This is a genomic window from Actinokineospora iranica (assembly GCF_900101685.1).
In the GTDB taxonomy this organism is placed as follows: Bacteria; Actinomycetota; Actinomycetes; order Mycobacteriales; family Pseudonocardiaceae; genus Actinokineospora; species Actinokineospora iranica.
In genome coordinates this window covers 55855-168970 of the sequence record NZ_FMZZ01000011.1, presented here as the reverse complement: position 1 = coordinate 168970, position 113116 = coordinate 55855, and the positions used below count along the sequence as shown (strand labels likewise).

The following is a 113116-nucleotide window of genomic DNA, read 5'->3' as shown; positions in this document are numbered from 1 at the left end:
ATCTCGCCCTTGTAGATCCACACCTTGACGCCGATGCGGCCGAAGGTGGTGCGGGCCTCGAAGAAGCCGTAGTCGATGTCCGCGCGCAGCGTGTGCAGCGGGACGCGACCCTCGCGGTAGTGCTCCGAGCGGGACATCTCGGCGCCGCCGAGACGGCCGCCGCACTGCACCCGGATGCCCTTGACCTGCGGCGAGCGCATGGCCGACTGGATGGCCTTGCGCATCGCGCGCCGGAACGACACGCGGTTGGACAGCTGCTCGGCGGTCACCTGGGCGACCAGCTGGGCGTCGGCCTCGGGGTTCTTGACCTCGAGGATGTTCAGCTGGACCTGCTTCTTGGTGAGCTTCTCCAGCTCACCGCGGATGCGGTCCGCCTCGGCGCCGCGGCGGCCGATGACGATGCCCGGACGCGCGGTGTGGATGTCGACGCGCACCCGGTCACGGGTCCGCTCGATCTCCACGCGGGAGATACCGGCGCGCTCCATGCCCTTGGACAGGAGGCGGCGGATCTTCACGTCCTCCGCGACGTACTCCGCGTACTGCTTGTCGGCGTACCAACGGGACCGCCAGTCAGTGGTGATCCCGAGCCGGAAGCCGTGCGGGTTGATCTTCTGCCCCATTAGCGGGCACCACCCTTCTTGGCAGCCTTGGCTGCGGGCTTCGGCCGGGACTCGACCTCGACCGTGATGTGGCTCGTGCGCTTGCGGATCCGGTAGGCACGCCCCTGGGCGCGCGGCCGGAACCGCTTCAACGTCGGGCCCTCGTCCACGTACACCGTGGACACCCAGAGGGTGTCGGGGTCGAGGTTGAGGTTGTTCTCGGCGTTGGCAATGGCACTGGCGAGCACCTTCGCGACCGGCTCACTGGCAGCCTGCGGCGCGAACCTGAGCACGGCCAGGGCCTCGCTGGCGCTACGTCCCCTGATGAGCTCGACGACGCGGCGCACCTTCATGGGCGTGTCGCGAACGTAGCGAGCCCGAGCGACGGCGCGTGGAAGTTCCTCCTGCGCCGAGGCATCGTTACGGGCGTTCATCGCTGCTTCCCTTGCTCTCTCTACTAGTTCGTGCCACCGGCTAGCGGCGACGCGCCTTGCGGTCGTCCTTGATGTGACCCTTGAACGTGCGGGTCGGGGCGAACTCGCCCAGCTTGTGACCCACCATGGCCTCGGAGACGAACACCGGGACGTGCTTGCGGCCGTCGTGCACCGCGATGGTGTGGCCCAGCATGTCCGGGATGATCGTGGACCGACGGGACCAGGTCTTGATGACGGTCTTCTTGCCCGATTCGTTCAGCGCGTCCACCTTCTTGAGCAGGTGGTCGTCCACGAACGGGCCCTTCTTCAGGCTGCGTGGCATTGTCTTCTACCTCCCTGCTCAGCGCTTCTTGCCGGTGCGACGGCGACGGACGATCAGGCTGTCACTGGCCTTGCGGCGACGGGTGCGGCCCTCGGGCTTACCGGCCGGGTTCACCGGGTGGCGACCACCGGAGGTCTTGCCCTCACCACCACCGTGCGGGTGGTCGACCGGGTTCATCGCGACACCGCGGACGGTCGGGCGCTTGCCCTTCCAGCGCATCCGGCCCGCCTTGCCCCAGTTGATGTTGGAGTGCTCGGCGTTGCCGACCTCGCCGACGGTGGCGCGGCAGCGCACGTCCACGTTGCGGATCTCGCCCGAGGGCATCCGCAGCTGGGCGTACGGGCCGTCCTTCGCGACAAGCTGCACGCTCGCGCCTGCGGACCGCGCGATCTTGGCGCCGCCGCCGGGGCGAAGCTCGATCGCGTGGATCACGGTGCCGACCGGGATGTTGCGCAGCGGCAGGTTGTTGCCCGGCTTGATGTCGGCGCGGGGGCCGTTCTCAATCGGGTCGCCCTGGCGTAGCTTGTTCGGCGCGATGATGTAGCGCTTCTCGCCGTCGGCGTAGTGCAGCAGCGCGATGCGCGCCGTGCGGTTGGGGTCGTACTCGATGTGCGCGACCTTGGCGGGCACACCGTCCTTGTCGTTGCGCCGGAAGTCGATGAGACGGTAAGCGCGCTTGTGACCGCCACCCTTGTGCCGGGTGGTGATCTTGCCGTGCGCGTTGCGCCCGCCCTTGCCGTGCAGGGGGCGAATCAGCGACTTCTCCGGCGTCGACCGCGTGATCTCGGCGAAATCCGAGACACTGGCGCCACGACGACCCGGGGTCGTCGGCTTGTACTTGCGGATGCCCATGTTTGCTCAGTCCCTTACGCGGCCGGGCCGCCGAAGATCTCGATCGGCTTGCTCTCGGCGGACAGCGTCACGATTGCCCGCTTGGTGTCCTTGCGCTTGCCGTACCCGGTGCGGGTGCGCTTGCGCTTGCCGTTGCGGTTGAGCGTGTTCACGCTCACCACCTGCACGCCGAAGACCTTCTCGACCGCGATCTTGATCTGGGTCTTGTTGGCGTCCGGCGACACCAGGAACGTGTACTTGTTCTCCTCGAGCAGCCCGTAGGACTTCTCGGAGATCACCGGCGCGAGCAGGATGTCGCGGGGATCGGGGATCACTTGTCCTCCTCGGAGTTCGCCTCGGCGACCTCGGCCGACGACGCGCGCGCCTTGGCGGCCTTGACCGGGCGGCTCAGGAAGGCGTCCAGCGCCGCCTTGGTGAACACCACGTCGTCGTTGACGAGCACGTCGTAGGTGTTGAGCTGGTCGGGCGCGATGACGTGCACGTTCGTCAGGTTGCGCACCGACACCCAGGCGACGTCCTCGTCCCGGGTCAGCACGACCAGCAGGCGCTTGGCGTCGCTGATCGACTCCAGCAGCTGGCGGGCGGTCTTGGTCGAGGGCTTGTCGCCGTCCACCAGGCCGGTCACCACGTGGACCTGGCCTGCGCGGGCCCGGTCGGAGAGGGCGCCACGCAGGGCGGCGGCCTTCATCTTCTTCGGGGTCCGCTGCGCGTAGTCGCGCGGCTGGGGACCGTGCACGACGCCACCGCCGACGAACTGCGGCGCGCGGGTCGAGCCCTGGCGGGCGCGGCCGGTGCCCTTCTGGCGGTACGGCTTCTTGCCGCCACCGGCGACCTCGCCGCGGGTCTTGGTCGAGTGCGTGCCCTGGCGGGCCGCGGCCATCTGGGCCACGACGACCTGGTGCATCAGCGGCACGTTGGCTTGCACGTCGAAGATCTCGCCGGGCAGCTCGACGGTGCCGTCGGTCTTGCCCTCGGGGGTCTTGATCTCGACCGCCAGTGCGTTGGTCTCAGTCATCTCAGGCACCGCCCTTCGCAGCGGTCTTGAGGAACACCAGGCCGCCCTTGGGTCCGGGAACCGCGCCCTTGATCAGGATGAGGCCGGACTCGGCGTCGATCTGGTGCACCTTGAGGTTCTGGGTGGTCACCCGGACGTTGCCCATCCGACCGGCCATCCGCAGGCCCTTGAAGACCCGGCCCGGGGTGGCGCAGCCGCCGATGGAACCCGGCGAGCGGTGCTTGCGCTGGGTGCCGTGCGAGGCGCCGAGGCCCTTGAAGCCGTGGCGCTTCATGACACCCGCGGTGCCCTTGCCCTTGGTGGTGCCGGTCGCGTCGATGACCTGGCCAGCCTCGAACACCTCGACGGTGATCTCCTGGCCGACCTCGTAGCTCGCCGCGTCGCTGGTGCGCAGCTCCGCGAGCACGCGCCGGGGGGTGACGCCGGCCTTGGTGAAGTGCCCGGCCTCGGGCTTGTTCACCTTGCGCGGGTCGATCGCGCCGAACGCCAGCTGGACCGCGGTGTAGCCGTCGGTGTCCGCGTTGCGCACCTGCGTGACCACATTGGGCCCCGCCTTGACGACGGTCACCGGAACGATCCGGTTGTTCTCGTCGAAGACCTGGGTCATCCCGAGCTTGGTGCCCAGGATTCCCTTCATCTGCCTGTCAGACATGGCTCTATTTACTCTCCGCCGCTCTCCGCCGCACGCTTACTGGATGTTGACGTCGACACTCGCCGGGAGGTCGATGCGCATGAGCGCGTCGACCGTCTTCGGCGTCGGGTCGAGGATGTCGATCAGACGCTTGTGCGTACGCATCTCGAAGTGCTCGCGCGAGTCCTTGTACTTGTGCGGCGAGCGAATGACGCAGTAGACGTTCTTCTCCGTGGGCAGCGGCACTGGCCCGACGACCCGCGCGCCAGTGCGCGTCACGGTCTCCACGATCTTCCGCGCGGACGCGTCGATCGCCTCGTGGTCGTAAGCCTTGAGCCGGATGCGGATCTTTTGTCCCGCCATGATGGCTTGCCGTTCCTCTTCTCGTTGCGATCCTCGGCGGACCTCTTAGGCCGATGCCGCGCCGCGTCCCTGTTCAGAAGTCAATCCTTGTCGGAAAGCCCCGGCCCTTCCGGTCCACGCGGTCGGGCGTGTCGCGCCCGCTTCGCATACCGGTCCCTGGGAACTATCCGAGTCTTGAGGGGACTCAGGCGCCGCGAGGGACGAGCCGTGCGCTATCCGAAGGGCCGTAGGGGCCCCGGCACTCGTGCGGGGGCGGCCGGTGAAACCCAACCGGCCGCCCCGCGACGAGCAACCCATAAAGGATGCCACACCGGGGTGTGACCATCCAAATCGGGGTGGCCGAACGAGTTCGGCCACCCCGAAGAGGCACTACTTGATGATCTTGGTGACCTGACCCGCGCCGACGGTCCGGCCGCCCTCGCGGATCGCGAACCGCAGACCCTCGTCCATCGCGATGGGCTGGATCAGCTGCACGGTCATACCCGTGTTGTCGCCCGGCATGACCATCTCGGTGCCCTCGGGAAGGGTGACGACACCGGTGACGTCCGTGGTCCGGAAGTAGAACTGCGGGCGGTAGTTGTTGAAGAACGGGGTGTGCCGACCGCCCTCGTCCTTGCTCAGGATGACGGCCTGAGCCTCGAACTCGGTGTGCGGGGTGGTGGTGCCCGGCTTCACGATGACCTGGCCGCGCTCGATGTCCTCGCGCTTGATGCCGCGGAGCAGGAGGCCGACGTTGTCGCCAGCCTGGCCCTGGTCGAGCAGCTTGCGGAACATCTCGACACCGGTGACGGTGGTCTTCTGCGCCTTCTCGCGGATGCCGACGATCTCGACTTCCTCGTTCACGTTGACCACGCCACGCTCGATGCGGCCGGTCGCCACGGTGCCGCGGCCGGTGATCGTGAAGACGTCCTCGACGGGCATGAGGAACGGCTTCTCGGTCTCCCGCTCGGGCTCCGGGATGCTCTCGTCCACCGCGTCCATCAGCTCGATCAGGCGGGCGCCCCACTCGGCGTCGCCCTCAAGGGCCTTGAGCGCGGAGACCCGCACGACCGGCAGGTCGTCGCCGGGGAAGTCCTGAGCCGACAGCAGCTCGCGGACCTCCAGCTCGACCAGCTCGAGGATCTCCTCGTCGTCGACCATGTCGGACTTGTTCAGCGCCACCACGATGTAGGGCACGCCGACCTGGCGGGCCAGCAGCACGTGCTCACGAGTCTGCGGCATCGGACCGTCGGTAGCCGCGACCACGAGGATCGCGCCGTCCATCTGCGCCGCGCCCGTGATCATGTTCTTCACGTAGTCGGCGTGACCGGGGCAGTCGACGTGCGCGTAGTGGCGCTTCTCCGTCTGGTACTCGATGTGCGCGATGGAGATCGTGATACCGCGCTGCTTCTCCTCCGGCGCCTTGTCGATCTCGTCGAACGGCGTGAAGGGGTTCAGGTCGGGGTACTTGTCGTGCAGGACCTTCGAGATCGCCGCGGTCAGCGTGGTCTTTCCGTGGTCGATGTGACCGATGGTCCCGATGTTGACGTGCGGCTTGGTCCGCTCGAACTTCGCCTTCGCCACTTGATGTCCTCCTGGACTTGTACTTTCCGCCTGACCGAAGGGGTTTTCGGATGGCGGCTTCAGGGTCGAATGTGCGGACCCCGGGGAGTCCCCCGGAGAGCCCGCACTACTGTGCGGTGCTCCGGTTAGGGGTTACTCCCCCGTAGCCTTTGCGATGATCTCCTTCGCGACGCCCGCGGGGACCTCGGCGTAGGAGTCGAACACCATCGAGTAGTTGGCGCGGCCCTGGGTCTTCGACCGCAGGTCGCCCACATACCCGAACATCTCCGACAGCGGAACCAGCGCCTTGACGACGCGGGCGCCACTGCGCTCCTCCATGGCCTGGATCTGGCCGCGGCGGGAGTTCAGGTCACCGATGACCTCGCCCATGTAGTCCTCGGGCGTGGTCACCTCGACCGCCATCATCGGCTCCAGCAGCACGGGGCTCGCCTTGCGGGCGGCTTCCTTGAGCGCCATGGAGCCGGCGACCTTGAACGCCATCTCGGACGAGTCGACCTCGTGGTACGCGCCGTCCAACAGGGTCAGCTTCAGCCCGACAAGCGGGTAACCGGCCAGCACACCGTACTGCATGGCGTCCTGCGCGCCCGCGTCCACCGACGGGATGTACTCCCGGGGAACGCGGCCACCGGTGACCTTGTTGTCGAACTCGTAGAGCGCGCCGTCCGTGGTGGCCAGCGGCTCCAGCTTGATGATCACCTTCGCGAACTGGCCGGAGCCACCGGTCTGCTTCTTGTGGACGTAGTCGAGCTTGTCCACCGTCTTGCGGATCGTCTCGCGGTAGGCGACCTGGGGCTTGCCGATGTTCGCCTCGACCTTGAACTCGCGGCGCATCCGGTCGACCAGGATGTCCAGGTGCAACTCGCCCATGCCAGCGATGATCGTCTGGCCGGTCTCCTCGTCCTGGTTCACCTTGAAGGTCGGGTCCTCCTCGGCGAGCTTCTGGATCGCGGTGCCCAGCTTCTCCTGGTCGGCCTTGGTCTTCGGCTCGATCGCGACCTGGATGACCGGGTCGGGGAACGTCATCGACTCGAGGACGATCGGGTGGGCCGGGTCGCTCAGGGTCTCACCGGTGGTGGTGTCCTTGAGGCCGATGACCGCGTAGATGTGGCCCGCGATGGCCTCGTCGACCGGGTTCTCCTTGTTGGCGTGCATCTGGAAGAGCTTCCCGATGCGCTCCTTGCGGTCCTTGGTCGAGTTGATGACCTGGGACCCGGAGGCGACCCGGCCCGAGTACACCCGGACGTAGGTCAGCTTGCCGAAGAACGGGTGCACGGCGATCTTGAACGCCAGGCCGGAGAACGGCTCGTCGGTGTTCGGCGCGCGCTTGACGACGGTCTCGCCGTCCTGCAGCGTGCCCTCGACCGGCGGCACGTCCAGCGGCGACGGCAGGTAGTCGATCACGGCGTCGAGCATGGGCTGCACGCCCTTGTTCTTGAACGCCGAGCCGCACAGCACCGGGTACGCCGACCGGTTCGTCACGATCTTGCGGATGCCCGCCTTGATCTGCTCGACGGACAGCTCCTCGCCACCGAGGTAGAGCTCCATGAGCTCGTCGTCGGTCTCGGCGACGGCCTCGATCAGCGCCTCGCGGTACTCGGCTGCCTTGTCGGCGAGGTCGGCCGGGATCTCCTCGACCGCGTAGTCCTCACCCTTCTTGACCTCGCCGCGCCAGGTCAGCGCGCGCATCTCCACCAGGTCGACGACGCCGATGAAGTCGCCCTCGCTGCCGATCGGGAGCTGGATGGGCAGCGGCTTGGCGCCCAGGCGCTCGGAGATCGTGCGCACGGTGAAGTAGAAGTCCGCGCCCAGCTTGTCCATCTTGTTGACGAAGCAGATACGCGGGACGTCGTACTTGGTGGCCTGCCGCCACACCTGCTCGGACTGGGGCTCGACGCCCTCCTTGCCGTCGAAGACCGCGACGGCGCCGTCGAGCACCCGCAGCGACCGCTCCACCTCGACGGTGAAGTCGACGTGCCCGGGGGTGTCGATGATGTTGATCTGGTGGTTCTTCCAGAAGCAGGTCGTCGCGGCGGACGTGATCGTGATGCCGCGCTCCTGCTCCTGCTCCATCCAGTCCATGACCGCGGCGCCGTCGTGCACCTCGCCGATCTTGTAGCTGATCCCCGTGTAGAAGAGAATCCGCTCGGTCGTCGTGGTCTTGCCCGCGTCGATGTGGGCCATGATCCCGATGTTGCGGACCTTGGCCAGGTCGGTCAGCACGTCGAGTGCCACGGGTTCTTCCCCTGTCCTTGATGCAGCTACGGCGCCGCTGGAACCCCGACCGGGCGGCCGGAGCCGGTTGTCACCAGCGGTAGTGGGCGAAGGCCTTGTTGGACTCGGCCATCTTGTGGGTGTCCTCGCGGCGCTTGACGCTCGCGCCAAGGCCGTTGGACGCGTCGAGCAACTCGTTCATGAGGCGCTCGATCATGGTCTTCTCACGGCGCGCCTGGGAGAAGGAGACCAGCCAGCGCAGCGCCAGGGTGGTGGAGCGGCCCGGCTTGACCTCGATCGGCACCTGGTAGGTGGCGCCACCGACGCGGCGGCTCTTCACCTCGATGGTGGGCTTCACGTTGTCGAGCGCGCGCTTGAGCGTGACGACCGGGTCGGTGCCGGTCTTGTCGCGGGCGCCTTCGAGAGCGCCGTAGACGATCCGCTCGGCGACGGAGCGCTTGCCGTCCTTGAGCACCTTGTTGATCAGCTGGGTGACCAGCGGCGAGCTGTACACCGGGTCGGAGATCAGCGGCCGCTTCGGGGCCGGTCCCTTACGGGGCATGTCAGCTCTTCTCCTTCTTCGCGCCGTAGTGGCTGCGGGCCTGCTTGCGGTTCTTCACACCCTGGGTGTCCAGCGAGCCGCGGATGATCTTGTAACGAACACCCGGAAGGTCCTTAACGCGGCCACCGCGGACGAGCACCATGGAGTGCTCCTGCAGGTTGTGACCCTCGCCAGGGATGTACGCCGTGATCTCGATGCCGCTGGTCAGCTTCACGCGAGCGACCTTGCGCAGTGCGGAGTTCGGCTTCTTCGGGGTGGTGGTGTACACGCGGGTGCACACGCCACGCCGCTGCGGGCTCCCCTTGAGAGCCGCAGTCTTCTGCTTGGCGACCTTGTCCTGGCGGCCCTTGCGGACCAGCTGCTGGATCGTGGGCATAGACCGGCTTTCTCTGTTCACGCTCGACGACCACGCGGGCGCCGAAGGCACTGTGTACTTGCGGTTCCTGCTGCTCCACCCGCCCCCCGAGGTCGGGCGTGTCGCCCGGATCGGAGAAACCCGCGTGGGACTGAATCATCCCTGCGGGGTTCGGGAGGAACTCCGACGTGACTGGCAGGAGTCCGGTCACGGACGATCGGATGAACGACCATCAGCGCACGAACCGCGCGGCACAGGCACACGGACCGACCCGACATGGGTCGGGCACGAGTAGCAAAGATACCGTGACCCCGGGGGCGAGGTCAAAACGGGGTGCCCCGGAGCGCGCGAGTGGTGTTCCCACGACTTTCCTGGTCACTGCCGGTATCCGATCGATACCGTTTCGAGACTCCGGCGGCCCGCCGCCCGGCCCCAGCATAGGGCCCCGGTCGGGACGGGGCTGGCCGTGCGCCGCACACGGCCGACCAGAACCGGCCCGGCGGTGGTCGACGTGGGTGTTGGTCGACGTGGGTGTGGTCGACGTGGGGCGGTCGCTGGTGGCCCGGGTAGCCGGGGCCGAGGATGCCGGTGACGCCGTGGCGCGCGCCTGCCGCGCCGACCGGCACGGCGACTGCGGGCCGGAGCCGAGGACGACGGCGTCGCCGTGGAGGTGGCGGCCGCCGCCACCGCGCCCCCGGACCAGGTCGAGTCGCAGGTGTTCAGCTCGGCGTAGGAGAAGTTCACCGGGGTGCGGTCGTCGTCGCGCGGCGCGTAGATCCCGCTGAACGAAGACGGTGGCGGCCAAGAGCCTGCCCAGACGGGCCATGGCGCGCCTCCGGGGTCGCGGCGCCTGCCCGGCGTTCCGCGCCACCGGCCTGGGGATGAAGGCGCCCTCGGGGCGATAGGAGCTTGGCGAATCCGCCCCCGGGCCCCGAAACCGAGCCGATACCCTGCCGCCACCGGTTCCCGCTACGAAAGAGTGTCGATGAGCCACCCGCCGCACCAGGGACCACCGCACGGCCCGCCGCCCACCGCGGCCCCGGGTTACGGCCCGCAGCCCGGCTATCCCCCGGGGGCCATGCCGGGCCACCCGTACCCGGCGGGGCCTGCCTATGGGCCACCACACCCGCCGGGGTATCCCTCTGGGCCGCCGCGCCCGTCGCACACCGGGCTGTGGGTGGGCCTCGCGGTCGGTGTCGTCGCACTGCTCGGACTGGCGTTCACCGGATTCGTCGCGCCGGGTTTCTTCCTGAGCCCGCCCGCCCCGGCTTTCGATCTGGTCAAGGCGGAGCAGACGGCCGAACAATTCGGCGACGCCCTGGAACTTTCCGACGGCGGACAGCGGGCGATCGGTTTTCTCTGCGACCCCGCTGATTCAGCCACCACGGACCTCATCACCCAACTCAACGCCAGAAAACCACGCTACGTTTACATCATGACCCGAGTGTCCGACGCGACCACCGGCACTTACAACCTCGCAGGCGACCTGTCCAACCCGACCCAACCTTTTTACCCGGTCGCCGTCGTGGCGGTCGTCCAAGGCCGCTACTGCGTGCAGTCCTTCACCCGGCCACCCGCGTCCTGACCGGGAAGCGCCTCGATTCGATCCTGGAAATGGTCTAAGCCCCGGGAGCCGCCACCGGCAGGCCTGCCGCGGAAACCGCGGCCGCGAGCCGTTTGTCATAGGTCACGAACGCCGTGAGGGACTTGCCTGAGCCCACAAGATTCTCCGCCGTGGCCAGATGGATGGCGTCGAGTGTCCGCAGGTGCTTGTCGAGGTAAGCGGCAGCGGTCGCGCGGACTGGCCCATCGATCTCGAAACGCACAAATCCGGACAGGACGCTGGTGACGACGCCGAGCACGCCAGGGGCGGAACGCCGCAGCGCCCTGGGCACCTCGACTTCGGCCAGGGTCGACGTCACGATGGTTTCCCCCGGCCGGTCATTGAGCCAGTGCACGAAGGCGGCGGACTCCGGCTCAGGAGTGATCAGCTTGACGATCGCGCAACTGTCGAGATAGATCACCAACGCTCCTCGTCGCGCATGGCCAGCAGGGCCGCGCTTGCCGAGGCGCTCTGGTCGACCTCTCCCCGCGGGACCTGGAATGGACCGCGAACCGCGGCCGGGATGGCGCGACCCGCGGCGACGAGGTCATCGACGTCGCTGGTCCCGACGGGGACCAGGCGCGCGATCGGCTTTCCCCGGCTGGTGATCTCCAGGCTCTCGCCGTTGAGCACCCGTTCCAGTGCGCCCGCTGTGTCCTGGTTGAGGACGCGGACGGGGATCTGCTCCATGCCCGCTATTCTACTACATTTTGTCCTACATGCGCCCGGGAGCGGCCGCGAAGCGAAGCGCCCCCAGCCGCGGGGGCTGGGGGCGCTTCGGTGGAGCGATTTCGGGTCAGCGGTAGTCGCGGCCGAAGTCGTAGTCGTCCAGCGGGACCGCGGCGCCGGTGCCGGTGCCGAACACATCCGGGGTGTAGTAGCCGTCGTCGTAGGACGGGATCGCGTAGGCGGCGACCCGGGCCTCTTCGGTCGGCTGGACCTGGATGTTGCGGTACTTGTTGATGCCCGTGCCAGCCGGGATCAACTTACCGATGATGACGTTCTCCTTCAGGCCAACGAGCTTGTCGCTGCGGCCGTTGATCGCCGCGTCGGTGAGGACGCGGGTCGTCTCCTGGAAGGAGGCGGCCGACAGCCACGAGTCGGTGGCCAGCGACGCCTTGGTGATGCCCATCAGGACCGGACGGCCGGAGGCGGGCTCGCCGCCCGCCGCGACGACCCGGCGGTTTTCCGCCTCGAACTCGGCGCGCTCGATGAGAGCGCCGGGCAGGAACTCGGCGGCGCCGCTGTCGAGGATCGTGACCCGGCGCAGCATCTGCCGGACGATGACCTCGATGTGCTTGTCGTGGATGGACACACCCTGCGCCCGGTACACCTTCTGGACCTCGTCCACCAGGTGCAGCTGAGCCTCGCGCGGACCCATGACCCGCAGCACCTCGTGCGGGTCCCGGGTGCCTTCGAGCAACTGCTGGCCGACGTTCACGTGGTCGCCGTCGGCCAGCGGGCCGTCCGGGGTGACCGCGAGCCGCTGGCGCTTCGACAGCTTCTCGAAGATGATCTCCTCGCTGCCGTCGTCCGGCGTCAGGGTGATCTTCCAGAACCGGTCGCCGTCCTCGATGCGGACCCGGCCGTCGACGTCGGCGATGGGCGCCTTGCCCTTGGGGACACGGGCCTCGAACAGCTCCTGCACACGCGGAAGACCCGTGGTGATGTCGTCGTTGACCACGCCACCCTGCTGGAACGTGCGCATCGTGAGCTGGGTGCCCGGCTCACCGATGGACTGCGCGGCCACGATGCCCACGGCCTCGCCGATGTCGACCAGCTGGCCGGTCGCCATCGAGCGGCCGTAGCAGGTGGCGCAGACGCCGACCTGGGCCTCGCAGGTGAGCACGGAGCGCACCTTGACCTTCGACACGCCCGAGGACAGCAGCTTCTCGATCGCCGGGTCGCCGAGGTCGTCGGCCCGGTTCAGGATGACGTTGCCGTCGCCGTCCTTCACGTCGTCGGAGACGCAGCGCGCGTAGACGCTGGTCTCGACGTGCTGGTCGCGCAGGATCTTGCCGTCGGCCATCGGCTCGCCCAGCGTCATCACGATGCCGCGGGTGGTGCCGCAGTCGACCTCGCGGACGATGACGTCCTGCGAGACGTCCACCAGACGACGGGTCAGGTAACCCGAGTCGGCGGTGCGCAGCGCGGTGTCGGCCAGACCCTTGCGGGCGCCGTGCGTGGCGATGAAGTACTCCAGCACCGACAGGCCCTCGCGGAAATTGGACTTGATCGGGCGAGGGATGAACTCACCGCGCGGGTTGGTGACCAGGCCGTTCATGCCCGCGAGCTGACGGATCTGGGTCATGTTGCCCGCCGCGCCCGACTTCACGATCGTCGGGATCGGGTTGTCGTCGGGGAAGTTCTCCTCCATGGCGCGGGCGACGTCCTCGGTCGCGTTGCTCCACACCTTGACGAGCTCGTTGTTCCGCTCGGTCGAGGAGAGCTGGCCGCGCTGGTAGCGCTTCTCGACCGTGTCGGCCTTCTTCTCGTACTCGTCGAGGATGCCCTGCTTGGCGGGCGGCACGACGACGTCGGAGATCGCGATGGTGACACCCGAGCGGGTGGCCCAGTAGAAGCCCGCGTCCTTGAGCTTGTCCAGGGTCCGCGCCACGGTGACCATCGGGTACCGCTCGGCGAGGTCGTTCACGACCGCGGCCTGCCGCTTCTTGGGCATCGGCTCGTTCATGAACGGGTAGTCCGGCGGGAGCAGCTCGTTGAACAGCACCCGGCCCAGGGTGGTCTCGGCCAGCCACGGCTGGCCGGGGCTCCAGTCCTCCGGCTGCATCCCCGGACCCGGGTTGCGGTCGGCGATGCGGATCTTCACCAGCGACTGCAGGCCGATGACCTTGCGGTCGAAGGCCATGATCGCCTCGGCGGGCGATGAGAACGCCAGCCCGGCGCCCAGCCCGTCCTCCTTGAGGCGGGTCAGGTGGTAAATGCCGGTGACCATGTCCAACCGCGGCATCGCCAGCGGGCGGCCCGACGCCGGGGACAGGATGTTGTTCGAAGACAGCATCAGGATGCGGGCCTCGGCCTGCGCCTCGGCCGACAGCGGCAGGTGGACCGCCATCTGGTCGCCGTCGAAGTCGGCGTTGAACGCCTCGCAGACCAGCGGGTGCAGCTGGATGGCCTTGCCTTCCACCAGCTGCGGCTCGAAGGCCTGGATGCCGAGGCGGTGCAGCGTGGGCGCGCGGTTGAGCATCACCGGGTGCTCGGTGATGACCTCTTCGAGCACGTCCCACACGGCCGGGCGGGACCGCTCGACCATGCGCTTGGCTGACTTGATGTTCTGCGCGTGGTTGAGGTCGACCAGCCGCTTCATGACGAACGGCTTGAACAGCTCCAGCGCCATCGCCTTGGGCAGGCCGCACTGGTGCAGCTTGAGCTGCGGGCCGACCACGATGACCGAACGGCCCGAGTAGTCGACGCGCTTGCCCAGGAGGTTCTGGCGGAACCGGCCCTGCTTGCCCTTGAGCAGGTCGGACAGCGACTTGAGCGGCCGGTTGCCCGGGCCGGTCACCGGACGGCCGCGGCGGCCGTTGTCGAACAGCGCGTCGACGGCCTCCTGCAGCATCCGCTTCTCGTTGTTGACGATGATCTCGGGCGCGCCGAGGTCGATCAGCCGCTTGAGCCGGTTGTTGCGGTTGATCACGCGGCGGTAGAGGTCGTTCAGGTCGGACGTCGCGAAGCGGCCGCCGTCGAGCTGGACCATGGGGCGCAGGTCCGGCGGGATCACCGGCACGCAGTCGAGCACCATGCCCATGGGCGAGTTGCGGGTCGCCTGGAACGCGGCGACGACCTTGAGCCGCTTGAGGGCGCGGAGCTTCTTCTGCCCCTTGCCGTTGCGGATCGTGTCGCGCAGGCTGTCGGCCTCGGCGTCGATGTCGAAATCGCGGGCCAGGGTCTGGATCGCCTCGGCGCCCATCGACCCGGTGAAGTAGTCGCCGTAGCGGTCGATCAGCTCGCGGTAGAGCAGCTCGTCGGCGATGAGCTGCTTGATGTCGAGCTTGGTGAAGGTGGACCAGATCTCGTCCAGCCGGTCCAGCTCGCGCTGGGCGCGGTCGCGGAGCTGGCGCATCTCCCGCTCGCCGCCCTCCTTGACCTTGCGGCGCACGTCGCTCTTGGCGCCCTCGGCCTCAAGCTGCGCGAGGTCGGCTTCGAGCTTCTGCGCGCGGGCCTCGATGTCGGCGTCGCGCTTGTTCTCGACCTGCTTGCGCTCGACGCCCATCTCCGACTCCAGCGTCGGCAGGTCGTTGTGGCGCAGCTCGGTGTTCACCGTGGTGATGACGTACGCGGCGAAGTAGATGATCTTTTCCAGATCCTTCGGCGCGAGGTCGAGCAGGTAGCCCAGGCGGCTCGGGACGCCCTTGAAGTACCAGATGTGGGTGACCGGGGCGGCCAGCTCGATGTGCCCCATGCGTTCACGCCGCACCTTGGCGCGCGTCACCTCGACGCCACAGCGCTCACAGATGATGCCCTTGAAGCGGACGCGCTTGTACTTGCCGCAGTAGCACTCCCAGTCCCGGGTGGGACCGAAGATCTTCTCGCAGAAGAGCCCGTCCTTCTCCGGCTTGAGGGTGCGGTAGTTGATCGTCTCGGGCTTCTTGACCTCGCCAAAGGACCACTGACGGATGTCATCGGCGGTCGCAAGCCCGATCCGGAGCTCATCAAAGAAGTTAACGTCCAGCACGGAGGTTTCCTTCTCCCCTTCTTGGTTACAGCTTGAAATGGGGGATCAGGCCCCCGGCCCGCGCGCGGGCCGGGGGCGGCGAGGTCAGTTGACGATGTCGTCGACCGAGGCCGACTCATTGCGGGACAAGTTGATGCCCAGGTTGGCCGCGGCGCGCTCCAGGTCCTCGTCGTCGCCGTCGCGCATCTCGATGGCGGCGCCGTCGCTGGACAGCACCTCCACGTTCAGGCACAGCGACTGGAGCTCCTTGAGGAGCACCTTGAAGGACTCGGGGATGCCCGGCTCCGGGATGTTCTCGCCCTTGACGATCGCCTCGTAGACCTTGACGCGGCCGAGCACGTCGTCGGACTTGATCGTCAGCAGCTCCTGCAGCGTGTACGCCGCGCCGTAGGCCTGCATGGCCCAGCACTCCATCTCACCGAAGCGCTGGCCACCGAACTGCGCCTTACCGCCGAGCGGCTGCTGGGTGATCATCGAGTACGGGCCGGTGGACCGGGCGTGGATCTTGTCGTCGACCAGGTGCAGCAGCTTGAGGATGTACATGTACCCGACCGAGACCGGGTACGGGTACGGCTCGCCGCTGCGGCCGTCGAACAGGGTCGCCTTGCCGTTCTCCTTGACCATGCGCTCGCCGTCCCGGTTGGGCCGGGTCGAGGCGAGCAGGCCGGTCAGCTCGTTCTCGCGGACGCCGTCGAACACCGGGGTCGCGGTGTTCGTGTTCGGCTCGACGTCGTGGAGCTCCTCGGGGAGCATGTTCGCCCACTCCGGGTTGCCCTCGATCTTCCAGCCCTGTTTGGCGATCCACCCGAGGTGGGACTCCAGGATCTGGCCGATGTTCATACGACGGGGGACACCGTGGGTGTTGAGCACGACGTCGACGGGCGTCCCGTCCGCGAGGAACGGCATGTCCTCGACGGGCAGGATCTTGCCGATGACGCCCTTGTTGCCGTGGCGGCCCGCGAGCTTGTCACCGTCCTGGATCTTGCGCTTCTGCGCCACGTAGACCCGGACCAGCTCGTTGACGCCCGGGGGCAGCTCGTCCTCGTCCTCGCGGCTGAACACGCGGATGCCGATGACCTTGCCGGTCTCGCCGTGCGGGACCTTGAGCGAGGTGTCGCGGACCTCGCGCGCCTTCTCGCCGAAGATCGCGCGGAGCAGCCGCTCCTCCGGGGTCAGCTCGGTCTCGCCCTTGGGCGTGACCTTGCCGACCAGGATGTCGCCAGCGCCGACCTCGGCGCCGATCCGGATGATGCCGCGCTCGTCGAGGTCGGCCAGGACCTCTTCGGAGACGTTCGGGATGTCCCGGGTGATCTCCTCCGCGCCCAGCTTGGTGTCGCGCGCGTCGATCTCGTGCTCGTCGATGTGGATGGAGGTGAGCACGTCGTCCTGCACGAGGCGCTGCGAGACGATGATCGCGTCCTCGTAGTTGTGCCCCTCCCACGGCATGATCGCCACGAGCAGGTTCTTGCCCAGCGCCATCTCGCCGTTCTCGTTGCACGGGCCGTCGGCGATGACCTGGCCGGCCTCGACGCGGTCGCCCTCGGAGACGATCGGCTTCTGGTTGATGCAGGTGCCCTGGTTGGACCGGCGGAACTTGTACATCCCGTAGGTCTGGCGGGTGCCGTCGTCGGCCATCACCGTGATGAAGTCCGCGGACAGCTCCTCGATGACACCGCTCTTCGACGCCACCACGAGGTCGCCCGCGTCGACCGCGGCGCGCAACTCCATGCCGGTGCCGACCAGCGGGGCCTCGCTGCGCAGCAGCGGCACCGCCTGCCGCTGCATGTTGGCGCCCATGAGCGCGCGGTTCGCGGCGTCGTGCTCCAGGAAGGGGATCATCGCGGTCGCGACCGAGACCATCTGCCGCGGCGAGACGTCCATGTAGTCCACGTCGAACGGCTCGATCAGCTCGACCTCGCCGCCCTTCTTGCGGACCAGGACGCGCTCTTCTGCGAAGTGGTTCTGGTCGTCCAGCGGCGCGTTGGCCTGCGCGATGACGTGCCGGTCTTCCTCGTCCGCGGTCAGGTAGTCGATCTGGTCGGTGACCTGGCCCTCGACGACCTTGCGGTACGGGGTCTCGATGAACCCGAACGGGTTGACCCGCGCATACGACGACAGCGACCCGATCAGGCCGATGTTCGGGCCTTCCGGGGTCTCGATCGGGCACATGCGGCCGTAGTGGCTGTGGTGGACGTCGCGGACCTCCATGCCCGCGCGCTCACGGGACAGACCACCCGGGCCCAGCGCCGAGAGGCGGCGCTTGTGGGTCAGGCCGTCGACCGGGTTGGTCTGCTGCATGAACTGCGAGAGCTGCGATGTCCCGAAGAACTCCTTGATCGCCGCGACGACCGGGCGGATGTTGATCAGGGTCTGCGGCGTGATGGCCTCGACGTCCTGGGTGGTCATCCGCTCGCGGACGACGCGCTCCATGCGGGAGAGGCCGACCCGGATCTGGTTCTGGATCAGCTCGCCGACGGTGCGCAGGCGGCGGTTGCCGAAGTGGTCGATGTCGTCGACTTCGACCGGGATGGTGACCGCGTTCTCGCCGTCGCCGACCGTCATCTCGGTCTCACCGGCGTGCAGGCGGACCAGGTACTCGATCGTGGTGACGATGTCGTCCTCGGTCAGCACGCCGGTGTCCTTCGGGATGGACAGGCCGAGCTTCTTGTTGGCCTTGTACCGGCCGACCTTGGCCAGGTCGTAGCGCTTGTCCTTGAAGAACAGGTTCTCCAGCAGGGTCTGCGCGGACTCCTTGGTCGGCGGCTCGCCCGGGCGCAGCTTGCGGTAGATGTCGAGCAGCGCCTCGTCGGTGCCCGCGGTGTGGTCCTTCTCCAGGGTCGCCAGCAGCGTCTCGGAGAAGTGGAACCGCTCGCGGATCGCCTCGGTGGTCCAGCCCAGCGCCTTGAGCAGCACGGTGACCGGCTGGCGGCGCTTGCGGTCGATGCGCACGCCGACGGTGTCGCGCTTGTCGACGTCGAACTCCAGCCAGGCGCCGCGGCTCGGGATGACCCGGACGTTGAAGACGTCCTTGTCGGTCGTCTTGTCGATCGCGGTGTCGAAGTAGACGCCCGGCGAGCGCACCAGCTGCGACACCACGACGCGCTCGGTGCCGTTGATGATGAAGGTGCCCTTGTTGGTCATGACCGGGAAGTCGCCCATGAACACCGTCTGGCTCTTGATCTCGCCGGTGGTGTTGTTGGTGAACTCGGCCGTGACGAACAGCGGCGCCGCGTACGTCATGTCCTTGTCCTTGCACTCCTCGACGGAGGCCTTGACCTCGTCGAAGCGCGGGTCGGAGAAGGACAGGGACATGGAACCGGAGAAGTCCTCGATCGGGGAGATCTCGTTCAGGACTTCCTCGAGGCCACCGACGGGGCTCTCGTCACCGGCGTCGACGCGGCGCTGGAACCACGCCTCGTTGCCGGTGAACCACTCGAACGACTGAATCTGCAGATCCAGCAGATTGGGCGTGCCCAGAGGTTCACGGATCTTCGCGAACGAGACCCGTCGGGGAGCGCCCGGGATTCCAGAGTTCGAAGCAGTGGAGTTGGTCGCAGCAGTGGCCTTGGTCGCGCGGGAGACTGCCAAGATGCGTCCTTCCAGGACTATGAGCGGTTGACAGCCGCGCTAGCAAGAGTTAACGCGCCTGTCAAGGGTGCCGTGGTGCCCAACATCCTAGCTCTTGGCAAAGGGCGTGCGGGAAGTGGGCAGCGCAAAGGGGCAGTCTAGCCACTAAATGGGCGACTGTCGAGGCCCGCCGCTCAATCGGTCCTCCCGCTCAGTACGTGCTGGGTTACAGCGTGACCCCGCCCGGTCGCTGAGTCAAGATGCCACGCCAACCAGTCCACTTTTGCAGCAGTGTGCGCTCACTCACGAACCTACGCTTGACCTGGGGAAACACAACTGCTAGCCGACCGGGAGTCAGCATGTGGCCGGGTCGTTGCCCGCGGGCAGCGGCTGGTTGAGCATGTCGAACTCGGTGATCTTCCAGACACCGTCCTGGCGCTCCGCGCGGATGCCGAACTGGGCTCCGCTGGCCGAAGTCTGGTCCTGGTCGGTGCGCGTCGTCGTCTGGTCGACGAAGACCAACAGGTCGGCCTGGTCGCCCTCAAGCCGCTGCACGCCCATCTCGCGGACCTTGGTCGTCAGGACGAGCTTCTGCTGCGGGGCGAGATCCTTGAGCTGACCGAAGAGCTTGTCGTACTCGCAGACCGCCTTGCCCGCGAGGCTCTCCCGGACGGCCTTGGCGGTGGCTTCGAGGTCGGTGTGGTTGTAGGACAGCGCGCTCTCCACGGCCCCGCGCAGCTTGCCGGTGATCTCACTGGTGGCCGCCGGGTCGATGACGGCCCGGTTCCGCGCGTCCGCCCCCGCGGTGAGCGAGTCCGCCTCGCCCTTGAACCAGAACGCGGCTCCCGCCAGGACCAGCGCCAGCACGCCCAGGGCGATGGCCAGGTTGAACCCCCGGGACCGGGCCCGGGCGGCCGTCTCGGCCGCGGTCGGCTCCGCCTCCGCCGCGCGCCTGCGGCCGCCGGAGCCACGCTCGACGGTGCTCATGTACTCCGGCACGGCCGAGCCCTGGGCACGGCGCTTACCGGCGGGCCGTGAGCCCGCGCCGTCCTCCTGCTTACCCGCGTCCTGCTTTGCGCCGACTGCGGTGTCGGGAACGGTCGCGGTGGCGTCCGCGCCGAGAACGCCTGCCGTGGCGGCCTGCTTGGGCCGGGGCGACGGCCGCGGCGTCGGCCGGGGCGTCAGGCGCGGCGGCGCGGGGATCTCGGGGGCCGCAGCGGCGAGGCCGGGGCGGGGCGGGACCTTCGCGGGCTTCTCGGCGGTGTCGGCTTGCCCGGTCTTCGCGGTGCTGCCCGACCCGGTGGTCTTACCCGCACCGGACTTGCCCGCGGCGGTCTTGTCGACGCCTGCCTGGTCGGTGGGGTTGTCGTCAATGGTGGGCGCGGTCGGCTCGGGGGTGCCGGTGGGCTTGCGCAGGCCTGCCACCTTGGGGCGGCGGGTGGGCTGAACTGCCGGACGGCGGCGGGGCGGGGGCGTGGGCACTGCGGGGTCCTCTCGGCTATCCGGCGGGCGTGAAGGGCACATAACCGAGCCCGCTGAGCTTCCATCCGGTGTCCGTGCGGTCCAGGGAGCCCCGGATGCGCTGGAACTTCTGGTAGGCGGGCTTGCCCTCGGGGGCCACGTCGATCCGGATCGCGGCGATGACCTCGGCCTTGCCCTCGCTCTTTTCGAGGTTGATGACGGCGGTCTTGAGGACGGTGGCCGTGGTGACCGTCTTGGCCTGCTCGATGGTGGTCTTGGTGGCCGCGCGGCGGCTGTTCACCTCGTCCAGCAGGGGGCCGGTGGCGGTGGCGGCCCAGCGGTCGAAGTCCTCGTCGACCTTGTGGAAGTCGAGGCTGTTGAAGGTCACGATGCCCGCGCTGGCGACCCGGGCGACCTCGTCCCGCAGCCGGGCCAACTCCAAGTCCTCGTTCCCCGCCGCCCGCGCCCAGGCGACGCCGAACCACGCCGCGAGCCCCCCGGCGGCGACCGCCAGCACCAGCGCCGCCACCACGAACGGATTCGGCCCCGGGCGCTTGCCCGCGACACCACCGGCGTCGCCGCCATCGTCGCCGTTGCCCGCTTCAGCGCGCCCGGCCCCGTTCGCGCTGTCAGCGCTATCGCCGCCGCTGGTGTCGCCTGCGTCGCTGGCAGCGCTCTCGGCCCCGCCGGTCTCGTCGGCACGACCAGCGCTATCGGCACCGACATTGTCCTCGGCGCCATCCGCACCAACAGCACTCTCCGCGCCACCGGTCCCATCGACACCGCGAGTGCCTTCATCGGCGGCGCCCTTGGCGCCGTCGGTGGCGTCTGGGCTGTCGGCGGGGCCCGGCGGGGTCACCGAAGACTCCGGTGGCTCTTCAGTGTCCGTGGTGGTCATGGCGCTCCAGGGTAGACCGTGCGCAGTCAGGTGCGTGTTTGCCGGTCAGCGGGGTAAGCCGAGCAGGTCCGCGAGGCTGGCGCCACCGGTGACACCGGGGCCGCCGAGGGTGCCGGGCACGCCCGCGAGATCAGCCAGTTGCTCCTGGGGGCGGCTCTGGGCCGCGGCCAGGTCCTCGGGCGTCGGCTCGACCGGTCTGCCGCCGACCGGGGCGTTCTGGGAGCCGCGGACGTTGATCGGGCTGCCGACCGGCTCCGCGCAGTAGGCCTTCTCGTTCACCGGGGCCGGGTCGGTCTCGTCGCCGTCGCGGCGGGGTGTGCCCTCGTAGCCCTTGGTGCAGGCGGGCGGGTCGAACAGGTTCAGCGCGAGGCCCAGGTGCGCGGTGCCGTCGCCGGGGACGACGGTCTTCGGGCCGACGGCCAGGACCGGGTAGGCCACCAGCGCCATTTCGAGGCCGTCGGTGCGGGCCAGCAGGATGTTCGACGTGGTCAGCAGGTTCGCCAGCACCACGCCGAGGCCCTGGCCGGACTCGCGCAGCAGGCCGGTCACCGCGTCGGCCGCTCCGGGGGTGGCCGCGATGAGGGTCCGGATGTCCTGGTCCGAGCCGCGCAGCTGCTCGGCGAGCAGCCGGAGGTCGCCAGCGAACGAGGTGATGTTGCCCGCCTGGGCGGCCTGGGTGTCGAGCACCACGCCGCCGTCCTCGATCAGTCTGATGGTCTGCGGCAGGTTGTCGCGGGCGGCCTTGGTGAACTCGCCGGTGGTGTCGAGCAGGGCCTGGAGGTCCGGGCCGGTCCCGGAGAAGGCCTTGTCCAGCTCATCCACGACGGTGCGCAGGGATTCGGTCGGGACCGAGTTGGCGAGAGCGTCCAGATCGCGGATTACCGCGTCGGTGCTCACCGGGGTCTTAGTGCGGTCGGCGGGGATTACCGAGCCCTCGGTAAGGGTGGGGCCGCCGTCGGCACGGGGGCGCAGGTCCACGAACTGCTCGCCGACCGCGGACCGGTTGGCGACCACGGCGTCGAGGTCGGCGGGGATGGCGGGCGCGGCCGGGTCGATGTCGAGGTCGACGTCCATGCCCGCGCGGGTCAGCCGGATCTCGCCGACCCGGCCGACGTTCACGCCGCGGTAGGTGACCTCGGCGTTGGTGAAGATGCCGCCGGACTCGACCAGCCGCAGCGTCACCCGGTAGCCGTCCGCGCCGAACGCGCGGCCGAGGTCGGTGAACCGGACGGCCGCGTAGCCGACCGTGACGACGGCGATCACCAGGAACGCGATCAGCTGGCGGCGGACTCGCTGGGTGAGCATCAGGCGCCGCCTCCCAAGAGCACGTCGACGATGCCGTCCAAGCCCGACAGCGGACCAGCGGAACCTGTCCGCGGGGCGGCGGGCGGGTCGAGCGCGGGCAGCGGCAGCGGCGCGGTGCTCGGCGGCCCGTCCTGGCCGCCGGTGGCGTCGCCGATGATCGGGACGTCCTGGAGCGGGTTCTGCCTGCTGCGGGACAGATTGTCCACGACGGTTCGCAGGTTCAGGTCGAGCTTGGCGTAGATGTTGAAGTAGTCGCCCTTGGCGCCTTTTACCGCCTCGTCGGTGAACGGGAAGGTGACCAGCAGCTCCAGCGACTTGGGCAGGCTCTCCCCCGCCTCACCGAGCTTTCGCAGCATCGGGGCGAGCGCCTTGAGGTCTGCCACCAGGTCTTCCTGACTCCGGTTAACCGTGTCTACCGCGACGCCGGAAAGCGCGTCGAGGCTTTGCAGCATGGTCACCAACTGCCTGCGCTGGTCGGCGAGCACCTTGAGGCCGGGACCGATGCCGTCCACCACGCCCGCGATCTCGTCCCGCTGGTCGTTGAGGGTGCTGGCGAGCCGGTTGAGGCCGTCGAGGGCCCGGGTGATGTCGGCTTTGCCCTCGTCCAGGGTCGTGGCCATGGTGTTCACGTTGTCCAGCAGGGCCCGGATATCGGTCTCCCGGCCCTCGGTGGCCGCGGTCAGCTCGCGGGTGATGCTCCGCAGCTGCTCCACCCCGCCGCCGTTGAGCAGCAGGGACAGCGCGCCGAGGACTTCCTCGACCTCGGTGTTGCGGTTGGTGCGGTCGATCGGGATCAGCGCGCCGTCGGTGAGCCTGCCCTCGGCCTGACCGGCGGGCGGCGGGCTCAGCTCGACGTACTTCTCCCCCAGCAGGCTGGACTGCCGGACCTTGGCGAAAGCATTTGCGGGCAGCTCGACGCCCGCGTTGACCAGGACGGTCACCTCCGCGGTCCAGCCATCGGCGGCCAGCCCGATGGCGTCGACGCGGCCCACGGTGACCTCGTTGACCTTCACCCCGGACTGCGGCACGAGGTCGAGCACGTCGCGGAACTGGACCTTCACCGAGTACGGCCGGTCTCCGAGATCGGCCCCGCCGGGCAACGGCAGGTCGTAGATGCCGGTGAACCCGCAGCCGGACAGCGTAAGAGCGCTGGCGGCGATAAGACTGGCAGCGATAAGAGCGGCAAGCCGGGTGCGGGCCATCACCGGCCACCTCCCTGCGACGCGTAGACCTGACCGGCCAACGGCAGCGGCAGGCTCGGCAGCTTCCCGTTCCGCAGGCCGTCGATGACCTGCGCTGGCGACTCCAGCGGCACCAGGCCCCGCACGACCGGCGCGAGCCGGTCGCAGAGGTCGGCCAGCGTGGGCGGCAGCGGGGCGGTCGTGCCCTGCCGGACGAGCTTGCACACCGTCACGATCGGCGGCTGGGCCAGCTCGTTGAGGTTGGCCCGCGCGTCGAGCGTGCCGGAGGCGGCGTTGTAGCTGTTGACCACGTTGCTCAGCGCAAGCGGCGCGACGTCGAGCGTCTCGGCGAGCGCGGCGCGCTGCTCGACCAGCACCTGGGTCACCGCGGCCAGCTTGTCCATATTGGACTTGATCCGGCCCCGGTTGTCGTTGATGAATCCCTGGACCTGGCCCAGCGCCACGCTGAGCTGGTTGACCGTCGCGGAGAGGTTGCCGCGCTCGCCCGCGAGGAACTTCGCCGCCTCGGCCAGCTGCTCGTTGAACCGGCGCACCTGGTCGTCGCTCGCGGCGAGCGTGCTGGTGAACTCCTGCAGGTTCCGGACGGTGGCGAACAGGTCGTCGGAGTTGCCGGACAGGGTGCCGCTGAGCTTGCCGAGCTGGGTGACGGTGTCGTTGATGGCCTGGCCGTTGCCGTCCAGGTTCTTCGCGAGGGTGTCGAGCAGGTCCGACAGCGCCCCGTCCTGGTTCGCGCCGTTGGGGCCGAGATCGGTGCTGACCCGGTTCAGGCTCGCGTAGAGGTCGTCCACCTCCAGCGGGGTCGCGGTGCGCTCGCGCGGGATGACCGTGCCCGCCCGCATGACCTCGCCGCCGGTGTGGGCGGGTGCGAGCTGCACGTACCGGTCGGACACCAGCGACGGCGCGACGATCACCGCCTGCGCGTCGGCTGGCACCTCGACGGTCCGGTCGACCAGCAACTCGACCTCGACCACGTCCCCGCGCGGGGTGACGCGGTCGACCGCGCCGACCTTGACGCCGAGGACGCGCACGTCGTTGTCCGCGTAGAGGCCGACGACCCCGGTGAACACGGCGGTGTAGCGCTTGGCGTTGGGCTCGCGCAGCAGCCACCACAGGGCCGTGGCGAGCACCAGGCCGAGCACGCACACGATGGCGGCGGCCCGGGCCAGGTCCCGGCGCGGCTTGGTCGCGAAGGCACCACTCATGACGGGTCCCCCAAGCAGCCGGGCTGGTTGAGCGGGCCGAGGGCGGGCGGGAGCAGGCCGCAGACGTAGGCGTCGAACCAGCGGCCGGTGCCGAGCGCGTTGTTGAACTGCCGGGCGAACGGGGCGAACTTCCTGATGCCCTCCGCCAGCGAGTCCTGGTTGCGCTGGAGCATCGCGGTGAGCTGGTCGAGACTGGCCAGGACCGGTCCGAGCTGGGTGTTGTTGTCCGCGACGAGCCCCTGCAACTCCCTCGACAGGTCCCGCGTGCCGGTGAGCAGCGCGGAGATCGCCTGCTTGCGGTTGTTGAGCTCGGCCAGCAAGAGGTTGCCGTCGGAGAGCAGCCGGGCGACCTCGGCGTCGCGATCCGCGAGGGTCTTGCTGATCTGCTTGGTGTTGTCCAGCAGCGTGGCCAGTTCCTGGTCGCGCGAAGAGATCGTGCGCGAGAGCGACTGGAGGCCGTTGAGCGCGCCGCGCACCTCGTCGGGGGTGTCGGCGAAGGTCCGCGAGATGACCTTGAAGCTCTCGGCGAGCTGTGCGGTGTCGACCTCGTCCACCGTCTCGGCCAGGCCGCGGAAGGCCTCCAGCACGTCGTAGGGGGCCGCGGTGCGCTCGCGCGGGATGCGGACGGCCGGGTCGAGCACGGCGGAGCCGTCGGGCTCCAGCGCCAGGTACTTCTGCCCCAGCAGGGTCTTGATCTTGATCTCGGCCCGGGTCCGGTCGCCCACCCACGCGTCCTTGACCTTGAACCGGACCACCACCTTGTCCCGGTCCAGGTCTATATCCGACACCGCGCCGACCTTGATGCCCGCGATGCGGACCTCGTCGTCCGGCGCGATGCCCGCCGCCTCGCTGAACTCGGCGCTGTAGGTGGTGCCGCCGCCGATGATCGGCAGGTCGTCGGAGTTGACCGCGGCGACCAGCGCGAGGGCGATCGTCAGGACGGTGACGATCCCGATAGGGATCGGGTCGCGGGAGCTGAACGGCTTCATGCCCGGCACCTCTCCTGGCTCGCGGGCAGCAGCGGGATCTCGACCGGCGTGGTGATCAGCCCGGGGATGCCGACCTCGCCGGTCGCCTCGCACAGATAGAAGTTGAACCAGGAGCCGTAGCCGACCGTGCGGGTCAACGCGGTGGTCTTCTCGGGCAGGAACTGGATGAAGTGCTCCACCAGTTCCTCGTGGTCGTTGAGGGTGTCCGTCAGCCCGCCCAGCGCGGCGATGTCCTGCTTGAGCGGCTCGCGGGCCTCTTCGAGCAGGCCGGAGGTCGTCGTGGCCAGCCCGCCGAGCGCGTCGACGGCGTCCCCGATCGGCGCGCGGTCCTCGGCGAGGCCGCTGACGAGCCGCTGAAGCCGCACCACCAGCTGCGAGAGCTGCTCGCCGCGGGCGTTGACGGTGCTGAGCACGCCGTTGAGGTTGCCGATCACCTCGCCGATCACCGCGTCCTTGTCGGCGAGGGTGGTGGTCAGCGACGCGGTGTGCGCGAGCAGCGTCTCCACGGTGCCGCCCTCGCCCTGCAAGACCTGGATGATCTCGTAGGACAGCTTGTTCACGTCGTCGGGCGAGAGGGCTTGGAACAGCGGCTTGAACCCGTTGAACAGCTCGGTCAGGTCCAGCGCGGGCCGGGTGCGCTCCAGCGGGATCGTCCCGCCCGGCTCCAGCACGGCGTTCGGGTCGTAGCCCGCGCCCTGGCCGAGCGCGACGTACCGCTGGCCGACCAGGTTGCGGAACTTGATCTGCGCGGTCACCGACGCGGGCAGCGCGCGGTCCGCGGCGACGGAGAAGCGGACCTGCGCGTGCTTGCGGTCGGCGACCGAGACCTCCTCCACCTGCCCGACCCGCACCCCCGCGATCCGCACGTCGTCGCCGGGCAGCAGCAGCGTGGCGTCGGAGAACCGCGCGGTGTAGGTGTTCGTGGCGCTGAGGTCGACGTTGGCGACGCTGACGGCCAGCACCCCGGTCGCGGCGACCGTGAGCACCATGAACAGGCCCAGCTTGACCAGCGGCGCGGCGATTCCCCTCACTTGAAGCCCACCTCCGTCCCGCGCAACGCCGGGCCGAGCAGCAGCGTGCTCCACCCGGGCACCTGCTCCGGGGCCACACCCATGCCCGGGGCGAGCAGCTGGGACACGAACGCGGCCTCTTGCGGCGAGTTCGGCAGCCCCAACCCGTCACCGCCAGCCGAGGCGGGGCTGGTGGACGCGGGCGGCAAAACGCCGTCCTGGATCGGGCGGGCGGGCGGCGGGTTCGACGCGCCGTCGCCCAGCGGCCCATCCGGCGGGGACTGCGGGAACGGCGTGGGGAACTGGGTGAGGTCGTAGCAGCGCGGCCCGCGGTCCTCGTCGTACCGCGGCTCGTCCACCCCGGGCTTGTACGGGCCGCGGTTGGTGGTGACCTCCAGGGTGACGTGCAGCCCGGGCTGGTCGGTGCCCTTGCCGAACACCTGGTCCAGCGCGGGCACGTTCTCGGCCATCATCCGCAGCAGGCACGGGTACTCCGGGGAGTACCGGGCCAGGGTCTCCAGCGTCGGCCGCGACGAGTCCGCGAGCCGGATCAGGTTGTCCCGGTTGACCCGCAGGAACGACTCCAGGTCACGCGCGGCGGTGGTCGTCGTGGCGAACAAAACGTCGAGGTTGGCGCGCTGCTCGGCGACGGTCTTCGAGGTCACCGTGAGATCGGTAAGCGCCGCGATCAGGTCGGGCGCGGCCTCGCTGTAGACGTCGCTTACCGCTGCCAGCGAGCGCAGGTCTTCCCGCAGCTTCGGTAAGTGCGGATTCAGCTCGCCGACAAGCCTGCCTAGATCCGACAGCGTCTGGCCAAGAGCCTCACCACGGCCCTGCAAAGCGGTGGAGATGGCGGTAAGCGTGCTCGACAGCTTCTGCGGCTGCACCGCCTGCAACACCGGCAGCAGGCTCTCGAACGCCTGCTCCAGCTCGACGGCCCTGGTCGAGGTGTCCTGCCGGATGCGGTCGCCAGCGGACAGCGCGTCCGGCGCGGCGTCCGCCGGGATCACCAGCGCGACATAGCGCTCACCGAACAGGGTCTTGGGCAGGAACCGCGCGGCGACGTTGCTGGGGATGACGTCGATCTTCGCCGGGTCGATCGCCAGGTCGAGCTCAGCGCCGTCTGCGGTCGGGGTGATCCGGCGGACCTCGCCGACGATCAGGCCGCGCACCTTCACATCGGAGTGCACCGTGAGCTGGTTGCCCACCTTGTCGGTGGTCAGCGCGACCGACGCGACCGGGGTGAACGCCTTGTTGTACATCGCGATGCTCAACGCGACCAGGCCTGCGACAACGGCGAGGAACGTCAGGCCGTAGAGCCGCCGCTTGATCACCTTGCCCAAGCCCGTGCTCATCCCGCGATCCTCACCGTCGTCGTGGTGCCCCAGATGGCGAAGCCGATGAAGAAGTTGACGACCGCGACGGTGACGATCGTGGTGCGCACCGCCCGGCCCACGGCCACGCCGACGCCCGCGGGGCCGCCGGTGGCGGTGTACCCGTAGTAGCAGTGCGACAAGATGATGATCACCGCGAAGACCAGCACCTTGCCGAACGACCAGAACACGTCCTGCGGCGGCAGGAACAGGTCGAAGTAGTGGTCGTAGGTGCCCGCCGATTGGCCGTAGAAGTGCACGGTGATCGTCCGCGACGCCAGGTACGACGTCAGCAGGCCGATGATGTAGAGCGGGACGACCGCGATGAACCCGGCGACGATCCGGGTCGTCACCAGGAACGGCAGGCTCGGGACGGCCATGACCTCCAGCGCGTCGATCTCCTCGGAGATCCGCATCGCGCCAAGCTGCGCGGTGAAGCCCGCGCCGACCGTCGCCGACAGCGCCAGCCCGGCGACCAGCGGCGCGATCTCCCGGGTGTTGATGTAGGCCGAGGCGAACCCGGAGAACGCGGCCGTGCCGATCTGGTCGAGCGCCGCGTAGCCCTGCATCCCGACGACGACCCCGGTGAACACGGTCAGCCCGACCATCACCCCGACCGTGCCGCCGATGACCGCGAGCGCGCCGCTGCCGAAGCTGACCTCGGCGAGCAGCCGCATGGTCTCGCGCGTGTACCGGCGCAGCGCGCGCGGAATCCAGGCGATCGCGCGCACGTAGAACGACATCTGGTCGCCCAGGTCGTCCAGGGTCTCCAGCGGACGCCGAGCCGCGCGCCGAGCCGCCTTGCCGATCGAGGAGGCCATGCTCAGCTCCCCTTCGCCGGGACGGCCTGGAGGTAGACCGCGGTCAGCACGAAGTTCACGAAGAACAGCAGCAGGAACGTGATGACGACCGCCTGGTTAACCGCGTCGCCGACCCCCTTCGGGCCGCCCTTGGGGTGCAGCCCCCGGTAGGCGGCCACGACCCCGGCGATGAAGCCGAAGACGAGCGCCTTGAGCTCGCTGACCCACAGGTCCGGAAGCTGCGCCAGCGCGGAGAAGCTGGACAGGTACGCGCCGGGCGTGCCGCCCTGCAGGACCACGGTGAAGAAGTAGCCGCCCATCACCCCGACCACGCTGACCAGGCCGTTGAGCAGGACCGCGACCAGCATGGCGGCCAGCACCCTGGGCACGATGAGCCGCTGCACGGGCGAGACGCCCAGCACCGCCATCGCGTCGATCTCCTCGCGGATGGTGCGGGAGCCGATGTCCGCGCAGATCGCCGAGCCGCCCGCGCCCGCCACCAGCAGCGCGGTCACCAGCGGCGCCGCCTGCTGGATGATGGCGAGCACGCTGGCCGCGCCGGTGAACGACTGCGCGCCCAGCTGCACGATCAGGGTGCCCAGCTGCAAGGCGATGACCGCGCCGAACGGGATGGCGACCAGCGCGGTCGGCAGGATGGTGACGCTGGCGATGAACCAGCACTGCTGGATGAACTCCCGGGTCTGGAACGGCCGCCGGAAGATGCTCACCAGCACGTCGAGGCCCAGCGCGCACAGCCTGCCGGTTTCCCGCAGCGCACCCGCGCCGGGGAAATCGGCCTGCTTAGCCGCGCCGGGCGTCACCTCCCGCTTGCCCCCCGCCAGTCCTGCCGGGGCAGCCGCGCGATCTCCTGCGTCTCGTGCAGGCTGCCGCGGAAGCTCGCCGCCGGGGGCCGACGGTGGGAACGCACGTTGTAGCGGGCGCGTTCGGCGTCGGTGAGCGAGTCGATGATGCCTTCCCGCGCCGCCTCGGGCAGCGTGTGCAGGATCTGCATGACCCGGTCCTTGCGCCTGCGCGCGCCCTGGCGCTCGGGCAGGCCCGGGGTGGGCTCGATCTGCGGGACGACGCCACGCAGGTCCTCCGCGCCCGAGCCGTCGTGGTGCCCCGCGTCGACGTGCGCCTGCTCGGCGGCCATCTGCGCGGCGTCCTTCTCCTCGGACATGCCGATCGGGCCGATGCGGCGACCGTTGAGGAACTGCTCGACCACGGGCTCGTCGCTGGTCAGCAGCACCTCGCGGGGACCGAACATGACCAGTTCCTTGCGGAAGAGCATGCCCAGGTTGTCCGGCACGGTGCGGGCCAGGTTGATGTTGTGGGTGACGATCAGGATCGTCGCGTCGATCTGCGCGTTGAGGTCGATCAGCAACTGCGAGAGATACGCGGTGCGGACCGGGTCGAGACCGGAGTCCGGCTCGTCGCAGAGGATGATCTCGGGGTCGAGCACCAGCGCGCGGGCCAGCCCGGCGCGCTTGCGCATACCGCCGGAGATCTCGCCGGGCAGCTTGTGCTCCGCGCCCTGCAGGCCGGTCAGCTCCAGCTTCTCCAGCACGATCCGCTTGATCTCGGTCTCGGACTTCTTGGTGTGCTCCCGCAGCGGGAACGCCACGTTGTCGTAGAGGTCCATCGAGCCGAATAGCGCGCCGTCCTGGAACAGCACCCCGAACAGCTTGCGGGTCTCATACAGCTTGGCTTCGCTGCACGTCACGATGTCGACGCCGTTGACGACGCACGAGCCCCGGTCGGGCTTGAGCAGGCCGATCATCGACTTGAGGAACACCGACTTTCCGGTGCCGGACGGGCCAAGCATGACCGAGACCTCGCCCGGCGGGAGGGACAACGTGACGTCCCGCCAGATGGCCTGGTTACCGAAGGACTTCGTCAGGCCTTCGATGACCACCTCGGCGCCCATCGAACCTCCCGGTTGTGCTCGACCGCTACGCGGTGCCAATAGGGGCAACGACTGCGCTCCGCCCTGGTTACTGGCGAAGTTACCGTTGAGTTCGAAAAGTACTCGGAAGACTCCGCGCGTGACCAGTGGGGGTTGTGCCCGGGACACAAAAAGGCCCGGCGCACACGGCGCCGGGCCCCTTCGCGGGTGGTGCTGACTTACTTGACGGTGCTGACTTACTTGACGGTGCTGACTTACTTGACGGTGCTGACTTACTTGACGGTGCTGACTTACTTGACGGTGCTGACTTACTTGACCGCGATCTTCGCGCCAGCCGCCTCGAGCTTCTCCTTGGCGGCCTCGGCGGCCTCCTTGGTGACCTTCTCCAGGATCGCCTTCGGAGCGGCCTCGACCAGCTCCTTGGCCTCCTTCAGGCCCAGGCCGGAGACGACCTCGCGGACGACCTTGATGACCTGGATCTTCTTGTCGCCAGCGGCCTCGAGGACCACGTCGAACTCGTCCTGCTCCTCGGCGGCCTCGGCAGGCGCGGCGCCCGGGGCGGCGGCGGCGACGGCGACCGGCGCGGCGGCGGTGACGTCGAAGGTGGTCTCGAACTCCTTGAGGAAGGCCGAGAGCTCCAGGAGAGTCATCTCCTTGAAAGCGTCGAGCAGCTCGTCGGTGCTGAGCTTCGCCATGGTGGCGGTTCCTTTCACTAACACACCCGGTCAAACGGGCGCGGTGTACTTCCGGGTGGTTTGTTCAGCTCTCGGCGGCAGCGTCGTCTGCGGGAGCAGCGGGCGAGGTGGCCGCCTTCTTCTCCTGCAGAGCAGCGGCCAGGCGGGCAGCCCGCGTGGCGGGCGCGGCGAACAGCCCGGCCGCCTTGCTGAGGTTGCCCTTCATCGCGCCCGCCAGCTTGGCGAGCAGCACCTCACGGCTGTCGAGGTCGGCGATCTGCCCGACCTCTTCGACGGTGAGCGGGCGGCCGTCCATGTAGCCGCCCTTGATGACCAGACCCTTGTTGTCCTTCGCGAAGTCGCGGAGCGCCTTGGCGGCGTCCACCGGCTCACCCTCGACGAAGGCGATCGCGGTGGGTCCGACGAACAGGCTCTCCAGCCCGTCCAGACCCGCATTTTCCGCGGCCCGCTTGACCAGGGTGTTCTTCGCGACGCGATAGGTCGTGCCAGTGCCGAGAGCGCGACGCAGCGTGGTGAGCTGGGCCACCGTGAGGCCGGTGTACTCAGTGACGACAGCGGCCGAGCTGTTGCGGAACTTGTCCGCGATCTCGGCGACTGCACCCACCTTGTCAGGCTTCGCCATGGGTCGCCTCCTCTCGTGTGCATGGGATTCGCTGGCACACGCGGGGCCCGGAAACGACAAACGCCCCGGCACGGACGGCACGGGGCGACTCCACGAAGAGCGCACAACGGCACTCCCCGGATGTTTCCTCGTCCTCCCTGCGCGGGCCGCCCACGTGTGGGCCCTTCGCCTCCCGCCACCCGAGGGCGACGGAAGAAACCAGCGGTCTTCGGTAGAACCATCGGCAAGGGTACGCGCCGCTGGCCGCCCACTCCAAATCGGGTGCGGCATGATGGTCTCCGTGGCCGACAACGAGCACCCGGACCGCGACCAGCCGACCCCCGGGCCACCACCGGCCCTCCCACCGCCCGCCGGTCCACCCCCGTCCTGGCACCCCCCTGCCGGACCCCCGCCCGCGGCATGGCAACCCCAGTCCATCCCGCCCGTCGACGACGAGCAGTGGCGCCAGTTCCAGGAGTTCCAGCGCTTCCAAGAGTTCCAGCGCGCCCAGGGGGACATGCCGTCCGGCTCGCACCCGTCCGGCCAGAAGCGCAGGCCGGTGTGGCTGCGCGCCCTGCTGTCGAAGTGGCTCCGCCGGATCGTGTTCCTGCTCGTCCTGTTGCTGGCCGTGAACTGGGCGTACCAGCACTACTTCGGCAACCCGGACGAAGACCTCCCCGCCTCGCAGACCGGTGGCGGCAAGACCGAACGCACGCTGATCTTCGCCACGAATCCCCGGACCGCGGTGCGCATGGTCTACGACGACATCGCGCACACCGATCCCGTGGCCACCTGCAGGCGCTTCGAGACCCCCGAGGTGGAACAGCAGTTCGCCAACCACTTCAACGCTCCCGACTGCGCCACCGCGGTGCAGCGCCTGGGCGCCGAGGTCACGAGCCGCACCGACTACTCGAATCCGCGATTCCCGCCGAGTGTCGACCTCACGCCCGGCCCTGATGGTTCCGTCGTGGTCAGCTCCTGCGCGCTGGAAGTCCGCCAGGGCCCGCGGCTGGGCCAGTTCACCGTGCGGCCTATCCCGCAGTCGAAGGGCACCCAGTGGACGATCTCCCGGCACGAAGCCGAGCCGAACCCCTGCCGTTGATCATCCGCCGGGGCCGCGCGGTCCGACCCCGGTGGCACCACCCTGGTCAGCCTTCGGACTGATTCGGGCCCATCGGCCCGGCTCCTAGCCTTCCGATCATGGATGCGCGGGGGTATGCGGGACTGCAGACGGTGGTGTTCTTCGTGGGGCTCTACGAAGGGGTGGTCCCGTTCGTGGCGAAGGTTTTCGACTGGGAGCCGTTCTTGGCGTTTCCGTTGCGGTTGCCCAATCCTGCTTGGTGGATTGTGTCGGCGGCGGCGATCTTGGTCAGCATTGTGCTGCTTGACCTGTTGGAGCGGGGGAAGAAGCGGGTTTCCTGACCCTGTGACGCGTGAAGGCCACCTCCCGGGGGAGGTGGCCTTCACGGTGTGCTGGGTAGGTCAGGCGTTGGCTTCCTCTTCGAGGAGGTTGCGGAGCCTGGCCGGGTCGACCGGGATGCCGGGGCCCATGGTGGTGGAGAAGGTGACCTTCTTCAGGTAGCGGCCCTTCGCGGCCGAGGGCTTGGCCCGCATGATCTCGTCGAGGGCCGCGGCGTAGTTCTCCACGAGCTTGGCCTGGTCGAAGGAGACCTTGCCGATGACCAGGTGCAGGTTGGCCTGCTTGTCGACCCGGAAGTTGATCTTGCCGCCCTTGATCTCGTTGACGGCCTTGGTGACGTCCGGGGTGACGGTGCCGGTCTTCGGGTTCGGCATCAGGCCGCGCGGGCCGAGGATGCGGGCGATGCGGCCGACCTTGGCCATCTGGTCGGGGGTGGCGATCGCGGCGTCGAAGTCGAGCCAGCCGCCCTGGATGCGTTCGATCAGGTCTTCCGAGCCCACCGCGTCGGCGCCTGCGGCCTCGGCCTCGGCGGCCTTGTCGCCGGTGGCGAAGACGATGACGCGGGCGGTCTTGCCGGTGCCGTGCGGCAGGTTGACGGTGCCGCGGACCATCTGGTCGGCCTTGCGGGGGTCGACGCCGAGGCGGATCGCGACCTCGACGGTCGCGTCCAGCTTCACCTTGGAGGTCTCCTTGGCGAGCTGGGCGGCCTCGAGCGGCGTGTACAGCCGCTCGCGGTCGATCAGCTCGGCGGCCTGACGGTAGGCCTTGCTGCGCTTTGCCATTGCTGTTCCTATCTCATGTTCGCGCCCGGGTCAGGAAACGAAACCCGGCGCGGCGGATCAGTCGTGGTGCGAGCCAGCGCCTGGCCCTCCCACAGATGCTTGAAAGGTCGTGCTGGGTCGAACTACTCGACCGTGATGCCCATCGAGCGGGCGGTGCCCGCGATGATCTTGGCGGCCTGGTCGATGTCGATCGCGTTGAGGTCGGACTTCTTGGTCTCGGCGATCTCGCGCACCTGGTCCCAGGTCACCTTGGCGACCTTGGTCTTGTGCGGCTCCGCGCTGCCCTTGTCCACACCGGCTGCCTTGAGCAGCAGCTTCGCGGCGGGCGGGGTCTTGAGCTTGAAGTCGAACGAGCGGTCTTCGTACACGGAGATCTCGACCGGCACGACCGTGCCGCGCTGCGACTCGGTCGCGGCGTTGTAGGCCTTGCAGAACTCCATGATGTTGACGCCGTGCTGGCCCAGCGCGGGGCCGACCGGCGGGGCCGGGTTGGCCATGCCCGCCGTGATCTGCAGCTTGATGATCGCTGCGAGCTTCTTCTTCTTGGGTGGCATTTCCGTGCTTCCTGTTGCTCTCGGTGTTGCGTCACCGATGGCGACGCGATGTCCGCCGCGGGCGAATGGCTGCGCCCGCCGCGGCCGCCGGTCCGGCTGGCGGACCGGTCAGATCTTGGAGACCTGGGTGAACGACAGCTCGACCGGGGTCTCCCGGCCGAAGATCGACACCAGGACCTTCAGCTTCTGCCCGTCGGCGTTGACCTCGCTGATCGTGGCGGGCAGGGTCGCGAACGGGCCGTCCATGACGGTGACCGACTCGCCGACCTCGAAGTCCACCTCGACCGACGGGCCGCGGGTCGCCGAGGCAGCCGCGCCCTTGGACTTGTCCGGCTTGGCTTCCTCGACCTGCGGCAGGAGGAACTTGAGCACGTCGTCGATGGTCAACGGCGACGGCTTGGACGTCGCGCCGACGAAGCCGGTGACCCCGGGGGTGTTGCGGACCGCGGACCACGACGCGTCGTTGAGGTCCATCCGGACCAGGATGTAGCCGGGCAGCACTTTGCGCTGCACCTGCTTGCGCTGGCCGTTCTTGATCTCGGTGACCTCTTCGGTCGGCACCTCGACCTGGAAGATGAAGTCCTCCATGTCCAGGGTCTGGATGCGGGTCTCGAGGTTGGTCTTGACCTTGTTCTCGTAACCGGCGTAGGAGTGCACGACGTACCAGTCGCCGGGGGCGGAGCGCAGCGCGTCGCGCATCTCGGCGGCCGGGTCGGCGGGGGCCTCGTCGATGTGCGGGGCCGCGGCGGCCTCGCCTGCCGCGGGGTCTTCGGAGCCCTGGGCGACCTCGACGGTCTCGGTGCGCTCGCTGTCGCCGTCCGCGTCGGGGGTCGAGACCTCATCGACCTCGTCGTCGGTCAGGCTGGTCAGTTCGCTCCCGGCAGCGCCGTTTTCGGAGGTCACAGTTGGTCTCGCTTCCTTTCGTACATCACGTGTTCAGTCTCCTCGACCGGCGCGCCGCTGGCGCGGGCTCAGCCGAACAGCCAGAACACGCCCTTGCCGAGGGCAAGGTCCAGGCCCGCGACCAACGCCACCATGAAGGCCACGAACACCAGCACCACGGCGGTGTAGGTGATCATCTGCTTGCGGGTCGGCCAGATGACCTTGCGCAACTCGGCGACGACCTCGCGGAGGAACCGGACGATCCGGGCGAAGATCGAGCCCTTGTCGTCCTTGGCGCGGTCGCGGGCCGGAGTGGGGCGGCCCTTGCGGTCCGCTGCGGCGGACCCGGCCTTCGCCGCGGGAGTCTTGGCCGACTTGCCGTCGGCGTCCTTGCGTGCGGCCGGGCGCGCCGTGCCGCGGCGCTCACGCCGGGCAGCGGCGGTGACCGGACGAGAAGGGCGCTCTTGCCCCTCTTCCCGCTCCTTGTCCTCGGCCACGCCATTCCTCCACTCGGTGTGTTCCCACCCGCCCGGCGCGGCGCGAGCCGAACCGGACGTCAAACGCAGGGGCGACAGGAATCGAACCTGCAACCTGCGGTTTTGGAGACCGCTGCTCTGCCAATTGAGCTACACCCCTTCGCGACCCGTCGGCACCGCCTCCGGTCCGCGTCACGGACGCACCTGACCAACCCCACCTTAGCCGCTTTCCGGCTACCGCGAGGATGTCAAGGTCGTTCCAAGCACGAGAGCATACGGCACCGCGCGGACGCCCTCGAAATCGAGCCCCGCGCAGGCCGTGTGACCTGCGGATTCGCCGCGGACTCGGCACGGAAAGCCGCGGCGAACCAGCAGGGCAGGCTCCTGCTCAGGCGAGCGAGGCCAGCGCGTCCGCGAGCCGGGAAACGCCCTCTTCGATCTGGTCGGCGCGCACACCCGAGTACGCCAGGCGCATGGTCCGCTCCCCGCCGTCGAGCAGGAAGTCGGTGCCCTTGACGAAGGTGACGCCGCGCTCTTCGGCCGCGGGCAGCAGCTTGGCGACGTCGACGCCCTCGGGCAGCTCGACCCACATGAAGTAGCCGCCCTCCGGGGCGGTGAACTTCGCGTCCGGCAGGTGCTTGGACAGCGCGTCGCACAGCGTCTGGACCCGCTCGGCGAGCGCGGCGTTGACCGTGGCGATGGAGCGCTCCAGGCCGCCGTCGACGCAGAACCGGTGCACGACCGCCTGGGCGAACATGTTCGGCGAGATGTAGGTGTTGGTCGCGCGCACGCGCACCTTCGCCACGAGCTCGGCCGGGCCGACGATGTAGCCGACGCGCACGCCGGGGGCCACGGTCTTGGAGAACGAGCTCGCGTACACGACCCGGCCGCGGCCCTCGTCCAGCTCAAGCATGGTCGGCAGCGGCTCACCGGCGAAGCGGATCTGCACGTACGGGTCGTCCTCGAAGATGACGAAGTCGTACTGCTCGGCCAGCTCCAGCAGGCGGGTGCGCTTGGCCAGGCTCAGGGTGTACCCGGCCGGGTTCTGGAAGTTGGGGATGACGTGCGCGAACGTCGGGCGCAGGCCGCCTTCGAGCAGGCCTGCCAGCTCCTCGACGTCGATGCCGTCGACGGCCAGCGACACCGGCCGCACGTCGGCATCGCGCTGCCGCAGGCCCAGCAGGGTGCGGTCGTAGGTCGGCCGCTCCACGATCACCGGCTGGCCGGGCTTGACCAGCTCGTCGAACAGGAACGCGTCGGCCTGCATGGAGCCGTTGGTGACCAGCACCTGCTCCTCGGCCACGCCGTGCCGCTCGGCCAGGTACTTGCGCAGCGGGGGGTAGCCGATCGCGGTGCCGTAGCCGAGGGCGCCGCCGGGGTCGTTGGTCAGCGCGGCGTCCGCAGCGGCCTTGAGGCCGCTGACGTCGACGATGTCGAGGGACGGGGCGCCACGGGCGAAGGAGATCAGTTCTGATGCCGTCACAGGTGAAATCTAGAGCCCCCGCCCAGGTCCGGTGAGCCCGCCCCCGAACGATCTTGGCCGGGTCGGGCCTAGGGTCGCGGCCGCACCACCGCGACGGGCTTGCCCAGCACGGCCTTGCCGTCGAACTTCGCGGTGAGGTCGACCCGCACCGTGCCGTCCGCGCGGATCTCGCCGACCTTGCCGGTCAGTTCCAGCAGCGCGCCCTTGTCGTCGTTCGGCACGACTACCGGACGGGTGAACCGGGAGTAGTACTCAACCAACTCCCCCATGCCCCAGGCGGTGACGACCCTTCCGGCGAGCGCCATGGTGAGCATCCCGTGCGCGATGACGTCGGGCAGGCCGACCTCGTGGGCGAACGCCTCGTTCCAGTGGATGGGGTTGAAGTCGAGCGCGGCGCCCGCGTACCGGACCAGGTCCGCGCGGCTGATGCGCACCTCCAGCGGCGGCAGGACGTCGCCGACCGCGATCTCGGTCTTGGCTTCGGCGTTCTCGGTGCTCTCGGTCATGCGTCGGCCTCCTCGGCGTCGCGCACCACAAGCTGCGCCTTCGCGGTGACCCTCGGCTCGCCGGACTCGGTGCCGATCTCGGCGCGCAAGGTGATGAAGTCGTTCCCCACCCGCCGCATGATGCTCTCGACCGAGCTGGTCACCACCAAGCGGTCTCCCGCCACTACCGGCTGGTGGTAAGTGAAGGACTGGTCGCCGTGGACCATCCGGCTGTAGTCGAGCCCCAGCTCAGGGTCGCTGACGATGGTGTTGATCGCCGCCAGGTTGACGATCGTGGTGAAGGTGGGCGGCGCCACCACGTCCGGGTATCCGGCGGCCCGCGCGGCCTCGGGGTCCCGGTAGACCGGGTTCGGGTCTCCGATGGCCTCGGCGAACTCGAGAATCTTCGCCCGGCTCACCTCGTACACGGGAGAGGGCGGGTATGTGCGACCGACGAACGACTGATCCAACGCCACCCGAGAACCCTACCCAACCCGCCGACATCCGGATGTCACCAGCGCTGAAGCGCCGTCAGCAGGGCGGAATCCGGTCTTCCATCTCGGCGATGTCCTTGACCACGGCGCAGGCCGACTCGTCCTCGTGCTCCTGGCGGGTGGCCAGCTTGCGCAGCAGGTCGCGCAGGACCTCGCGCTCGGACTCGCCCAGCGGCGCGAGGACGTGGTCCTCGACCCGCCCCAGCGCCGCGGTGGCCTCGGCGAGCCGCGCGTTCCCGGCTTCGGTGATCACCAGCCTGCGCGCCCTGCGGTCGGTCGGATCGGGCCTGCGCTCGACCAGGCCTTCGCGTTCCAGGTCATCGATCAGGTAGGTCATGACCGTCCGGTCGACGCCCAGCCACTGCGCCAGGGCCACCTGACTGCACGCCGTCCCGTCCCGCGCGGCGATGAGCACCTGGTGTCCGCGCGGCCCGCCGGGCAAGCCGGACAGCACGGCCTCGGTCGCCTTCAGATAGCCCCGGTAGACCGCGCCCAGCGCCCAGCCGAGATCGGCGGCGACAGCGGGCGTGGTCACGCGGACAAGGGTACGGCAGGAATAACCGCCCGACAGGATCTGTTGGCGAGATAGTCTGCTCGACAGACCATCTTGTTTGGCACGTATCTCGCTCTGGAGGACCTGATGACCTTGCTTCGCGTCGACAGCAGCATCCGCACCGAGGGCTCGGTCAGCCGCGCTGTCGCCGACACGTTGGAGAACACCTGGCGGGCTGAGCATCCGACCGGGGCCGTGGTGCGCCGCGATCTCGGGGTGAACCCGCTGCCCGCCGACACCTGGGCCAATTCCGTCGCGGCCGGTTACGCTGCCGAGCCCGACGCCGAGCAGCAGGCCGCGGCCGCGCTGGCCACCGAACTGGCCGATGAGGTGCTGGCGGCCGACGCTGTGGTGATCGCGACGTCGCTGTACAACTTCGGACTCTCCCAGCATCTGAAGAACTGGATCGACCTGCTGATCAGCGAACCTCGCCTGGGGCCAGGGTCGACGGCGCTGCAGGGGCGGCCGGTGGCGATCGTGGTCGCGCGCGGCGGCGGGTATGGGGCCGGGACGCCTCGGGAAGGGTGGGACCACGCCACGCCTTACCTGGTGCGGATCTTCCAGGATGTGTACGGGGCTGAGGTGACGGTGGTGGAGGCTGAGCTGACCATGGCCGAGTCCGTGCCCGCTATGGCTGATCTGGTGCCGCTTGCCAAGGAGTCGGTTAGCGCCGCGCACAGCCTGGCTGCTTCGACTGCGAAGGTGTTCGTGAGCCGTAGCGCTGCTTGATCTTGCCGCTTGCCGGGTCTGCTCGATGGGGCTTCCGCGGGGGCTGGCTGTGTTGGCTGGCTGGGCTCGTGCTGCCTCGCAGGAGGGCAGGTGGGCCGCACCGCAACCATCGAGCACTGGGCGGGCAGCGGCTTGCCGGGCAGGAGGACAGGTGTGCTGTCCCCCTGCATCGAGCACTGGGCGGGCGCAAGTGCGGCCCGACAGGGGTCGGGTCTGCCGTCCCGCGTCCATCGAGCACCTGGCGGGCAGTCGTGCGGTCTGGCAGGTGAGAGGCTTCGCTGCTCCACCCATCGAGCACTGACAGGGGCGGGTCCGGCCTGGCAGGTCCAAACAAACGCGAAGGCCGCCTCACCCGTGGGTGAGGCGGCCTTCGCGAATCAGGAAGACCCGAAAGTCAGCGGGTTTCCTTGTGCAGCTTGTGAGTCTTGCAGTTAGGGCAGAACTTCTTCATCTCCAACCGGTCAGGATCATTCCGCCGGTTCTTCTTGGTGATGTAGTTACGGTGCTTGCAGCTCTCACACGCGAGCGTGATCTTCGGCCGCACGTCAGTAGAAGCCACAACCAACCCTTCCTAACAGCCAAGTCCCGGATCGACGCGAAAGCCGACCCGAGCGGGGGTCCAGGGGGCTTGCCCCCTGGGGTGGGGTCTGGGGGCTCCGCCCCCAGAAGTTATTGCGAAGCGACGCGGTTGGCGTTCTCCGCCAACACACTTCGCCCATCGCGTAGCGGTGGCCGGACTTGAACCGGCGACACAGCGATTATGAGCCGCTTGCTCTACCGACTGAGCTACACCGCTTCGACATGGATCAAGCCGCGCCACACCGCTGATATTCCCGGTGTACCGCGGCCGAACCGTCGAGCCCCTTTACGGAATCGAACCGTAGACCTTCTCCTTACCATGGAGACGCTCTGCCGACTGAGCTAAAGGGGCCTTGTCCCTGGGGACGGGCGTTACTTTACACAGCTTCCCCGCGAGCTCCAAAACCGGGGGGTCGGTTACGACAGCAAGGTGAGCACCGTCTCGTCGCGTAGGCCCCTGGCCTGCGTTGTTCTGGCCTGGAGCCAGGCTTCCAGCCTGCTCTCCGAGAGCGGGCGGGAGATCAGGTAGCCCTGGGCGATGTCGCAGCCCATGGCCGCCAGCTGGTCGCGGGCGGCGTCGTCTTCGACGCCTTCGGCTACGACTGTCAGGCCCAGGGAGTGGCCCAGTTCCACGATGGAGCGGACGACGGCCAGGTCGCCCAGGTCGGTGCCCATGCCGAGGACGAAGCTCTTGTCGATTTTGACCTCGTCCACCGGGAGTTGGCGGAGGTAGGCCAGGGACGAGTAGCCGGTGCCGAAGTCGTCCACGGCCAGGACGACGCCCAGGGCGTGCAGTCTGCGCAGGACCGGCAGGGCGCGTTGGGGGTCGGCCATGACGCCGGATTCGGTGAGTTCGAGGGTCAGGAGTTCGGGTGGGACGCGGTGGCGTTCCAGGGCCGCGGCGACTCGGTCGGGGAAGGCCGGGTCGTCCAGGCTGCGGACGGAGAGGTTGACGGCGGCGGCGATGCGCAGGCCGCGGTCCATCCATTTGCGGACGCGGATCAGGGACTGGTCCATGACGAAGCCGGTGAGGGCGTCGATCAGGCCCGCGGCCTCGACCGCGGGGACGAACTCGTCCGGGTCGAGCCTGCCGAACTCGGGGTGGCGCCAGCGGACCAGGGCCTCGACGCCGAGGACCTGGCGGCTGGGCAGGGCGACCTTGGGCTGGTAGTGGACCTTGACCTGGCCGGATTCCAGGGCCTGGCGGAACTGGGTGACCAACTGGAAGCGCCGCAGGAAGATCTGGCCCATGGTGGGCAGGTAGGCGCGGACGGTGTCGCTGCCCGCGCGGGCGGCGCGCAGGGCGACGTCCGCCCGCTGCAACAGGGCGTCGACGTCGAGTTCCAGCGACGAGGTCTCGCCGTCGTCGGTGCGGGGCGTGGAGTAGCCGACCACGGAGTCGGCCTCGACGGTGAGCCGGTCGACCGGGTACGGGGCGGCGAGTCCGGCGCGCAGCCGCTCGGCGACCGCGTGCGCCTCCTCGGGGTCGGTGTCGACCAGCAGCGCGGCGAACTGCCCGCCTTCGAGCCGGGCGAGGGCGACCTCGGGGCCGAGGGCGTCGCGCAGCCGCCTGCCCGCCGCGACGACCATGCGGTCGCTCCAGGCGTAGCCGAGGGCGTCGCTCACGGTGGACAGGACGTCGAGGTCGATGCGCAGGACGACCGAGTCCGGGTGCTGCCGCAGCGGCTCGCCTGCGGCGCGGCGGAAGCCGGGGCGGTTGAGCAGGCCGGTCAGCGGGTCGTGGTAGGCGTCGTGGCGCAGGGTGGCGAGCAGGCGGCGGTTGTCCATGGCGGTGGCCAGGTGGCTGGCCAGGGTGCCGATGAGCCGGTTGTCCGCCTGGCCGAAGCCGCGCCAGCGGGAGAGCTTGTCGTGCGCCTCGACGACGCCGAGCAGGTGGCTGGCGCTGCGCAGCGGGACGACCAGCGCCTCGTCCGCGCCCCGGCGCAGCAGCGCGTGCCGGACCTCGGGAATGGAGTCGCCGCGGCGGAAGTGCCGCACGTGCGAGCCGGGCAGGCGCAGCAGCGCGTCGGCGCGGGAGCCGGTGGCCTCCACCGCGTGCATCTCGGCGGGGAGGTCGTCGCCGGAGACGACGGTGTGCAGCGGGAGTTGCGGGTCGAACCGCAGCCGCAGCACGACCCGGGCCGCGCCGAGCTGGTCCTTGATCCGGTCGGCGATGACCTGCCACTCGTCGGTGTCGGGCACCTCGGCGGCCTCGGCCGGGCCGGTCAGGCCGAGCGACGGCTTCGCCGCGGCCTGGTGGCCGGAGCGGGCGACCATGAGGCTGACTTCGGAAAGCGCCTCAAGATCCCGCTGTTCGCGCAAGAGGCCGGAGTAGGCGATGTAGAGGGCCGAGAGGCCGCCGAGGGCCAGCGCGAGCAGCGGCCAGCCCGCTTCCGCGTGCATGACGACCTGGTAGCCGACGACGCCGGTCGAGGCGTTGACCAGGCCGAGGACCAGGGTGCGCAGGACCAGCCGGACGGCCGCGTTGAGGCGCATCCTGCGGCCGAGGACCCGCACGCAGACCAGCGCGAGCAGGGTGCTCGACATCGGCGCGACCAGCGCGCCCGCGAGAGCGCCCGCCCAGGCCGGGCCGATGTGCGCGGTGGTGATCCAGTGCATGACGACGAACGCGCAGACGATCTCGTAGACCATCGCGCCCGCGTTGTAGAGGATGCGGTCTTGGACCCGGCGCACGAGCAGCGTGCCGACGCCTGCGACCAGGTGCGCGGCGAGCACCACCTCGAACGGAGCCACGAACAGCCCGATGACCATCGGGATCTCGCAGAAGGTGATCGACCAGGACACCCCGCTGCGCACGTCGACGTTGATGGCAAGCTGTTCGGCGAGCAGGAAGCCCAGCGCGAGCAGCAGCCCGATCAGGAGCAGCTGCGGCCGCGGCTGCGGCGGCAGCCACCAGGACACGAGCCCCGCGGTGAGCAGGGCGGAAGCGAGAACGAAGACCGAGAAGAACAAGAAGCGCCGATTGGGTGCCGGGTCGTCACTGAGCCACTGCTGGCCCTCCGATGAGGACGCAGAAGACACAGAAGACCCAGCCGACCCAGAAGACCCAGCCGACCCAGCCGACACAGTGGAAGCGGTCGGCGCCGGGCACTGATCGGCCGCGCCAGGGTGGTCCGGCATGCAACCTCCTCGAACGGCCGGTGGGTGGCGTGGGCGTCCACCCCCGCGCATGGCGAGTCCCCCGACGGCTCGCTGACTGTACCCCGATCAGGCGATCCAGGCACGTGTGCTAGTTACTCGCGGACACCGTTCTTTCGCGCCGCTCAGCACGTGAGACGGCCGGAAAGCACAGTGACAGCGCGCCCGACCAGGCGTACTCGGTCCCCGTCGGGCACCACCGTGACGGTGCCGCCTCTTGCCGAAAGCTGCCTGCCGACCAGCACAGGCTTGTTCAGCTCCGGCCCCCAGTGGGCGGCCAGCGCGCAGTGCGCCGAGCCGGTGACCGGGTCCTCGTCGATCCCGAAGGCCGGGTAGAAGCAGCGGCTGACGAAATCCGCGTCCGCTCCCCCGAACGCGGTGACGATCACTCCTCTGGCCGAAAGCCTGCCGAACGCTGCGAGATCGGGCCGCACGGCCCGCACCTCGCCGGCGGAACCGAGGCGGACCACGAAATCATCGCGGCCGCGCTGGACAGAAACGATAGCGACGCCCGCAAGCCCGGCCACCACGTCCGCGGGCGGCTCGACGGGTTCGAGTGAGTCGGCGGGGAAGTCGAGTTCGATCCCGTCGGCTACCGAGCGGGCGGTAAGCACGCCGCTGCGGGTCGCGAACCGGCGGTCGCCGCCGAGGACGTGCGCCGTGGCCAGCGTCGCGTGCCCGCACAGGTCGACCTCGGTGGTCGGGGTGAACCAGCGCAGCGGGATCGGGTCGGCGCCGCGCACGTCGGCGAACGCGGTCTCGGGGTGGTTGAGCTCCGCGGCGACCCGCTGCATCCAGTCGTCGGGGCGCGGCTCGGTGAGCAGCACGACCCCCGCGGAGTTCCCGCCGAACGGCCGGTCGGTGAACGCGTCCACGATGTGCACCGCAAGATCAGCCATACCCTCGACCGTACTGCGACTCGCGGCTGCTGCGCTTCAATTGCGCCGTGGACCTGGACGCGATCGTCGACGAGCACACCGCCCGGATAGCCGCGCTCGATCCGCTGCTGCCTGCGCCTCCGCCGTTGGCGGCCGGGGCGGGGACCTTGCTGACCACGGGCGATGGCGCGGCGATCGCCTGGTTCCAAGAGTCGCCTGTCGGCACCGCGGCCCGCAACTGGGATGCCGAGCGCAGGCACAACCTGGAAGTTCGTCTTGCGGGCGACAATCGAGCGGCTGCCCTCGGCGACCTGCTTGACCAGTGGCACGACCGCTTGCGCGGTCTGGTCGAGCCGGGGGATGAGGACTGCGCCGCGGTGGTCGAGCTGCCCAGCCGCGACACCGAGGCGGTGCTCGCGCTGGCGCGGCGCGGGTTCGCGCCGGTGAGTGTCATCGCCGTGCGGCCCGCGGGTCGGGCTGTTCCGGACGCCTGCGACATCCGCATCCGCCCGGCGACGCTGGACGATCTCGATGTGGCGGTGGCGTTGAACCTGGAGGTCGTGCGATACGACGCGCCGTTCAACAAGATCACGCCTCGGCCTGATGTCGGGGAGGCGTTGCGGAATCAGTTGGTGTTCCTGCTCGGGGAGCCGAGACCGGTGGTGTGGGTCGCCGAGCGGACGGGACGGGTGGTCGGGCTGGCACATGTTCAGCTGCCGCCGACTTCTGGGTGGGCTCAGCGGTACACCCGCGCTGAGGGGGTCGGTTATCTCGCTTGCCTGGGGGTCGCCGGGGATGAGCGGGGTGGCGGGGTGGGGAGTGCGCTTGCCGCGCAGGCGCATGGAGTGCTTGACGGGGCTGGGGTTTCGGTGACTCTGCTGCACCACGCGTTGCCGAATCCGCGGTCTACGCCGTTCTGGTATCGGCATGGGTATCGTCCATTGTGGACCACCTGGGTGCGGCGGCCGGTTCTTCGGTGAGCTGCTTGGGGGTTGGCTCGATGAGGTGGAGTGGCAGGAGAGCGGGTTCGCTGCCCTACCCCATCGAGCAGCTGGCGAGCCTGGGATGCGGTTGACAGGAAGGCTGGTGGCAGGCCGCACCATGCCTGCGAAAGACCTTCATTCGCCGCCCGACAGCCCCAAAACAAAGCCCCACCCACCCTGGGGGCTGACCCCGCTCCAGTCTATCGCCGCAGGTCAGCGCGGGGAAGAGGGTGCGCCGCGCCTGTGGATAACTCGCGATCATCAGTGGCTCGGAAGATCAGCGGGCACCTGGCAGGGCGGGTGCGGTTGGCAGGAGGGGGTCAGCGCTCCTGCTCCACCGGACACATGCGGTGATCGCGGGGGCTTTGTGGCCGTCGCTCGTTTGGGGGTGGTGGGGCCATGGAACGCTGGTGCCTCAGACTACGCGGAGTGCTGCGGTGGTGACGCGGCGAAAGTTTTTCGAGATTGCGGCAACCTTTTCCGGAGTGCTCGGATCTAGGGGAGTGAACTGTGCACGACCTGGCGGCGGCGGGAGGTGGCGTGCGCGGCGACCTCGACTTCGACGAGTTCGTGCGGGAGCGGTACGACCAACTCTTGCGCTATGCCGTCATGTTGACCGGGCGCCGGTGGGATGCGGAGGAGGTTGTTCAGGAGGCGCTGCTGCGCTGTCTGCGCCGTTGGCGACGCGTTCCCGCCGATAACGCTGTCGCCTATGCGCGCAAGGCGATCTACCACGAGTTTTTGCGGGTGGCCAAGCGCAAAGCCGTTGTGCCGTTGGACGAGTTCGCCGAGCAGCTTGGCCTGGAGGACTTCTCCGGGGCGGTGGTCGACCGGGACCACGTGCTGATCGTGTTGCAGCAGTTGCCGCCGAGACAGCGGGCGGCGGTGCTCGCCCGGGTGGTGCTGGACCTGTCCGAGGCCCAGGCCGCGGCCGAGTTGGAGTGCACTGTCGGGACCGTGAAGTCACTGACCAGCCGGGGGATGGCCCGGGTCAGGCAGTTGTGGACCGCCGAGCAGGCGGCCTCGCCGGGGAGGAGCAGGCCATGATCGCGGACGAGCAGGATCGCGCGGCGGCGGCCAGACTCCGAGCCGAGTTGGGCGGGATGGCCGTGCGCAGCCCGGACGGCCACGTCGAACGGGTGTTGCGGCAGGTGCGGGAACGCAGGCAGCGGCAGCGCCAGCAGCGGGTCCAGATCCTGGCCGCGGCCGCCGTGGTGGTCATCGCGGTCGCGTGCGCGTCGGTGGTGATGTCGCGGTCGGTGAAGCCGGACCCGAGAGTGGTCGCCGGGCCGAACCCGATCGTGGCAGCCGCCCCGGTCCTCGACTGGCCGTTACGCGGCGACCTCATCGCCGACGCCGACCTGCTGACCAGGGCCGAGGCGGTGTGGCGGGAGTCGGAGCGGGCCCCGTCGAGCCCGGTCCACGCGGTCTACGCCGGGCAGTCCCCGAACCGGGCGGCGAGCTTCGTCGTCGTCGCGCTGGCCGCGCAGGGCTCCGACGGCCGCGACCAGGTGGCGTTCGTGACCAGCCCGGTCAGCGTCAGCGGCGCGCCCGACCGCGACACGCTGACGCTGCGCGCGGTCACCACCGTCCACGTCGGCCAACGCGGCGTCGGCTTCCTCGCCGCCCGCCCCGGCCCCGGCGACGAGGAGATCAAGGGCGGCGGCGCGGTCGGGTTCGCCATCGCCGCGCCCGGTGTGCCGGGGATCGAGGTGCGCACCGGGATGGTGGACTACCTGGCGCCCACACCGAGCGTGGAACCCGGGGTCGTCTGGCCGGTCCTGGAATCCGGGGTCGGGGCGTGGAACGCGGGCCTGGAGATCCAGCCGTCGCCCGGGGCGGCGCCCGCGATGTTCCGCTTGGCCCCGGGCATCGACGACCAGGAAACCGGCCCGGTCACCCTGACGACGGCCAGCGGCGTCCTGCGCGCCGTCGGGGAGGACGTCCAACCGGGCGACCTCATCACCACCCCCGATGGCGCCGTCGGCGTCGTGACCGCCGCGGACGGCAAGGTGGACACCAGCCTCACCGCGATCGCGGCCGTCGGCTCGGTGCGCGTCGCCGTCTCCGGCATCCCCGGCCGCCTCACCGGCAACGGCGACACAGCCCTGTTCACCCCCACCGGTCCAGGCGAACTGGCCCCCGACAACCGCGTCGTCCTCACCTGCCCCAACGACGTCGCGGTCACCATCGCCATCCTCACCCGAGCGGGCGACACCTGGCGCGCCATCCCCGTCACCGACCCGACCACCGTCACCGACCCGACCACCGCCACCGCGGCGATGCGCGTCGTGACCAGGTAGTCCTCAACTGGCCGAGGCCCACCCGTTGCCCCACACCCGAGCGCCCGCGTTCCAGTCCTTGGTGATCCGGAAGTAGTGCTCGTGCAGCGGGACAAGCCCGTTCCAGCAGTACCCGTGGTAACTCCCGTTCAGGGAAAACCGCACCGGCGACCCGATCCGCGTGTCACTCCCGAACGCGTTCCACATCTCCACCTTCACCTCCCGCCACCAATACGACGAGTCGGTGCTCCCCGTGCCCCGCAAACTCACACAGGCCCGCCCCAGCAGCGACGGCCAAAACGTCCGCGACGCCAGCGAGGTGGTGAAATCAAAGGAAAAATTGAACGGCAAATTGACCGCCTGAACAACAAAATCCCCCGTCCCCGTAGCCCGATCACCCCCGTCATCAGCCACCAACACCAACTCGGGAGCCCCCGCGACCGGCCCACCCGCCACCGGTCTGGCCACATCAGCCGGTTCCCTGTCCTTGCGTTGCGCCCCAGCCTCGGCCCCCGCCCCCACCAAAGCCACCACCGAGAACACAACGGCCACAACCCGCCTTTTCACGCCCACAAATCCTCCCACCCGCATCAAGAACACAGAACGTGAAAACTAGCGGCGCACCCACAGCACCCACGTCCGTCATTCGAGTGACCACCCCCCGAAATGCGGCAAACGCCCGCACCCCAGATCCCCGAAAAGCCTAAACAACACCGCCATCCGCCCGCCGACAGCGAACCACGAACCGCTGGGAGTTGGCTTCGGTAGGCAAGTACGCAAACCAGGAGGGTCAGAACGCGTACCCGCCACGGACGCGATCGCCCTTCTCCACGCAGTCGGCTACCACCCGGCTTCCCGGGTACGACATTGAGACCATGACCGAACAGCGGCGCTGACCGCACCAGCGCACCAGGAAGAGGCTGGTGTTGAAGGCAGCTCCTGGCACGGCAACCAGCCGCATCTCCCACCCAACGGCTACGCCCCCAAAGCGCGGAGCGCGAGCCCACACCGACCCCGCGACAACGCCATTGGCTACACATGGAGTGACCGGCCACCATCGCGACGCCCCTGGGGCACGGCTGGTTCGAGAGCGAACGCACCGTGGGGGTCTGGGGGCTCGGCCCCCGGATACAACAACGGCCGACCAGGTTCGCGCTCTCCGCGAACACCAGTCGGCCGAGGCCGTGGCGGGTGAAGGATTCGAACCTTCGAAGCTTTCGCGACGGATTTACAGTCCGCTCCCATTGGCCGCTCGGGCAACCCGCCGGGGTGTCCAGTGCTTCTTGGACGACGGGAACCTTACCCAATGCCACCCGGTGGGTTCCAATCGGTCCCCCCTTGTGCGCGGGGGCGGGCTGGTCGCGGTGGCCGGCGGTAGCATCCGAGCCGTCCAAGGGATCACTGAGCGCGGAGGTGCGAGGCACGTGGCGGACCCGTCATTCGACGTGGTGAGCAAGGTCGACCGGCAAGAGGTGGACAACGCGCTCAACCAGGCGGCGAAGGAGCTCGCCACCCGATTCGACTTTCGCAACACCGGGGCGCAGGTGAGCTGGTCGGGTGAAGAGGCGATCTCCCTGCAGGCCGACACCGAGGAGCGGTGCGCCGCGGCGATCGAGGTGTTCAAGGAGAAGCTGATCAAGCGGGGGATCTCGCAGAAGGCGTTCGACGTCGGCGAGCCCGCGCTGTCGGGGAAGGTCTACAAGGTCACCGGGACGCTGGTGCAGGGCATCACGACGGAGAAAGCCAAGGAGATCGCCAAGAAGATCCGCGAGGAGGCCCCGAAGGGCGTCCAGGCGCAGATCCAGGGCGACCAGCTGCGCGTGTCGGGCAAGAAGAAGGACCACCTGCAGGAGGTCATCGCCCTGCTCAAGGGGGCGGACTTCGGCATCGCGCTGCAGTTCACCAACTACCGGTAGGCAGCCGGTAGACAGCGCAATACCGAGCAGCGCCCGTCCGCGCGGGGCGGGCATCGTGGCGGCCACGACTCGTCGGGGTCGTCATGGTGGCCGTCCCGGTAGCCTCGTTGTCGAGGGGACCTCGGGCGCGCTGGTCGCGCTTCGGTCTCCACCGGGCTGGCGGGCCCCGACCCAGGACCAGACACGACAGGAGCCGTGATGAAGGGCATCGTCCTCGCCGGAGGTAGTGGGACCCGGCTGCACCCGATCACCCAGGCGGTGTCCAAGCAGCTGCTGCCGGTCTACGACAAGCCGATGATCTACTACCCGTTGTCGGTGCTGATGCTGGCCGGGATTCGGGACATCCTGATCATCTCCACGCCCACCGACCTGCCGAACTTCCGCAGGCTGCTGGGCGACGGCACGCAGTTCGGCCTGGCGTTCTCCTACGCGGAGCAGGCCGAGCCCAACGGGCTGGCCGAGGCGTTCATCATCGGCGAGGAGTTCATCGGCGACGACGACGTGGCGCTGGTGCTGGGCGACAACATCTTCTTCGGGGTGGGTTTCTCCCAGTTGATGCTCGCCCACGTCTCCGACATCGACGGGGCGGTGCTGTTCGGGTACCCGGTGAAGGACCCCGAGCGCTACGGCGTCGGCGAGGTCGACGCGACCGGCAGGCTGGTCTCCATCGAGGAGAAGCCCGCCAAGCCCAAGTCGAACCGGGCGATCACCGGGCTGTACTTCTACGACAACGACGTCGTCAAGATCGCCAAGAGCCTCACGCCGTCGGCGCGGGGCGAGTTGGAGATCACCGACGTCAACCTCGAGTACCTGCGCCAGGGCCGTGCCCGGCTGCTCGACCTCGGCCGCGGGTTCGCCTGGCTGGACACCGGAACGCACGACTCGCTGCTGGAGGCGGGGCAGTTCGTGCAGGTGCTGGAGCACCGCACCGGCGTCCGGCTCGCCTGCCTGGAGGAAATCGCGCTCGACCGGGGCTTCATCACCCCGGACCAGTGCTACGCGCTGGGCGCGAAGCTGGCGAAGTCCGGCTACGGCGACTACGTGATGGGCCTGGCCAAGGCGGCGGGCGCCACCGGGCAGCCTGCCTAGCTTGGGCTAGCGCGGCGGCTGGCCCAGCGCCATCCGCTCCAGCCGCAGGACGCGGTCGGCGATCGGCGGGTGCGTGGAGAACCGGCGCGCGAGGCCGTTGCCGGGGCGGAACGGGTTGGCGATCATCAGGTGCGACTGGGACACCAGCGCGGGCTCCGGCGCGAGCGGGGCAGCGCGGGTGCCCACGTCGAGTTTGCGCAGCGCGGAGGCCAGGCCGAGCGGGTCGCCGGTGAGTTTCGCGCCGGACTCGTCGGCCTGGTACTCGCGGGAGCGGCTGACGGCCAGCCGCACGACCGTCGCGGCGATCGGGCCGACCAGGGCGACCAGCAGCAGCGCGATCGGGTTGGCGCGGTCGTCATCGTCGTCGCCGAAGAAGCCCGCGAGCATCGCCACGCTGGCCAGTGTGCTGATCGCGCTGGCCAGCGCGCCCGCCACGCAGGAGATGAGGATGTCGCGGTTGTAGACGTGCGCGAGTTCGTGGCTGAGGACGCCGCGCAGCTCGCGTTCGTCGAGCAGGTCCAACAGCCCGGTGGTGCAGCAGACGGCGGCGTTGCGCGGGTTGCGGCCGGTCGCGAACGCGTTGGGCGCCTGGGTGGGGCTCAGGTAGAGGCGCGGCACCGGCTGGCGCGCCGCGGTGGCCAGTTCACGGACTATCCGGTACAGCGTGGGCTGCTCGGCCTGGGACACCGGCCGCGCCCGCATGGCGCGCAGGGCGAGCTTGTCTGAGTTGAAGTAGGCGTAGCCGTTGACCGCGACGGCGACCCCGAGCCCGATGAGCAGCGCCGTGGTTCCGAACAGGGAGCTGACCAGCAGGATCATGGCGCTCAACCCACCGAGCAGGAGTGCGGTCTTGAGCCCGTTGACATGCCCGTGCATGAGTCCGCCTCCCCTGGTGTTAAACCTGTGTCTGGTCCGGAAGGCCAACGAGCGCGTTCGCTGAGAAGTTCCAACCGGACAGTCCGGTCAGCCGCCCGCGTCAGTTGCCGCTCTCACCGAGGCGCCAGTAGGTCGTGGGCCGCACCCGCTGGCGCGGATAACCGCGCTCGGACAACAGATGCGTCCGCACCGCGAGCATCGCGCCGCGCTCCCCCGCCAGCCACACCTCGGGCGTGCCGTCGGGCAGCTCGGCCGCCCTGATCGCGTCGACGAGCACGGTGCTCTCGCCCGCGGGCACGCCGTCGCGGTGCAGCCAGGTGACCCCGGGGACCGGCTGTTCCTCCGCCGCGTCCGCCACCTCCACATAAGCCAGGACGGGCTTACCGGGCGGCAGGACAGCGAGGATCGAGGAGATGGCGGGTAGCGCTGTCTCGTCCCCGGCAAGCAGGTACCAGTCGGCGGCCGGGTCAGGCTGGTAGGCGGGCGACGGGCCGACGAAGATCATGTGGTCGCCGACCTGGACGCGCTGCGCCCACGCCGAGGCCGGGCCGGAGTCGCCGTGCAGCACGAAGTCGAAGTCGACCTCGTTGGTGACCGGGTCGTGCCTGCGGATGGTGTACGTGCGGGTGAGCGGGCGGACCTGCGACCAGAGCGCGCGGGCCGACTCCAGCGTCAGCGGCTCCGGCAGCACTGTGTCTTCCGGGTAGAAGTAGAGCATCACGTTCTGGTCGGTGCCCGCGCCCGCGAGGTCGGCCAACGAGTCGTCGTGGACCGTGACCCGCGCCAGGTGCGGGGTGACCCGCTCGACGCGGACGACCGGGACCCGCCAGAGTCGGGTCTCCTGCCTGCGGGAACGTCTGCGGGCCGGGGCTTCGGGTTTGCTGCTCATCACCGCTCATCCTCGCGCTCATTCCGGCCGCGAGCCAAACCAGCTACCGTTCGTCCGAACGAACAGTGGCTAGGGGGCAGTCATGACGGTGGCGCTGCGGTTCGCTGGCTTGGAGCAGTCCGTTGACCGGCTCGCCGAGGGCTCGGTTACCTCAGAAGAGCTGGTTGAGCAGACTCTTACCCGGATCGCGGAGACCCAGCCCACGCTTAACGCGTTCCGAGTAGTGCGGGCGTCCGCGGCCCGCGCCGAGGCCCGCGAGGCCGACCGGCGGCTCGCCGCGGGCGAGCGGCTGCCGCTGCTGGGCGTCCCGATCGCGATCAAGGACGACGTGGACATCGCGGGCGAGCCGACCGCGTTCGGCTGCCCGGGCGACTTCCCGGCGGCGAGCGCGGACTGCGACCTGGTGCGGCTGCTCAAGGCGGCGGGCGCGGTGATCGTGGGCAAGACCAACACCCCGGAGTTCGGGCAGTGGCCGATCACCGAGGGCGCCGCCTTCGGCGTCACCCGCAACCCGTGGGACCTCACGCGCTCCCCCGGCGGCTCGTCGGGCGGGTCGGCCGCCGCGGTGGCGGCCGGGATCGTGCCCGCGGCGGTCGGCTCCGACGGCGCCGGGTCGGTGCGCATCCCGGCGGCCTGGACGCACCTGGTCGGGATCAAGCCGCAGCGCGGAAGGCTGCCGGAGGGCGAGCTGTTCCACGGCATCACTACCAGCGGCCCGTTAGCCCGCACTGTCGGCGACGCGGCACTGCTTCTTGACGTGCTTACCGGGCACGGTAGGACCACTTTCCGCGATGCCGTTAACCGCGATCCTGGGCCGCTGCGGATAGCGCTGTCGCTGCGTCCCGCGTTTACCGGCGTGCGTGGGGTCGTCTTGGACCCTGTTGTGCGTGAGTCGGTTGTGCGGATCGCGCGGGTGCTGCGGTCGCTGGGGCACGAGATCGTGGTCGCGGACCCGCCCTACGGCCTGATCGGCCTGAACTTCCTGCCCCGCTCCCTCGGCGGCGTCCACGACTGGCACGGCCGCGTGCCCGACCCGGCGCTGCTCGACCCGCGCACCCAGGACAACGGCCGGATGGGGCGGCTGCTGCGCGGGCGGGCGCTGGCCACGGCCCGGTCGACCCTGGGCCTGTTCCAGCGCCGCGTGGCGCGGATCTTCGACCGGGTCGACGCCGTGCTGGCCCCCACCACGGCCCGGCCGCCGCTGCCGGTGGGCGCGATCGACGGGCTGCGCGGCTGGCGCACCGACCAGGAGATCATCCGGGCGTGCCCGTACGCGTGGCCATGGAACGTGCTGGGGTGGCCCGGAGTCAACGTGCCCGCGGGCCTGACGCCGCTGCCGGTGGGGGCGCAGCTACTGGGGCCCTCGGACAGCGAGCCGCTGCTGATCTCCCTCGCGGCGCAACTGGAACGCGTCGAACGCTGGCCAGAGCGAACCCCGGCGTGACCTGCGACCGCATCCTGCGCGCTGTCCGGGGCGCGCGGGGTGTCGCTGGGGTCGATCACGCGACGCAGACGAAGCTGCGGGAAGTCTGCTGTTCGCCCGCGAGGAAACGGCCCGGCTGACAACGTTCACCCAAGCCCAACGCGGCGGCAACCATGGACCAAGCCGCCTGGTCGAGCAGGCAGTGGAGAACACCCCGTTCGGGCGGAAGCAGATCGCGCCGCGGGAGCTGTGCGTCCAGGCAGGCCGAGCGGCTGCCGCCATCTGCTTCGCCGCCTACGACGACGTGGCCCTGACAGTCCTGACCGGCCTCGGCGTCCCCGAGCCAGAGCGCCTGACCGGCCCCGCCGTCACCCTGGTGGCGGACATGCGACTACGCCGCCTCGCCACCGACACCCCCGGGACCAACGGGCGTCGCGGAGGCGATGAGACCGCTGGTCAGCCCTGCGGCGCGGTGAACACCGGCCCCGCCATAGCGGCCACAGCCCGCCTGACCTGCGGCGCCTGCGTGGTCTCGTCGTCCGGCACGCCCTGGAAGACCGGAACGGGCACCTTCCGCTGCTGCTGCGGCGGGGTGGTCGGAATCTCTTGAGTCATGAACATCCTTCGTGTGATGGCCCGCCTGGCCTCCGACCTCGACTGAGGGGAGTTCGCGGGAAGCGGCCCAAAGACCGCGGGTAAGGCCCGGCAACCAAGTCCGGCCACCACCGACTGTACGCGATGATCGACCGGTCGTGGTCAAAATATCGCCCGCCGTAACAGCGCGCAGGACCATCCGATCACAGGGGCATGACACTCCCGGCCCGAGCCGCTGCCCGCCGCCGCTGGCTCAGCCGAGCGGCCTCCCTCGCCGCCCCCCTCCTCGTGTCAGCCGCAGGCTGGTACTTCTACCGCGACGACGCTGACACCGCCCTGACGGCCTTGGCTCTGCTCGCGATCGTGGAACTGGCCGCCTACCTCTGGTACCTGCGCGATCTCCGCCGCCTCGATCGCGACTGAAAACGAAGTCGCGCCAACGGTTTATCCCCGAAGTTCCATCGTGCAGCATTTGGGGCCGCCGCCGGATTTGCGGAGTTCGGAGATGTCGGCGAAGTGGGGTTCGTAGCCTCGGGCGAGTAGTTCGGCTGCCAGGTGGGTGGCCTCGGTGGGGAGGATGACGTTGTGGCCGTCGGAGACCGCGTTGAGGGCTAGGCAGGTGGCGTCTTCTTCGGTGGCTATCACCGCGTCCGGGTAGAGGCGGCGGAGGAGGCGTCGGGCGCCTGGGGAGAAGGCGGCCGGGTAGTACGCGATGGTGGCCCGGGTGGTGGGGGTGGCTTCGGTGAGGACGAACAGGGCTACGTCCAGGTGGTAGTAGCGGGGGTCTACCAGGTGCAGGGAAACCACTGGGACGCCTAGGACTTCTTGGGCTTCGGCGTGGGCGCCGGGGTCGGTGCGGAAGCCGGTGCCTGCCAGGAGCAGGTCGCCGGTCCAGGTGAAGTCGCCTTCGGCCTCGTTGGTGTGGGTGGGCATCACCACTGTGCGGTAGCCGTGGGTGAGGAACCAGGTGCGGTAGAGGTCCGCCTCGGGGGCGCGTTGGGGGGCGCGGAAGCGGGCGCCCAGGACGATTCCATCTATGACCGTTGCCGCGTTGGCCGCGAAGACCATGTCGGGGAGGGCCGGGTGGGGGGTGATGAGGTCCACCCGGTGGCCTAGGCGCTCGTAGGTCTGCTTCAGGGCCGTCCACTGGGCCACTGCCTTCGCCGCGTCCACTGGGCGGGTCGGGTCCATCCAGGGGTTGATGGCGTAGTCGACCCGGAAGTGGCGGGGCTCGCACATGAGGTACCTGCGGGTGCGGGTGACCGGTGGGGCAGGGCGGACCTGGACGGACGTCATGGATCGAAATGTAAGTGGCGGGAATCTTATCGACAATGCCGCCTTGACGCCCTGCTACCGGCAGGATGTTGCGTGTGGACGTCATAGATCAGCGAATCGTTTCGCGGCTTGTCGCCGATGCTCGGTCCAGCTACGCCGAGATCGGCAAGGCGGTGTCGCTGTCCGCGCCCGCGGTGAAGCGGCGGGTGGATCGACTGTTGGAGACGGGGGTGCTGCGGGGGTTCACCGCCGTGGTGAATCCGGAGGCCCTGGGGTGGGGGACCGAGGCGTTCGTCGAGGTGCACTGCCAGGGGAACGTGTCGCCGGATCGGATTCGGCAGCGGTTGGAGCCCCTGCCCGAGGTGGTGGCCGCGTACACGGTGTCGGGGGCCGCCGACGCGATCGTGCACCTGCGGGCCGCGGACATCCACCATCTGGAGGACGCGCTGGAGCGGTTGCGGGCCGTCGACATGGTGTCGCGGACCGTCTCCACCGTGGTGCTCTCCACACTTCTTGAGCGGCCGCCCGCTCCGGAACCCGGCTAGGGCGTGTCCTGCGGATCACGGTGGGTGGGATTCGTGATCCGCGTGGTTCCTGGGTGCGCCGCGGGGACGGTCGCGTACTGGTTGTCCGTGGCCGTTCCCGCGGTGCGGCCAGGGGCCGCGCGGGCGCGGATAGCGCCTGCCGTGATCCACAGGACACGCTCTAAGGTTCGCCGTCATGACGGACGTTCTCCTGGAGCGGCGCGACGGCGTCGCCGTCATCACGCTCAACGACCCCGACCGGCGCAACGCGTTGACGCTGGCCATGTCGGCCCGGTTGGCCGCGCTCGTCGCCGAGTGCGAGGGGGACCCGGGGGTGTCGGCGATCGTCGTCACGGGGGCGCCGCCCGCGTTCTGCGCGGGGGCCGACCTGTCGGTGCTCGGGGAGTCCCGGGAAGAGGGGCTGCGGGGGATCTACGCGGGGTTCCTGGCGGTCGCGCGCTGCTCGCTGCCGACGATCGCGGCGGTGGGCGGGGCGGCGGTGGGGGCCGGGTTGAACCTGGCGCTGGCCGCTGACGTGCGGCTGGCGGGGCCCAAGGCGCGGTTCGACGCGCGGTTCCTCCAGCTGGGCATCCACCCGGGCGGCGGGATGACCTGGATGCTGCAACGGCTCGTGGGGCCGCAGACGGCCACGGCGATGACCCTGTTCAAGCAGATCCCCGACGCCGCCGAGGCGCACCGGGTCGGGCTGACGGTGGGGACCGTCGAGGGGGACCACGCCGCGCTGGTGGACGCGGCGGTGGCATTGGCCGCGCCCGCCGCCGCCGGGCCGCGTGACCTGGTGCTGTCGATCAAGCGGACTCTGCGGACGACCGCGGCCCTCGCCGACCACAGTGCCGCCGTGGAGACCGAGCTGGTCGCGCAGGTCGACTCGATGGCCACGCCCGCCTTCGCGGAGCTGCTGGCCAGCATGAAGGCCCGGATCTCCGGGAACCCGACAAGCACCCCTTAAGGGCACGAGAGTATCCACACATCAGGAAAGCCTGGCCCACTCTTCGGGATAGCTGTAACCCCGGGTTACACTAAAATCAGGTCGACGTCAGGCCCGTGACCGACACTTGCGCCGGTCACGGCGCCGGGCTGTGATCTGTAGCGCGTTGCGGCGGCTCACGCCACCGCGATGCCTACCGTGAGAAGTGGGAGAAAAGGTCGGCCGGTGCCGTGCTGGTGAACGCTCAACAGAGCACAACCAGCCGCGCCCACGAGGGCGGAGACTACCCTCGGGCGCGAGCCGCGGCGCTCCGGCCGACTCGGCGGGAGCCAGGCCGTGGCCCAAGTCGGCGTCAGGAGAGAGGGATCGGCGAGCTCATGAGCACACGAGTGGACGGCGACGCTGCCGGATCTGCCCGACCAGGCGGGGTGAAACTCGACCGGGTCGTCATCCGATTCGCCGGTGACTCCGGTGACGGGATGCAGCTCACCGGCGACCGCTTCACCTCGGAGGCGGCCGCGTTCGGCAACGACCTGTCGACCATGCCCAACTTCCCCGCGGAGATCCGCGCACCACAGGGCACCATCCCCGGTGTCTCCAGCTTCCAGGTGCACTTCGCCGACTACGACATCCTCACCCCCGGCGACCGCCCGGACGTGCTGGTGGCGATGAACCCCGCCGCCCTCAAGGCCAACATCGCCGACCTGCCCGCTGGCGGCACGCTGATCGTCAACACCGACGAGTTCGTCAAGCGCAACCTGACCAAGGTCGGCTACGACGCCAACCCGCTCGACGACGACTCGCTGGCCCCCTACCAGGTCCACCAGGTCGCCATGGCCACGCTGACCCAGGGCGCGCTCGCCGACACCGGGCTGGGCAAGAAGGACGCCGAGCGCTGCAAGAACATGTTCGCGCTCGGCCTGCTGTCGTGGATGTACCACCGGCCGACCGAGGGCACCGAGCGGTTCCTGCGCGAGAAGTTCGCCAAGAAGCCCGACATCGCCGAGGCCAACGTGCTCGCGTTCCGCGCGGGCTACTACTACGGCGAGACCACCGAGGCGTTCGCGGTCACCTACCAGGTCGCCCCCGCGAAGCTGGCCACCGGCACCTACCGCCAGATCACCGGCAACACGGCCCTGGCCTACGGCATCGTCGCCGCGGGGCAGCAATCGAAGCTGCCGGTGCTGCTGGGCACCTACCCGATCACCCCGGCCTCGGACATCCTGCACGAGCTGTCGAAGTACAAGCAGTTCGGCATCACCACCTTCCAGGCCGAAGACGAGATCGCGGGCATCTGCGCGGCCCTGGGCGCCAGCTACGGCGGCGCGCTGGGCGTCACCAGCACCTCCGGGCCCGGTGTCGCGCTCAAGTCCGAGACCATCGGCCTGGGCGTGATGACCGAGCTGCCGCTGCTGGTGATCGACGTGCAGCGCGGCGGACCGTCGACCGGCCTGCCCACCAAGACCGAGCAGGCCGACCTGCTGCAGGCCATGTTCGGCCGCAACGGCGAGTCGCCGGTGCCGGTCGTCGCGCCGCAGTCGCCAGCCGACTGCTTCGCCGCGGCCATCGAGGCCACCCACATCGCGCTCAAGTACCGCACGCCGGTGCTGCTGCTCTCCGACGGCGCCATCGCCAACGGCTCCGAGCCCTGGCTCATCCCCGACGTCGCCGACCTGCCCGACCTGAGCGTCGAGTTCGCCACCGAGCCCAACGCCCCAGACGGCACGTTCTGGCCGTACCTGCGCGACCAGGAGACGCTGGCGCGGGCCTGGGCGGTGCCCGGCACCCCCGGCCTGCAGCACCGCATCGGCGGCCTGGAGAAGGCCGACGGCTCGGGCAACATCTCCTACGACCCGGACAACCACGACCGCATGGTCCGGCTGCGCCAGGCCAAGATCGACGGCATCGAGGTCCCCGACCTGACCGTGGACGACCCGTCCGGCAAGGCGCGGGTGCTGGTGCTGGGCTGGGGCTCGTCCTACGGCCCGATCGGCGCGGCGGCCCGCCGGGTGCGCAAGCTCGGCCACGCGGTCGCGCAGGCGCACCTGCGCAACCTCAACCCGTTCCCGAAGAACCTCGGCGACGTGCTCAAGTCCTACGACAAGGTCGTGGTCCCGGAAATGAACCTGGGCCAGCTGGCGTTGTTGCTACGGGGCAGGTACCTGGTGGATGTCATCAGCTACACCAAGGTCGCCGGTCTCCCGTTCAAGGCCGAGGAGCTGCAGGACGTGCTCACTGACATCGTGAAGGGGGTCGATGCCGCATGACCGCGATCGACTTGGGCTTGCCTGGCCTCAGCGGCCTCGCGGGCGTGCCGACTGCCGACGAGCCGCAGAAGGCCAAGGACTACAAGTCCGACCAGGAAGTCCGCTGGTGCCCCGGCTGCGGCGACTACGTGGTGCTCAACGCGGTGCAGTCGTTCCTGCCCTCGCTTGGCCTCAAGCGGGAGAACATCGTCTTCGTCTCCGGCATCGGCTGCTCGTCGCGCTTCCCGTACTACATGAACACCTACGGGATGCACTCGATCCACGGGCGCGCCCCGGCGATCGCGACCGGCCTGGCCACCGCCCGCCCTGACCTGTCGGTCTGGGTCGTCACCGGCGACGGCGACGCGCTCTCCATCGGCGGCAACCACCTGATCCACACGCTGCGCCGCAACGTGAACCTGAAGATCCTGCTGTTCAACAACCGGATCTACGGGCTGACCAAGGGGCAGTACTCGCCGACCTCGGAGACCGGGAAGGTCACCAAGTCGACCCCGATGGGCTCGCTGGACCACCCGTTCAACCCGGTGTCGCTGGCGCTGGGCGCGGAGGCCACGTTCGTCGGCCGCGCGCTCGACAGCGACCGCAAGGGCCTCACCGAGGTCCTGCGCCAGGCCGCGGAGCACCGCGGCTCCGCCCTGGTCGAGATCTACCAGAACTGCCCGATCTTCAACGACGGCGCGTTCGACGTGCTCAAGGAGCCGGACGAGGCCGCCCAGCGCCTGGTCAACCTGGAGCACGGCAAGCCGATCCGCTTCGGCAAGGGTGACGACGGAGCAGGCGAGTTCGGTGTGATCCGGTCCGGGTTCGGGTCGCTCGACGTGGCGAAGGTCAGCGAGGTCGGCGAAGACGCGATCGTCGTGCACGACGCGCACACCCCCGACCCGTCGTACGCGTTCGCGCTGTCGCGGCTGTCCGCCCAGGACCTCAGCCACACCGTGACCGGCGTGTTCCGCTCGGTCCAGCGCCCCACCTACGACGACCTCGCCCGCGCCCAGGTCGAGGACGCCAAGGCGAGCAAGCCCGCCGACCTCCAGTCCCTGCTGCGCGGCAAGGACACCTGGACCGTCGTGTGAGCTGATCAGCCCGACAACGCGCGAGGCCCCCGATCCGGTCGCCGGATCGGGGGCCTCGTCGTCCACCGGGCCGTCAGCCGTGCCAGGGGGTGAAACCGGCGCGTTCGGCGTCGGCGGTGGTCTTGAACCAGACCGTTGCCCGGACAGTCGGGTAGTCCGGGGACTCGGTGGTGTGGAAGCGGCCCTGGGAGCCCTTGACGGTGTACTCGTCGGACGGGGCCGCGCCGTCCGGGCCCGCGGGGGCCGCGTCGGCGGAGAGAGCGTCGTCCAGGGTGCCGAAGACCCGGGTGACCTCGCGTTCCTCGGGGACGACGGGGATCTCGCCGGTGGGGGCGTCGTCCGGCCACGGGGCGATGGGGGCGGCGGGCGCTGTGGCGGGCTCGGCGGGCCGGGTGGCGGCGAGATAGCGCCACGCGGCATAGGCGCCGAGGAGGAACGACAACAGACACCACAGAACTGGTCGACGCAACGGGCTAGGCCTCCTCGTGGACCGCCCCGGCGGTGGCCCGACAGTCTTCTACCACCCTGGCCGCGCCACTGCCAGTCGCCACTCAGGCCAGCGGCCGGAAGCCCACTCGTTCGGCATCGGCGACCGACCGGAACCACACCTCGGCGATCGTGCGGTCGAACTTCGGGGACTCCGGGGAGCAGTAGCGCAGCGCCGTGACACTCGCCTTGATCGTGTACTCGCTCGACGGCGACCGGCCCCCGGGCAGCGGCATCGCCGAACCGGGCCCGAACGGGCCGGGCGGGACGAACGGGTCGGCGCCCGCGGGAGCCGACTGGAGCGTGCGCGCTCCCCGCGGCCGCTGCGGGGGCAGCGGAGCGGCCTTCGGCGCGGGCGCCTCGTCCGCGGCGACGATCGGCTCGAACAGGGACCGCTCGCGCACCGGCTCGTCCGAAAACGGCTCGGCCGCCGGGGACTGCTGCGGCGAGGCGGCGGGGGTCTCCGCGGCCTGCGTGCCGAACGGGAACCGGTTCTGCGGCTTGGACGGAACGCGCTTGGGCAGCACGTTGGCGGGCCGGTCCGTCGCCTGCCCGTTGGGCTCCTCCGGCTGGAACGCGCGGGGCTGCCGCACCGGCAACGGCGGGGCGGCCTGGGCGCGCTCGGGCTCAGCGGGCACCGGCCGAACCATCTTGGTCGGCGCGGGCGAGTGGCCGAAGCGCGCCGCGGACGGGGTGCCGAAGCTCGCGGGCTCGGCGCGGGTGGCGGATGAGGTCGGCTGGTCGAGGTAGCCGGTGGCCGAGCCGCTGAAGGCATTCGACTGCTCACCGCGCGCGGCGGACGAGCCCGCCCGCTCGGCACGGGCTGACGAGCCGAAGGCTTTGGACAGCAGGCTGCGCGCGGACGCCGTGGGGGTGGTGGCGGCCCGCTCGGGCTGCCCGGTCGACGAGCCGCCGAAGGCGGCGGTCTGGTCGCCGGGAGCGGCAGGCGCCTCGGCGGGGGGCTGCTCCAGGTGGCCTGCCGAACGACCGCCGAAGGCGGGGGGCTGATCGGCGCGCGTGGCGGACGGCGAGCCGAAAGCGGCAGGCTGCTCGCCGCGGGCGGCAACGGCGTCGGACTGCTCCAAGTGATTGGCCGACCGGCCGAAGGTGGTCGGCTGCTCGCCGGGGCTGGACTGCTCCGAACGGCCAAAGGTGGCGGTCTGCTCACCGCGAGCGGCAGGAGCGTCAGTGCCTGGCTGCCCGGGGTGGCTGGCCGAACGACCGAACGTGATCGGCTGCTCGCCGCGAGCGGCAGGAGCGTCAGTGCCGGGCTGGTCGACGCGGCTGGCCGACCGGCCGAACGTGGTCGGCTGATCGCCGGGGGCGGTGGCGGCGTCGGAGCCGGACTGATCGAAGTGACTGGCCGACCGGCCGAAGGTGGCGGTCTGCTCGCCGCGAGCGGCAGATGCGTCTGTGCCTGACTGATCCAAATGACTGGCCGACCGGCCGAAGGTGGCGGTCTGCTCGCCGCGAGCGGCAGAAGCATCAGTGCCTGGCTCGCGGTGGCTGGCCGAACGGCCGAAGGTGGTCGGCTGATCGTTGGTGGCGGCGGGTGTGCCGAAGACGGCGGTCTGCTCGGCGCGCGCGCTGGGTGCGGAAGCGAAGGTGGCGGTCTGCTCGCCGTGAGCGGTGGGCGCTTCGGCGGCGGGCTGCTCGAGGTGGCCGCCGAAAGCGGCGGTCTCGTCGGCGGGGGTGGTCTGCTGGGCAGCGGAATGCTCACCGCGGGTGGCGCGGGGCGAGGGGTCGGTGCCTGCCGGGACGCTGCTCGCTTTGGTGGGCTGGGGCGGCGGACCGGCGGCGTTGGCCGCGAGTGCGGCGGAGTAGGCGGCGGGCTGTTCGCCGTGGGCGGGCCGGGCGGCATAGACCGTGGGCCGGTCGGCGCGAGTGGTGGCGGGAGCACCGGAGGCGGCAGCTGGTTCAGCGGACTGATCAGCGTGGGCGCTTGGCGAAGCACCGTACGCGGCGACCCGATCACCGTGTGGGCTGGGCGGAGCGTCGCCCTGCGCGCCTGAAGCGCTGTACGCGGCGGAGTTATCACCGTGCGGGTCTGGCGAAGCACCGTAAGCCGCGGACTTGTCGCCCTGCTGGCCCGACGAAGCGCTGTACGCGGCGGACTTGTCCCCGTGGGGGCTTGGCGAAGCGTCGTGAGCGGCGGTCTGGTCGCCGCTCGCGCCTGGCGAAACGCCGTAAGCCGTTGGCTCGTCGCCCTGGGGGCTTGGCGTGGTGTACGCGGTGGGCTGGTCGCCGGGGGTGGTGGCCTGCTGGGTGGCTTCGGCTGCGGGCGACTGGGTGGTCTCGGCGGCGGTGGGGTGGTCCTCGGGGGCGTCGTCGTTGAGGACGGCGTGGAGGAAGCGGGGGGAGGTGTCCAGGGCGCCGATGTCGGAGACCACGCCGGAGCGGGAGCCCTCGTAGCCCTTGTCATCGGCCAGGTCGGGGAGGTCCTCCGACAGGACCTCGTCCAGGTCGTCGTCGAGGTCGTCGATCAGGGCGTCTTCGCGGGCGGGTTTGCCCTCCGCGTCGATGCGGCGGATCAATTCGGCGGGGATGGGGGTGGTGCGTTGGGTGAAGACCGTGCCGTGGCCGTCGTCGTAGGGGGCGCGGGGGGTGATCTCGTGGGCGGTGTCGGGGTCGTCCTCGTCGGTGAGGTCGTCCACGAGGTGTTCGTCGGACTGCCAGGGGCGGTCGGAGTCCCGCTCCGGCCTCGCGGTGGGGATGTACCGGGTGGCCTCTGCCGCTTCGGTCGGGGGCTTGTCCTGGCTGGTCAGGACCAGGGAGCCGCGCTGGGCCGCCTCGTCGTCCGGCTCATCGTCGGCGTGCCGGTCATCGTCGGCGTAGTCGGCGCGCTCGTCGGCGTGCTCGTCGTCGTGCTCGTCGTCGGCGTAGTCGCGGCGGTAGTCAGCGTGGTCGTCGTCGGCGTGGTCGTCGTCGGCGTAGTCGTCGTGCTCGTCAGAGTCACGGGAGTCTGCGACGAGGGTGCGGCTGTGGCCGCGCTCCGGGTAGTCGTCGTAGTCGTCCTCAGGGAGAGGCCGCCTGCGGGTCGCGGCGAGTTGGCGCTCCAGGGCGGCTACGCGCTTGCGGGCGGGGTAGGCGATCAGCACCCAGCAGAGCAGGGCACCGACCAGGAAACCGGCGAGGCTCCACACCCACACCTGCCCGAAGAACGGCATCGCCGACGTCTCCCTCCAGTCCGCGCCCCTCGACGCGGCACCCGGTTGTCCAAGCCTAGGGGAGGTTACTGCGGCGGCAGCGGGCACTGGCAGCGTGCCGCGCAATTCATCGGTACGTCACATTTACCGGTCGAGATATTGCCGTGATCGTGCCTCATCGGGTTCGGGCGACTACATAACGTGTCAAAAGTTCTAAGGCCTCGCGCGCGGCGCAGGCCGGGAGGGTGGCCAGCGCCGCGTAGGCGCGGTCGGCGTATTCGTCCAGCGTTTGGCGGGCGCGGTCGAGGCCGGGGGACTTGCGCAGCAAAGTGAGCGCGTCCTCAATGTCGGCGTCGTCGGAGATGGGGCCCGCGAGCAATTCCGTCAACCGGGGATCGGCGTCGTCGGCCAGGGCGTAGAGCATGGGCAGGGTGCGCACGCCCTCGCGCAGGTCGGTGCCGGGGGTCTTGCCGGACTCCGCGGCCGGTGAGGCGATGTCGATGACGTCGTCGGAGATCTGGAAGGCCGCGCCGATGATCTCGCCGAACCGGACCAGCGCCGCGATTTCCTCCGGTGACGCGCCGGAGAACATGCCGCCGTAGCGGCCCGCGGTGGCGATCAGGGAGCCGGTTTTCTGGTCGATGACCGACAGGTAGTGCGCGATGGGGTCGTCGTCGCCGGGGCCGACGGTCTCGCGCATCTGCCCGGTGACCAGTTCGCGCATGGTCTCCGCGATGAGCCGGGTGGGCAGCGCGCCGAGGTCGGCGACGAGCATGGAGGCGTGCGCGAAGAGGAAGTCGCCGGTGAGGATGGCGACCGAGTTGTCCCAGCGGGCGTTGGCGCTCGCGTCGCCGCGGCGCATGGTGGCCTCGTCCATGACGTCGTCGTGGTAGAGCGTGGCCAGGTGCACCAGTTCCACGGCGGCGGCCGAGGTGACGACCTCGTCGGTGCTGCCGGTGTTGAACTGCGCGGCGAGCAGCGCGAACAGCGGGCGGAAGCGTTTGCCACCGGCCTTGACCAGGTGCAGCGCGGCCTGGTCGACGAAGTCGACGTCGCTGTGCACGACGCTGCGCAACAGGTCCTCGACCCGGGTGAGCCCGTCGCCGACCGCCTGGAGCAGGTCCGGGTCGGCGGCGTCGAGCCCCAGGAACGCGGGCAGCTCGGGAACGCCGGTGTTCTCGGTGGCAGTCACGTCAGCGGCACTCCTGGTCAGCTGTGGCTCTTGACTATCGAGCCTACTTGCCCAACCACAAGCGGGTGCCCCGGATATACCGAAGGCCACTTCCTCCGGATGGGAAGTGGCCTTCGGTATACGGACTGTGCGCGGTGCACTACTGAATGGCGGACTATCGGATGGCGAACACTCCGCCTGCGGCCCAGTCGAGCGCGAACGCGGGCGCGATGCCCAGCAGCAGGGTCACCAGCACGCCGAGAGTGATGGCCGCGGTGGTGAACGCGCCGGGCACGGTCACCGTCGGGCCTTCCGCGGCGGGCTCGCTGAAGTACATCAGCACGATCACCCGCAGGTAGAAGAACGCCGCGACCGCGGAGGCGACCAGCGCGACCACCACCAGCGGGGCCATGCCGTCGGCGATCGCGGCCTCGAACACCACGAACTTCCCGACGAACCCGCTGGTCAGCGGGATGCCCGCGAGGGCGAGCAGCAGGAAGGTGAACACCCCGGCCACCAGCGGCGACCGCTTCGCCAGGCCCGCCCACTGCGACAGGTGCGTGGCCTCGCCGGAGGAGTCGCGGACCAGGCTGATCACGCCGAACGTGGCCAGTGTGGTGAAGCCGTAGGCGAGCAGGTAGAACAGCGTGCCGGACAGGCCCTTGTCGGTGAGCGCGATCGACCCGACGAGCAGGAAGCCCGCGTGCGCCACCGACGAGTAGGCGATCATGCGCTTCACGTCGGTCTGGGTGAGGCCGAGGATCGCGCCGATGACCATGGACACGATGGCGACGCCCCACAGCACGCCGCGCCATTCCCAGTTGGTCGACTCGAAGGCGACCTGGAGCACGCGCAGGATGCCGCCGAACGCGGCGACCTTGGTGCAGGCGGCCATGAACGCGGTGACCGGGGTCGGCGCGCCCTGGTAGACGTCGGGGGTCCAGGTGTGGAACGGGCCGACGGACGCCTTGAACAGCAGGCCCACGACGAGCAGGCCCATGCCCGCGAACAGCAGCGTGTCGGAGCGGTCGCTGCCCCCGGCCGACGCGGCGATGTCGGCGAGCTGGACCGAGCCGGAGTAGCCGTAGAGCAGGGCGATGCCGTAGAGGAAGAACGCCGAGGCGAACGCCCCGAGCAGGAAGTACTTGACCGCGGCCTCTTGGGAGAGCAGGCGGCGACGGCGGGCCAGGCCGCACATCAGGTACAGCGGCAGCGACAGCACTTCCAGCGCGATGAACATGGTGAGCAGGTCGTTGGCCGCGCAGAAGATCATCATGCCGCCGAGCGCGAACAGCGTCAGCGGGAAGACCTCGGTCTGCATCCCGGTGGCGGCGACCTGCGCGCGGTCCTGCACGGTGCCGGGCCGGATCGCGGCGCTGGCGACGAACGCGCCGCCCGGCTCGACGGACCGGTCGGCGATCATCAGCACCGCGCCGAGCGACAGCGCCAGCAGCGTGCCCCACAGGAACAGCGCGGGCCGGTCGACCGCGAGCGTGCCGTACATGGCCAGCTCGCCCGCGGCGGGCGCGTCGCTGATGTAGGTCGCGAGCAGCACACCCGCACCCGCCAGGGCGAGCAGGGTGAGCACCACCTGGAACGGCCAGCGCTGGTGCCGCGGCAGGAACGCCTCGAACAGCACACCCACGCAGGCGGCGCCGAGCACGATCAGGATGGGCCAGACAGCGTCCAGGGGCGGAGCCTCCACCTTGGGCGGCGCGGGCGGCTCCTGGGCGAGGAGGAGTACCGAGGAGATCACGGACACTGCAGTTGCCTCTCTGCGGACTGGACCGGCTGGACCGGGTCGACCAGGCGCGCCTCGCACATCGTGGCGTCCACGGTGGGCGCCACGGTGTCGAGGACGGGCTTCGGGTACACGCCCAGGCCGACGATCAGCAGGAGCAGCGGCGCGAGGACCGCTTTCTCCCGGCCGTTCAGGTCGAAGATGCCCTTCTTCGCGCCGACCTCGGGGTCGAGCACGGCCGCGCGGGCCGCGCCGGGGCCGCCGCGCGCGGTGTCCACGCCTGCTCCGCCGCCCGACGAGTCGACCAGGGCGCTGCCGCGCAGCGGTCCCTGCATGACCCGCTGGTAGAGCCACAGCACGTAGAGCGCGGCGAAGACCATGCCGACGGTGGCGATGGCCGTGAAGACCGGCGCGTTCGGGAACGAGCCGATGAGCACCAGGAACTCGCTGACGAAGGAGTTGGTGCCCGGCAGCGACAGCGTGCTCAGGCCCGCGATCAGCAGCACCCCGGCCAGCAGCGGGGTCAGCTTCGCCATGCCGCCGTAGTCGGCGATGCGGGTGGAGCCGCCGCGGGCGATCACCATGCCCACGACCAGGATCAGCATCCCGGTGGCGATGCTGTGGTTGACCATGTAGGTGACCGAGCCGGTCATGGCCTGGGAGCTGAACGCGAAGATGCCCAGCGCGATGAAGCCGAAGTGGGCGATGGAGACATACGCGATGAACCGCTTCATGTCGGTCTGCCCGGTGGCCAGCAGCGAGCCGTAGACCACGCCCGCGACCGCGAGGACGAGCACCAGCGGGGCGAGTTCGGCGCTGGCCGCGGGGAACATCGGCAGCAGGTAGCGCAGGAAGCCGAAGGTGCCGACCTTGTCCAGGATGCCCACGAGCAGCACCGCGACGCCGATGGGCGCCTCCGCGGTGGCATCCGGCAGCCAGGTGTGCAGCGGCACCAGCGGCGCCTTGACCGCGAAGGCGATGAAGAAGCCGAGGAACAGCCAGATCTGCGTCGACAGCGGCGCGTCGCTCACGACCCGCACCAGGGTGGCCCAGTCGAAGGTGCCCTGCCCCAGCTCGTCGCCCGCCATGACGTAGCAGCCGATGACCGAGGCCAGCATGATCAGGCCGCCGAGGAAGGAGTACAGGAAGAACTTGACCGCCGCGTACTGCCTGCGCGCGCCGCCGTAGGAGCCGATCAGGAAGTACATCGGGATCAGCATGATCTCGAACAGCACGTAGAACAGGAACACGTCCGTCGCGGCGAACACGCCGACGGTAAGCGCCTGCTCCAGCAGGATCAGCCCGAAGAACCCGCCAGCGGTGCGGCCCTCTGGCAGCTTCTCGGCCCAGCCCGCGCCGATCACCAGCGGCACCAGCAGCGCGATGACCGCGATCATCACCAGCGCGATGCCGTCGACGCCGAAGGAGATGTGCACCCCGAACGCGGGAATCCAGTCGAACGAGAACGCCTGTTGCAGGCGCGCCCCGCCCGGCTCGAAGCTCGCCCAGGCGACCAGCGCGAGCACGAACTCGACCACCGAGAACCCGAGGGCGGCGAGTTTGGCGGTGCGGTCGTTGCCGCGCAGCGCGACCACGACGGCCGCGCCGACCAGCGGCAGCAGCGCAAGTGCGGCCAGCAGCCAGGACCCCGACGTGCTCATCCGAACCTCACCATCAGCAGTGCGGCGATCACCAGGATCGACCCTCCGAGCATGGACAGCGCATACGAGCGCACGAAACCGGTCTGCATCCGGCGCAGTCGGCCGGAGCTGCCGCCCAGGCTTGCCGCGATGCCGTTGACCAGGCCGTCGACGCCCCGGTTGTCGATGTAGACCAGGGCCCGGGTGAGCCAGGTGCCGGGCCGGGCGAACAGCGCCTCGTTGAGGTGGTTGCCGTAGAGGTCGGCGCGCGCGGCGCGGACCGGGAACGACACCCGCCGCGGCCGGGTCACCGGCTGCTCACCCCGGCCGAAGAGCAGGAACGCCAGGCCCGCGCCCAGGGCCGAGATGGCCACGGTGAGGACCGCGATCATGCCGTGCGAGAGCGGCCCGTGCGCCTCGACCAGCGGGCCGATCGACGGGGTCAGCCACTCGGGAAGCATCCCGCTGAGGACCAGACCGGCGAAGACGGAGCCGACGGCCAGCACGATCATCGGGATCGTCATCGTTGCGGGCGCCTCGTGCGGGTGGTAGTCCCGGCCGTCCTCGGACTTGAGGTCCTTCCAGCGGGGCTTGCCGAGGAACACCAGGATCAGCAGCCGGGTCATGTAGAACGCGGTGAGGCCCGCGCCCAGCAGCGCGATCCCGCCGAAGACCCAGCCGCGGTTTCCGGGCTCGCTGAACGCGGCGGCGATGATGGCGTCCTTGGAGAAGTACCCGGACAGGAACGGGAAGCCGATCAGCGCCAGGTAGCCCAGGGTCCAGGTGATGAAGGTGACCGGCATCTTGCGGGCCAGCCCGCCCATCCGCCGGATGTCGCCCTCGTCGTTCATGCCGTGCATGACCGACCCGGCGCCGAGGAACAGCCCGGCCTTGAAGAAGCCGTGCGTGAGCAGGTGCAGGATGCCGAACGCGTAGCCCGCCGGGCCGAGGCCCACGGCGAGGATCATGTACCCGATCTGGCTGACCGTGGAGTAGGCCAGGACCTTCTTGAAGTCGTCGTACGCGCAGCCGATCACGCACCCGATGAGCAGGGTGACCGCGCCGATGACCATCACGGCCAGGCGCGCGTCCGCGGCCTGTGGCAGCGAGTAGATCGGGGCGCACCGGGCGATGAGGTACACGCCCGCGGTGACCATGGTCGCCGCGTGGATCAGCGCGGACACCGGCGTCGGGCCCGCCATCGCGTCGGGCAGCCACGCCTGGAGCGGGAACTGGCCGGACTTGCCGCACGCGCCGAGCAGGAGCAGCAGGCCGATCGCCACGACCGTCGCGGTCGACTGGTTCCCGATCTGGGCGAAGACCACGTCGTACTGGGTGCTGCCCATGGTCTTGAACATCAGGAAGATCGCCAGCGCCAGGCCGACGTCGCCGACCCGGTTCATCAGGAACGCCTTCTTCGCCGCCGTGGCCGCGAAGTCCTTGCCCTGGTACCAGCCGATCAGCAGGAACGAGGCGAGGCCGACGCCTTCCCAGCCGAAGTAGAGCGTCACGAACCCGTTGCCCAGCACCAGCAGCAGCATCGCGGAGACGAACAGGTTCAGGTACGCGAAGAAGCGGCGGCGGTCGCGGTCGTCGGCCATGTAGCCGATCGAGTAGATGTGGATCAGCGCGCCGACCCCGGTGATCAGCAGCACGAACGTCAGCGACAGCGGGTCGATCCGCAGGCCGAACTCGACGTCGAGGGCGTTGACCGGCATCCAGTCGAACAGGTGCAGGTCGCGCACCCGCTGGTCCTCGGCGAGCGAGGTCGTGCCGAGGAAGAGGAACAGCCCGTAGACGAACGCGGCGATGACCGTGCCGCTGCCGAGCAGGTGCCCCCACTTGTCGGTGCGCCTGCCGCCGATGAGGAGCACGGCCGCGCCGAGCGCGGGCAGCACGAGCAGCAGCCAGGCGGCGCCAGCCGCGCCGGATGCCTGCTGGACTTCCATGGCCAGGTTCGTTCCCGGCACCGAGATTCCCGTCACGGAAGTGCTCCCTAGTACTTCAGCAGATTGGCGTCGTCGACCGAGGCGGTGCGGCGGGTGCGGAAGATCGACATGATGATCGCGAGGCCGACCACGACCTCGGCGGCGGCGACGACCATCACGAAGAACGCCATCACCTGGCCGGAGAGGGTGCCGTTGATCCGCGCGAAGGTCACCAGCGTCAGGTTCACCGCGTTGAGCATCAGCTCGACGCACATGAACACGACGATCGCGTTGCGGCGCACCAGCACGCCCACCGCGCCGATGGTGAACAGCAGCGCGGACAGCAACAGGTAGTACGACGGTGTCACGGGAGGTCCTCCTTGCCCGGTGCGAGCGCGCGGGCGTCGGGGCCGGGCAGGGCGCCCGCGACGGCCTCGCGCTCGGAGTCCAGCTTCTCGGCCGCGGTGGCCTCGATGAGCCGCGACAGCGACTCGGGCGCGACCGAGCCGTCCGGCAGCAGCGCCGGGGTGGCCACCGAGTTCGATGTGGCGAACACGCCGGGGCCGGGCAGCGGCGACGGGCGGTCGTGCTCGCCGCGGAAGCGGGCCTCGACGGTTTCCTTCTGCGTCTTCTTGCCGCGCTGGTGGCGGTCGACGTAGCCGAGGACCATCGCGCCGATGGCCGCGGTGATCAGCAGCGCCGAGGTCAGCTCGAACGGGAACAGGTAGTCGGTGAAGATCTTGTCGCCGATGTTGGCGACGTTGCCCCTGCCGCCGTTCGCCTCGTCGCCGGAAAGCCCGACAGGCCGCACGTCGGTCAGCGAGCGGGCGACCGCGCCGACGATCAGCACGGCGAGCCCGACGCCGAGCACGCCCGCCCACAGCCGCTGGCCGCGCAGCACCTCGACCACCGAGTCCGATGAGTCGCGGCCGACCAGCATCAGCACGAACAGGAACAGCATCATGATCGCGCCGGTGTAGACGATGATCTGCACGAAGCCCAGGAACGGCGCTTGCTGCACCAGGTAGATCACGCCGAGGCTGAGCATCGTCAGCACCAGGAACAGCGCCGAGTGCACCGCGTTGCGGGCGAAGATCATGCCAAGGCCGCCCGCGAGGGCCAGCGGCCCCAGGATCCAGAACGCGATGGCCTCACCGGTCGTGACGGTGGCAGCGGCGTCTTGCGCCAGCAGCAGCGCGCTCACTTGACCTCCTCCTGGACCGCGCCTTGGCTACTGTGCTGATGACTCGACCCCGCAAGCGGCTCTCGCGCCAGCTCAGGACCCTTGACGTAGTAGTCCTGCTCGGTCTCGCCGAGGCGCATCGGGTGCGGCGGCTGCTCCATGCCCGGCAGCAGCGGCGCGAGCAGCTGCTCCTTGGTGTAGATGAGCCGCTGCCGGTCGTCGTCGGCGAGCTCGAAGTCGTTGAGCATGGTCAGCGACCGGGTGGGGCATGCCTCGATGCACAGGCCGCAGCCGATGCAGCGCAGGTAGTTGATCTGGTAGTCGGCGCCGTAGCGCTCCCCCGGCGAGTACCGCTCGTCGTCGGTGTTGTCGCCGCCCTCCACGAAGATCGCGTCCGCCGGGCAGGCCCACGCGCACAGCTCGCAGCCGACGCACTTCTCCAGCCCGTCCGGGTGCCGGTTGAGCTGGTGGCGGCCGTGGTAGCGGGGGGCGGTGCCGGGGAAGTCCTCCGGGTACTCCTCGGTCACGACCTTCTTGAACATCGTGCTGAAGGTGACGCCGAAGCCCTTCAACGGGTCGAAGATGCTCACTTCTTGGACTCCTTCGCCGAAGTCGACCCGACGGCGGCCGGTTCGCGCTTGCGCCGCGTGCGGGCGGGCTTGGCCGGGGTCTTGCTCGGGATCGTGAGGTCGAGCGGTGGGACGGGGTAGCCGCCGCCGGTGACCGGGACCTGGTTCTCGTCCTCGGCGGGCGCGGCGCGGTCGGGCAGCAGGAAGCTGAGCCCGATGAGGACCACCAGCACGATGCCGCCCGAGATCAGGATCGTGCCCGCGGAGATCTCGCCCTCGCTGCGGAACGCCCGCAGGGCGACCACCAGCACGATCCACACCAGGTTCGCCGGGACCAGGACCTTCCAGCCCAGCCGCATGAACTGGTCGTAGCGCATCCGGGGCAGCGTGCCGCGCAGCCAGATGAACACGAACAGGAACACCCAGGTCTTGCCGAAGAACCACAGCAGCGGCCACCAGCCGCTGTTGAAGTAGTTGTCGTTGATCAGCGAGATCGGCCACGGGGCCATGTACCCGCCGAGGAACAGCGTCGTGGCCATGGCCGAGACGATGACCATGTTGACGTACTCGGCGAGGAAGAACAGCGCGAACTTCATCGAGCTGTACTCGGTGTGGAAGCCGCCGACGAGCTCCGACTCGGCCTCGGGGAGGTCGAACGGGGCGCGGTTGGTCTCGCCGATCATCGACACGAAGAAGATGGCGAAGCTGGGGAACAGCAGGTAGAAGTACCAGCCGCTCGCTTGCGCTGCCACGATGTCGCCGGTGGACAGCGAGCCCGCGTAGAGGATGACCGCGACGATGGACAGGCCCATCGCGATCTCGTAGGAGATCACCTGCGCCGCCGAGCGCAGCCCGCCGAGCAGCGGGTACGGCGAGCCGGACGACCAGCCCGCGAGCACGATGCCGTAGACGCCCATCGACGAGCAGGCCAGCACGACCAGCACGCCGACCGGCAGGTCGACCAGTTGCAGCACGGTGCGCTCGCCGAAGATCGAGACCTCCGGGCCGAACGGGATCACCGAGAAGGCCAGGAACGCCGGGATCGTGGCCATGATCGGCGCCAGGAAGTACACCTTCCGGTCGGCCGTGTCCGGGATGATCTGCTCCTTGAACGGCAGCTTGATCGCGTCCGCGAGGGACTGGAACCAGCCGTTCGGGCCGACCCGGTTGGGGCCGGGGCGGTGCTGCATCCTGGCGACGATCTTGCGCTCTAGAATGATCATGGCCATGGTGGCGAGCGCGCCGAGCGCCAGCAGCGCCACGGCCTTGATCAGGATCAGCCAGAGCGGGTCGTCGGCGAGCAGTTCGGCGCGGGTCATGCGTTGCCTCCACTTACTGACACCACGGCGCCGTGCCCGACGCCGAGGACCCGGCGCACGGCTGAGGGCCCGGAGTTGCCGGGCAGCCAGACCACGCCGTCGGGCAGGTCGGCGACCTCGATCGGGACGGTGACCGTGCCCCGGTCGGTCGAGACGGCCACCGTGCCGGTGACCGGGACGCGCAGCGCCGTCGCGGTCTTGAGCGAGAGCCGGGCCACGACCGGGCGGGCGGTGCCCGCCAGGTGCGGCTCGCCGTCTTGCAGCGACCCGTCGTCCAGCAGCATCCGCCAGCTCGCCAGCACGGCCTGCCCGACGCCGGGGGCGAGCGCGGCGGCCGAGGCGGCCGCGCTGGACGGGGACTCGTTCGGGGCCTTGGCGGTGCGGGCGACGGCGGGCAGCCTGGCCAGGTCGGCCGCGCTGGCGGCCGGGGTCTGGGTGAACAGGTCGACGTCCATCTCCACGGCGAGCGAGTCCAGCACCCGGCAGTCCGGCAGCGCGCCGGTGCCTTCCAGGGTGCTGGCGAACTCGCGGCGGCGGCCCTCCCAGTTGAGGTAGCTGCCGGACTTCTCCGCGGCCGGGGCGATCGGCAGCACCACGTCGGCGTGCGCGGTGACCGCGCTGTGCCGAAGTTCCAGGCTCACCACGAACCCGACCGTCTTGAGCGCCCGCTCGGCCAGCACCGGGTCAGCGAGGTCGTACGGGTCGACACCGCCGACGACGAGCGCGTCGAGCTGGTAGGCCGCGGCGGCGGCCAGGATCTCGTCGGTGTCGCGGCCGGTCAGGCTGGGCAGCGCGCCCTCGGCCATGCCCCACACCTGCTCGACCACCGCGCGGGCCTTGGCGTCGGAGACCAGCCGCCCGCCGGGGAGCAGCGTCGGCGCCGCGCCCGCGTCGAGCGCGCCCCGCTCGCCTGCGCGCCGAGGAATCCAGGCGACCTTGGCCCCGGTCGACCGCGCGAGCCGCAGGACGGCGCTGAGCAGGCCGGGCACCGTCGCCGCGCGCTCGCCGACCAGGATGACCGCGCCCGGCTTCGCCAGCGCTTCGGCGGCGTCCTCGGGCAGGGTGGCCAGCGCGCCGGGCTCGCCGCCGGGCACGCAGTGGATCAGCGTGGCGTTGGTCTTCTCGACGCTCGGGCTCGTCCACTGTCCGATGTGGAAGACCTGGGTGCGGTTCTTGCGGGCCGCCTTGCGCAGCCGCAGGAACACGATCGGCGATTCCTCTTCTGCCTCGAACGCCACGGCGAGGACCGCGGGGGCGCGCTCGATGTCGGCGTAGGACGCCCCGGTCTCCGGGGTGGACCCGACGACCGTGGACGCCAGGAAGTCCAGTTCCTCCGCGGAGTGCGGGCGGGCGCGGAAGTCGATGTCGTTGGTGCGCAACGCGATGCGGGCGAACTTGCCGTAGGCGTACGCGTCCTCGACGGTCAACCGGCCGCCGGTCAGCACGGCCGCGCCCTTGCCGTCGCGGGCGGCGACCAGGCCATCGGCCGCGATCCGCAGCGCCTCGGTCCAGCTCGACTCGACCAGCTCACCGGTCTTGGCGTCGCGCACCAGCGGGCGGGTGATCCGGTCGCCCGCGCCCGCGTAGCGGAACGCGAAGCGGCCCTTGTCGCAGGTCCACTCCTCGTTCACGGCCGCGTCGTCGCCAGCGAGCCGCCGCATGACCTTGCCGCGCCGCCAGTCCGAGCGGGTCGCGCAGCCGGACGCGCAGTGCTCGCACACGCCGTCGGTCGAGACCAGGTCGAACGGGCGGGAGCGGAACCGGTACGCGGCGCTGGTGAGCGCGCCCACCGGGCAGATCTGGATGGTGTTGCCGGAGAAGTACGACTGGAACGGCTTCTCCTCGGCGATGCCGATCTGCTGCTGCGCGCCGCGTTCGAGCAGCTCGATGAACGGGTCTCCGGCGATCTGCGACGAGAACCGGGTGCAGCGCTGGCACAGCACGCAGCGCTCGCGGTCGAGCAGCACCTGCGTGGAGATCGGCAGCGGCTTCGGGAACGTCCGCTTGGTCTCCACGAACCGGGACTCCGTGCGGCCGTGGGCCATCGCCTGGTTCTGCAGCGGGCACTCGCCGCCCTTGTCGCAGATCGGGCAGTCGAGCGGGTGGTTGATGAGCAGCAACTCCATCACGCCCTGCTGCGCCTTGTCCGCGACCGGCGAGGTGACCTGGGTCTTGACCACCATGCCGTCGGCGACGGTGATCGTGCAGGAGGCCTGCGGCTTGGGCATCGGCCGCCCGCCCATCTCGACCTCGACCAGGCACTGGCGGCACGCGCCAGCCGGTTCGAGCAGCGGGTGGTCGCAGAACCGGGGAATCTGGATGCCCAGCCGCTCGGCGGTGCGGATCACCAGCTCGCCCTTGGGCGCGACGACCTCGGCCCCGTCGACGGTGAGCCGCACATGCCCTTCCGGCACGGGTGGCTTCTCCACTGAGGTGTTCTCCGGCGCGATCGTCATGAGTGCGCTCCCACATAAGCCCCGCGGTTCTGCTCGCACAGGGCGAGGAACTCGTCGCGGAAGTACTTGATGCCGCTGGTGATCGGGCTGACCGCGCCGTCGCCGAGCGCGCAGAACGACCGGCCCAGCACGTTGTCGCAGATGTCGAGCAGGGTGTCGATGTCGGCCTCGGTGCCCCGGCCCTCGACCATCCGCTCCAGGATTCCGGCCAGCCAGTAGGTGCCCTCCCGGCACGGCGTGCACTTGCCGCACGACTCGTGCTCGTAGAACTGGGTCCACTTCATGACCGCCCACGGCACCGACACGGTCTCGTTGAAGACCATGACCGCCGTGGTGCCCAGCATCGACCCGGCCGCCGCCGCGCCCTCGAAGTCCAGCGGGACGTCCAGGTGCTCGGTGGTGAACATCGGGGTGGACGACCCGCCCGGGGTCCAGAACTTGAGCGGGATGCCGTCCTTCATGCCGCCCGCGAGCTCCAGCAGCTCGCGCAGCGTGGTACCGAGCGGAGCCTCGTACTGGCCGGGCTTGCTGACGTGGCCGGAGATCGAGTAGATCTTCGGGCCGGGCGACTTCTCCGTGCCCATGGTGCGGAACCAGTCGGCGCCGCCGTTGACGATGAACGGCACGCTGGCGATGGTCTCGACGTTGTTGACCGTCGTCGGCGCGGCGTAGAGGCCAGCCGCGGCGGGGAACGGCGGCTTGAGCCGCGGCTGGCCTCGGCGGCCCTCCAGCGAGTCGAGCAGCGCGGTTTCCTCACCGCAGATGTAGGCGCCCGCGCCCGCGTGCACGGTGATCTCCAGGTCGAACCCGGAGTCGAGGATGTTCTCGCCCAGGTACCCGGCGGCGTGCGCCTCCCGGATCGCGGCGTTGAGCCTGCGGATGCAGTGCAGGGCCTCGCCGCGCACGTAGATGAAGCAGTGGTGCGACCGCATCGCGTACGACGCGATAATGCAGCCCTCGATGAGCGAGTGCGGGTCGGCCATCATCAGCGGGATGTCCTTGCACGTGCCCGGCTCGCCCTCGTCGGCGTTGATCACCAGGTAGTGCGGCTTGTCCTCGTTGGGCGGCATGAACGACCACTTGATGCCCGCCGGGAAGCCCGCCCCGCCCCGGCCGCGCAGGCCGGAGTCCTTGACGAGCTGCACCAGCTGCTCGGGCGTGCCCTTGAGCGCCTTGCGCAAGGCGGTGTAGCCCTCCAGCTGCTCGTAGGTCTTGATGGACCACGAGGTCGGCGACAGCCACCGCTTGGTCAGCACCGGGGTGACCGGCGCGGGCTTGTTCGGAGTGGTCATTTCTTCTCCCCTCCGCTCATGCTCGAACCCGCACGCGGTTCTTCGGCAGGCAGAGGCGCGTTCGGCATCGGCGGAGCCGTCCAGCTGTTGGCCTCGGCCAGCGCCGCGCCCCGCAGCGTCTCGACCGCCGCCGACGGACCGTCCACGGTGGACCGGTAGCTCTCCTCGTCCTCCGGCCAGAACCCGGCCAGCTCCAGTTCCGCCGTGCGGAAGTCGCGCAGCGGCGCGCCCCGGGTCGGCGCGGGCCGCTCCCCCTTGCGCAGCGCGTCGACCAGCGCGACCGCCGACTCCGGGGTCTGGTTGTCGAAGTACTCGTAGTTGACCTGGATGACCGGGCCCAGGTCGCACGCGGCCAGGCACTCGGCGTGCTCCAGGGTGATCGAGCCGGGCGCGCCCGGCTCCCCCGCGGTCTCGTTGTGCCCCAGGCGCTTGCCGTCCTCGCCCAGGTGCTCGCCGAGCGTGCGGTAGATGTCGTCGCCGCCCAGGACCGCGCACAGGGTGTTGGTGCAGACGCTGACCAGGTGCTCGCCGCACGTCTTGCGCTTGTACATCGTGTAGAACGTCGCCACCGCGCTGACTTCCGCCGGGGTCAGGCTCAGCTGCCGCGCGCAGAACTGGATGCCCGCCTGGCTCACCCGGCCCTCCACCGACTGCACCAGGTGCAGCATCGGCAGCAGCGCCGACCGCGACTGCGGGTAGCGGGCGATGATCTGCCCGGCTTTTTCCACGATGTCGGCGTCGAACACGCTCAGGTCTTCCGCGACATCGGTCACCAGGTGCTCGGCGGGCACCGGGGCCACGCCGGTGACGTCGGTGTCGCCCACCGTCGCCTGGTGCGTCTGCCCGGCGCCGACACTGGAGCCGCCATAAGTCGAACCGGTGCTGCTCAACGGTCACACCCCCCCATCACAGGATCGAGCGAGGCGACGGCCGCGATCACGTCGGCGAGCATCCCGCCCTCGGACATCGCGGGCATCGCCTGCAGGTTCACGAAGCTGGGCTCGCGCACGTGCACGCGCACCGGCCGGGTGCCGCCGTCGGACACCACGTGGTAGCCCAGCTCGCCGCGCGGCGACTCGACCGGCACGTAGACCTGGCCCGCCGGGACCTGGAAGCCCTCGGTGACCAGCTTGAAGTGGTGGATCAGCGACTCCATCGACTGGCCCATGATCTTGCGGACGTGGTCGAGGGAGTTGCCCATGCCGTCCGCGCCGATGGTCAGCTTCGCGGGCCAGGCGATCTTCTGGTCCTCGACCATCACCGGGCCCGGTTCGAGCTTCTTGAGCGCCTGGTTGATGATCCGCAGCGACTGGTGGATCTCGTCCAGGCGCAGCAGGTACCGGGCGAACGAGTCGGCGTCGTTCGAGGTCGGGACCTCGAAGTCGTACTCCTCGTAGCCCAGGTACGGCTCGACCTTGCGCAGGTCCCAGGCCAGGCCAGCCGAGCGCAGCACCGGGCCGGTGATGCCCAGCGCCAGGCACGCGTCGACCGGGAGGTACCCGACGTCCTTGAGCCGGTTGCGCCAGATCGGCTGGCCGGTCAGCAGCTTGTCGTAGTCGGGCAGGCGCTTGGTCATGGTCCGCAGGAACTCTTTGACCTTGACCTCGTAGCCGTCCGGCAGGTCCTGCGCGACGCCGCCGGGGCGGATGAACGCGTGGTTCATCCGCAGGCCGGTCAGGAACTCCAGCAGGTGCAGCGCTTCCTCGCGCTCGCGGAAACCGGAGGTCATCGCCGTCAGCGAGCCCAGCTCCATGCCGCCGGTGGCCAGCGCGACCAGGTGCGAGCTGATCCGGTTGATCTCCAGCAGCAGCACCCGGATCACCTGCGCGCGGCGCGGGGCCTCGACGCCCAGCAGCTTCTCCACCGCCAGGCAGTACGCGGCCTCGTTGGACAGCGGCGCCAGGTAGTCCATCCGCGTCACGAACGTGACGCCCTGGGTCCAGGTGCGGTACTCGCAGTTCTTCTCGATGCCGGTGTGCAGGTAGCCGATCACCGAGCGGGCCTGGGTGACCGTCTCGCCCTCCAGTTCGAGGACCAGGCGCAGCACGCCGTGCGTGGACGGGTGCTGCGGCCCCAGGTTGACGATGATGCGCTCGTCGTGGGTCGCGTCGTCCAGGACGGTGTCCCAGTCGCCGCCGGTGACCGTGTAGACCCGGCCCTCGGTGGTCTCGCGCTCGGCTGCGTCCTGGATGTCTTGAATGGACTCGTTGGTGGTCACGAGTACGACCTCCGCTGGTCGGGCGGAGGGATCTCCGCGCCCTTGTACTCCACGGGGATGCCGCCGAGCGGGTAGTCCTTGCGCTGCGGGTGGCCGTCCCAGTCGTCCGGCATGAGGATGCGGGTCAGCGCGGGGTGGCCGTCGTAGACGATGCCGAACATGTCCCACGCCTCGCGCTCGTGCCAGTCGGCGGTCGGGTAGACCTCGACGACCGAGGGCACGTGCGGGTCGTCCACATCGACGGCGACCTCCAGCCGGATGCGGCGGCGGAACGTCATGGACGTCAGGTGGTAGACCGAATGAAGACGTTGTGGCACGTCTGCGCCATCACTCAGGCCGTAGTCCACGCCGGACACCGAGCTGCACAGCTCGAAGCGCAGCGCGGGCTCGTCGCGCAGCGCCCAGCACAGCGCGACCAGGTGCTCGCGGCTCACGTAGCAGGTGATCTCGCCGCGGTCGACGGTCACCTGCTGGATCGCGGCCTTGGGGATCTCGCGCCGGGCCATGGCGGCGGCGAGGTCGTCGGCGAACTCGTCGAACCAGCCGCCGTAGGGCCGCTCCGCGGGCGGCGGGCTGTACGCGGGCAGGCGCAGGCCGCCGAAGCCGGACGTGTCGCCGGTGCCCGCGACGTTGAACATGCCCTTGCGGGTGCGGCCAGCGGTGACCGGCCGCGGCTCGACGGGCTCGCGGTGCTCGGCGATGCCCGCGTCGGGCTCGATGCCCGTGTCCGGGCGCTGCGCGGTGGAGTTCTCGTCGCCGATCTGCTGACCGGGGACGTCTGCCTGGGGCGTGGTGGGTTTGTCGTCAGCCATTCCGGGTCACTTCTTCGCGAATTTGACCGAGGACGCGATCAGCTCCGTGCGGGCGCCGCTGGCGGCCCGGATCGCGGCGCGGGTCGCGTTGATCGGCTCGTCCTGGATCTTGGCGTGCAGCTTGAGGATCGCGTCGAGCAGCATCTCCGGCCGCGGCGGGCACCCCGGCAGGTACATGTCGACCGGCACGATGTGGTCGACGCCCTGCACCACGGCGTAGTTGTTGAACATGCCGCCCGACGACGCGCACACGCCCATCGCCAGCACCCAGCGCGGCTCGGCCATCTGGTCGTAGATCTGGCGCAGCACCGGGGCCATCTTGTTGGTGACCCGCCCGGCGACGATCATCAGGTCGGCCTGCCGCGGCGACGCGCGGAACGCCTCCATGCCGAACCGGGCGATGTCGTAGCGCGGCCCGCCGGTCGTCATCATCTCGATGGCGCAGCACGCGAGCCCGAACGTGGCAGGCCACAGCGAGTTCTTGCGGCCCCAGTTCACCAGCTTCTCCAAGCTGGCCAGCATGATGCCGTTGGGGAGCTTCTCCTCGATACCCATGACGTCTGCCTCCCTTCCCCCACCGTCAGTCAGTCAGTTCCAGTCGAGACCGCCGCGCCGCCACACGTAGGCGTACGCGAACCCGACTGTCGCGATGAACAAGAAGATCTCGACCAGCCCGAAAATCCCCAGCGCGTCCGCCGTGACCGCGAACGGGTAGAGGAACACCATCTCGATGTCGAACAGGATGAACAACATGGCCGTCAGGTAGTACGCGACCGGCACGCGCCCCCCGCCGATCACCGGCTGCGGCGACGGCTCGATCCCGCACTCGTACGCCTCGAACTTCGCGCGGTTGTACCGCCGGGGCCCGAGCAGCGGGCCGAGCAGCGCGGAGAACACGGCGAACGCCGCCGCCAGGGCGAACATCACCACCAGGGGCAGGTAGACCGCCAAGTTCGACGACACATCCGAAGACTGGGCTACGAGCATGGGCACCTTCGTCGTCCTTTCCCGCGTCCTCCGGTCGGAACCCTATGGGGCATGAGTCACACCACCGGTTGTTAGGCAGTCCTAACCATTCGCGCGGTGTTTGTGAAAACATTCACAAGCCCGGCCAGCCGAGTTGTGAACCTCTTCACAAGCACCGAACCCCAGTGTAGGACGTTGCTCACAGCACGAATTCCGCCCCCCAGCGCAACGCTGTGTGAACACCCGAGATCACCACGCGACAGAGTTCGCCTCGCCGCCGCCCGACACGCCACTGTCGGTCGGACTCCGCTGTCTCCTCGCGTGAATGCCCCTGGCTAACGGGTCAAGGCGCGCCACATCTCCCGCAGCCTGCCGACCACCGCGGGCCGGTCGCCGGGCGCGAACACCACCCGGGAACCGTCATTCGGCGGCGTGTAGTTGAGCCACCGCCCCTGGACGGTGTCGGCGACGCGCAGGGGCTGCCTGACCGCCGACCGGCGACCGCCGCCGTCGCGCACCGCGACATAGAGCTGGCCACCGCCGGTCACCGGCAGCGCCGTGATCCGCTGGGCGAGACGGATGTCCGCCCCGACCTGCCGAATCCCCACACCCGCCGCGGTGTGCCGCTGACCGGCCGCGGCGGCCCGCATCTCGTCCGCGACGACCGTCACCGCCTGCCCGCGAGCGGGCGGCGTGTCCGGGGTCTGGGCCGCGAGGACGTCCGGCAGCCGGTCCGGGTCGACCTGGGCCAGGGTCACCGTGTCCCGGTCACGGACCGCGAGCACGGCGTCGCGCCCGATCGCGGCGACCAGCGCGGCCACCTCCCGGTCACCGGCGCGGTACCAGCCGTAGAACTCGACGGCGGGCCTGCACAGCACCGTGAACGTCGCCGCGAGGTCCGCGTCGAGCCGACCCCGGCGGTCGACACCGCCCACCCTCGCGATCTCGGCGCGGGCCGCCGCGCCCGCCGCCCGCTCCTCCGCGTCCGGCCGCCACCGCGCGGCGGGCTCAAGCACGAGCGGGAGACGGCCGATCGATTCGTCGCGGACGACACGGGCCAACCCGCTCGCCGACAGGACCACAGGTCGGTTCAGGGTCATGTCAGGCCCCGATGACCGGCGGCGCGGTGATCTCGTCGGTGCCGAACACACTGTCGGGATCATGCTCTTGCAGGAACGACGGAGAGGCGTGCTCTTCGTCCTCGCCCCCTTGGCCGCGGCCGCCGCCGCCACCGCCCATCGGCGCGCCGCCCGCGCCACGCCCGCCAGCGCCGCCACGCCCGGCCGCCGCGTCGGCCGCCGCCGCACCGGCCACCGGGCCCGCGCCGGTCCGACCGCCGACCGGGCGGCCCTGCTCGCCGTGCGCGCCCGCGCCGGGCACACCGCCGCCCGGCGTGCCGCGCCCACCGGCCCCGACGCCACCGGCTCCGCCCCCGCCGCCGACCGGCCCGAACCCGGGCCCGAACCCCGCGCCGAACCCCTGCCCGAACCCCTGGTTCTGACCGGGGTTCTGACCGGCCTGGCCGCCTTGGTGGTAGCCACCGCCCAAGCCGGGCGCGCCCTGGTTGCCCTGGCCGAGCCCGCTGGGCGAAGTGCCCGTCCCCGGCGTCGGCGCGACCCCACCCGGCGGCAGCGAACCACCGCCACCACCTCCGGGCTGACCCCCACCAGGCGGCGGCTGGTGACCACCACCCGGTCCCCCGCCGTCCCCGCCGGTGAACCCCGGCGACCCCGTGGTGCGCCCCCGGACCGGCGAGTCGTCCCCGCCGCGGTCGGTCGGGGCGGGCTCGACGGAAGAGATTCCGGCCATGTCGGTCGCCAGAGTGCCGTAGGCGCTGGGCATACCGCCGGTGTTGTGGGCTGAGGCGTCCGAATAGCCCTGCATGACGGAAACGTTGTGGTCGTTGGCGGCGTTGAACTCCCGCACCTGGTTCTCGTACGTGTCACTCGCCCCGCCGAAGCTCGTGACGTTGTCCCAGATTCCCGGCTCCTGCGGCTGCTGTGGAATCGGCTGCACGGAGTTCTTGGCATTGTTGAAGGAATCGACCTGCCGACTGGTCAGATCCTTGACCGTGCCCAGGTCCTGCCCCGCGAGTTCATGCTCGACCGCCAACGGCCCAGCACCCCGCCGCGCCGCCCCCGCCGAGTCCCCTTGCCACACCGCCTCCATGGCATTGGTCAGATCCCGAACGGCCTGCGCGCGCTCGGCGTACTCGACCTTGACCTCCTCGACCATTCTTGCGGCCTGACTGAGCCGTTCAGTGCCGCGCGCGTTGGCGAAATTGTCGTAAATCTGCTGACCAGTCAAACCCATGGTCAAGCACCCTTCATGGTCGTCAGCGCCGCGGCCGCCATGTCCCTGACCTGATCACAGGCCTGCGGACCGGGTCCGCCCTGGCGAATAATGCTGAACGCCAGGGTGTCCGTGAGACCGACCACGATCCCGCAGAACCCCAAACCGCGACGGTCCTGCTTCCCCACGTCGAAATGCGCTGCCGGGTACCCGCCCACCTCGATCGGCTCGAAGTACGCCCATCGCTTGCGCTCGCGGTAGTAGTCGGACAACCCGTACTTGTTCTTGTCCGGGAACAGCAGATTGAAGTCGCCCTTGCGGTCCAGCGGCTCCCAACTGCACGACGGGCCCGCGGCCTCGAAGGTGGAACCGGACGTCACCGGCTCACCTGTCGGATTCACCTCGAACGGAACCAACTGCTCCGGGGTGAGCACCGTGCACGGAGCCGCCAGGTACTTGGTCGCGTCGATCGGCGCGGGCACCCGAGGCGCCTCAAAACCAACCCCGGTCGAACTCGGCGCGCCACCGGACGTGGCGGGCGAAGAACTACGCCCCCCACCCGAACCCGCACTGGCATCCGGAGTCCCGGAAACAGGACTCGTACACCCCGCCAACACCACACAACACACGACACCCACGAGCCCGACACCGGCACGAACACCCATGAGCACGATCATCCCCCATCCCCGAGACGCAGAGCGTCGGCATTGCCACCCTCAGTCGCCGCATACGCATCCCGCGCCGCAGTCAGCTTGTCGATGTACCCCTGGGCGTAAGTCCACATCGCGGTGTTGTGCCGCACAGCCTCCTCCAAGCTGGCCACAGTCGCCGCCGCCTGATCCGTGCTGGCCTGATCGTCAGCAGGCGGCTCGACTATCTGGGCCGCCACTCCCAACTTCTTGCCGCTGTCCTCGATCTTGTCCCGGACATCCTGCCACCGCCTGATCAGGCTCTCGAACTCGTCCAGGCTCGTGATGTTGTAGTGACCGCCCTCACCGCCACCACCCGCGACGATCTCAGGCTGGGCGCCGAACAGCCTCGGCACCGACTCCGCGAAGGTGGTCACGGCGACCTCCAAGTCGATCTGCTGATCGACCGTCAACTCCACCGGAGTCCCCTCGCCCGCATCCGATCCCTCCGGCATCCCCCGGCCTCCCACCCTCGACACACCAGCGAGTGGGAATCCTAGCGATCATGCGCGCACGGCAAGCCACCATTCACCGGATCACCCCAACCAGACTCCCAAGACTGACAAGGGAACCCGGTCAGAGGCTGGGGGCGACCTTGGTGGCCGCGGCAGGCTTGCCTCCGACGCCCTGGGCCGACCTGATCCTGACCGCCCACGAACGCCTACACAACCTGCCCCGACTGGCCTGACCAGCAAGAACCCCATCCCCACGAGCACACACGCACCACAATCGGACAGTGGAACCCGACGACACCCAGTCGACAACAGGCCACCGCGACGACCCCGGACACCGAAAGGAGCACCCGCAACGTCCAACCGGTCACACACTCAAGCCAAGCCGCCACCCGCACGAAAGATCCGGGCTAGTGGCGTATTCGCCTTGGACTTCCTCCACGATGGCCGCGGCCTGACTGAGCCGCTCGGTACCACGCGCGTTGGCGAAGTTCTCGTAGACCTGCTGACCAGTCCACCCCATGTCAAGCGCCCTTCATGGTCGTCAGCGCCGCCGCGGCCATGTCCCTGACCTGATCACACGCCCGGGGACCCGGCCCGTTCTGGCGTGACACGCTGAACGCCAGGGTGTCGGTGAGACCGACCACGATCGAGCAGAACCCCTGACCACGTAGATCCTTCGACCCTGTGTCGAAGTACGCGGCCGGATACCCGCCCACCTCTATCGGCTCGAAAAACGCCCACCGCTTCTTTTCGCGGTAGTAATCGGACAACCCATACTCGTTCTTGTCCGCGAACAAGAGATTGAAGTCGCCCTTGCGGTCCACCGGCTCCCAACTGCACGACGGACCCACAACCTCGAAGGTGGAACCGGACGTCACCGGCTCACCTGTCAAGTTCACCTCGAACGGAGCCAACTGCTCCGGGGTGAGCACCGTGCACGGAGCCGCCAGGTACTTGGTCGCGTCGATCGCCGCGGGCACCCGGGGAGCCTCGAAACCAATCCCCCCAGTCGTACTCGGCGCACTGCTGGGGGCGGCGGGCGAAGAACTACGCCCCCCACCCGAACCAGCACTGGCATCCGGAGTCCCGGAAACAGGACTCGTGCACCCCGCCAACACCGCACAACACACGACACCCGCGAAACCGACACCGGCACGAACACCCATGAGCACGATCATCCCCCATCCCCGGGCCGCAGAGCGGCGGCATTGCCATCCTCAGTCGCCGCATACGCATCCCGCGCCGAGATCAGCTTATCGATGTAACCCTGGGCGTATATGACCATCGCGGCATTGTGGTCCACAGCCTTCTCCAGGCTGTCCACGGTCGCCTGCGCCTGATCACGGCTGGGCTGGTCTTCAGCAGGCGGCGCGACCGTCTGGGCCGCCACTTTCAGCTTCTTGCCGCTGTCCTCGATCTTGTCCTGGATGTCCTGCCACCGCCTGATCAGGCTCTCGAACTCGTCCAGGCTCGTGATGTTGTAGTGACCGCCCTCACCGCCACCACCCGCGACGATCTCAGGCTGGGCGCCGAACAGCCTCGGCACCGACTCCGCGAAGGTGGTCACGGCGACCTCCAAGTCGATCTGCTGATCGACCGTCAACTCCACCGGAGTCCCCTCGCCCGCATCCGATCCCTCCGGCATCCCCCGGCCTCCCACCCTCGACATACCAGCGAGTGGGAATCCTAGCGATCATGCGCGCACGGCAAGTCACCATTCACCGGATCACCCCAACCAGACTCCCAAGACTGACAAGGGAAGCGGGTCAGAGGCTGGGGGCGACCTTGGTGGCCGCGGTGATGACGCGGTCGAAGGCGTCGCCGTCCTTGGGGTCGTAGAGGCCCGCGAGGAGTTTGAGGACCAGCTTCATCAGCGTCTTGCGGGGGAGGCCGTACTTGGTGGCCAGGGCCATCACGGTGGGGTTGCCGATGAGCTGGGAGAAGATGTTGCCCAGGCGGTAGTAGCTGCCCAGGGCCTGCTTCAGCGCCACCGGGTAGCCGTTGAGGGCCTTCTCCCGCGCCGGGCCCTCCGCGCGGGCCAGGGCCTGGATGACGACCTCGGCCGCCAGCCGGGCCGACTCCATGGCGTAGCCGATGCCCTCGCCGTTGAACGGGTTGACCAGGCCGCCCGCGTCGCCGATGAGCATGAGGCCGTCGCGGTAGTGGGGGGTGCGGTTGAAGCCCATGGGCAGGGCCGCGCCGCCGATCTTGCTGGTGGCGTTGTGCTCGCGGAAGCCCCATTCCTCCGGGGTGCCGTCGAGCCACGACCGCAGCAGCTGGCGGTAGTCGGTGCTGCCGAACGCCTTCGACGTCGACAGGATGCCCAGGCCGACGTTGACCGTGCCGTCGCCCATGCCGAAGATCCAGCCGTAGCCGGGGAGCAGGACCGGGTTGGCCGGGTCGGAGCGGTCCCACAGTTCCAGGTGGGACTCCAGGTAGTCGTCCTTGCTGCGGGGGCTGGCGTAGTAGCGGCGGACGGCGACGCCCATGGGCCGGGTGTCGATCTTGTCGAGGCCGACCGAGAGGGCCAGGCGGGCGGAGACGCCGTCGCAGGCCAGGACCAAGGGGGCGCGGTAAGAGACGGGGGTCTTGCCGGGGCCGGTCTTCGCGGACACGCCGACCACGCGGCCGGTGCGGTCGTCGGTGACGGCGCCGGTGACGGTGGTGTTCTCCTGGAGGCGGGCGCCCGCGCGGGTGGCGGTGCGGGCCAGCATGTCGTCGAAGTCCTGGCGGGGACGGACGACGCCGTAGGGCGGGAAGGTGGCCAGGTCGGGCCAGTCCAGTTCCATGGTGATGCCGCCACCGACAACGCGCAGGCCCTTGTTGTGCAGCCAGCCCGCTTCTTCGCGGGTGTCGATGCCCAGGTCGATCAGCTGTTTCACGCCGCGCGGGGTGAGCCCGTCGCCGCAGACCTTCTCACGGGGGAAGGCTCCCTTTTCCAGCAGCAGCACATCGAGGCCCGCCCTGGCGAGGTAGGTCGCCGCGGTGGAACCGGCCGGTCCGGCGCCGACCACGATGACGTCGGCGTCCTCGCCTGCCCGGCGGCGGCTGATCGCTGCGCTCATGACGCTCCTTGTGAAAGTCTTCACGTGCTGTCGCCAAGTCTAGAGGGCGGTGAAACGGCGGCCGTGCGCGCAGCGATCCTCCCGGGACTGCCGAGGCGGAGGACGTGCTGACGATGACCGACCCCGAGCTCACCGTGGCGCCTCTGGCGCCGCTGCCCCCACCGGCAGCGCGACCAGCGCGCGGGGCACGATTCGTGGCGTCGGCGTTGATCCTGCTCACCACACTCGCAGCCTGCCTTGCTGCGTGGCAGTCGTGGCGGTCGTACTGGCTGGTGCGGGACGTGCTCTCGGTCACGCCCACCGCGACAGCCGAGCAGCTGGCCGCAGCGCACACGCGGACCGAACTGCTCTCCTGGGCCTGGCTGGGCGGGGTGACGCTCTCGGGAATCGCGTTCCTGGCGTGGCTGTGGCGGGCCAGGGTCAACGCCGCCCGGATCTGCCTGGCCCCGCAGCGGCTGCGGATCCGCTGGGCGGTCGGCGCCTGGTTCGTGCCCGTCGCCAACCTGTGGTGGCCCCAGATGGTGCTGGGCGACGTGTGGCGGGCAAGCAGGCCGAACGCGCCCGCGGACCTGGCCACCGCGCCCGCGGGGCGGCTTGTGGGGCTCTGGTGGGGGGCGTTTGTCGCCATGCACACCGTTGACCTCTTCGCGGTGCATGTGCTGGCTGATGAGAGTTCGGTAGGGGCGTTTAAGAGTGTGTTCTTCGCGAACGTTCTCAGTGGAGGGCTGGCGGTGGTGGCGACTGTGTCGATCTTGGTGGTGATGCGCCGGGTCGACCGGTGGCAGACGGGGCGAGCCATTTTGCGCTGAGTCTTGTTCCGGGCTGACGTTCGCTCTGCGCTGAGGTTCGTCCTGCCCGAGTCTCATACCGCGCTGAGTTCCGTCCCGTCTCATACTGCGCCGAGTCCCCTTCCGCGCCGAATCCCGTTCCGCGCTGAGTTGCATTCTGCGCTGTGTTATCCACAGGACCGGCACGGTTATCCACAGGCCCGGCGCGCCTCTTCCCCTCGCTGACCTGCGGCGATAGACTGGAGCGGGGCGGCCCCCCGGGGAGGGTGGGGTTTGCCGTCGCGTGGGGTGGGCTTCTGCGGGATTGGCTGTGTTGGTTGGCTCGATGGGGTGGGCTGGTTGGTGGGTCAGGGGTTGGTGGCTCGGTGTAGGGCGACTACGCCGAAGGTGAGGTTCAGCCACTCGACGTCGTGCCAGCCTGCTCGGGCTATCAGTTCGGCGACGGTGCGTTGGTTGTGCCAGTCGCGCATGGACTCGGCGAGGTAGCTGTAGGCCTCGCTGTTGGAGGAGAAGGGGCGGGTGGCCAGGGGGAGGCCGCGCAGGATCGTGTTGTGGTAGAGCCAGCGCAGCGGCTTCAGTGGGGGTTGGGAGACCTCGCAGATGACCAGTCGCCCGCCTGGGCGGACTACGCGGCGCATCTCGGCCAGGGCGGCGACGGTGTCGTTCATGTTCCGCAAGCCGAAGGCGACGGTGACCGCGTCGAACGCGCCGGTGGCGAAAGGGAGGTGGAAGGCGTCCGCCGCGACGCGGGGGACGCCGCGTTGGGCGCCGCCCTTGAGCATTTCCAGGGAGAAGTCGGCGGCCACGCACCAGGCACCGGAGCGGGCGTGTTCCACAGTGGACACCGCGGTGCCCGCGGCGAGGTCGAGGACCTTCTCGCCGGGGGACGCGTCGAGGACCTGGCGGGTCATCTCGCGCCAGCGGCGGTCGAAGCCGAGGGTCATGACCGAGTTGGTGCGGTCGTAGCCCTTGGCGACCTCGTCGAACATCTCGGCGATGTCGTGGGGATCCTTGTCCAAGCCTGCACGCGCCATGGCCGAAGCGTAAGACGTGCGCCCAGAGGGCTCAGGACAGGCTCAGCGCGGTCAGCATTCCGCGCACCGACGTCGGCCAGTCGAACTCCTCCGCGCGGGCCCGCGCCGCCGCCCTGCGGTCGCGCTCGGGCAGCGAGAGCAGGCCCTCGACGGCCCCGGCGAACGCGGGCGCGTCGTCGGGGACGGCCAGGCCGCAGTCTGGGCGGACGATCTCGCGCAGCGCCGACGACGCGGACACCACCACGGGGGTGCCCGACGCCAGGGCCTCCAGGGCGGCCAGGCCGAACGTCTCGTGCGGGCCGGGGGCCAGCGACACGTCCGCGGTGGCCAGCAGCCGGGCCACGTCGGCGCGGTCGGCGACGTACCCGAGGAACGTCACCGGCAGGCCCGCGGCGCGGCGGCGCAGCGCGGCCATCCGCGGGCCGTCCCCTGCGACGACCAGCCGCGCCCGGTTGCCAGCGGCGCGCAGCGCGGCGAGGGCGTCGACGCTGCGTTCGACGTGTTTCTCCGGGGACAACCGGCCGCAGTGGACCAGCAGCATGTCCGCGCCCTCGGCCAGCTCAGCGCGCAGCGCGCCGTCGTGCCGGGCGGGAGTGAACGTGGTCAGGTCGACGCCCAGCGGGACGCGGCTGACGTTGGTCGCGCCGATCCGGTCGAACTCGGCGCCCGCGAACCCGGTGGTGCACACGACCGTGTCGTAGTTCGCGGCCATCCGCCGGTTCGCCGCGTCGGCCGCGCGCCGGGCCAGCGCGGCGGGCAGCAGGAACTGCTCCAGCAGCCGGTCGAGGCGCTCGTGGGAGATGACGACGCTGGGCACGCCGTGCGCGCGCGCCCACCGGCCCATGCCGCGCAGGGTGAGCCGGTCGGAGACCTCAAGTCGGTCGGGCGCCAGCTTCGGCAGCAGCGCCGCGACGCGCAGCGGGTCGACCGCGCGGTAGCCGCCGGTGCCGGGGATGCGCGGCGCGGGCAGCGTGATCCGCCGCACCCCGCTGGGCAGCATCTCGTCGTCGGACCCGCGCCCCGGCACGACCAGGGTGACCTCGTGGCCGCAGGCGACATAGCCCGCGCCCAGGTGGTGCAGCGCGGTGCGCAGTCCCCCCGACCGTGGTCCGTAGAAGTTGGCGAGCTGCACGATGCGCATGGCTCAGGCCGCCTTCGACCTTCTTCCCACGGTGACCTCGTGGTAGTGGCCGAGCAGTTCCTCGCACACCGCGCCCCAGGTGCGGCTGAGCACGTCCGCGCGCCCGGCCGCGCCCATCCTGCGGCGCAGCAGCGCGTCGGTGAGCCGGTCGACCGTCGGGCGAAGCCGCGCGGCGAACTGGTCCGGGTCGAGCAGGAACCCGGTGCGGCCGTGGTCGACGAGGTCGCGCGGTCCGCCCGCGTCCGGCGCGATCACCGGCACCCCGGACGCCATGGCCTCCTGCACGGCCTGGCAGAACGTCTCGTGCGGGCCGGTGTGCACGAACACGTCGAGGCTCGCGTAGGCCGCGGCCAGGTCCGCGCCGCCGCGGAAGCCGAGGAACGCCGCACCGGGCAGCCGCGCGCGCAGCGGGTCCGCGTCCGGGCCGTCGCCGACGACGACCACCCGCACCCCGGGCAGGTCGTTGAGCGCGGCCAAGTGCCCGACGCGTTTCTCCGGGGCCAGGCGGCCGACGTAGCCGACGAGCAGTTCGCCGTTGGGCGCGAGCCGGGCGCGCAGGTCCCGGTCGACGTGCTCGGGGGCGAACCGGCGGGTGTCCACGCCCCGGCCCCAGCGGTGCACCCGGGGGATGCCGCGCTCGGTCAGGTCGCGCACCGCCGCCGTCGACGGGGCCAGGGTCCGGTCGGCGTTCGCGTGCAGGCGGCGGATCCACCGCCACGCCGCGCGGGAGCCGCGGCTGAGCCCGTACGCGGCGGCGAACCCGGCCACGTCGGTCTGGTACACCGCGACCGTCGGCACGCCGAGGCGTCTGGCCGCCCACAGCCCGCCAGCGCCGAGCACGAAGGGCGAGGCCAGGTGCACCACGTCCGGGTCGAACTCGGCGAGGTCGGTGAGGATCTTCGGCGTCGGCACGCCGATGGGCAGGGACGTGATCACGGGCACGTCGACCGCCCGCACGCGGCGGACTTCCGCGTCGAGGTAGCGGTCGGGCCCGGCACCGGGGGCGATGACCATCGCCTGGTGCCCGCGCTGGTTGAGGTGTTCGAGCACCCGCAGGACGGAGTTGGTGACGCCGTTCACCTGCGGCAGGAAGCTCTCGGTGACGATCGCGACGCGCACACCAGGACCGTCGCACCCCAGTCCTGCCCTCCGGTGGACCGCCGCGTGACAAGGCGGCGAACGACACCGGAACTCCCGGGTGGGTACCGCCGGAGTGACCAACCTTGGCTTTACGTGTCACCGGAAGTCACCTCGGTGTCGCGCAACGGCCACACGGTGTGGTCACTCTAGGTTGGCATGACGCTCTTGTCCTCCCGTTCCCGAAAGCCGGTGGAGCCTGGACTGCTGTCCCGGGCCCTGGAGGTCGCGGGCCGCCTGGCCAACGACGCGACCGATGTGATCACCGCGACCGCGGGGCGCGGGGCGAGGCCGGGGGTCACCGACTCCCCTTTCGACTGGGTCACCGACACCGACCGAACCCTGGAGCGGCACACGCGCCGCGTGCTGACCGCCGAGTTCCCCGGCATCCCGGTCGTCGGCGAGGAGTTCGGCGCCGACGTCGGCTCCGACGAGTCGGAGTACCGCTGGGTGGTGGACCCGGTGGACGGCTCGGCCAACTACGTCGCCGGGGTCCCCTGGTGCGCCTACAGCCTCGCGCTGGTCGACACCGAGGGCCCGGTTGTCGGCGTGGTGGCCGACCCGTTCCGGGGCCAGATCTACGCGGCCGCCCGCGACCGGGGCGCGCGGGCCAACGGCGTGCGGATGTCGCTCACCGACCGCACGACGACGGCGGGCGCGATCGTGTGCACCGAACTGGCGCGCAACGGCCCCTGGCCGGGAATGGGCGGCTTCATCGAGCGGGCCGCGGCCGCGCAGGCGGGCGTGCGGGTCCTGGGGTCGGCCGCGCTGGCGGTCGCCCAGGTCGCGCTGGGCCACGCCGCGGCGGCTGTGCTGCACAGCTACCACGAGTGGGACGTCGCCGGGGCGGTCGCGCTGGCCCTGGAGTCGGGGGCGGCGGTGCTGGACAGACGGGGCGAGGACGCGCCGCTGCCGGTGGACGGCCTGCTGGTCGCGGCGCCGGGCGTGGCTGAGCAGGTACTCGGATGGTGGCAAGAAACGGCGACCTGACCCCGCGGCGGCGCCGGATTCGGGATGCTGTTCTTTTGCCCGGATTCGACGGAGGCGTCATGGGGAACACTCGCTCGTCCGATGGCACGGTGATCGCTTACGAGTGCTTGGGCTCGGGGCCCGCGCTGGTGCTGGTCGGCGGTGCGTTCAGCGATCGTGATTCGGCCCGGCCGCTGGCTGGGCTGCTCGCTTCGGGGTTTTCGGTGCATATCTACGACCGGCGGGGGCGGGGTGGGAGCGGGGACACTCCGCCGTATGCGGTGGAGCGTGAGATCGAGGACTTGGCCGCGGTGATCGCTGCCGCTGGTTCGGCTTCTGTGTTCGGGATGTCCTCTGGGGGGATTTTGAGCCTCAGGGCAGCGGCACACGGCGTTTCGATGACGCGGATCGCGGTGTATGAGCCGCCGTTCAGTGCTACGGCTTCTGTGCCTGCCGGGTTTGCGGCTGAGCAGAGGGCGCGGATCGCTGAGGGGCGGCGGGAAGAGGCGGTTGAGGCGTTTCTGGCCGCGCTGGATATGTCACCTGAGGTGATCGCCGCGATTCGGGATGGGTTGGGGTGGGGGCATTTGGTGGGATTGGCGCACACACTGCCGTATGAGGCGGCGATTGTGGGGACTGGGGCCGTGCCGGACTTGAGTGGGGTTTCGGCGCCGGTGCTGGTGGTTGATGGGGCGGCTAGTCCCGCGTCGATGCGTGCCGCTGCGCGGGCGGTTGCTGACGCGTTGCCGGATGCTTCGGCGGTTGGGTTGCCCGGGCAGACGCATAATGTGGATGTCGGTGTGCTTGCGCCTGTGTTGCGCGACTTCTTCGCCTGACTGTGCGGGGTTGGCTCGATGGGGTGGACGTAGGTTCAGCTTGCACTGGGGCAGGTTCCACAACGGACTTATTTCTTTTCTTTTTCCTTCTCCTTCTCTTTGCTTGTCATGGGGTGTGGGCCAGGTGGGTTGCGGTGGCTCGGGCTTCCGCCGCTGTGTCGGCTCGGAGGACTGCGGCCGCTATTTCTCGGCAGTCGTCGATTGTGTGGGTGGCCAGGGCTGTGCGGACGTCTGGGACGCTTACGGGGGCCATGGACAGGGAGTCGATGCCTAGGCCTGTCAGGACGAGGGCCAGTAGGGGGTCGCTGGCTGCTTCTCCGCAGACGCCGATGGGTTTGGCGGTGGCTTGGCCTGCTCGGGCGGTGAAGGCGATCAGGTCCAGCAGGGCGGGTTGCCACGGGTCCAGCAGTGGGGCCAGGGCGCCTAGTTGGCGGTCTGCGGCGAAGGTGTATTGGGCCAGGTCGTTTGTGCCCAGGCTGACGAAGTCCACTTCGGACAGTATGGCCGCCGCGCGGAGGGCGGCGGCGGGGATTTCGATCATCACGCCCACCTTGGCGATGCCGTGCCGCCTTGCGGTGGTGGCGAAGTCGGCGGCTTCGGCGGCGGTGGCGACCATGGGGGCCATCACCCAGGGGGTGGCGCCCGCGTCCGCGGCGGCTAGGGCCAGGGCCTCCAGTTGGTCGCGGAGGAGGTCCGGGCGGCGCCATGCGGTGCGGAGGCCGCGGACGCCGAGGGCCGGGTTGTCCTCTGGGTCGGGGCAGGCGTAGGGGACGGGCTTGTCCGCGCCCGCGTCCAGGGTGCGGACTACTACTTTCCTGCCGTGCAAGGGTTCCAGGACTCGGCGGTAGACGCGGCGTTGTTCTTCGATGGTGGGGGCTTCGGCTCGGTCCAGGAACAAGAACTCAGTGCGGAACAGGCCCACGCCTTCGAGGTCGAGGGCCGCCGCGGCTTCCGCGTCGGCCGGGCCGCCGACGTTGGCCAGGAGGGCTATGGGATGGCCGTCGGCGGTGCGGCCGGGACCGCGTTGGGTCGCGCGGGCTGCCCGGGCGGTGCGGCGGGCGGCCACGTCGTCCACCTCCGACTGGGTTGGGTCGGTGACTACCGTGCCGTTGCTGCCATCCACCACCAAGGGCTGTCCGTCCACAAAGGAGCAGGCGACGGGGCACGCGACCACGGCGGGAATGCCCAGGGACTTGGCCAGGATGGCGGTGTGGCTGGTGGGGCCGCCGCGTTCGGTGACGACGGCCAAGACGACGGCCGGGTCCAGCAGCGCCGTGTCGGCGGGGGCCAGGTCCTCGGCGACCAGCACGTACGGGTGGCCGGGGGCGGGGAGGCCGGGCATGGGGAGGCCGAGCAGGTAGGCCACCGCACGGTCGCGGATGTCGTCCAAATCGGCGACGCGTTCGGCCATGTAGGGCCCTGCGTTGGCGAGTAGCTCGCGGTATCCGGCGATGGCGCGGTCGACGGCCCACGCCGCGGGCACGCCCGCGTCGACCAGGTCTCGGACGTTCCCGGCGAGGGCTGGGTCGCGGGCCATCATGGCGGCGGCGGTCAGCACCTCGGCGGCTTCCGGGCCCGCCAGTTTCGCGCGCCGCTCCAGTTCGGCCGCGGTTTCCGCCAAGGCGGTGCGGGCGCGGTCGCGGTCGTTTTCGCCGACGGGTGGGACGGTGGTGGGGAGGCGGGGCGGCTGCCCCAGGCGGGCGGCCGGGCCGGTCGCCACGCCGGGGCTGACGCCGATGCCGCGGTGGACCCTGTGTCCGGGGGTGCTCATGCCGTCACCGCCCTGGTCTCGTGCGTTCGCGGGCCCGCGCACTGTGTCCGTGATTCGCTCATGCGTCGTGGTCCACTTCCAGCAGGGCCGCCAGTTCGGCCAGAGCGGCTTCGGCGCCCTCGCCCTCGGCGGCCAGCACGACCTCGTCGCCGCCGCGGGCGTCGAGGCCGAGCACGGACAGGATGCTGCGGGCGTCCACCGGGTCGCGGCCGTCCTTGGCGATGGTCACCGGGACCGGTTGCTCGGCCGCGGCCCGCACGAACAGTCCCGCTGGCCGCGCGTGCAGGCCCACCGCGGACGCGATCTTCACTCGGCGCTCGGACATGGCTGGTGCCTCTCTGGTGGGGCTAGGCGGCGGCCGGGGTGGCCGTCGTGGGGACGGGGTCGGTCGGGTTCTCGGTGCGGCCGATGGACTTGGCGGCCAGCACGCTGACGGCGGCGATCACCATGCCGACGGCGATGGCGAGCAGCACCAGCAGCGGCTTGCCGATCAGGCCGACGACCCAGATTCCGCCGTGCGGGGCCAGGGACGTCGCGCCGACGGCCATGGTCAGGCCGCCGGTGGCGGCGCTGCCGAGCATGATCGACGGGATGACCCGCAGCGGGTCGGCCGCGGCGAACGGGATGGCGCCCTCGGTGATGAACGACGCGCCGAGCAGCCAGCCCGCCTCCCCCGCCTTGCGTTCGGCGTCGGTGAACAGCCTGCGCCGCAAGGCGGTCGCGAGCGCGAGGCCCAGCGGCGGGACCATGCCCGCTGCCATCACCGCCGCCATCGCCGCGGACGGCGTGCCGGAAGCCAGGGTGCCGACGGCGAAGGTGTAGGCGACCTTGTTGACCGGGCCGCCCATGTCGAAGGCCATCATCGCGCCCAGCAGCAGCCCGAGGCCGACCGCGCCCGCGCCGGTCATGCCGGTGAGCCAGTTCGTCAAACCGGTCTGCACGGCGGCGACCGGGGAGCCGATGACCAGCAGCATGATCACGCCGACCACCGCGGTGGAGACCAGCGGGATGATCACCACGGGCATCACGGCCTGCAGCGCGCGCGGCAGGCTGACCCGGGTCAGCGCGTAGGCGACGCCACCGGCGAGCAGGCCCGCGAGCAGGCCGCCGAGGAAGCCCGCGCCGGTCGCGGTGGCGAGCAGGCCGCCGACGACGCCGGGCACCAGGCCGGGCCGGTCGGCGATGCCGAAGGCGATGAACCCGGCCAGGATCGGGACCAGCATGGAGAACGCGACCGCGCCGATCTTGAACAGCACCCCCGGCACGCCCGCGGTGGCCAGCAGCTGCGACAGGTCGGTCACGCCTGCGTAGGTGACGCCGCCGAATGTGCCGCCGTTGACCTTCGAGGCGACTTCGGCGCCGCCGAACAGGAACGCCAGCGCGATCAGCAGCCCGCCCGCGGCGACGAACGGGATCATGTAGCTCACCCCGGTCATCAGCCACTGCCGCAGCCGCGTTCCGACACCGGCGCTTTCGTCCACTTTGGACACCAGGACCGGTGCGGGCGCCGCGTCCGTGTCGGCCCGGTCCACGGCTTGCGCGATCAGTTCGGCCGGGTTGTTGATGGCCTGCTTGACCCCCGCCTGCACCAAGGGCTTGCCCGCGAACCGGTCGCGGTCGCGGACCTCGACGTCCGCGGCGAAGATCACCGCGCGGGCGGCGGCGATGTCCTGCGGCGACAACGGGTCCATGCCCGCGGACCCCTGGGTTTCCACGAGTAACTCGTGGCCCGCGGCTTCGGCGGCCTGCTCCAGGGCTTCCGCGGCCATGTAGGTGTGCGCGATCCCGGTCGGGCACGAGGTGACGGCTACGAGCTTCATCGGTCGATCACTTCCTCGGTGACAAGCTTGACGACCGCGGCGGCGTCGGCCGCGGTGGCGAGAGCGTCCTTGAAGGACTGGTGGACGAGCCTGCGGGCGAGCGCGGCGAGGATCTTCATGTGCTCGCCGCCCGCCCCGTCCGGCGCGGCGATCAGGAAGATCAGCCGCGCGGGCCCGTCCGGCGCGCCCCAGTCGACACCGTCGGCGCTGCGGGCGAAGGCCAGCGACGGCTCGGCGACGGCGGCCGAGCGGGCGTGCGGGATGCCGATGCCGCCTTCGAGCCCGGTGGGCATCTGCGCCTCCCGGGCGGTGACGTCGGCGAGGAACGCCTCGACGTCGGTGACCCGGCCTGCGGCGGCGAGCCGTTCGGCGAGCGCGCGGGTGACCTCGGCGCGGTCTTTCGCGGCCAGGTCCAGCAGAACGAGGTCTTCGGTGATGAGCGGCATTGGCATCTCCGTGGGTTTCAGTCAGCTGTCACTGAGGGCGGTGGCGGGGTCGAAGGCGGGCGAGCAGCGCACGGCGGCGCGGTCGAGTTCGGTCGGCGTGGGCATCCGGCTGCCGGGCAGGCTCGCGGCGGCGGCGCCCCAGGCGACGGCGGCGGCCAGCGCGTCCGGGCCGACGCGGCCCGCGGCGAGGAAGCCCGCGAGCAGGGCGTCGCCCGCGCCGACGGTGCTGCGGGTCTCGGCGACGGCGCCGTGGGCGTGCCAGGCGCCCTCGGCGGTGAGCAGCAGCGCGCCCTCGGCGCCGACGCTGGCGACCACGGCGGGGACGCCGCCGTCGAGGACCTGGCGGGCGGCGGCGAGGACGTCGCCGAGGGTGCGGACGGCGCGGCCGGTCAGGTCGGCCAGTTCCTCGCGGTTGGGTTTGATCAGGTCGGGGCGGGCGGGCAGGGCGGCGCGCAGCGCGGCGCCGCTGCTGTCGACGGCGACCCGCACGCCTTTCGCGCGCAGGCGGGTGGTCAGTTCGGCGTAGAAGTCGACCGGGACCCCGGGCGGGAGGCTGCCGCAGAGCACCACCCAGTCGGCGCCTTCCGCCGCGTCGAGGGTGGCCGCGGCGAGGCGGGCGGACTCACCAGCGCTGAGCCGGGGGCCGGGCTCGTTGAGCTTGGTCGTGGTGCCGTCCGCCTCGGCGATGGTGATGTTGGACCGCACCGCCCCGGCGATCGGCACCTCCACCACGGTGATGCCCGCGGCGGCCAGCAGCGCGGTGAGCTGCAGCCCTTCCGCGCCGCCGGTCGGCAGGACGGCGGTGGCCCGGTGCCCGTTGGCGGCGAGCGCGCGGGCCACGTTGACCCCCTTGCCGCCCGCGTCGAGCAGCGCGGAGCGGGCGCGCAGGACGGCGCCGCGGCGCAGGCCGTCGATCTCGACGGTCCGGTCGACGCTCGGGTTGGCGGTGACGGTGACGATCATGCCCGCACCACCGTCGGCCCGGCCGCCTCGAACTCGGCGGCTTCGTCCGCGTCGAGACCGTCGTCGGTGACGATGGTGTCGACCTGCTCAAGCGTGGCGAAGCGGGCGAAGCACTCGGTGCCGGCTTTGGACGAGTCGACCAGCGCCACCACCCGGCGGCCCGCGGCGACCATGGCCCGCTTGACGGCGGCCTCGGCCTGGTCCGGGGTGCTCAGGCCGCGCCCGCTCAGCCCGTTGGCGCCGAGGAACGCCACGTCGACGTAGAGGTCGCGCAGGGTGTCCAGGGCCCAGGCGTCGACCCCGGCGAGGGTCTTGCCGCGCACCCGCCCGCCCAGCACGAGGACGTTGACCCCGCGGGTGGCGAGCGTGGTGGCGATCGGGAGGGCGTTGGTGACCACGGTGAGGTCGCGGTCAGCGGGGAGCAGATCGGCCAGCCGCGCGGTGGTGGTGCCCGCGTCCAGCAGGATCACACCCTCCGCGGGCAACTCGGCCAGCGCGGCTTTCGCGATCCGCTGCTTCTCGGCGGTCGCCTCAGCGTCGCGGGCGGCCAACTCCGGCTCGAACCGCAGCCGCTCGATGGGAATCGCGCCCCCGTGCACCCGCCGCAGCACCCCCCGCTTCTCCAGGGCGTCGAGGTCCCTGCGCACGGTCTCGGTGGTGACCCCCAGGTCCTCTGCCAACACGGCGACCTCGACCCGCCCCGCCTCCCGGGCCCGCTCGGCGATGAGCTGCTGACGTTCCGCCGCGTACATGGCTTGAGGTTCCCTTCGTTTCACTGTGGTTTCATCTTTGTACGTCTTTGTTTCAGTGGGGTCAAGGGTTACCAACGGGTAAACTCAGAAACCTCGGCGACCGGGCCTCCTGGTGCCCTGTCCGGGCAAAGATGGCGGAGTCCGGCATAGTCGGTGGTCAGGTTGACTACCGGCAGAATGCCCCCGTGCCTGAGCTGGATCTTGTCCCTGGGGGCGCGCAGGCCGCGGTCCTCGACGGCCCTCGAACAGACACTGCGCCTGCACCAGCACCAGCCCGGCACACTGGTAGCGCTCGCCTGCTACCCATACGAACGCAGCGGCGGCGCGATCGAATGGTCCGGCCAGAACCAGCGCCGTCGTCCTACCTGGACATCGCCGCCGAACCCGTCAACTGGCCGACATCACCCGGTCCACGAACGCCACCAGGCACCCGGCCACGACTTCCTCACGAGCGCCGGGACTACCACCGTGCCCTCACCAACCCACTCCGGCCTGCCAGCACTGCTGTCACCGAGCGTCTTCTCCACAGTGATGACCCGCTGCCGTTTCCCGGAAGGCCGTCAATGCCGAATCAGGCCGCCGACCGTCACGGGAGAGACGTGGCCGGTCGCCGGAAGCGTCCGCGCCAGGGCAAGACCGACGTCGACGAGCGACGATCGGCACAGACCGGCGACATCCGATATCGACGTCCAGACCGACTCAGCGGTCTCGCCGTTCTGCTCTGGCCGCAAGACGCCACCAGTAATCCGGACCTGGTAAAAGACGCCGACGTTCTGGTGCTCCATCCCCGACCGCGCCTCGGCGGCGGGAATCACCCTTGAGTCCACGCCCAACAGGCGTTCGACCACCGCCTCGCAGCCCGTCTCCTCGGCGACCTCCCGGACCACCGCGTCGAACGGATCCTCGGCCTGCTCGACCTTGCCGCCCGGAAGAGTCCAGTTCGTGTCTCCCGTCGGCGAGACACAACGGGCGAGCAGCACACGCCCGTCCTCGATGCACACGGCATATGCCGCCAGCCGGAAACTCATCCGCGCACCGCCCGCGCCGCAGGCCGACGTCCGGGCAGCCGGGGGAACGGTCCGCGACGGATATAGCGCCACTGCGAGACGAACACGACGATGGTCAACACGAGAGTCAGCGAGCCCCAGAACAGGAACGCCGTCCAGTCGTCGAGCAGGAACACCCCCGCGACGATCGCGAACACCAGGAACGTCCCACCGGTCAGCACTCCCCGCCAGGTCAACCGCTTGAGGTCATCCATCCGCTCGCGCTGCTCGTCGTCCATCTCGCGCTTCCCCACACATCAACTTTCCCACACACCAAGCGGGACGCAGGACGACAGAACATGCGAAAAGGGGCAGGCCCATCACCGAAAGTGATGGGCCTGCCCCTTCGCCGGTCGCGTCAGGCCAGCCTCAGCCGCCGCCTCTTGCGCTTGTCCGCGGCGCCTGCCTGCCGCTGGCCTGGCACCGGGATGTGCTTGGCGTGGAACTCCCGATGGGTGTCCGGGTCGGCGACCAGGAGACCGCAGTCCGGGCAGGCGCTGGGTGGCGCGACCACGCTGGCGTCGGCCCGGCCGCCTGCCGGGGGTTCAAGGGGATCGATCAGGTCTTTGACGGCGACCCAGCGGGGCAGCCACTCGCCGCGGACGGTGTCCTCGGACAGTCGGCAGCCCTGGACGAGCAGGGCCTCGGCGACCGCCCAGGACGGCAGCGTCTTGCCCTCGAACGCCCGGTGCAGGGTCGAGAACGATGTGCTGTGGCCCATCCTGCGCACCAGCTGACGCAGCGGAAGGTCACCGGCGTCGCGGCGGGCGCGGCGCAACTGGTAGGCGAAGTCGGCGATCGCGGCGGCCAAGTCCTGGTTGGGGTGTGGCATCGGAGTCCTCCCTGTCCGCCTCGTGGGGCCCCAAAGGGACCCCACGAGGCTTGACTGGCCCTACAGCTGAGCCCGCACGGCCGGCGGGTCGGACGGCGGAGTGCTGCCGCCCGGCCCGCCGAAGAGGCGAACCGCGACCTCGGCCGCGACGAGGCAGGCGACGGCCGCCGCCGTTGTCGACTCGTTGAGGGTGTAGCCGGACAGCAGTGCCGCCTGCTGGGTCGCGGGACCAATGGCCCCGACGATGACAAGGAATGCCTTGAGCCTGTTACCCAAGGTCGCACCCACTCTCACTCGTACCCATTTGCGCTGGGTGTGTGGACTTTCGAGGGTTCCAACTGTCCTTCCAACACTGGCGCGCCCACTGGCATGGAACGCGGCCACTGCCCAGAATGCCAGAGCGCACACCCTCCGCGCTACACAACGATCTGGAAACTTCGATTCACCTGTCCACAATGGACAAGATACGAAACCGACTCACCCCACCCGTGAATATCTCAAGAATGAATCGACCCGATGATATCGAGCGATTTTTGCGCCATATCTTCCAGGTCTTGAAATAGCGAAAGGCTCCCCGCTGCCAGACGAGGAGCCTTCCTTATCCCGATACCACACACCCAGCGCAAAGTGAGCAGAGTCTCGGGAGACTAAGGGGAATGAGAAGAATCCGCTGAACCGCGGGAGGCGCGCCACGGCCTGCCTCGCTGCCAACCGAATGGCCTGTGGCTTGCGCGGTGACTAACCATGATCACATCGCCGACGGGCGAAGGCCCGAGTCCGGATAAACGACGCGGCGAACGAGCTTGCGGGACGGGGCACGGCGGCGAGTTCGGCACGCGGCGCCGGTCCGCCGCCCACGGCGACCAGGCCACGGCTTCGGTGCGCCCAACTACCGGCCACCGGAACGGCGACACCCGCGTCGACCTGCGACAAGGCCGCTCCGACCCGAGTGCGGCCCGCGTCGGGCAGCCGGACGATCCGCGTCCGGGCCGGGTGCGCAGGCCATCGCCGGGATCGCGGGTTCGCCCTGGCCCACGGGGACGAGCGCGCCGGTCGCCCGCTGGCCGTGCCCGGCGGGAAGGCCGCGAGGGCGGTGAGCACGGCGCAGCCGGCCAACGCCACAACGAGCGCAACCATGCTTCCCCCCTTTGCCGCCGCATCCGCCAGAAGGCACACTTCTGACTATCCTAGTCGCTCCGGTGGATCAGCGGCCCGATGGCGCGTCACCACGTAAGCCATGGAAGCCCCGCCGCGACCGGCACGCAAGCCGCGGCGGGGAATTGGAACGAAACGGGGACAACATGAAACGGGATGAAACAGTGTGAAACACATCTGCTCTTGTCCTCGGCGCGCAGGCGTGCTGGCGTTTCTACCGCCCGCGGCGTATGCGCTCGCGCGGGCACCATCAGCACGGCCGCCTTCCGCTAGCCCACCCGGAGCGCGCGTCCCGGCCAAGCGGCAACCTCGACGCCGATTCACGGTAAAGCAGAGAATTGTTTCCGGCGAACATACTAATGGTAGGCCACCACTTCATCTTCCCCCGATGCGCTCGTTCCCATCGCCGCACACGGCTATTTCAAGCCCATTTCTTCAACTGAAGCAGGCATATTTGAAGCCCGATTCTCCCGAAATGGGCGTCAGGCGTCGTAGTCGATGGTGACCGTGTCCGTGGCCGGGAGGCCCTGGCAGGTGAGGACGAACCCGGCGGCGACCTCGTCGCGTTCCAGGGCGTAGTTGCGGCGCATGGCGACGCGGCCCGCGGTGACCTTGGCGCGGCAGGTGCCGCAGACGCCGCCCTTGCAGGCGAAGGGGAGGTCGGCGCGGACGCGCTGGGCGGCGTCGAGGATGGGCGCGTCGAAGGGGAGGGCCAGGGTGGTCGCGCGGCCGTCGAGTTGGATGGTGACGGCTGCGGTGGGGCCGTCGGCCAGGGTGTCGTCTGGGCGTTTGGGCTCGGGAGGCGGCTCGGCCACGTAGAACAGCTCGCGGTGCACGTTCTCCGGGGGAACGCCCCGTTCGGCCAGCAGGGCGTTGGCGTCCTGGATCAGGCCGAACGGGCCGCACAGCCACCACTGATCGACCTCGGCCGCGGGCACCACGCGGTCGAACAGGGCGGCGAGGCGTTCGGCGTCGAGGCGGCCGGAGAACAGGTCGACCTCGCTGGGCTCGCGTGAGAGGACGTGGATCAGGTGCAGGCGGGCCGGGTGGCGGTCCTTGAGGTCGGCCAGTTCCTCGGCGAACATCACGGTGTCCGAGCGGCGGTTGCCGTAGAGCAGGGTGACGCGGGTGTCGGGCTCGGTCAGCACCGTTGCCGCGATGGACAGCACGGGCGTGATCCCGGAACCGGCGGCGATGAAGCAGTGGTGCCGCCCCGGCACCCGGCCAGGGGTGAAGTTCCCCTGCGGGGTAAGGACTTCCAGCGTGTCACCGGGTTTGAGCGAGTCGACGATCCGGGTGGAGAACAGGCCGCCCTCGACGCGCCGGACGCCGATGCGCGGGGCGGCGCCGACCGGCGCGCAGATCGAGTACGAGCGGCGTTCCTCGCGGCCGTCGACGTCCTGGCGCAGCGTCAGGTACTGCCCGGCGCGGAAGTCGTACTCCCCGGCCAGGTCCTCCGGCACCGCGAAGGTGACCGCGACGGCGTCCTCGCAGAGCCGGTCGACGCGGGCGACCGGGAGCGGGTGGAACACCGGGCGCGGCACGTCAGTGTTCCTTCAGTTGCTCGAACGGCTCCCGGCAGTCCTCGCAGCGGCGCAGCGCCTTGCACGCGGTGGAGCCGAATCGGGACAGCTCGGTCGTGCGGGGCGAGCCGCAGCGCGGGCACGGCACGCGCCGAGCGGGCGGCGGCTCCAGGTTCAGCCGGACCGGGCCGACCCGGTGCGGGGGCGCGATTGCGTGCTCGGCGAGCTTGCGCAGGCCCTCGGCGCTGATCCAGTCGGTTGTCCACGCCGGGTGCAGCACGGTGCGCACCTCGACTTCCGTGTAGCCCGCCGCGGCGAGGCGGGCCCGCAGGTCGGCGCGCATCTCGTCCAGCGCGGGGCAGCCGGAGTAGGTGGGCGTGATCGTGACGGTGACCTTGCCGCCGTCTTCGCTTACCTCGCGCAGGATGCCGAGGTCGGCCAGCGTCAGCACCGGCAGCTCGGGGTCGAGCACCTGCTCGGCGATCCGCCGCGCGCTCACCACAGCGCTCCCGGCATCGACCGGGCCACGTGCTGCATCTCGGCGAGCAGGTATCCCATGGCCTCGGTGTGCACGCCGTCGCGGCCCGCTTTCCCCGCGACCGGTGCGATTTGCTCGACATCCGGCCGTTCCAGGCCCGCCGCGTCAAACACGGTGTCGAGCACACCGTCTACTTCGGACCGAAGGGTGGCCGGGTCGACCGCGGCGGCGAGCCGGGTTTCGACGGGGTGCGGGGTGAACAGCTCGTCCACGTACGGCCACACCCGCGCCAGCCCGGCGATCACGCGCTCGCGGGAGTACGCGGTGCCGCCCGCGAGCCGCAGCGTCCACTGGGCGGCGTGATCACGGTGGTAGGCCAGCTCCTTGACGCCCTTCGCGGCGACCGCGGCCAGCACCGGGTCGACGGATTCGGTGAGCCGCTGGAACAACGCGAGCCGCCAGGCCGAGAAGACCAGCAGCCGCGCGATCGTGGCGGCGAAGTCGCCGCCTTCGCCTGGGCCGCAGTCGATCTCGACCAGGCGCACGTTGCGGAACCCGCGTTCGTCGCGCAGGTACGCCAGCGCGTCCTCGTCGCGGCCCGCGCCCTCGACCTCGCCCGCGCGGGTCAGCAGCAGGCGCGCCTGGCCGAGCAGGTCGAGTGCGATGTTGGCCAAGGCGACGTCTTCTTCGAGCTCGGGCGCGCGCGAGCACCACTCGGCGAGGCGCTGGGAGTAGACCAGCGCGTCGTCGCCGAGCATGAGGCAGTAGGCGACCAGGTCGTCACGGTCCACAGAGGACGGAACCACTCGGTCCACATCGGACAGTGCGGCGGTGAACCCGGTGCCGAACGCCCAGTGCTTTTCCTCGCCCGCGTCAGCCAGGCCGTCGTAAGGGTTGCTCATAGGTGCGGCACGTCCTCGGGGATGTCGTAGAACGTGGGGTGCCGGTACACCTTGTCGCCGCTGGGGGCGAAGAACGGGTCCTTCTCGTCCGGGCTCGACGCGGTGATCGCCGACGCCCGGACCACCCAGATGCTCACGCCCTCGTTGCGCCGGGTGTAGAGGTCGCGCGCGTTGCGCAGCGCCATCTCGTCGTCGGGGGCGTGCAGCGAGCCGACGTGCACATGGTTGAGGCCGCGCTTGCCGCGCACGAAAACCTCGTACAGGGGCCAAGAAGAGCCGCTCATGCCGCCCGCTCCCGCATCGCCGCGTACGCGGCCGCCGCCTCCCGCACCCACGCGCCGTCCTCGTGCGCCTCGCGGCGGTGCGCGACGCGCTGCGCGTTACATGGCCCGTCGCCCTTGACGACCCGCCAGAACTCGGCCCAGTCGATCTCGCCGAAGTCGTAGTGGCCGCGCTCGGCGTTCCAGGCGAGCTTCGGGTCGGGCAGGGTCACGCCCAGCTTCTCGGCCTGCGGCACGGACATGTCCACGAACCGCTGCCGCAGCTCGTCGTTGGTGTGCCGCTTGATCCGCCACGCCAGGGACCGCTCGGTGTTGGCCGACTCCTCGTCGGGCGGGCCGAACATCATCAGCGCGGGCCACCACCACCGGTCGACCGCGTCCCGCACCATGTCCCGCTGCGCCCGGGTGCCGCGCATCATGGTCATCAGCAGCTCGTAGCCCTGCCGCTGGTGGAACGACTCCTCCTTGCAGATCCGGATCATCGCGCGCGCGTACGGGCCGTAGGAGGTGCGGCAGAGCGGGACCTGGTTGCAGATGGCGGCTCCGTCGACCAGCCAGCCGATGACGCCGACGTCGGCGAAGGTCAGCGTGGGGTAGTTGAAGATCGAGGAGTACTTCTGGCGGCCCTCGACCAGCCGGGCGGTGAGGTCGTCGCGGTCCGCGCCGAGCGTCTCGGCGGCGGCGTAGAGGTAGAGGCCGTGGCCCGCCTCGTCCTGCACCTTGGCCAACAGGATCGCCTTGCGCCGCAGCGACGGGGCGCGGCTGATCCAGTCGCCCTCCGGCTGCATCCCGATGATCTCGGAGTGCGCGTGCTGCGCGATCTGGCGGACCAGCGTCTTGCGGTAGCCCTCGGGCATCCAGTCGCGCGGCTCGATCCGGTGGTCGGCGGCGACAACGCGTTCAAACTCGCGTTCCAGGTCCACGACCCGATGTTACACCTGAACGCCGATTTCGCCGGGAAGTGTCACACCCGCGGCCTGCGTGGCCGCCAGCGGCGCAGGTGCAGCGGGCCGCGCCTGCGCAGCGCGTAGACGAGCCCGACGACAACGGCCCAGACGGCAAGCAGGGTCGTGCTCACCGGCAGGATCGTGAGCGCCGCCCCCCGCCCGGCGACCCGCACCAGGTCCGGGTCGCGCTGGTCGTACTCGACCCGCACGACCTGCCCCTCCGCCAGCGCCTCCGGGTACAGCACGCCGACCGACGGCACGTGCTCGGCGCCGTCGGGGGTCTGGAAGCGGACCAGGGTCCGGTTGAACGCCACGCTCACCACGTCGGCGTCAGCGCGGCCGGTGTGCTGCTCGATGGCGGTGTCCTCGGTGAACGCGGCCACGACGAGCAGCACTCCCAGCGCCGTCAGCACGGCGGCCACCGCGATCGCCACGAGGGCCGTCACGCTGCGCGCCCGCTCCGAGCGGCCAAGCCTGTGCTCGTCCACACCGGGAGCCTATCCGGGTCACCACACGTGATCGGGCGGCTTCGGTCAGCGCACGGCGTCGGCGACCGCGCCGCGCAGCCGGGCGTGCAGGTCGCGCAGGCCTGCCCGGTCGGCGCGGACCTCCACCACCCGCAGGCCGGGGGCCGGGGCGAGAGCCGCGCGCAGTTCGCTGGCCGAGTCCGCGCGGGTGTGCGGGACGCGGTAGGCGGCGCAGAGGGCGCCGAGGTCGACGCCGTGCGGGGTGCCGAACACCCGCTCGAACCCTGCCTTGTGCTCGGCGGCGCCCTGCTCCAGCAGCGAGAAGATGCCGCCGCCGTCGTCGTTGAGCACGACCGCGGTGAGGTCCGGCCGCCGCTCCCGCGGGCCGATGAGCATGGCGTTCGCGTCGTGCAGGAACGTCAGGTCGCCCATCAGCGCGTACGTGGGCGCCACGCCGCCGACCGCGACGCCCGCGGCGGTCGACAGGTTGCCGTCGATGCCCGCGACGCCCCGGTTGGCGTGGATCGCGACGTCGGCGCGGTGCGCGGCGACCAGGTCGACGTCGCGGACCGGGTTGGACGAGCCGAGGAACAGCGTGGCGTGCGGCGGCAGCGCCGCCAGCAGCTCGCGGGCCACGTGCAGACCGGTCGGCCACGGCTCGCGGGCGAGCAGGCCCTCCACCGCGCCCACCGCGGCGTCCTCCGCGTCGTGCCACCGCGCGAGCCAGCCCGGGTCGTGGCCTTCGACATGGGCGAGGTCGTCCTGGTCGAGCCAGCCGCGCACGTGGGTGGCGACGTACTGCGGGTCGGTCCACTGCGGGTGGTCGCCGATGCCGTAGACCGGCACCCGGTCCATCAGGCCGCGCACCCCCCGCGAGAGCGTCGGACGACCCACGACGACCACGGCGTCCGGCCGGAGCCGGTCGGGCAGCGACCCGCCGCCGAGCAGCAGCGGCCCGCAGCGCAGCACCGGCGCCCCGCCCGCGATGGCCGACGCCGCGCCCACCGGCTCGGCGATCACCGGCCACCCCGCCTTCGCCGCCACCCCCGCCGCCGACGCCGCGCGCCCGGCGTCGCCGCTGCCGACGACCATGAGCGTCCGCGCGGGCAGCGGAAAGTCGACCCGGTTGCCCGGCACTGACCGAGCGGCCGAGGACGTCGTCCAACGCAAACCGTTAGGCCTACCGTCGAGCGTGTCCGGCCACTGATCGGCGAACGTCGGCACTAACGGCTCCCGGAAAGGAATGTTGAGCTGCACCGGCCGCCCCGTCTCCGCGCGGGCGACCCCCCGGCAGACCAGGCCGCGCCACACCGGGTTCAACCCCGCCCGCCGCTCGGCCACCGGGAAGTCCACCGCGACCGCGGCGCTGCCGAAGATGTTGCGCTGGTCGATGGTCTGGTTCGCCCCCGTCCCATGCAGCTCCGGCGGCCGGTCGGCGGTGATCAGCAGCAGCCCGACCCCCGAGTGGTGCGCCTCCAGGACACTCGGGTGCAGGTTCGCCACCGCGGTGCCGGAGGTGCACACCACCGCCGCGGGCCGCCCCGAGGCCCGCCCCAGCCCCAGCGCGAAAAACCCCGCCGACCGCTCATCGATCCGGACGTGCAGCTCCACCCGCCCCGCCCCCGCCGCTGCGTGCAGCGCGAACGCCAGCGGCGCGTCCCGCGACCCAGGGCACAGGACCACGTGCCGCACGTCGTTGCGGACCAGCTCGTCGACCACCACGGTGGCCATCGCGGTGGACGGGTTCACAGCGCTCCCACTTCCCGGGCCCGCGCTCGCGCGCCCCGACAGGACTGCCCACTCTCGCGGACCGGCAATGAGTGACCCAGCACACGGCGAGGGCCTACCGTCCGACCAGGCTCTTCCCACACTCGACCCCGACGGCACGCCCTGACCGGCCCGGAGCGCTGTCCAACCGTTGACGCGCGCGCGAGAAGGCTTCGGGGCGTGGGCGAGTTCCTGGCCCGAAGGCGACCCTCGGGGCAGCGCGGGAGTAAGCCGGTCACGGTGCGAACGGCCGGGGAGACGAGTCGTCGGCGCGGTGGCGGAACAGGACGCGGGCGCGCAGCCCCCACCGGGCGATCGACCGGCCCGCCGGGGTGAGGCCGACGCGGCGGGCGGTCCAGTCCGCGTCCAAGGCGTCGAGGACGCGCAGGCGGCGCAGGAACCAGCCGCCCACCTCGGCGGCGTGGGTCGGGCCGTAGTCGGTGCCGTCGGTGCTGGACCAGCCCTCCTCGGCCAGGACGTAGGCCACCTTCTCGAAGATCCGGCTCGGCGCCATCCGGTCCTCCAGCAGCAGCGCCGCCAGCACGACCTCCTCGATGACGCCCAGCGCCGTGCGGTCCAGCGACATCAGCCGTTCGCCGACGGTCATCAGCAGCGTGTCCTGGTCGTCCACCAGGGCGGCGCCTCGGCTGGTCAGCTGGAGCCGGGTGCCGTTGCGGACGGTGAGGCCGAAGTCGGTGGCCATCTCGCGGAGAAGCTTGACCGGCGGCCACTGCGACTCACTGCGGCCCAGGATGACCAGCTCGCGGCAGGTGGGCATCAGCTCCGCCAGCGCCGTGACCAGCGCGGTGGGCAGATACCCGCTGCCGGTCAGCCGCGCCCCGGCGCCCCGGCACTCGGACAGCAGGAAAGTCAGCGCGGGCAGCTCGGCGCCGTCGCTTTCCGGCGCGCGCCGCACCTCGGGGCGCAGCCGCACCATCAGCTCGCGCCGGGTCTGGCTGCCCTGGCCACGGGTCCAGGCGTCGAGACGCTCGTCGAGGAGCTTGACGAACCAGGTGTCGTCGCCGTCGGCCTCGGGGCTGGTCAGCAGCCGCATCACCAGGCCGACCCGCAGTTCCTCGCCGCTGCCGTCCGCGGGCAGCGTCCCGGCTTCGACGGCCTCCTCCAACAGCCTGCCCGCGGCGGCGTGCAGCGCGGACTCGACCGGCCCTCCGCGGTCGGACCACGTCAGGATCGGGGTGTCCGGCGGCAGGACCCCGGACGCGCGCCACGCCGCCGCGACCAGTTCCCGGTGCCGCCGCTCGTCGCCCGCGGCGTCGAGGATCTCGTGCGTGGTCCGCGCGCGGCAGAGCCGGGCGTAGGCGGTGTGGCCGAGCAGGTCGAGCAGCTCGGCGAAGGACTCGCAGGTCTCGTGCAGGTCGTCGAACGCGCCCTCGCCCGCCGGGCTGGCGTGCGCCTGCGGGAGCGTGCTCCACACCATCTGCTGCACGTCGTAGCGGGTGACCTTGGTCGGATGGGCGGCCGTCGAGCGCATCACATGCCACAGGGCGTGCGCGTGCTTCGCCGCGGTGTCGTCCCGCGCGCGAATGACCTCCAAGGCCGAATCCAGGTCGTGCACGGACTTAGCTTTACACGCCGACCCCGAACCCCGCGAACGACTGTCCACAGCCTCGCCGGCATGCTCCCCGACGTGGCTGATCGCGAGGTTTCCGAGCTGTTCGACCCGGCGCAGTGGCGCGAGATCGACGGGTTCGACTTCACCGACATCACCTACCACCGCGCCGTGGACACCGGGGCTGTGCGCATCGCGTTCGACCGGCCGGAGGTGCGCAACGCGTTCCGCCCGCACACGGTCGACGAGCTGTACCGCGCCCTGGACCACGCCAGGATGAGCTCGGACGTGGGCTGTGTCCTGCTCACCGGCAACGGCCCGTCGGCCAAGGACGGCGGCTGGGCGTTCTGCTCCGGCGGCGACCAGCGGATCCGCGGCCGCACCGGCTACCAGTACGCCTCCGGTGAGACAGCCGAGACGGTCGACCCGGCCCGCGCGGGCCGCCTGCACATCCTGGAGTGCCAGCGGCTGATCCGGTTCATGCCGAAGGTCGTCATCGCCGTCGTCCCCGGCTGGGCGGCAGGCGGCGGGCACAGCCTGCACGTGACCTGCGACCTCACCCTGGCCAGCGCGGAGCACGCCCGGTTCAAGCAGACCGACGCCGACGTCGGCAGCTTCGACGGCGGTTTCGGCTCGGCCTACCTGGCCCGGCAGGTCGGGCAGAAGTACGCCCGCGAGATCTTCTTCCTCGGCCGGACCTACACCGCCGACGACATGGTCCGCATGGGCGCGGTCAACGCGGCGGTGCCGCACGCCGAACTGGAGGCGACCGCGCTGCAGTGGGCCAGGGAGATCAACGGCAAGTCGCCGACGGCCCAGCGGATGCTCAAGTACGCGTTCAACGCCATCGACGACGGCCTGGTCGGCCAGCAGATCTTCGCAGGCGAGACCACGCGGCTCGCGTACATGACCGACGAGGCCGTCGAGGGCCGCGACGCCTTCCTGGAGAAGCGCGACCCGGACTGGTCGGGGTTCCCGTACTACTACTGAGGTTGTGCCTGCGGCGTCCCCGCGTCGGTGGGCTGGGGCGCCGCCAGAAAGCGGTCGTGGTCGGCCCTGAGGCGGTCCCACAGCGCGGCGCGGCGGGCTTCGTCCACCTCGGGCAGCGGGAGGGCGAACACGTCGGCCAAGAGGGCGAAGTAGTCGGCCTTGGCGCCGATCTCGGTCTTGCTCTTACCGCCTGAGTCGAGGTGTTCGAGCACCAGTCCGCGCAGCGTGCTGATGTCCGTCGCCGTGCGGATGGACAGGGTGACGACCCGCACGAACCCTGATTCCGGGCCTGTGGATAACTCCCGATGCCGCTCCTCGAGATGTGCCACGGTGGCATCGAAGGGAGTGAAGTCCATGCCAAGAAACGAACCACGCGGGTCGTGGTCGAAGCGCCACCCGCCGGAGACGACCTCCGACGGTCGCAGCGCGAAGGTGGACGGTGTCTGCGTGAACGTGCCCCGCACCAGGGGCAGCGGCTCGTAGAGGGCGTCACCCAACCCCGTGTCGACGAACCATCGGCCGTCGGGGCACTCGGCCGTGGGCAGGCCGTGGACCTCCAGGGCCAGGTGGCTCCCGGTCGCGCCTGCGGGGACGGGTTCGGCCCGCCCCTGCACGCCGCCTGCCCGCCACCGGACGTCGAAGCCGAGCCAGTCCAGCAGGCAGCCGAGTGCGCCGTTGAGGTGGTAGCAGTAGCCGCCACGGCCCGAGGCGAGGTGCGCCATCGAGTCAAGCGGCTCAATGGTGCGCGTCTCGCCTAGGGCGATCCACACCACCTCGTACGGCACCCGCTCGACCTGCGCCCGGTGCAGGGCGGCCAACGTCTCCACGGTCGGAGGCGGTGGTGCCGCCCAGCCCAGCCTGGCCAGGTAGGCATCGCGCAGCGACTCGTCGACCGGCCTGCGCCAGTGCCAGTCGCCCGAGCCGAGGTCAGCCGAGCCTTGTCCCGGCAAGGCCCGGTCCGACGACCCCTGGCCCGGCAACGCTCGGTTTGGCCACGCCTGGTACGACGAGCCATGGTTGGTCACGCCCTGGTGGAGCGAGCCCTGGTTTGCCGGGGTTCGGTTCGGCGGGGCCAGGTCCGGTGAGCCGGGGGCGCACGAGCGGTGCCCAGCCGAACGCGGGTCCGACGAGCCGCGCTCAGACACGCGCCGGTCAACCGGGCTGCGGTCAACCGGGCTGCGGTCAACCGGGCTGCGGTCAACCGGGCTGCGGTCAACCGGGCTGCGGTCAACCGGGCTGCGGTC

General features: G+C 70.2%; 110 protein-coding genes, 4 tRNA genes and 1 pseudogene (1 of these 115 cut by a window edge). 20 read left to right on the top strand and 95 right to left on the bottom strand.

Annotated features, from left to right (window positions below):
• From rpsC to rpsL, 12 genes are all read right to left on the bottom strand, one after another.
• On the bottom strand, positions 1-620 hold the 5' portion of the coding sequence (gene rpsC, locus BLS56_RS21985; RefSeq protein ID WP_091454104.1) for a 30S ribosomal protein S3. The gene continues 226 nt to the left of window position 1, outside the view; the window shows 620 of its 846 coding nt (coding positions 1-620); its start codon is at positions 618-620; its stop codon lies beyond the left edge, outside the window.
• The gene (gene rplV / locus BLS56_RS21980; protein ID WP_091454102.1) at positions 620-1033 is read right to left on the bottom strand and encodes a 50S ribosomal protein L22; all 414 of its coding nucleotides are present in this window, start codon (positions 1031-1033) and stop codon (positions 620-622) included. The genes rpsC and rplV overlap by 1 nt, the downstream gene beginning before the upstream one ends.
• A gap of 40 nt (positions 1034-1073) precedes the next feature.
• Entirely contained in the window at positions 1074-1355 is a 282-nt protein-coding gene (gene rpsS / locus BLS56_RS21975) for a 30S ribosomal protein S19 (RefSeq protein WP_018682829.1), read from the bottom strand.
• Between the two features lie 18 nt (positions 1356-1373).
• Complete coding sequence (gene rplB / locus BLS56_RS21970) at positions 1374-2207, bottom strand: 50S ribosomal protein L2 (RefSeq protein ID WP_091454100.1); 834 nt, start codon at positions 2205-2207, stop codon at positions 1374-1376.
• Between the two features lie 14 nt (positions 2208-2221).
• Positions 2222-2521, bottom strand: coding sequence for a 50S ribosomal protein L23 (rplW, locus tag BLS56_RS21965; protein WP_091454098.1), 300 nt, complete (start codon positions 2519-2521; stop codon positions 2222-2224).
• On the bottom strand, positions 2518-3222 hold the full coding sequence (gene rplD, locus BLS56_RS21960; RefSeq protein WP_091454095.1) for a 50S ribosomal protein L4: 705 nt from the start codon (positions 3220-3222) through the stop codon (positions 2518-2520). Before rplD ends, rplW begins: the two co-directional genes overlap by 4 nt.
• A gap of 1 nt (position 3223) precedes the next feature.
• Positions 3224-3874 carry a 50S ribosomal protein L3 gene (rplC, locus tag BLS56_RS21955; RefSeq protein ID WP_091454093.1) on the bottom strand — a complete coding sequence of 217 codons (651 nt, stop codon included), beginning with the start codon at positions 3872-3874 and terminating at the stop codon, positions 3224-3226.
• 36 nt (positions 3875-3910) lie between these two features.
• Positions 3911-4216 carry a 30S ribosomal protein S10 gene (rpsJ, locus tag BLS56_RS21950; protein ID WP_003938093.1) on the bottom strand — a complete coding sequence of 102 codons (306 nt, stop codon included), beginning with the start codon at positions 4214-4216 and terminating at the stop codon, positions 3911-3913.
• Positions 4217-4585: 369 nt separating this feature from the next.
• Entirely contained in the window at positions 4586-5779 is a 1194-nt protein-coding gene (gene tuf, locus BLS56_RS21945; protein ID WP_091454092.1) for an elongation factor Tu, read from the bottom strand.
• A 132-nt stretch (positions 5780-5911) separates the two neighbouring features.
• Positions 5912-8011 (bottom strand): elongation factor G, encoded by a 2100-nt coding sequence (gene fusA, locus BLS56_RS21940; RefSeq protein WP_091454090.1) that lies wholly within the window; start codon positions 8009-8011, stop codon positions 5912-5914.
• 70 nt (positions 8012-8081) lie between these two features.
• Positions 8082-8552, bottom strand: a complete 471-nt coding sequence (rpsG, locus tag BLS56_RS21935) for a 30S ribosomal protein S7 (protein ID WP_018682836.1) — start codon at positions 8550-8552, stop codon at positions 8082-8084.
• Between the two features lies 1 nt (position 8553).
• A complete protein-coding gene (rpsL, locus tag BLS56_RS21930; protein WP_091454089.1) occupies positions 8554-8928 on the bottom strand; it encodes a 30S ribosomal protein S12 in 375 nt (124 codons plus the stop codon).
• Between the two features lie 964 nt (positions 8929-9892).
• Between rpsL and BLS56_RS21920 the strand changes: the two genes are divergently transcribed.
• A complete protein-coding gene (locus BLS56_RS21920; protein ID WP_139190902.1) occupies positions 9893-10492 on the top strand; it encodes a hypothetical protein in 600 nt (199 codons plus the stop codon).
• A gap of 34 nt (positions 10493-10526) precedes the next feature.
• Here the strand turns inward: BLS56_RS21920 and BLS56_RS21915 are convergent, their stop codons facing one another.
• The 17 genes from BLS56_RS21915 to rplJ form a co-directional block, all read right to left on the bottom strand.
• Positions 10527-10931 carry a type II toxin-antitoxin system VapC family toxin gene (locus BLS56_RS21915; protein ID WP_091454086.1) on the bottom strand — a complete coding sequence of 135 codons (405 nt, stop codon included), beginning with the start codon at positions 10929-10931 and terminating at the stop codon, positions 10527-10529.
• A complete protein-coding gene (locus tag BLS56_RS21910) occupies positions 10928-11200 on the bottom strand; it encodes a type II toxin-antitoxin system Phd/YefM family antitoxin (protein WP_091454083.1) in 273 nt (90 codons plus the stop codon). The genes BLS56_RS21915 and BLS56_RS21910 overlap by 4 nt, the downstream gene beginning before the upstream one ends.
• 106 nt (positions 11201-11306) lie before the next feature.
• Positions 11307-15206, bottom strand: a complete 3900-nt coding sequence (locus BLS56_RS21905; protein ID WP_091454082.1) for a DNA-directed RNA polymerase subunit beta' — start codon at positions 15204-15206, stop codon at positions 11307-11309.
• A gap of 84 nt (positions 15207-15290) precedes the next feature.
• Entirely contained in the window at positions 15291-18794 is a 3504-nt protein-coding gene (gene rpoB, locus BLS56_RS21900; RefSeq protein WP_091454080.1) for a DNA-directed RNA polymerase subunit beta, read from the bottom strand.
• 333 nt (positions 18795-19127) lie between these two features.
• On the bottom strand, positions 19128-20255 hold the full coding sequence (locus BLS56_RS21895) for a hypothetical protein (protein ID WP_139190901.1): 1128 nt from the start codon (positions 20253-20255) through the stop codon (positions 19128-19130).
• 16 nt (positions 20256-20271) lie between these two features.
• Positions 20272-21132 (bottom strand): hypothetical protein, encoded by an 861-nt coding sequence (locus BLS56_RS21890; RefSeq protein WP_091454076.1) that lies wholly within the window; start codon positions 21130-21132, stop codon positions 20272-20274.
• 45 nt (positions 21133-21177) lie between these two features.
• A complete protein-coding gene (locus BLS56_RS21885) occupies positions 21178-22437 on the bottom strand; it encodes an MCE family protein (protein WP_091454061.1) in 1260 nt (419 codons plus the stop codon).
• On the bottom strand, positions 22437-23639 hold the full coding sequence (locus BLS56_RS21880; RefSeq protein ID WP_091454058.1) for an MCE family protein: 1203 nt from the start codon (positions 23637-23639) through the stop codon (positions 22437-22439). Before BLS56_RS21880 ends, BLS56_RS21885 begins: the two co-directional genes overlap by 1 nt.
• Complete coding sequence (locus BLS56_RS21875; RefSeq protein ID WP_091454057.1) at positions 23639-24841, bottom strand: MCE family protein; 1203 nt, start codon at positions 24839-24841, stop codon at positions 23639-23641. The genes BLS56_RS21880 and BLS56_RS21875 overlap by 1 nt, the downstream gene beginning before the upstream one ends.
• On the bottom strand, positions 24838-25830 hold the full coding sequence (locus BLS56_RS21870) for an MCE family protein (protein ID WP_091454290.1): 993 nt from the start codon (positions 25828-25830) through the stop codon (positions 24838-24840). Before BLS56_RS21870 ends, BLS56_RS21875 begins: the two co-directional genes overlap by 4 nt.
• A complete protein-coding gene (locus tag BLS56_RS21865) occupies positions 25827-26861 on the bottom strand; it encodes an MCE family protein (protein ID WP_091454054.1) in 1035 nt (344 codons plus the stop codon). The genes BLS56_RS21870 and BLS56_RS21865 overlap by 4 nt, the downstream gene beginning before the upstream one ends.
• The gene (locus tag BLS56_RS21860; protein WP_091454051.1) at positions 26858-28195 is read right to left on the bottom strand and encodes an MCE family protein; all 1338 of its coding nucleotides are present in this window, start codon (positions 28193-28195) and stop codon (positions 26858-26860) included. The genes BLS56_RS21865 and BLS56_RS21860 overlap by 4 nt, the downstream gene beginning before the upstream one ends.
• Positions 28192-29034 carry an MlaE family ABC transporter permease gene (locus BLS56_RS21855; protein WP_091454050.1) on the bottom strand — a complete coding sequence of 281 codons (843 nt, stop codon included), beginning with the start codon at positions 29032-29034 and terminating at the stop codon, positions 28192-28194. Before BLS56_RS21855 ends, BLS56_RS21860 begins: the two co-directional genes overlap by 4 nt.
• A gap of 2 nt (positions 29035-29036) precedes the next feature.
• A complete protein-coding gene (locus tag BLS56_RS21850; RefSeq protein ID WP_091454047.1) occupies positions 29037-29834 on the bottom strand; it encodes an MlaE family ABC transporter permease in 798 nt (265 codons plus the stop codon).
• Positions 29831-30940: an ABC transporter ATP-binding protein gene (locus BLS56_RS21845; protein ID WP_091454041.1), complete on the bottom strand. Its 1110-nt coding sequence runs from the start codon at positions 30938-30940 to the stop codon at positions 29831-29833. The genes BLS56_RS21850 and BLS56_RS21845 overlap by 4 nt, the downstream gene beginning before the upstream one ends.
• 287 nt (positions 30941-31227) lie before the next feature.
• Positions 31228-31614, bottom strand: coding sequence for a 50S ribosomal protein L7/L12 (gene rplL, locus BLS56_RS21840; RefSeq protein WP_091454039.1), 387 nt, complete (start codon positions 31612-31614; stop codon positions 31228-31230).
• Between the two features lie 64 nt (positions 31615-31678).
• Positions 31679-32236 (bottom strand): 50S ribosomal protein L10, encoded by a 558-nt coding sequence (gene rplJ, locus BLS56_RS21835; RefSeq protein ID WP_091454035.1) that lies wholly within the window; start codon positions 32234-32236, stop codon positions 31679-31681.
• A 280-nt stretch (positions 32237-32516) separates the two neighbouring features.
• Here rplJ and BLS56_RS21830 point away from each other — a divergent pair, with 280 nt between their 5' ends.
• Complete coding sequence (locus BLS56_RS21830; RefSeq protein WP_139190900.1) at positions 32517-33317, top strand: hypothetical protein; 801 nt, start codon at positions 32517-32519, stop codon at positions 33315-33317.
• A 98-nt stretch (positions 33318-33415) separates the two neighbouring features.
• Positions 33416-33637 carry a hypothetical protein gene (locus BLS56_RS21825; protein ID WP_091454030.1) on the top strand — a complete coding sequence of 74 codons (222 nt, stop codon included), beginning with the start codon at positions 33416-33418 and terminating at the stop codon, positions 33635-33637.
• Between the two features lie 60 nt (positions 33638-33697).
• On the opposite strand, the gene rplA is transcribed toward BLS56_RS21825, so the two are convergent.
• From rplA to BLS56_RS21780, 9 genes are all read right to left on the bottom strand, one after another.
• Positions 33698-34417 carry a 50S ribosomal protein L1 gene (gene rplA, locus BLS56_RS21820; RefSeq protein ID WP_091454028.1) on the bottom strand — a complete coding sequence of 240 codons (720 nt, stop codon included), beginning with the start codon at positions 34415-34417 and terminating at the stop codon, positions 33698-33700.
• Positions 34418-34539: 122 nt separating this feature from the next.
• Positions 34540-34971, bottom strand: coding sequence for a 50S ribosomal protein L11 (gene rplK, locus BLS56_RS21815; RefSeq protein ID WP_091454025.1), 432 nt, complete (start codon positions 34969-34971; stop codon positions 34540-34542).
• A 108-nt stretch (positions 34972-35079) separates the two neighbouring features.
• Positions 35080-35874, bottom strand: coding sequence for a transcription termination/antitermination protein NusG (nusG, locus tag BLS56_RS21810; RefSeq protein ID WP_091454023.1), 795 nt, complete (start codon positions 35872-35874; stop codon positions 35080-35082).
• Positions 35875-35942: 68 nt separating this feature from the next.
• Positions 35943-36350, bottom strand: coding sequence for a preprotein translocase subunit SecE (gene secE / locus BLS56_RS21805; protein ID WP_091454021.1), 408 nt, complete (start codon positions 36348-36350; stop codon positions 35943-35945).
• A gap of 66 nt (positions 36351-36416) precedes the next feature.
• Positions 36417-36489, bottom strand: a tRNA-Trp gene (locus BLS56_RS21800).
• Positions 36490-36717: 228 nt separating this feature from the next.
• Entirely contained in the window at positions 36718-37812 is a 1095-nt protein-coding gene (locus BLS56_RS21795; protein ID WP_091454019.1) for an aminotransferase-like domain-containing protein, read from the bottom strand.
• A 68-nt stretch (positions 37813-37880) separates the two neighbouring features.
• Complete coding sequence (locus BLS56_RS21790) at positions 37881-38318, bottom strand: MaoC/PaaZ C-terminal domain-containing protein (RefSeq protein ID WP_091454016.1); 438 nt, start codon at positions 38316-38318, stop codon at positions 37881-37883.
• A complete protein-coding gene (locus tag BLS56_RS21785; protein ID WP_091454014.1) occupies positions 38315-38773 on the bottom strand; it encodes a MaoC family dehydratase N-terminal domain-containing protein in 459 nt (152 codons plus the stop codon). The genes BLS56_RS21790 and BLS56_RS21785 overlap by 4 nt, the downstream gene beginning before the upstream one ends.
• A gap of 55 nt (positions 38774-38828) precedes the next feature.
• A complete protein-coding gene (locus tag BLS56_RS21780) occupies positions 38829-39326 on the bottom strand; it encodes a MarR family winged helix-turn-helix transcriptional regulator (protein WP_228771823.1) in 498 nt (165 codons plus the stop codon).
• A gap of 105 nt (positions 39327-39431) precedes the next feature.
• Here BLS56_RS21780 and BLS56_RS21775 point away from each other — a divergent pair, with 105 nt between their 5' ends.
• Complete coding sequence (locus BLS56_RS21775; protein ID WP_091454010.1) at positions 39432-40073, top strand: FMN-dependent NADH-azoreductase; 642 nt, start codon at positions 39432-39434, stop codon at positions 40071-40073.
• A gap of 394 nt (positions 40074-40467) precedes the next feature.
• Here BLS56_RS21775 and rpmG read toward each other — a convergent pair whose 3' ends face one another.
• The 5 genes from rpmG to BLS56_RS21750 all read right to left on the bottom strand — a co-directional run bounded on the left by rpmG (position 40468) and on the right by BLS56_RS21750 (position 44710).
• Complete coding sequence (gene rpmG / locus BLS56_RS21770; protein ID WP_091454007.1) at positions 40468-40632, bottom strand: 50S ribosomal protein L33; 165 nt, start codon at positions 40630-40632, stop codon at positions 40468-40470.
• Positions 40633-40796: 164 nt separating this feature from the next.
• Positions 40797-40869: transfer RNA gene (locus BLS56_RS21765), tRNA-Met, on the bottom strand.
• 62 nt (positions 40870-40931) lie between these two features.
• A tRNA-Thr gene (locus BLS56_RS21760) sits at positions 40932-41004 on the bottom strand.
• 65 nt (positions 41005-41069) lie between these two features.
• Complete coding sequence (locus BLS56_RS21755) at positions 41070-43793, bottom strand: putative bifunctional diguanylate cyclase/phosphodiesterase (protein ID WP_091454005.1); 2724 nt, start codon at positions 43791-43793, stop codon at positions 41070-41072.
• Between the two features lie 143 nt (positions 43794-43936).
• Positions 43937-44710 carry a PhzF family phenazine biosynthesis protein gene (locus tag BLS56_RS21750; RefSeq protein ID WP_091454002.1) on the bottom strand — a complete coding sequence of 258 codons (774 nt, stop codon included), beginning with the start codon at positions 44708-44710 and terminating at the stop codon, positions 43937-43939.
• A 47-nt stretch (positions 44711-44757) separates the two neighbouring features.
• On the opposite strand from BLS56_RS21750, the gene BLS56_RS21745 reads away from it, so the two are divergent.
• The 3 genes from BLS56_RS21745 (at position 44758) to BLS56_RS21735 (ending at position 47975) form a co-directional block, all read left to right on the top strand.
• Entirely contained in the window at positions 44758-45669 is a 912-nt protein-coding gene (locus tag BLS56_RS21745; protein WP_175482974.1) for a GNAT family N-acetyltransferase, read from the top strand.
• A 513-nt stretch (positions 45670-46182) separates the two neighbouring features.
• A complete protein-coding gene (locus tag BLS56_RS21740) occupies positions 46183-46719 on the top strand; it encodes a sigma-70 family RNA polymerase sigma factor (RefSeq protein WP_091453994.1) in 537 nt (178 codons plus the stop codon).
• A complete protein-coding gene (locus BLS56_RS21735) occupies positions 46716-47975 on the top strand; it encodes a hypothetical protein (protein ID WP_139190898.1) in 1260 nt (419 codons plus the stop codon). Before BLS56_RS21740 ends, BLS56_RS21735 begins: the two co-directional genes overlap by 4 nt.
• Before the next feature lie 3 nt (positions 47976-47978).
• On the opposite strand, the gene BLS56_RS21730 is transcribed toward BLS56_RS21735, so the two are convergent.
• Both BLS56_RS21730 and BLS56_RS21725 read right to left on the bottom strand, forming a co-directional pair.
• Complete coding sequence (locus tag BLS56_RS21730) at positions 47979-48527, bottom strand: hypothetical protein (protein ID WP_139190896.1); 549 nt, start codon at positions 48525-48527, stop codon at positions 47979-47981.
• A 612-nt stretch (positions 48528-49139) separates the two neighbouring features.
• Positions 49140-49220 (bottom strand) — tRNA-Tyr (locus BLS56_RS21725).
• A 158-nt stretch (positions 49221-49378) separates the two neighbouring features.
• On the opposite strand from BLS56_RS21725, the gene BLS56_RS21720 reads away from it, so the two are divergent.
• A complete protein-coding gene (locus tag BLS56_RS21720; protein ID WP_091453987.1) occupies positions 49379-49870 on the top strand; it encodes a YajQ family cyclic di-GMP-binding protein in 492 nt (163 codons plus the stop codon).
• Positions 49871-50068: 198 nt separating this feature from the next.
• A complete protein-coding gene (rfbA, locus tag BLS56_RS21715) occupies positions 50069-50959 on the top strand; it encodes a glucose-1-phosphate thymidylyltransferase RfbA (RefSeq protein WP_091453984.1) in 891 nt (296 codons plus the stop codon).
• Positions 50960-50965: 6 nt separating this feature from the next.
• Here rfbA and htpX read toward each other — a convergent pair whose 3' ends face one another.
• Positions 50966-51835: a zinc metalloprotease HtpX gene (gene htpX / locus BLS56_RS21710; RefSeq protein ID WP_091453981.1), complete on the bottom strand. Its 870-nt coding sequence runs from the start codon at positions 51833-51835 to the stop codon at positions 50966-50968.
• Between the two features lie 100 nt (positions 51836-51935).
• The gene (locus BLS56_RS21705; protein WP_091453979.1) at positions 51936-52724 is read right to left on the bottom strand and encodes a siderophore-interacting protein; all 789 of its coding nucleotides are present in this window, start codon (positions 52722-52724) and stop codon (positions 51936-51938) included.
• A gap of 82 nt (positions 52725-52806) precedes the next feature.
• On the opposite strand from BLS56_RS21705, the gene BLS56_RS21700 reads away from it, so the two are divergent.
• The 3 genes from BLS56_RS21700 to BLS56_RS30795 all read left to right on the top strand — a co-directional run bounded on the left by BLS56_RS21700 (position 52807) and on the right by BLS56_RS30795 (position 55164).
• Complete coding sequence (locus BLS56_RS21700) at positions 52807-54168, top strand: amidase (protein WP_091453977.1); 1362 nt, start codon at positions 52807-52809, stop codon at positions 54166-54168.
• A 181-nt stretch (positions 54169-54349) separates the two neighbouring features.
• Complete coding sequence (locus BLS56_RS31660; protein ID WP_175482973.1) at positions 54350-54757, top strand: hypothetical protein; 408 nt, start codon at positions 54350-54352, stop codon at positions 54755-54757.
• A gap of 197 nt (positions 54758-54954) precedes the next feature.
• Positions 54955-55164, top strand: a complete 210-nt coding sequence (locus BLS56_RS30795) for a hypothetical protein (protein WP_139190894.1) — start codon at positions 54955-54957, stop codon at positions 55162-55164.
• Between the two features lie 21 nt (positions 55165-55185).
• Here BLS56_RS30795 and ddaH read toward each other — a convergent pair whose 3' ends face one another.
• Entirely contained in the window at positions 55186-56037 is an 852-nt protein-coding gene (gene ddaH, locus BLS56_RS21690) for a dimethylargininase (protein ID WP_407640543.1), read from the bottom strand.
• Between the two features lie 74 nt (positions 56038-56111).
• Between ddaH and BLS56_RS21685 the strand changes: the two genes are divergently transcribed.
• From BLS56_RS21685 to BLS56_RS21670, 4 genes are all read left to right on the top strand, one after another.
• Complete coding sequence (locus tag BLS56_RS21685; RefSeq protein WP_091453974.1) at positions 56112-56561, top strand: Lrp/AsnC family transcriptional regulator; 450 nt, start codon at positions 56112-56114, stop codon at positions 56559-56561.
• 175 nt (positions 56562-56736) lie between these two features.
• Positions 56737-57510: an enoyl-CoA hydratase gene (locus BLS56_RS21680; RefSeq protein WP_091453970.1), complete on the top strand. Its 774-nt coding sequence runs from the start codon at positions 56737-56739 to the stop codon at positions 57508-57510.
• 356 nt (positions 57511-57866) lie between these two features.
• On the top strand, positions 57867-59756 hold the full coding sequence (locus BLS56_RS21675; protein WP_091453968.1) for a 2-oxoacid:acceptor oxidoreductase subunit alpha: 1890 nt from the start codon (positions 57867-57869) through the stop codon (positions 59754-59756).
• Positions 59753-60829 carry a 2-oxoacid:ferredoxin oxidoreductase subunit beta gene (locus BLS56_RS21670; protein WP_091453965.1) on the top strand — a complete coding sequence of 359 codons (1077 nt, stop codon included), beginning with the start codon at positions 59753-59755 and terminating at the stop codon, positions 60827-60829. Before BLS56_RS21675 ends, BLS56_RS21670 begins: the two co-directional genes overlap by 4 nt.
• A gap of 73 nt (positions 60830-60902) precedes the next feature.
• Here the strand turns inward: BLS56_RS21670 and BLS56_RS21665 are convergent, their stop codons facing one another.
• From BLS56_RS21665 to BLS56_RS21550, 24 genes and pseudogenes are all read right to left on the bottom strand, one after another.
• Positions 60903-61298: a sunset domain-containing protein gene (locus BLS56_RS21665; protein WP_139190892.1), complete on the bottom strand. Its 396-nt coding sequence runs from the start codon at positions 61296-61298 to the stop codon at positions 60903-60905.
• Between the two features lie 82 nt (positions 61299-61380).
• Positions 61381-61725 (bottom strand): annotated as a pseudogene (locus BLS56_RS33085) (sunset domain-containing protein); the annotation flags it as partial.
• 2911 nt (positions 61726-64636) lie between these two features.
• A complete protein-coding gene (locus tag BLS56_RS21655) occupies positions 64637-65653 on the bottom strand; it encodes a polyprenyl synthetase family protein (protein WP_228771822.1) in 1017 nt (338 codons plus the stop codon).
• A gap of 154 nt (positions 65654-65807) precedes the next feature.
• Positions 65808-67337, bottom strand: a complete 1530-nt coding sequence (gene nuoN, locus BLS56_RS21650; protein ID WP_407640548.1) for an NADH-quinone oxidoreductase subunit NuoN — start codon at positions 67335-67337, stop codon at positions 65808-65810.
• A gap of 47 nt (positions 67338-67384) precedes the next feature.
• Positions 67385-69034: an NADH-quinone oxidoreductase subunit M gene (locus BLS56_RS21645; RefSeq protein WP_091453960.1), complete on the bottom strand. Its 1650-nt coding sequence runs from the start codon at positions 69032-69034 to the stop codon at positions 67385-67387.
• Entirely contained in the window at positions 69031-70962 is a 1932-nt protein-coding gene (gene nuoL, locus BLS56_RS21640) for an NADH-quinone oxidoreductase subunit L (protein ID WP_091453958.1), read from the bottom strand. The genes BLS56_RS21645 and nuoL overlap by 4 nt, the downstream gene beginning before the upstream one ends.
• A gap of 47 nt (positions 70963-71009) precedes the next feature.
• Positions 71010-71309 (bottom strand): NADH-quinone oxidoreductase subunit NuoK, encoded by a 300-nt coding sequence (gene nuoK / locus BLS56_RS21635; RefSeq protein ID WP_091453957.1) that lies wholly within the window; start codon positions 71307-71309, stop codon positions 71010-71012.
• Positions 71306-72145, bottom strand: coding sequence for an NADH-quinone oxidoreductase subunit J (locus BLS56_RS21630; protein WP_091453955.1), 840 nt, complete (start codon positions 72143-72145; stop codon positions 71306-71308). Before BLS56_RS21630 ends, nuoK begins: the two co-directional genes overlap by 4 nt.
• Positions 72142-72714 carry an NADH-quinone oxidoreductase subunit NuoI gene (gene nuoI / locus BLS56_RS21625; protein WP_091453953.1) on the bottom strand — a complete coding sequence of 191 codons (573 nt, stop codon included), beginning with the start codon at positions 72712-72714 and terminating at the stop codon, positions 72142-72144. The genes BLS56_RS21630 and nuoI overlap by 4 nt, the downstream gene beginning before the upstream one ends.
• On the bottom strand, positions 72711-74012 hold the full coding sequence (gene nuoH, locus BLS56_RS21620; protein ID WP_091453951.1) for an NADH-quinone oxidoreductase subunit NuoH: 1302 nt from the start codon (positions 74010-74012) through the stop codon (positions 72711-72713). The genes nuoI and nuoH overlap by 4 nt, the downstream gene beginning before the upstream one ends.
• Positions 74009-76468: an NADH-quinone oxidoreductase subunit G gene (locus BLS56_RS21615; protein ID WP_091453948.1), complete on the bottom strand. Its 2460-nt coding sequence runs from the start codon at positions 76466-76468 to the stop codon at positions 74009-74011. Before BLS56_RS21615 ends, nuoH begins: the two co-directional genes overlap by 4 nt.
• Positions 76465-77760, bottom strand: coding sequence for an NADH-quinone oxidoreductase subunit NuoF (nuoF, locus tag BLS56_RS21610; protein ID WP_091453945.1), 1296 nt, complete (start codon positions 77758-77760; stop codon positions 76465-76467). Before nuoF ends, BLS56_RS21615 begins: the two co-directional genes overlap by 4 nt.
• Positions 77757-78650 (bottom strand): NADH-quinone oxidoreductase subunit NuoE, encoded by an 894-nt coding sequence (gene nuoE, locus BLS56_RS21605; RefSeq protein WP_091453943.1) that lies wholly within the window; start codon positions 78648-78650, stop codon positions 77757-77759. Before nuoE ends, nuoF begins: the two co-directional genes overlap by 4 nt.
• Entirely contained in the window at positions 78647-79978 is a 1332-nt protein-coding gene (locus BLS56_RS21600; RefSeq protein WP_091453941.1) for an NADH-quinone oxidoreductase subunit D, read from the bottom strand. Before BLS56_RS21600 ends, nuoE begins: the two co-directional genes overlap by 4 nt.
• Entirely contained in the window at positions 79975-80790 is an 816-nt protein-coding gene (locus tag BLS56_RS21595) for an NADH-quinone oxidoreductase subunit C (RefSeq protein ID WP_091453939.1), read from the bottom strand. The genes BLS56_RS21600 and BLS56_RS21595 overlap by 4 nt, the downstream gene beginning before the upstream one ends.
• A gap of 6 nt (positions 80791-80796) precedes the next feature.
• Positions 80797-81345, bottom strand: a complete 549-nt coding sequence (locus tag BLS56_RS21590) for a NuoB/complex I 20 kDa subunit family protein (protein ID WP_091453936.1) — start codon at positions 81343-81345, stop codon at positions 80797-80799.
• Between the two features lie 33 nt (positions 81346-81378).
• On the bottom strand, positions 81379-81777 hold the full coding sequence (locus BLS56_RS21585) for an NADH-quinone oxidoreductase subunit A (protein WP_091453934.1): 399 nt from the start codon (positions 81775-81777) through the stop codon (positions 81379-81381).
• A gap of 314 nt (positions 81778-82091) precedes the next feature.
• Positions 82092-82856 (bottom strand): ESX secretion-associated protein EspG, encoded by a 765-nt coding sequence (locus BLS56_RS21580; RefSeq protein ID WP_175482971.1) that lies wholly within the window; start codon positions 82854-82856, stop codon positions 82092-82094.
• A 1-nt stretch (position 82857) separates the two neighbouring features.
• Entirely contained in the window at positions 82858-84069 is a 1212-nt protein-coding gene (locus BLS56_RS31655; RefSeq protein WP_175482970.1) for a hypothetical protein, read from the bottom strand.
• Between the two features lie 2 nt (positions 84070-84071).
• Complete coding sequence (locus BLS56_RS21570; RefSeq protein ID WP_228771833.1) at positions 84072-84713, bottom strand: DUF3558 domain-containing protein; 642 nt, start codon at positions 84711-84713, stop codon at positions 84072-84074.
• An 8-nt stretch (positions 84714-84721) separates the two neighbouring features.
• Entirely contained in the window at positions 84722-85156 is a 435-nt protein-coding gene (locus BLS56_RS21565; protein ID WP_091453922.1) for a hypothetical protein, read from the bottom strand.
• Between the two features lie 557 nt (positions 85157-85713).
• Positions 85714-86358, bottom strand: a complete 645-nt coding sequence (locus BLS56_RS21560; RefSeq protein ID WP_228771832.1) for a DUF3558 domain-containing protein — start codon at positions 86356-86358, stop codon at positions 85714-85716.
• Positions 86359-86366: 8 nt separating this feature from the next.
• Positions 86367-86801 carry a hypothetical protein gene (locus tag BLS56_RS21555; RefSeq protein WP_139190889.1) on the bottom strand — a complete coding sequence of 145 codons (435 nt, stop codon included), beginning with the start codon at positions 86799-86801 and terminating at the stop codon, positions 86367-86369.
• Between the two features lie 157 nt (positions 86802-86958).
• Positions 86959-88257 carry a geranylgeranyl reductase family protein gene (locus BLS56_RS21550; protein WP_091453917.1) on the bottom strand — a complete coding sequence of 433 codons (1299 nt, stop codon included), beginning with the start codon at positions 88255-88257 and terminating at the stop codon, positions 86959-86961.
• Positions 88258-88370: 113 nt separating this feature from the next.
• Here BLS56_RS21550 and BLS56_RS21545 point away from each other — a divergent pair, with 113 nt between their 5' ends.
• Positions 88371-89066: a DUF4328 domain-containing protein gene (locus BLS56_RS21545; RefSeq protein ID WP_091453915.1), complete on the top strand. Its 696-nt coding sequence runs from the start codon at positions 88371-88373 to the stop codon at positions 89064-89066.
• A 326-nt stretch (positions 89067-89392) separates the two neighbouring features.
• Here BLS56_RS21545 and BLS56_RS21540 read toward each other — a convergent pair whose 3' ends face one another.
• The 3 genes from BLS56_RS21540 to BLS56_RS21530 are packed head-to-tail and all read right to left on the bottom strand — an operon-like array spanning position 89393 to position 92339.
• The gene (locus BLS56_RS21540) at positions 89393-90079 is read right to left on the bottom strand and encodes a demethylmenaquinone methyltransferase (RefSeq protein WP_091453912.1); all 687 of its coding nucleotides are present in this window, start codon (positions 90077-90079) and stop codon (positions 89393-89395) included.
• Positions 90080-90110: 31 nt separating this feature from the next.
• Positions 90111-91220: a glycosyltransferase gene (locus tag BLS56_RS21535; RefSeq protein WP_091453909.1), complete on the bottom strand. Its 1110-nt coding sequence runs from the start codon at positions 91218-91220 to the stop codon at positions 90111-90113.
• Positions 91221-91223: 3 nt separating this feature from the next.
• Entirely contained in the window at positions 91224-92339 is a 1116-nt protein-coding gene (locus BLS56_RS21530) for a glycosyltransferase family 4 protein (RefSeq protein WP_091453906.1), read from the bottom strand.
• 177 nt (positions 92340-92516) lie between these two features.
• Between BLS56_RS21530 and BLS56_RS21525 the strand changes: the two genes are divergently transcribed.
• Together BLS56_RS21525 and BLS56_RS21520 are read left to right on the top strand one after the other, a co-directional pair.
• On the top strand, positions 92517-93347 hold the full coding sequence (locus BLS56_RS21525) for an inositol monophosphatase family protein (protein ID WP_091453905.1): 831 nt from the start codon (positions 92517-92519) through the stop codon (positions 93345-93347).
• A gap of 89 nt (positions 93348-93436) precedes the next feature.
• Entirely contained in the window at positions 93437-94162 is a 726-nt protein-coding gene (locus BLS56_RS21520) for an alpha/beta fold hydrolase (RefSeq protein WP_228771821.1), read from the top strand.
• 106 nt (positions 94163-94268) lie between these two features.
• On the opposite strand, the gene ptsP is transcribed toward BLS56_RS21520, so the two are convergent.
• From ptsP to BLS56_RS21430, 18 genes are all read right to left on the bottom strand, one after another.
• Complete coding sequence (ptsP, locus tag BLS56_RS21515) at positions 94269-95933, bottom strand: phosphoenolpyruvate--protein phosphotransferase (RefSeq protein ID WP_091453901.1); 1665 nt, start codon at positions 95931-95933, stop codon at positions 94269-94271.
• 58 nt (positions 95934-95991) lie between these two features.
• Positions 95992-96258, bottom strand: a complete 267-nt coding sequence (locus tag BLS56_RS21510; RefSeq protein ID WP_091453898.1) for an HPr family phosphocarrier protein — start codon at positions 96256-96258, stop codon at positions 95992-95994.
• 22 nt (positions 96259-96280) lie between these two features.
• Complete coding sequence (locus BLS56_RS21505; protein ID WP_091453896.1) at positions 96281-97753, bottom strand: PTS fructose transporter subunit IIC; 1473 nt, start codon at positions 97751-97753, stop codon at positions 96281-96283.
• Positions 97750-98205, bottom strand: coding sequence for a fructose PTS transporter subunit IIA (locus tag BLS56_RS21500; protein WP_091453893.1), 456 nt, complete (start codon positions 98203-98205; stop codon positions 97750-97752). Before BLS56_RS21500 ends, BLS56_RS21505 begins: the two co-directional genes overlap by 4 nt.
• Before the next feature lie 15 nt (positions 98206-98220).
• A complete protein-coding gene (gene pfkB, locus BLS56_RS21495) occupies positions 98221-99162 on the bottom strand; it encodes a 1-phosphofructokinase (RefSeq protein ID WP_091453892.1) in 942 nt (313 codons plus the stop codon).
• The gene (locus BLS56_RS21490) at positions 99159-99914 is read right to left on the bottom strand and encodes a DeoR/GlpR family DNA-binding transcription regulator (RefSeq protein ID WP_091453889.1); all 756 of its coding nucleotides are present in this window, start codon (positions 99912-99914) and stop codon (positions 99159-99161) included. The genes pfkB and BLS56_RS21490 overlap by 4 nt, the downstream gene beginning before the upstream one ends.
• A 560-nt stretch (positions 99915-100474) precedes the next feature.
• Complete coding sequence (locus BLS56_RS21485; RefSeq protein WP_091453888.1) at positions 100475-100942, bottom strand: NUDIX hydrolase; 468 nt, start codon at positions 100940-100942, stop codon at positions 100475-100477.
• Positions 100939-101214: a hypothetical protein gene (locus BLS56_RS21480; RefSeq protein WP_139190887.1), complete on the bottom strand. Its 276-nt coding sequence runs from the start codon at positions 101212-101214 to the stop codon at positions 100939-100941. The genes BLS56_RS21485 and BLS56_RS21480 overlap by 4 nt, the downstream gene beginning before the upstream one ends.
• A 104-nt stretch (positions 101215-101318) precedes the next feature.
• Complete coding sequence (locus BLS56_RS21475; protein ID WP_091453884.1) at positions 101319-101792, bottom strand: helix-turn-helix domain-containing protein; 474 nt, start codon at positions 101790-101792, stop codon at positions 101319-101321.
• Positions 101793-101852: 60 nt separating this feature from the next.
• Entirely contained in the window at positions 101853-102068 is a 216-nt protein-coding gene (locus tag BLS56_RS21470) for a hypothetical protein (protein ID WP_139190885.1), read from the bottom strand.
• 1361 nt (positions 102069-103429) lie between these two features.
• Positions 103430-104491: a 1,2-phenylacetyl-CoA epoxidase subunit PaaE gene (gene paaE / locus BLS56_RS21465; protein ID WP_091453879.1), complete on the bottom strand. Its 1062-nt coding sequence runs from the start codon at positions 104489-104491 to the stop codon at positions 103430-103432.
• A 1-nt stretch (position 104492) separates the two neighbouring features.
• A complete protein-coding gene (gene paaD / locus BLS56_RS21460; RefSeq protein ID WP_091453878.1) occupies positions 104493-104972 on the bottom strand; it encodes a 1,2-phenylacetyl-CoA epoxidase subunit PaaD in 480 nt (159 codons plus the stop codon).
• Positions 104966-105850, bottom strand: a complete 885-nt coding sequence (gene paaC / locus BLS56_RS21455) for a 1,2-phenylacetyl-CoA epoxidase subunit PaaC (RefSeq protein ID WP_091453875.1) — start codon at positions 105848-105850, stop codon at positions 104966-104968. Before paaC ends, paaD begins: the two co-directional genes overlap by 7 nt.
• Entirely contained in the window at positions 105847-106134 is a 288-nt protein-coding gene (gene paaB / locus BLS56_RS21450) for a 1,2-phenylacetyl-CoA epoxidase subunit PaaB (RefSeq protein ID WP_091453873.1), read from the bottom strand. Before paaB ends, paaC begins: the two co-directional genes overlap by 4 nt.
• On the bottom strand, positions 106131-107054 hold the full coding sequence (gene paaA, locus BLS56_RS21445) for a 1,2-phenylacetyl-CoA epoxidase subunit PaaA (RefSeq protein ID WP_091453871.1): 924 nt from the start codon (positions 107052-107054) through the stop codon (positions 106131-106133). Before paaA ends, paaB begins: the two co-directional genes overlap by 4 nt.
• Positions 107055-107095: 41 nt before the next feature.
• Positions 107096-107566, bottom strand: a complete 471-nt coding sequence (locus BLS56_RS21440; RefSeq protein ID WP_091453868.1) for a DUF3592 domain-containing protein — start codon at positions 107564-107566, stop codon at positions 107096-107098.
• A gap of 45 nt (positions 107567-107611) precedes the next feature.
• Positions 107612-109294: a 2-succinyl-5-enolpyruvyl-6-hydroxy-3-cyclohexene-1-carboxylic-acid synthase gene (menD, locus tag BLS56_RS21435; RefSeq protein ID WP_091453865.1), complete on the bottom strand. Its 1683-nt coding sequence runs from the start codon at positions 109292-109294 to the stop codon at positions 107612-107614.
• 253 nt (positions 109295-109547) lie between these two features.
• The gene (locus BLS56_RS21430; RefSeq protein WP_091453864.1) at positions 109548-110888 is read right to left on the bottom strand and encodes a hypothetical protein; all 1341 of its coding nucleotides are present in this window, start codon (positions 110886-110888) and stop codon (positions 109548-109550) included.
• Between the two features lie 72 nt (positions 110889-110960).
• Between BLS56_RS21430 and BLS56_RS21425 the strand changes: the two genes are divergently transcribed.
• A complete protein-coding gene (locus BLS56_RS21425; RefSeq protein ID WP_091454284.1) occupies positions 110961-111872 on the top strand; it encodes a 1,4-dihydroxy-2-naphthoyl-CoA synthase in 912 nt (303 codons plus the stop codon).
• Here the strand turns inward: BLS56_RS21425 and BLS56_RS21420 are convergent.
• Together BLS56_RS21420 and BLS56_RS33080 are read right to left on the bottom strand one after the other, a co-directional pair.
• Positions 111866-112822, bottom strand: a complete 957-nt coding sequence (locus tag BLS56_RS21420) for an arylamine N-acetyltransferase family protein (protein WP_228771820.1) — start codon at positions 112820-112822, stop codon at positions 111866-111868. The genes BLS56_RS21425 and BLS56_RS21420 overlap by 7 nt on opposite strands.
• Before the next feature lie 71 nt (positions 112823-112893).
• Positions 112894-113103, bottom strand: a complete 210-nt coding sequence (locus BLS56_RS33080; protein ID WP_407640547.1) for a pentapeptide repeat-containing protein — start codon at positions 113101-113103, stop codon at positions 112894-112896.
• Positions 113104-113116 lie beyond the last annotated feature (13 nt).

Bases quoted from the DNA above. Each gene is read 5' to 3' on its own strand.
- BLS56_RS21560 (WP_228771832.1), bottom strand. From the start codon at position 86,358: ATGGGTGTTCGTGCCGGTGTCGGTTTCGCGGGTGTCGTGTGTTGTGCG.
- BLS56_RS21750 (WP_091454002.1), bottom strand. From the start codon at position 44,710: ATGGCTGATCTTGCGGTGCACATCGTGGACGCGTTCACCGACCGGCCG.
- BLS56_RS21885 (WP_091454061.1), bottom strand. From the start codon at position 22,437: ATGCTCACCCAGCGAGTCCGCCGCCAGCTGATCGCGTTCCTGGTGATC.
- pfkB (WP_091453892.1), bottom strand. From the start codon at position 99,162: ATGATCGTCACCGTCACCGCCAACCCGAGCGTCGACCGGACCGTCGAG.
- BLS56_RS21755 (WP_091454005.1), bottom strand. From the start codon at position 43,793: ATGCCGGACCACCCTGGCGCGGCCGATCAGTGCCCGGCGCCGACCGCT.
- rplV (WP_091454102.1), bottom strand. From the start codon at position 1,033: ATGAACGCCCGTAACGATGCCTCGGCGCAGGAGGAACTTCCACGCGCC.
- BLS56_RS21645 (WP_091453960.1), bottom strand. From the start codon at position 69,034: ATGAGCACGTCGGGGTCCTGGCTGCTGGCCGCACTTGCGCTGCTGCCG.
- BLS56_RS21485 (WP_091453888.1), bottom strand. From the start codon at position 100,942: ATGAGTTTCCGGCTGGCGGCATATGCCGTGTGCATCGAGGACGGGCGT.
- paaB (WP_091453873.1), bottom strand. From the start codon at position 106,134: ATGAGCGGCTCTTCTTGGCCCCTGTACGAGGTTTTCGTGCGCGGCAAG.
- BLS56_RS21845 (WP_091454041.1), bottom strand. From the start codon at position 30,940: ATGGGCGCCGAGGTGGTCATCGAAGGCCTGACGAAGTCCTTCGGTAAC.
- rplL (WP_091454039.1), bottom strand. From the start codon at position 31,614: ATGGCGAAGCTCAGCACCGACGAGCTGCTCGACGCTTTCAAGGAGATG.
- BLS56_RS21580 (WP_175482971.1), bottom strand. From the start codon at position 82,856: ATGACCCTGAACCGACCTGTGGTCCTGTCGGCGAGCGGGTTGGCCCGT.
- BLS56_RS21590 (WP_091453936.1), bottom strand. From the start codon at position 81,345: ATGGGTATCGAGGAGAAGCTCCCCAACGGCATCATGCTGGCCAGCTTG.
- BLS56_RS21910 (WP_091454083.1), bottom strand. From the start codon at position 11,200: ATGGAGCAGATCCCCGTCCGCGTCCTCAACCAGGACACAGCGGGCGCA.
- BLS56_RS21870 (WP_091454290.1), bottom strand. From the start codon at position 25,830: ATGAAGCCGTTCAGCTCCCGCGACCCGATCCCTATCGGGATCGTCACC.
- ptsP (WP_091453901.1), bottom strand. From the start codon at position 95,933: ATGAGCACCCCCGGACACAGGGTCCACCGCGGCATCGGCGTCAGCCCC.
- BLS56_RS21585 (WP_091453934.1), bottom strand. From the start codon at position 81,777: ATGCTCGTAGCCCAGTCTTCGGATGTGTCGTCGAACTTGGCGGTCTAC.
- BLS56_RS21505 (WP_091453896.1), bottom strand. From the start codon at position 97,753: ATGAAGCTCGTAGCCGTCACCTCGTGCCCGACCGGGATCGCGCACACC.
- BLS56_RS21880 (WP_091454058.1), bottom strand. From the start codon at position 23,639: ATGGCCCGCACCCGGCTTGCCGCTCTTATCGCTGCCAGTCTTATCGCC.
- rpsJ (WP_003938093.1), bottom strand. From the start codon at position 4,216: ATGGCGGGACAAAAGATCCGCATCCGGCTCAAGGCTTACGACCACGAG.
- BLS56_RS21615 (WP_091453948.1), bottom strand. From the start codon at position 76,468: ATGACGATCGCGCCGGAGAACACCTCAGTGGAGAAGCCACCCGTGCCG.
- BLS56_RS21550 (WP_091453917.1), bottom strand. From the start codon at position 88,257: ATGAGCGCAGCGATCAGCCGCCGCCGGGCAGGCGAGGACGCCGACGTC.
- BLS56_RS21540 (WP_091453912.1), bottom strand. From the start codon at position 90,079: ATGGCGCGTGCAGGCTTGGACAAGGATCCCCACGACATCGCCGAGATG.
- rplA (WP_091454028.1), bottom strand. From the start codon at position 34,417: ATGGCAAAGCGCAGCAAGGCCTACCGTCAGGCCGCCGAGCTGATCGAC.
- BLS56_RS30795 (WP_139190894.1), top strand. From the start codon at position 54,955: ATGACACTCCCGGCCCGAGCCGCTGCCCGCCGCCGCTGGCTCAGCCGA.
- BLS56_RS21890 (WP_091454076.1), bottom strand. From the start codon at position 21,132: ATGACCACCACGGACACTGAAGAGCCACCGGAGTCTTCGGTGACCCCG.
- rplD (WP_091454095.1), bottom strand. From the start codon at position 3,222: ATGACTGAGACCAACGCACTGGCGGTCGAGATCAAGACCCCCGAGGGC.
- BLS56_RS21825 (WP_091454030.1), top strand. From the start codon at position 33,416: ATGGATGCGCGGGGGTATGCGGGACTGCAGACGGTGGTGTTCTTCGTG.
- nuoF (WP_091453945.1), bottom strand. From the start codon at position 77,760: ATGACCACTCCGAACAAGCCCGCGCCGGTCACCCCGGTGCTGACCAAG.
- BLS56_RS21510 (WP_091453898.1), bottom strand. From the start codon at position 96,258: ATGTCCGAGCGCCGAGTGAAGATCGCGTCCGCGGTGGGCCTGCACGCG.
- BLS56_RS21545 (WP_091453915.1), top strand. From the start codon at position 88,371: ATGACCGACCCCGAGCTCACCGTGGCGCCTCTGGCGCCGCTGCCCCCA.
- htpX (WP_091453981.1), bottom strand. From the start codon at position 51,835: ATGCACGGGCATGTCAACGGGCTCAAGACCGCACTCCTGCTCGGTGGG.
- BLS56_RS21595 (WP_091453939.1), bottom strand. From the start codon at position 80,790: ATGGCTGACGACAAACCCACCACGCCCCAGGCAGACGTCCCCGGTCAG.
- rplK (WP_091454025.1), bottom strand. From the start codon at position 34,971: ATGCCACCCAAGAAGAAGAAGCTCGCAGCGATCATCAAGCTGCAGATC.
- BLS56_RS21675 (WP_091453968.1), top strand. From the start codon at position 57,867: ATGAGCACACGAGTGGACGGCGACGCTGCCGGATCTGCCCGACCAGGC.
- BLS56_RS21525 (WP_091453905.1), top strand. From the start codon at position 92,517: ATGACGCTCTTGTCCTCCCGTTCCCGAAAGCCGGTGGAGCCTGGACTG.
- BLS56_RS21790 (WP_091454016.1), bottom strand. From the start codon at position 38,318: ATGACCGAGAGCACCGAGAACGCCGAAGCCAAGACCGAGATCGCGGTC.
- BLS56_RS21920 (WP_139190902.1), top strand. From the start codon at position 9,893: ATGAGCCACCCGCCGCACCAGGGACCACCGCACGGCCCGCCGCCCACC.
- BLS56_RS21500 (WP_091453893.1), bottom strand. From the start codon at position 98,205: ATGCCAATGCCGCTCATCACCGAAGACCTCGTTCTGCTGGACCTGGCC.
- ddaH (WP_407640543.1), bottom strand. From the start codon at position 56,037: ATGACGTCCGTCCAGGTCCGCCCTGCCCCACCGGTCACCCGCACCCGC.
- BLS56_RS21680 (WP_091453970.1), top strand. From the start codon at position 56,737: ATGACGGACGTTCTCCTGGAGCGGCGCGACGGCGTCGCCGTCATCACG.
- BLS56_RS21860 (WP_091454051.1), bottom strand. From the start codon at position 28,195: ATGAGCACGGGCTTGGGCAAGGTGATCAAGCGGCGGCTCTACGGCCTG.
- nuoL (WP_091453958.1), bottom strand. From the start codon at position 70,962: ATGGAAGTCCAGCAGGCATCCGGCGCGGCTGGCGCCGCCTGGCTGCTG.
- BLS56_RS21570 (WP_228771833.1), bottom strand. From the start codon at position 84,713: ATGGGTGTTCGTGCCGGTGTCGGGCTCGTGGGTGTCGTGTGTTGTGTG.
- rpsS (WP_018682829.1), bottom strand. From the start codon at position 1,355: ATGCCACGCAGCCTGAAGAAGGGCCCGTTCGTGGACGACCACCTGCTC.
- rplJ (WP_091454035.1), bottom strand. From the start codon at position 32,236: ATGGCGAAGCCTGACAAGGTGGGTGCAGTCGCCGAGATCGCGGACAAG.
- rpsL (WP_091454089.1), bottom strand. From the start codon at position 8,928: ATGCCCACGATCCAGCAGCTGGTCCGCAAGGGCCGCCAGGACAAGGTC.
- BLS56_RS21775 (WP_091454010.1), top strand. From the start codon at position 39,432: ATGACCTTGCTTCGCGTCGACAGCAGCATCCGCACCGAGGGCTCGGTC.
- BLS56_RS21855 (WP_091454050.1), bottom strand. From the start codon at position 29,034: ATGGCCTCCTCGATCGGCAAGGCGGCTCGGCGCGCGGCTCGGCGTCCG.
- rpsG (WP_018682836.1), bottom strand. From the start codon at position 8,552: ATGCCCCGTAAGGGACCGGCCCCGAAGCGGCCGCTGATCTCCGACCCG.
- BLS56_RS21705 (WP_091453979.1), bottom strand. From the start codon at position 52,724: ATGAGCAGCAAACCCGAAGCCCCGGCCCGCAGACGTTCCCGCAGGCAG.
- BLS56_RS21535 (WP_091453909.1), bottom strand. From the start codon at position 91,220: ATGCGCATCGTGCAGCTCGCCAACTTCTACGGACCACGGTCGGGGGGA.
- BLS56_RS21490 (WP_091453889.1), bottom strand. From the start codon at position 99,914: ATGTACGCGGCGGAACGTCAGCAGCTCATCGCCGAGCGGGCCCGGGAG.
- BLS56_RS21700 (WP_091453977.1), top strand. From the start codon at position 52,807: ATGACGGTGGCGCTGCGGTTCGCTGGCTTGGAGCAGTCCGTTGACCGG.
- BLS56_RS31655 (WP_175482970.1), bottom strand. From the start codon at position 84,069: ATGGGTTTGACTGGTCAGCAGATTTACGACAATTTCGCCAACGCGCGC.
- BLS56_RS21735 (WP_139190898.1), top strand. From the start codon at position 46,716: ATGATCGCGGACGAGCAGGATCGCGCGGCGGCGGCCAGACTCCGAGCC.
- paaC (WP_091453875.1), bottom strand. From the start codon at position 105,850: ATGAGCAACCCTTACGACGGCCTGGCTGACGCGGGCGAGGAAAAGCAC.
- nuoH (WP_091453951.1), bottom strand. From the start codon at position 74,012: ATGACCCGCGCCGAACTGCTCGCCGACGACCCGCTCTGGCTGATCCTG.
- rfbA (WP_091453984.1), top strand. From the start codon at position 50,069: ATGAAGGGCATCGTCCTCGCCGGAGGTAGTGGGACCCGGCTGCACCCG.
- rplC (WP_091454093.1), bottom strand. From the start codon at position 3,874: ATGTCTGACAGGCAGATGAAGGGAATCCTGGGCACCAAGCTCGGGATG.
- rplB (WP_091454100.1), bottom strand. From the start codon at position 2,207: ATGGGCATCCGCAAGTACAAGCCGACGACCCCGGGTCGTCGTGGCGCC.
- BLS56_RS21875 (WP_091454057.1), bottom strand. From the start codon at position 24,841: ATGAGTGGTGCCTTCGCGACCAAGCCGCGCCGGGACCTGGCCCGGGCC.
- BLS56_RS21670 (WP_091453965.1), top strand. From the start codon at position 59,753: ATGACCGCGATCGACTTGGGCTTGCCTGGCCTCAGCGGCCTCGCGGGC.
- BLS56_RS21475 (WP_091453884.1), bottom strand. From the start codon at position 101,792: ATGCCACACCCCAACCAGGACTTGGCCGCCGCGATCGCCGACTTCGCC.